The sequence below is a fragment of the Stenomitos rutilans genome, from assembly GCF_059505485.1.
In genome coordinates this window covers 50,206-154,470 of record NZ_JCACKR010000116.1, presented here as the reverse complement: position 1 = coordinate 154,470, position 104,265 = coordinate 50,206, and the positions used below count along the sequence as shown (strand labels likewise).

Here is a 104,265-nt window from a genome sequence, read left to right as displayed (position 1 = left end):
GAGTGGTTTTGCTTCAGAATCTTTAGAAGTAGTGGCAGGCAATGCAGTAATCGCCTGCGAGGATCTAACACGATTCTGTACATCCAAAGCTTGTAACGGTGTCGCCAATAGTCGCTCTTTACGCTTCAATTCTGCCAACGGCACATCGGCATACTTCATCCACGCGCCGGGGTTTGCCTTGATGTCTCGCTCCTTGCGTACCGATGCTTTGGTGTGGTTCCAGGCATCATAAGCAGCTACAGCTATACCTAATGGAGCCAGCCACCACAGCCCAGAAACAAACGCTAAACCAAAACTGCCAGCGGTCAGACCGTAAAAGCTCCAGGGGTTAATACAATCAGCAGCAACCTGGTTGAGAGTGGCACGTTCACACAAGTCGGCTACGGTTGGTTGTCGTTCCTGCATGATCTACCTCAATTGTTTACGGGTTCAGGATGTTTGCCATTTGATTCAGCTTTAGGCGCTTGTGGTTGGGCGTAGGGCACTACCACGAACCCAGGTTGAGACTGTGGTGCTTGCCGCCGCACAGTTCTCGCTTGCAATTGCGCTTCTCTCTTTTCGCCCTGCACTGGCTTCATCTTGGCTTTGAGTGCGGCAAAAGCCCCGGATAGATTAGGCAACCCCGTTTCATTCGACTCACTGATCAACATCTTGGTAAGCGCTGGCAGTAGCCAAACCGTACCCAAGGTCTTGAACACATTCGGCCACACAATGAGGCTCATGTTCATTGTGAGTAGCACTGTCATCAGACTGACACCAGGCTTGATGATGGGCGTAAACAGAAGAAAGACGCACAAAGCTAGATCAATAAACGTAAACAAGTAGGCCATCCACACGGCGCGCCGAATGCGCTTGGTACGTATCGCTGCTTCCTCTTTCAGTTGCACGATTAACGGCTTGGCATCACAGCCCTGCTTCTCAGCAAACGCAATCATCTCACTACAACGATTGTGTTTGTGCTTCAGCAGGATGGGTCGGATCTCCATTGCTTGCACCAAGCAAAAAACAGCCATACCAACCCATACCGCAAACCCGCCTAAGCCCAGACCCAGAAAGACGCGCTGGTACTCCACCACATTGAAATAGGCGATAAACCAGATCAACAACAGAGCAGCAGCGACGATCGCCCACTGCAACCCTTTCAAACAACCATCCAGTATTCTCATAGCGAACCTCGTGAAATTTTGGCAGCCGGGACAGCTTTGAAATAGGTCTCAAACGTTTCCTTGGGCAAGACGCGCTTGGGTGAATCGGTCAAACGGGCAAACTGAATCACCACACCGTTGAGCATGATGCCCGTGTTGCCTGACGAATCGCAAACGGGCGTATTGTCTGGGATGAAGAACCCGGTCAATGGATCGTTAAGGGACATCCCAGGCGCGATCGCAATACCCTGACCATCAGCAGCACGCGGCGATCGGCAGTTGGACAGATAACGCCCAGTCGCAATCTTGTTGCCCTCCTGTGCGTTTGCTGCCTCCAACGGCTGAGCCGTTTGCTTGTCCGTCAGCGCCTGCTCCAAGCTCATGCGTCGGAGGTCAGCAGCAGCAGCAGCAATTTCTGCTTGCTGACCCTGCTGTCGTAGTTGACTGGAGGCTTTGGCTTGTTTGGTCAAGTTGTCTTTCTGAGTGACGATGACTAGGGCGACGATCGTGCCAAAAACTAAAAGTGCGGGAAGTGAATCTTTCATGGCTGAGTGAGAGAGTGAGTGAAACTTCTGTCGGTCTACCAAAAATGAAAAGCATTGGCGACGGTGCTAGGGAAGCTGTGCAGGCGGGTAGGCAGACGGGTAGGCCAACTGGTCGATTCTTGTAGATTCAACCTTGCTATCGTCTGCATCGCCGTCTCCAAGCGGGTTGCAGATGGGTAAATAAACTCTTAGATTTAACGCTGGACTCCAGGCAACGTAATAGACGTCTAGTTGATCTGCATGGGTGTGCAGGTAGATGCGTAGGCTAAGCGGAAGCAAAATAAGAGGAATAGCTTCAAAACAACAAGTGGTGACAGGTGGTGACTCGTGGCTACCTGTGGATACAAACAACCATCAGTTACAACCCTGGAATAGAATCAATCGACGACTCATGTGAGACAGACTCAAACTCTGGAGGCAGAAGCTTGGGCGATCGCGGTTGAAACTGATTGCTGTCTGCTGCCCAACGGCTTTCCCAATCCGCGCCGTAGAGATGCATCATTTGGCAAAACAAGCGGTGTACGTCATCGTCTAACCCCGCAACCTTGGCTAGGTGCCGAGCGTACTCAGCTTTATCCCCTGAGAACTGAACACGCAACGGCAAAGTCATAACAGAGGCATCGAACGAATAGAAATCACTTGAGGCATATCAGACACAAAAAACCGACCCTTGGTAAGCTCTTCCAACGGTTTTGCCAAAGGTGCCGAGCCACCAATGATCATGACTTCTCCAATCTGACCAGACTGATTAAGCGCTTTCCATTTGCTACCGATCTTTTGCCGGATGTTGGTCAACCATTCTGCGTGGGCAAAATCAAAAGCAGGCTTAAAGCTCTGCCCACCTTCCCCGATCGCGTAATCGCCGCGCTCAATGCCATCCATGATTGCCCACGCTGGCACTGTGTGCCCCAGCATGTGAGTGATGCGTGCCGAAATCGCCTCAGCCAAGGCATCAGTGCCTTGCAGGATGACATCCATATCGCGCTTGATTGAGCCATCGGTCTTGTAGAGACGGGCGATCGCGGTTCCACCACCCAGATCTAAGACACCGTTCAACTTGCTCTCTGACCGAAACAAGCGGTCTCTCGCTGCCGCCGCATAAGCAGCTTTTGTCTCATCAACTGGCACGACCTGAACCACCGTCGCGACAATAGACTGTCCGTTGCGGCTAAACTCATGCGTCCCTTCGATCGACTTCAAGATCTCTAAATCTTCAGCGACACGAGAACTGGGCAGCGCCAACAATAACCGCTCGATGCGGACAGCAGTCTCGCCTCGATTTGGCTCTAAGGCTGCCAGTACAAGCTTCGGGGCAAGACTGATCTTGCCCGCCTCAAAAATGGGCTTACCGTTCTCTTCTTTAGCAGCTTGCCCCAGCACAAAAGTTTGCCCTTCGTGCTCAATCACCACGCTATTCAGCGATGGCTCGATTTCTTGCCAAGTTGGGTCGATGAACTTGATAAACGAAGGGATAGTATGCACCATCCCCAGAGCATCAATCCACTGAATCGTGCGATTACCGCCGTCAAAGACAACGGTTTCTCGTGTCAAATTTTCAGTTCTCGGCTTGCTTGCCGTAGTAGCTCCCATAGCCCTCCAAAACATGTAGTTGTAGCTCGTGGTGTCAGGTGGTGACTCGTGGCTACCTGTGGATACAAGTAGAACTGTAGCACATGGTTTCCATTTAGTAACCAAATTGGTAACCAATTAGCAACCAGAACTAAGATGTGAGTGAAAGCCTTTAAGATGTTGCTAGGTAGTCACCAATGGTTGAGTCTGTGAGTCCAAAGTCGATAGACCCGCGCGATCGCCCGATCCCAATGCGCCTCCCGATCGAGGTTGAGATTTTTTACGCGGCTCAAGGCGTGTTCGTGCGTGACACCTCAAAGACTCGCACGATGGAGCAATTTTTGATGGATTGGGCAACGGTGCCTGAGAATATTCAGGCGATCGCTACAGCGGTCAAGGTCAGAGCCAAGCTGCTTGGAATCACGCCTAAAGAAGTGGTGACACAATTTCTGGAAGAGCAGAAGTACGGCGAGTATCTGAATCTGGATGATGCTTCCGAGGCGTTCTGCCTTGCATGGGGGCTTGACTCATATGAAAAACGCAAGAGCAGCTAGTTTATAAGCATGCTGAGAAGAGCAACAAAGTCTTAGTGAATCGCAAGCTTAGGCGACAAACCGCAGAGCCTGACGAATCTAGATAGTCAAACTAAAACCCCTGCCAGTGAAGACAGGAGTTTTTGTCTGCGGTAACAGGCAAAGCGATCGCCGTAAAATCATTCATGCGCTAACATGGCAAAAATTTGAGGCCTACCCGATGCAACAAATGCAATGGCGATCGCCAACTCCAGACCAACCCAAGCTTTTGTACCTCAACATTGGTGACGGCTGGAAGCCGTACACGCAGTTTCCCCAGTACCAGGTACCCGATTACCGCATTCCTGGTGCGTCCAAAGGCTTTGCGACGATGCAGGCCCTACTTAAGCGAGGCTTTGCACTCCTGCCATCGGGCGAGGTGATGCCAAAGAGTGAGGAAGAACAACGGTGGGAGCAACGGCGATCGGCGTAATGTTTGAGATTGCGAAGCTCTGCCATGCAAACCCGTCATAAGGTGGCTTTACCGTGACGGGTTTGTGGAGTACCTTGGGTATACCGATACCCTTTTGCGTAGACCCCTCTGCAAGCTTCAACGCTATGAGCAACCAAGCAGATTTAGTGACCAGAGATGAATTTGAAACGGTCAAGCAGTTGCTTGGTAGTGCGGCACGGTACGCTGAGTCTGCCAACCGAGGGCTCGATCTCGCGATCAAGAATATTTTATGAGCGATCGCTTTCTGTTAGTTTCTTGCGGAAAAAGCCAACATCACCAGGCAATTGCCCTCTGCCTACAGACTCATGAAGTTTTTTAAGGCGTTCAAACACCCATTCGTAAGAAGTGTTGACGGTGACATACTCAGTTGCTGTAACATCACCGTCAACCAAACTTGCCCCAGGTTCTAACTCTTCGGCAACTTCATTGCCAACCGAGACACCCGTTGTAATGGCAAGATCCCAACCCTCCTGATCAAGTTTTTCTTCCAAGAGTCGTTTTGCTTGCCAAATGGCTTTCGATATGCCGCCACTGGTGAACGGAGGCTCGACCACAACTAAGGTTTTGCAGCGATTACCGTTGCGATATAGCAAGCATTGAACCTTGTGTTTCATAAAAAGTACCTAATAGGAACTGTAGCGGGATATGCCCTATAAACCTGAAACCAAACTCCCTTCACCCCTCGATCGCACGATCGAAGGGTTTTTATGGGCGATCGCCAACCCAAACCTTCTTTGCCTCGTCAAACCAACCAGGAGCAGAAGCTTGAATCATGGCAGCACCAATAAGCAAATCGCCGCTCAAGTTGAGCAAAAGATCTTTAGCCCATTCCAATGCTTCCTGTTCAGTTTGCGGCAACTTGGTTTTACCTTTAGCAAACCACTGGTAGATAGTCTCAGCCCCAGCTTTGACCACTTGGGTATTTGAGTAAGCAAGCTGTGTCTGAGCCAATTTGAGAGCGATGGACTGGTGACGATCGAACGTTTCAAACGAACATCCAACAGTCAAACATTTGTGCTTCCAAAAATCGTTGTACTTTAAATCTTCAATACTCATTCGTCCTTATCTCCATACTTCCACACCAGCCACGCGCATACTGCTACAAAAAACACGGCAAAGACGACTAAGCCCCAATCGGGCGAGAGGCGATCGGCAATGTCAAGGGCGCTAGTGACATTCGATAAGTTTGATCAGGTAGCTTAAACCCACCGGCAATAAAAGAGCCAATCAGCACATCAGCACGAGTCGCTTTGGTTGAGTCAATCATGGCTTAACACTCCCGTAAACACCTGCTCCAAAATCGACTGTGGGTAGATGTTGACTTTGCCAAACCGAGGATCATAGATTTGCTCGATCTCAAGCTGTTGCTGGCGACACAGAGCAGTCGCTCGTTTACCTTGTACTGCTGCCCCATTGCGGGATAGTTCCAGCTTGTTGAGACTGGCATACGCCAGCACCGTGTACTTGTGACCACAAGGAGCTTGGTAGCGATCCTGCTCAGCTTCGATCGCGCTCAGGCGCTGGTCAGCCTGCTCTTTTGCGGCTTCTAATTGCCTCACACGACGCTCTTGCTCCACCAGCTTGCCAACAGCAATTTGCAACGCTTCCAGTTCAGAGAGAGGTTGCGTTGGTGCCAACGTTCTGCTCTTCAAGTCACGTTCGCAATTAAGAAAATACTGCCGGACTTCTTTGCCTCGATCTGTGCCTGCCATCATTGCCAGTGATTTGAAGCAGTCAACGGTTAAGTAAATCTGCTCAGAATGCGTAGAACCTCCACCAGGAGCCGACTCAATTAGCATCTAGCACCCCTCAATGAAACTAATCAGTTCTGAGGTAGCTCTAAACCACTCGCCCCTAATATGTAAATGAGCGAACTTTTTATGTAATTGATGCTCTTTTTCTCGACCTCCTTTTATTGTTTTCAAACATTGAAGGTTTGCTGAAGTGCCCATTTGCAGGTCTTTAATCCTTTGCTTTACACAAAGAGAAGTGCCTATTTTTATAGACTGACGAAGGTCGTCAAATAAAAAGTAAACCGCTCTTGCGCCACCTGTCCCAGGAGTAGTCTTTGATTCTTTGTGTCTCACTTCAGATAATGCTTGGTGCCAAAACAAAAGATAATTTTTAGCAAATTCATTAAACAGCGTCACTCGTTTCCCTGTCACAAGAATTGCGTCCATGCAATCAATTCCATAACTGGCAGGAGATAAAAACAGAACCATCTTTAAATCTATTTCCGACTCGAAATCTAGCTCTTTCCATTGTGTTGAGTTGTACGGGTATCTCGCTAAAGCTTCTGAAATGTTCATAGCTGTTCTTCGCAATCGCTTTAATTTTTGTGGCTAACGGTAGATCTTTTTGCGATGCCCCACTTCAGTCACCGTGTTGGTGACGCAGTAGATACCGCAGGTCATGGCTGATCCTCTTCAAGTTGAAGCAATTCAGACAGAGGGCAGATCCCAAACCTATCTTTACTCAGCTCGGTAATTGCTACGCGAATCTCTTCAATCGCAGCGTTGCCGATCTCTGGCAGAGTATCTTGAGCCTTCAGCCGAGCGATCGTGGTGGGATGTTTTCCCAGACGCTCAGCTAAGGCTTTGTTAGTGATTTTTCGGTGCGCCATCACTTGACGCAGTAACCAAGACACTCTACTCACTTCGGGTTGCATTAACACTGCATCCATAAGTATCTCCTGTTAGTGGGTAGTTGCTACTAATATAGCGTTGAAAGCAATACATAACGCATTAAACGCTATCAGAACATCTTATTCTTAGCCACCTGCGCTGTAAGCGATAAGTATATCTTTGATAGTGACATGTGTGGCGTTGAACGCTATATTAGATTCATGGGTGAGGGACGGGGAACAGAGAACTTCACTGACACTACGCCCCCGACACGCCGCCTGAGAACACTCGCTAACCAGGCACTCACGGCTCGGCACCTCACCCACACTCAAGACAACTCAATCACACGGTCACGCCAAGCGCCCGCCGTCACCAAAGGGGCACCACGACGTCGGGTTCGTCACAGGGTTGCTGGGTAGCCGAATGGAAATCGGATAACAGAAACGGCTTAACCGTCCTCAGTCCTGAAATTACGCTAACGCGCCAACGCTGCATTCCAAGTTGCAGGAGAGAAAGACGGAGGAGCGTACACCACACGCGGAACCAATGGCGCAAGATTACCGCATTGAAATCTACGACAACGGCAAATACGAACAGATTTTCGATTCTCGCTACGATCGCCACCCCAAGCGCTTTGAATCTCAGCTAGAGGCTGATGCTTTTGCTGCGGCGATCGCCGCCCTTTACAAAAACGGCACTTTTCTTGCGATCGCTGTCTGACAACTAGGGCGATCGGTTCAGCGGGTTCGATTCCCGCGCGCCCTTTTGACCACTTATTGCATACCATTCATCCACCGCACGGAGACCCGCCATGCAAGCCACACTCAATCACTACAACGTCCGCCATCAGCTCATCGTCACCCTCGCTTCCGGCTACGTCGCCCTCAAATTGGTCTACGCGAGCGTCAAGCCCTACGCCGTCCGTTTCTGGCAGTTGGTTTCCAGCGAAGAGGCCCAACGCTGCTACGAATTCCTCATCCTCTCAGTCATCGCCCTAGCCTGGATGAGCGCCTTCGCTGCCGTCTGGTTAGGCAACCGTACCCGCGAACAGTTTGATCAGTGCATTGACTGGCGCGATCGTTTCATCGCCTCCCATCTAGAGCATCCCTCCGAATTTCTGGTTGGTAACGAAATCGCTGAAGAGGGATGCGCACTGCTTGTCGAACTCTTCGCTCAGGCTGATGCCATCATGGCTAAGCCAATCTACGCCGATGCACCCGTCAAGCGTCGCCATCGCAAGGCTAAAGGGTTTCAGCCCGTCAGCGTGCACTAACGAGAGTTGCGTTCCGATTCACCCGGCCCAAGAGGTTCAAAAATGGCTTTGTTTACGGCTGAATGCTGCGGCTATCAAACCGCACTTGATCTCATCGAGCTTCTTACCCAAGTTGGTATTGAAGCAAATATCACTGCTGGCGGTGTGGCTGTTCACGCTGCGCCAGATCAAGTACAGCAGGCAAAAACTATCTGCCAAACACTGAAGTGTAGTTTTGACCCCGGTTACTCTAGCCATCAAGAGCGAATTTTGCTTAGGACTACTGACGGGTGGCGAAAGGTCGGGCAAGTGACGGGCAATGCAATCTCAGTCATTCAGGAATGGGAAAACCCGCAAAGCTAGACCGTCTCAGTCATTTTGCTGCTGCCTGCGAACAGCGTGAGCGATCGCGCTTCAAGCACTATTCACTACGAGGAGAAAACAATGTTAGGCCTTTTTATTGCGGCATCAAAGTTGGAAGAAGGCGAGAACACAGACTACGAAAGCCCTCAAGGGGGTCGCTACACAATTGCCAAGCACGATAAAACCCTGTGGGTGGAAACCAGAAATGAGGAAGCGAAAAAGGAGGTAGAAGAAGCGACTAAAGATTAACGCCCAAAGCAAAAGAGCGCCCCGACTGCAATCGGAAGCGCTCTCAACAAAGCCCATCCAACTATTACAGAAGGCAGACAACCTCGTCGATAAGTATAAAGGAGACAACAAAGTATGACAACGGATTATGTTGTGAGCCTTTCAAATAGGGCAAATCAAGCTCAATCTAAAGCGAGGGAAGCAACTTGCTTTGAAGAGTTGATGACCCGGATTGCTCAGGCTTATAGATTTGAGATTGCTTCATCAAGGGTTGTTTACAGTGACGAGCCAGAGAAGTTAAAAGATGAACTTGATTTTTGGCAGGGCTTAATTGATGTCACCAACAAGGCGATTGCGGCAAATAAACAGGCTTTTGCAACGGCTCAAGTGTGCCCTGATTACGAAACTGGCAACTCCGTAATGAAATCTGAGCTAGAAGCCTTTATTGAGGTCAATAATCCAGGGTTTGAAATGTATATGCAAGATGGCGATTGGTGGGCTGATGTCGAATACTAAATTTGGATGCCAACCAGTTCTGTTGCATCCAGACGCAGGTACTCAGGCAATTCTTGAGTATCTTTGCTCTGAATCCAACAAGGTCTACAACTGCTCTCTCTACTACGCTCGTCAGATCTACTTCAAAACAAAGAAGTACGTGGGGCGAGCGGCAATTTGTGAGGAGATGGCACGATCTAAGAACCGCCATTTCACAGCGATGTACGTTTCATCGGCACAGCAGACCTGCAACTCTGTGGCTGAAGCTTTCCGGTCGTTCCGTGAACTGCTGAAGTTATGGAGACGGGGTGAACTGGCTGAAAAGCCATCACTGCCTAACTATCGCAAGGCTGGACTCTTCACGGTCAGCTATCCTAAGCGATGGCTCAAACTGTTTGAGGAAGGCATTAGAATCCCGCTTGGTGCTCAGGTTAAGGCGTGGTTTGGTATTGAGGAAATCTTTCTCCCAATGCCGTCCAACCTGGATTGGCAGCAGATCAAAGAGGTTCGCATTCTACCTAGAAATGGGGCTTTCTACGCTGAGTTTGTCTATCCAGTGCAGAAAGTCGTCACTCAGCTAGACCCTGCTAAAGTGCTTGGCATTGACCACGGCATTAACAACTGGCTGACTTGTGTAAGCAATGTTGGCACAAGTTTTATTGTGGATGGCAAGCACCTGAAAGCCTTAAACCAGTGGTACAACAAGCGGATTGCCACGCTCAAAAAGAATCAGCCTCAAGGTTTCTGGTCTAAGCAGCTTGCGAACATCACTGAAAAGCGCAATCGACAGATGCGGGATGCTGTGAACAAAGCAGCAAGGCTAGTGATTGATCACTGCCTGAAGCATGGTATCGGTCGGATTGTGTTCGGTTGGAACCAGGGACAAAAGCAGAATGCCAACATGGGACGCAAGACAAATCAAAAGTTTGTCCAAATCCCCACAGCACGGCTTAAGACTCGGGTTGCTCAACTGTGCGAACAGTACGGCATGGAGTTGATTGAGCATGAGGAAGCCAACACCTCAGCCGCTAGTTTCCTGGATGGCGATAGCCTACCTGCTCACGGTGAAAAACCCGAAGGGTGGCAGTCGTCAGGGAAACGAGTCAAGCGGGGTTTGTTCAGAACCGCAATGAACTGGTATCTCAACGCTGATTGCAATGGGGCGGCTAATTGTATCGCTAAAGTAGCGGCAACATTGGGGCTTGACCTTAGTGGAGTCAGTAGGGGCGCATTGACTTCGCCTTTAAGAATCCGTTTCTGGAACTCTTAAAAATCCCCGTCGCTTAAGCGCGGGGAGTGTCAAAGAGTGCTCCAACATCACTCGAACTTGACAGGCAGCCGCCCGCAATTCAACCTGGCATCGTTTATTTGACCGATCGTGCTGTTACTGCTCAAACACCGAGCTTTCGCTTTGTAGGCCGCATCATGTCGCCCAGTGGCGTGAGACATCCGCTGGATATGGTCTGTTCCTTGACCAGCCTTACCTGCCGTCAACGGGTAATCCGCGAAGAGTTGGGCGACGGTTGGCAAGTGCTAGAAGTGCAACTGACCCGCGACAAGTTCTAATTCTTTTCCCTGTTGATGCTCGTCAAAGGCGATCGCGCTTAAATTACAGCGGTAGTTGAAGCAAAGCCCACCTCATTTATGGGTGGGATGTAGCGTTAGCGCTTTTAAGCGCCGTCACCCTTTCCCTTGAGCTTCAATGTATTTCTGAATGGTACTGCTAGAGACGTTGCCAGCCGTAGAGACGAAATAAGCTCTCGTCCACATACTCGGCAATTTCATCAACTCAGGGAACGCTTGCCTAAGATAACGCGCCGTCCGTCCTTTAATGCGGTGCATCAAATCAGATGGCGCGAAAGTTGGCGGGCAATTTAGAAAAAGATGAACGTGTTCAGGTTCCACCGCAAGGCTCAAAACCTCGCAGTCTAATTCCCTGCAAGCGTCATGGATCAATATCTCTAACCGTTGCTTGATACTGCCCGTCAGAACTCTTCTGCGTCTACGGACAATCCAAACAAAGTGATAGTTGACCAGCGAAACCGATGTGATCTTATGTCTATAGTTGCTACTCATAGACACATTGTAGTACAATTGTTTGCATGAAGACTCTGAAGTTCAAGCTGTACAACCACAAGCGGAATCGGTATCTCAAGCGCGTCATCAACGTCGCTGGGATCATCTACAACCGCTGCATCGCGATTCATAAGCGGTACTACCGGATGTATGGCAAGCACTTGAACTGTGCGAGGCTTCAGGCTCATATTGCCAAGAAACGCAAGCGAATTGCCTTCTGGCAGCAGGTCGGTTCCCAAGCGGTGCAAGACATCTGCCAGCGGATCGAGAAAGCCTATCAACTGTTTTTCAAGCACCACACCAAAGGAGTCAGACCGCCCAACTTCAAGAAAGTCAGAAAGTATAAATCGTTCACCCTCAAGCAAGCTGGCTATAAGTTTCTGGGTGGCAATCGCATCCAGATCGGCAAGCGGGTGTATCAGTACTGGAACTCCAGACCCATCGAAGGCACCGTCAAAACCGTCACCATCAAACGCACTCCGTTGGGGGAGTTGTTTATGGCTGTGGTCGTTGACACTGAACCTGTCCCACAAGTTAAGGTCGAGTCGAGTCGTGTCGCTGGCTTTGATTTTGGGTTGAAGCGGTTTTTAACGTGTTCTGAGGGTTTCAGCCTTGACGCACCAGAGTTCTTCAAGCAATCTTTGAATGCCGTGAAGAAGGCTAACCGTGAGCTTTCCCGTAAGGTGAAAGGTTCGCACAACCGCGAACAAGCACGGCTTAACCTGGCACGAAAGCATGAGGACATTGCTAACAGACGGTCTGATTGGTTCTGGAAGTTGGCTCATCGACTGACAGACCAGTTTGATGTCTTGTGCTTTGAAACGTTGAACCTGAAAGGGATGCAACGTCTGTGGGGGCGCAAGATTAGTGATTTGGCGCTGGGAGAGTTTTTGCAAATTCTAGAGTGGGTTGCCAAAAAGAAAGGCAAGCAGGTTATCTATGTAGACCGCTGGTATCCATCCTCTAAGACCTGCTCTCATTGCGGTCATGTGCTGAAGTCTCTAGACCTTTCTACCCGTTGGTGGCGTTGTCCTGAGTGCCATGCGGGACATGCCCGGGACGAAAATGCTTCAGTAAATATCAAAAAGGTTGGGAGTTCAACCATAGGCTTAGGCGATGTCAGACCGGCTTTGCCTGCTATCGCTGTCTGAAGCCTGAATCCCACTCTCTTTAGAAGTGGGAGTGGCTCAATTAGAAAAAGGAAGAACAATCATGGGCTACAGAGTTAAGTACGAAGGTCAAACCGTCACTGATGGCATGTCATTCAAAGGCGCAACACGTCTTGCTACCGAGATGAACGGCGAAGCTGGGAGCCAAGGTCAGCAGCCAAAGTACGAAGTCTCGCTCAACAGTGAGGACGGACGAGAAGAAAGAGACGAGGACGGTGGCGTTGATGTGCGGGGACATGCACGCCGTCGCTGGTTCTAGCTCCCTTCCCTGTTGATAATCGGTTTTGGCGATCGCTCCTCCTGCAAGACTTGCGATCGCCTGAATCACCCACTACTAATAGGAGACTCGCTTTGATCGTATCAACTTTGTTTACGCTCTCGTTGTCTGTTGTTTTGAACGTCAAACCCTGCACGATCGCGGGGTGCGGTGGCTGCTACCGTAACGGTCGTATTGGCCGCGTTGTTAGCAGTGGGGATTACCAGGATTGCATCCCCTGCCACAATCCTTCTGAGCAAGAAATTGCAGCCGTTGATGTGCCGCCAGAAAAAGGAGGACACCGCAAGCTGATGGCGGACTTCGATCCGGGTCGCGTTGGTGGGCCCGGTCGATCGAGTGGCTCTGGTACGCGCAACGCTTAAACTCGGTTCGTCGTGTGTTCTTTCTGTTGAACGATAGCCTTGGAGCAAAATTATGGGTTGGAGTATCGGTTACGATTCAACTTTTACGCGGTTCATTGGCTATGCCGTGCCCGCAGTTTGTGATCATCCGGGATGTGAAGAAGAAATCGATCGCGGCATCAGTTACGTCTGTGGCGGGGAACCATACGGCGGCAATAAAGGATGCGGTTTACATTTCTGCATGAAACATGGTGGTGGATGGCTTTGCGAACGCTGCGAAGAGAACCAAAACAAAGAGTTTTATGAGCTGAAGCCATCCTTCGAGCCAAAGCCAGATACAGAAGAATGGGTTAAATGGATCGCCACTGACGACTCATGGAAGCAATGGAGAGAGGAAAACGAAGTCAAAACAATTGCTGAAATCAGAGAACTTGAACGGCGACAAAAAGTAGAGCATGGTTTTTGGCTCAAACTACCGTAAGAGAAACGGCATCGATCTAGGGCGTGTTAAGGCCAATGAAGCAGCAGAAGCTGCCAAACCAATGCCGTCACGCTGTCGGTTTTCCTGTGTTCCTTCGTCACCTAGAGATCATGAATTATTCAGAACCGGACGCTCTGACCCAGTTAGAGCAAAAACTGGACAACTTTCACCACACCAGCCGATCGCAGTATGCCAATTACCTGGCGTTGCTCAACTCAGCCGAGAACTACACCCGCAAAGGGCAACCTGTACCCGATCGCATCAGAGTAGCGATCGCCGCTCGTTTGGCTTACCTGAAACGGTTGCAAGATGTGAGCGATCGGTTGCTGGCACAGAGCCTGATTTTGGCAGAAGAACTAACTACAACAGCGAAGGAGGTTTGAGGATCAATGCATGGATCGAGACGAGGTGCAGGCGTGTGGTGAGCAAATGCGAGACTATCACAAAATCATCGACTATTGGATGGAGGTACAGATCGATACCATCCCCTCTACCGCAGCAGTGAAAGGGACGCTTACCAATGTTGCAGCTCAACTCAAAACCTGCACTTCTTGCAGTGGCAGCGCGATCAAGGCTTGCGATCAGGTTAAAGCCGATATCCAGGAGGCTGAGAAAGCATTGCAACCCTAATCAAGCTGCTGCTGCCTCTAGCAAACGCCGATCAAGCTGCTGCTGCCTCTAGCAAACGCTAAAAGCTGACGAATCGTTTCAAAATCGTCGGGTGTTTGGTTGGTCATAGTCGTCGGTAAACCTCGCGGCGATGTCCCACTCTAACGACAGAAATAACGAGCCTGTCATCATAAATTTCATAGACTAGGCGATAGTCTCGCACACGCAGACGATACGCGTTGTCCTCACCCTCTAATTTGATCACCCCAGGAGGTCGCGGGTTTTCAGCTAGTGCGTCGATTTTAGGCTTGAGCTGCAACTGGATGTCTAAGGGCAACGCTTTAAGCTCTTTTGCTGCCCTTTTGATGAACTCAATGCGGTAAACCACTACAAGCCGATCTCCGTTTTAAGTTCTTCCCAAGACACGGTGCCTTCAGTCTCCCTTTCTTGTCGGGCAGCACGAATAGCCTCTAAGTCTTCGCGTAGTTCGATCGCGTCAAGGTGTCGATCGGTTAAATACTGCACATAGTGTAGCGCCTCTTCGAGCACCGAATCCGGCGCTCGATCGAGCGCTTGCAAAAGCTGCTCTTTAACAGTGGTCATGGTCGGGTGTCTTGGTTGGGTGTCGTAACCGTGCGAGCGGCTGCATGAAAATACAATTCAGTGCTCACTGCCATCTTATAACCGTTATAAGATGGCAGTCAGTTGTGAACATACTCCCATCGCCGCTCTTTGTTTTTTGAAATGAGACTACCATCGATAGCAAAGCAATTCTAAGATAGCGAAGGCAACTGTCAGGAAAGCTAGGACGTGACACATACAATCAAACCGCCGTGTGATGAAGGAGTTATTCGTTCAAAAAAACCTTCTACCCCTTGTCGGCAAAATGCTAGAGCATGGGTGCTGGCGGCTACAATTCTTGGCTCTAGCATGGCTTTCATTGACAGTACGGTGGTGAATGTGGCTCTACCCGTATTGCAAACAGGCTTAAAGGCAACGGTTGCAGATGTGCAATGGGTGGTAGAAGCGTATGCTCTATTCGTAGCGGCGCTGATCCTGGTCGGTGGTTCGTTGGGTGACCATTTTGGACGACGACGAATTTTTATCTTAGGCGTGGCACTTTTTGCGATCGCCTCTGCTTGGTGTGGCTTAGCTCCCACGATCCAGCAACTGATCATTGCTCGTGGCATTCAGGGCATCGGTGGAGCGTTGCTGATCCCTGGCAGTCTAGCAATTATTGGTGCTTCCTTTACCGATGCACAACGCGGAGCCGCCATCGGGCTATGGTCGGGGTTCACAGCCATGACTTCAGCCGCTGGCCCCATACTTGGTGGGTGGTTAATTGAAGCTTTATCGTGGCGTTGGATCTTTCTGATTAATCTGCCGCTAGCAGCCATTGTCATTCTAATTAGCCTTTGGCGTGTTCCCGAAAGCCGTGATGCTGAAGCCTTGCAGTTGGACTGGCTGGGAGCACTATTAGCGATCATAGGGTTGAGTGGCATGATTTATGGCTTGCTAGAGTCTGCCAGTATGGGGTTTAATCTCTTTGTTATAAGCGCGCTCACGGTAGGGGTAGTAATTTCAGGTCTCTTTTTTTGGGTAGAAGCTCGCCTCGCTTCGCCCATGCTGCCGTTAGCCCTGTTTCGTTCTCGTACCTTTAGTGGTGCCAATCTGCTCACCTTTTTGCTGTACTCTGCCTTAGGCGGTGCATTGTTCTTTCTTCCCTTCAATCTCATTCAAGTGCAGGGCTACTCAACCACAGGTGCTGGAGCCGCTCTCGTGCCCTTTCCGATCATTATGTTTCTCCTCTCACGGTGGTCAGGAGGACTGGTTGATCGCTACGGTGCCCGACAACCGTTGATTATTGGTACAGCGATTGCAGCAGTTGGTCTCGGCTTCATGACACGCCCTGGTATTGGTGGTAGCTATTGGACTACCTTCTTTCCCGCCGTCGTCATTTTGGGTTTGGGCATGGCAATCTGTGTGGCTCCTCTAACGACTGCGGTGATGAACGCTGTCGATGGGCGTTATGTGGGAGTCGCCTCAGGGGTTAATAACGCTGTTTCTCGGATTGCTAGCCTGATGGCAATCGCTGTCTTTGGTCTGGTGATGCTAAATCGGTTCAACCACAGCCTGAACCAACGTCTTGTACCACTACAACTACCTTCAGAGGCACAGCAGTTTTTAGACACCCAACGTATCAACTTGGCGGCAGCAAGCATCCCTCCCGGCTTGCGGGCTGAAGTGGCAGCCGCCTTGAAAGCGGCGATCGCCGCAGCGTTTTTAGATGGCTTTCGTTGGGTGATGTGGCTGTCGGCGGGCTTGGCGATCGCAAGTGCAGTCACCGCAGCGTTGATGATTGAGCAGCGTGAGAAAATAAGCTCATGAGTTGACATACTCCCAACGCTGTCTTACAGATGGCACTGGGAATAGATAATGTTGCAACTATGCCGTACCCTGTGTAAAGTTACGGCTACAGAAGGAGATAGAAGTGAAAACCAATTCGTTGAGAATCAATCAGATCTCTGAGTCAGCTTACGAACGTTATCTTCAGTATTTACAGGCACTCGATAGCTTGGATATAGAAGCTTACGCTAACTTTCTAGCAGATGATTGTGAAGTCCAATCTAACAATAGTCCTCCGATGAAGGGCAAGGAAGCGATTACGCAAGGACTTGGCGCTTATTGGCGAAGCTTCAAGGCGTTAGAACACGAACTTCTAAACATCTACGGAACCGACCAAAACTACGTTTTAGAAGCCATCAATCATTACACTCGTTTAGATGAAAAGAAAGTTTCTATCCGGGCAGTCGCTTTCACGGATCTCAATGAAGCTGGTTTAGTAAAATCAGTGCGTTTCTATACAGATACAACGCCTGTTTTTGCGTAGTCGCTGCATGATTAAGTCACGATGACATATTGTCAGCACCGCTCTGTTGGTGTGACTTCCTTAGCTCGGAATGCTGACCGCTCCTGCAAACACCTGCTCCAGGATTGATCGCGGGTAGATGTTGACCTTACCGAAGCGAGGATCGGTAATCTGCTCAGTGACAACTCCCGCCGCTAACCGCAGAGCGGTGTAACGAGGGCTTCCAATCTCACAATTGAAAAATGCTGCTTCACAGGCAGGGCAACCCCTAAGCCTCCACAGCCAGCAAACGCTAGTCCAAGCGTCCGTTGTACTCGATTCAAGATGTTAATGCCGCTATTCCAATCTCGGTCAATCACCAGCCCACAGCAACAGCTATGCACTCGATCTTTCAGCATTTTTTCAACCCGTTCACCGCAACTCGAACATTCAATACTGGTGCCCCTAGCGTCGCCTTCTATTGCCCACTTGCCGCGTTTGACCGCTACTGCTTGCAGGATGTTCAGGAATGCGCCCCAGGCGGCATCCAGTATCGATTTTGCCAGTCGGGTTCTGGCAAGTCCTTTGATGTTCAAGTGCTCAAACGCTATCAAGTCATACAAATCACAAAGCCAGTGTGCAACCTGGTAGTGAAAGTCTTTGCGTTGACGGGCAATGTGCAGATGCAGCTTTGCCACTCGATTTGCTTGTTTCTGGTAGTTGTTAGACCCCTTTTGCTTGCGGGAAAGTTGGCGCTGTTGACGGGCTAATTGCTTTTGCGCTTTCCGGTAAAACTGCGGAATCTGTACTGCTTGACCATCTGAGGTTGCCAAAAACTTTTCTAACCCAACATCAATGCCAACTACTGATTTGATTGCATCGACAGGTAACGGTTCTGGAACCGTCCCGTCCTCCAAACTGAGGCTGACATACCAGCCATCCGCTTTATGCAAGATAGTAGCTTGCTTGAGGTTAAAACCGTTCGGGATTGAGCGGTGCAAAACCACTGCCATCTCACCGATTCTGGAAAGCTTCAAAGTATTTCCGGTTAGTGTTGCTCCCGCTTTAGGGCAGTTCACACGCGGAAAGGTAAACGAGCAAATATCACCTCGTTTCTTGAAGCGCGGCATGCCGCCACGTTTTCCGTTTTTGTCGGGAAGCAGCCAGCGCTTCCAGGCTTTGTCCAGTCTCATTAAATTCTGCTGCTGGCAATCGGAATAGATGTCTTTGTATTCCGGGAACAGTTCTTTAGTCGTGCGTAAATCCGATGCTTGAGTATAGTAATCAACCTTTTCAGAAACCTCACCAATCGGCTCAGAGACAAGACTGCATCGGTCAATCTGGCAACGGGTACGTCGCAGCCAGTCAAGCCTTTGACCGAGCGCATAGTTCCAATGCCGCCGCAGTAACTCGCCCCAGAGCGCCATAATTGCCGCCTGTCCCGGAGTGGGGTTGAGTTTGTACTGGTATGTGAGTAGCATTGTACTAGTCTAACATTAGTGCAATGAAGTACAACAAAGGCTATCGCTGTGTTTACAAGCTCAACATACATTTAGTGCTTGTAACCAAGTACCGAAAAAAGGTCATCAGTCAAGCCATCCTAAATCGACTGGGAGAGATCCTCAAGGCAACCTGTCAAAAGTGGCGTAGCAAAGTAATTGAGTTCAACGGTGAAGCTGACCATGTTCACCTGTTGATTGATTATCCACCTGATGTTGAAGTGAGCAAGTTGGTCAACAACCTAAAAACTGTGTCCAGTCGTTTAATTCGTAAAGAGTTTGCAGAAGAACTTGATCAGGTCTACCGCAAGCCTGTGTTCTGGACTGGAGCTTATTTCGTAGCATCAGCCGGAGGTGTAACCCTTGAACAACTTAAAGCGTATGTGGAGCATCAACTTTCGCCCGCCGACTAGCTTGGCACTTTCGGGGGTATCGAACCCCGAAAGTGCCGCTCCTATCCCCCATCACCGCCAAGCTTCGCTGTGGCGGGAGTACCTCGGAGGCTTTGATGGCTTCGTCCTTACCAAACATTAATAAACCCGCAATCGTTAGCCCTTCATCTTGAGTTTGACGATCCTTACGCCATCCTCCAAGTTTTGTAAGCAACCCTTTCAAGTCCTCTGCCAACCAAGGATGTGCCGGAGATCTCGCAGAAAATCGCTGCCGATATTGCTGCAAACTAAGCGGATCTAAATCGTCAAAGTTGAAATTCTCAATAATAAGACTGTCTGCGGGTTCTTCTGCCTGATCAGCCAGCATTCTTCCGACTTCATCAGGAGAGCAGCGGTAATCTCCTTCATAATTTCGACGATACGTGCCAAATAGTGGGTTTTGTCCGGTATAAATAGGACGCTGCCTTCGAGTAGCTCTAGGAACTCTAATCACTAAGACATTTCTCTCTTCAGCACCCAATAAAGTTACGTCTTCATCGTGCAATAAGTTATAACTGACTTTCCCTCTGTTATTGATAGTGTCCCAAAAGGCTTTTTTGATTTTAGACGGATTCTCCAAGCCCTCAATAGAGAACTCTTCTCCTTCTTGCTTGACACCCAAAACAATGACACCACCACCAGTGTTAGCCATAGCGCTGTAAGTGTCCCACAAAGCTCCTGGCAAACCTCCTTTAGCAGACTTAAACTCCCAGTCTTTCTCCTCACCAAGGCTTAGAGCTAGTAGGAGCGCTTGCACATTCATATCTGTCTACCCTTTCTCAAAAACTGCTTTGAGCGCCGTAAGCGTGCGGCTAGCGATATGTCAACGAGCGTTTAAGACGTTCGTTGGTTAGTCTTTTTTCTTGCCCTGTGGTCGATCGCCTTCGCCCTCAAGTTCGCCGCTCTTCTCAGCCTGCTTCGCAATTTCTTCCATGCAAGTTTCGATTAGATTGCTTAGCGAACGCTTACGCGCTTTGGCTAAACGCTCAAGCTTTTCCTTCAGATCCTCCTCCAAGCAGAGTGACACCCTCCGAATCTCTCCTACAACCGCCGAACCATTCAGCGGTGGATTAAACCAAGCAATGAGAGCATCTTCAATCTCTCGTAACAGCGCTGGCTTGTCAACGGACAAGTAAGCTACGGATATGCTACCGAGGTTCTTCAGTTGTTTGTACCGATGATGCTGTAGCCATCGCTTCTGTAGATTACCAGTGCCGCCTATGCACTGAACAACACCTCGGCTATCGATCGCGAAGTAGATGCAAGGGGATGTGGGTAGTTGCGATCGCTGTTCAAGCGGTAAAGATGGCAAGGACAGAGGATCAAGAGTGGATGGGTTAAGCATTACTCTCCTCCTCACCCGCGTCTCGTATTTTCGGTTCCGAAAACTCGGAACGCGGCTTACTAAAATTTCCGGGATTGCCGTGTCCGACATCAGTAACCACGATATCGGTGTCAGCGTCTTCTAAGCTCTTCACATGAGTGGATTGAGCAAACGATCCGGGCACAGGCGCATCTGTATCATCAACCACCTCCTCCATTAGCAAAGCTATTTGAGATGAAACAGAGCGGCGCTGTTTATCGCAATACTTTCTAAATCGCTCTAGCAGACTTTCTGGAACTGTTATAGAAGTTCTAGCCATCTTCTCTTTACCTTCCGGCATACAACAACCCCAAGCGACAACATCAGTATCGCTTGATTAATACTATCGTAGCACAAGTATTACTCAATATGTTGACAAGCATACTCAGTATTACTAAGATAGTGACATAGAGAAACCGCTGCTCTCTCCGACCAAGAAGTTCACAGCGGCTCTCTAAATCCCCTTCTACAAAAGGATCTGCACTCATTATGACTCAAGCCGTTCTCAACGCTGACCCATTCCTCCTCACCAGCAACGAGTTAGCCACCCGTTTCGATGTCACCCTGCCGCGTCAGTACATCCATCGGGTGACGTTGATTAACCACAAGCTCGATCGCTCCATGAAGCTAGATGTGGTGACGCTCTCAGAGGGCTTTTGCGACGTACTACGTGAAGTCGCTTATCTGCGTAACCTCTACAAGCTGACAGGCTACACGCTCGATCCTGAGTCTGAAATCGAGCAGCTTACTACCCCGTTCTAATCCTTCTACCTGCTGCAACTGGGGAGCCTTCTCCCCTTCTTTTCCCACTGCACATTTAGAGGACTAGAACGATGGCTAACACCTACCATTTTCCGCAGCCGCATTATGAAACAGGGCAACACGTCCAGTCAGCAGCGGGTGAGTGTGGCGTGATCACGGCTTTTACTTACACGACTGATGCCGATGGTTGTCGCTTTGACCCTGGCTTTAACTACCACATCGATTTCTATCAACCTGTCCAGCTTAGCGATGTGTTGCACGAAAGCAAGGTTTTCCCGCTAGACGAAAGAGGCGCAATAGAGCGCCTGATTATAGCCATCCCCGCCGCCGTACCAGCCCCTAAGTTCAAGCTCTTTGAGTCGGTCTACTACGGCAAACATAAGGGCACGATCGTGGGTATGGCATACGAGAACCCCTACGAGTCGTTACGGCATAACTCACGACCTGGATGGCGTTATGACTTGAGTTATTCGCTCGGCAAAACACCGCTAGAGGCAGTTTATGTGGACGAGGACGACACGCTCATTTACGAAGACTCGCTGAACCGCTGCCGCTGCGAGGCGAAAAAATGATACAGAAGCGATCGAAGCATCCGCTCTACGACACATGGTCTGGAATGATTCAGCGCTGCACTAATCCTGCTCACCCAAGCTACAAGCACTACGGCGGCAGGGGCATTAAAGTTTGCCCTCAATGGCGCAAAAGTTTTGCGGTTTTTCTGCAAGACATGGGTGGCAAGCCATCGCCACAGCACACGCTTGAGCGCAAGAATAACGATGGCAACTATGAGCCAGGTAACGTTATTTGGGGAACATGGGCAGAGCAAGCAAGAAACAGGCGAAACAACAGACTCTTAACATTGCGCGGCGAAAGCAAGACAATTGCTGAATGGGTCGAGCTTCGCGGCATTCCTAGAGATGTTATTAAAACACGCCTGAAGGCTGGCTGGGCTGAAGAAAAAGTTCTGACAGTGCCAGTGTGTGTGCAAGTACGCAAAAGCCGTCCACCCAGCCTCGTTAAACACCCGTTTGGGCTAGTTTTTTGACTGTTCAATCGAAGCTGCAACAGACATCGCCAATTTTTGAGCGGCTTTATAGTCGTACAGATGTACCACTCAAAACCTTTGTTGATGTATAATTTTTGACTCAGGTGAAGAGTTAATGGCGGTGCATCAAGCCCTTAAACCCTTCTAGTCAAAGCATAAACATGTCTCAGATACAACCGAACATGCAAATGCCCCGGTGCACAGTAACATTATCAGGCACGATCACCCAACAATGGGAACCAGATGAGGCAGTACCACTCTGTCTGCACAAACCGATCACCAACTGGATACCACTAGAGCAATGGTTGAAGATCGTCGCTGCTGCCAAAACGCAGGGCACCGTCAAGCTGCGGTACGTGGCTAAGCCGATCGGACGTGACCAAGTGTTAACTATCAATGCCCGGTGGCAATTTCAAGATGATTGTTTGCACGGAACGCTGCTAGTTGCTGACCCTGTGACCGCAATCACGGCGATTGCTGACAATAGAACTGATAGCTGCTCAAAGTTAGGGCAAAATGACAATATCAATCTAAGTGTTCCTGACCTAATGACCCCTGAATTATTGCGCCTAGCCGCTCAGAACGCTTTCAAGCGCTTACCGCTATTGACGCATAAGGAAATCCTGGAGCGCAGTGTCCTGGAGCCGTCCGATAAAATTCGGATTTATTGTACGTCCAAAGAAGACGCAATCGCACTACATGAAGGTCGTTGGGATATAGCAGAATGCGCTTTTTTGCTGTATCCACAGACTAACTTTGAGTTTTATTATCAGGTTAAGGATCAAGTCCCTTGCCTGTACAAAGCGTTCTCTGCAAAAGAAGCATTACTGGCAGGGCGACTACAGCGCAGGGAAGTGCAGAACATGATTGAACAAGTAAATGGAAACGGTCATAAGAAAGAGTTGTTATTACCAGGTGATCTAACTTTCACCGAAATATACAACAGCATCTTACACTCGCCGGATGTAATGACATTGGTGACAGAGGCAGAAAGTAAACCGATTATTGTTTCGCGCCAATATGCCAAGTTGACCGAAAAAACAATCAGTTACTGGGTTGGAGCAGGCTCAATCAATAAGGCAGGTTGGGCACCAGGTGAGCTTGAAAAAATGCAGACCTATCTTGAGCGAGATGGTTTTTTACAGAACTACGAATACAAAGCTTACTTACATGATTACGATGAAGTAACGAATTGGTACACATCATTCCAGCGTATTTTCTGCGACGGTGAATGGATGCGAATTGCCAAAGTCCTGGACATTGCTAAAGCCAACATGACAGTTGTCTAATCTGATTAACTTTGACTTGCTTTACGCCGCTTCTGCTGAGGCGGCGTTTTCACGTTTTTAACAATCTGTGGCTCTACTTGCTCTAAGATTTCGAGCAGATCTTCTCCTTCGTAAACCCGCCCTTGAAAATCTTTTAGCAAGCCTTGAAGCGCGATCGCTACTCGGTGGCTTGGCACCTTCTGACCTGCTGCCACTGCTCTAAGACAAGGTAATTCAATCTCGCATTTGACCGATATCTCTTCAAGGGTCATCTTTTGCTCGACTAGCACCGTGCAGAGCGAACGACTAAATTCTGCCGCCACCTTGTTAATAGGAGTAATGTGCTGCAAGTTATCCCTAGCGATGAGAGCCAAACGATCAGTAATTGCTTGAAGGTATTTAGAAAGGCTTTCCACTGGCGCTGCTGCGATGCACAGCAACGCCTTAGACTCCCCCAAGCTTCTATCCTCTAAATTGTCTGAAACCTCTTTGCCGTAGAAATAAGCTTTTGTTTCTTCTAAGGTCATACCGTCCAGGCGGCCAAGCGCCTCAATCATGAGGAAATCTCTCGTGGCATTAGTTCCCCGCAACCAATTCCTAAAACCAGATTCTGAAAGGTTGAAGTGCTCACGTGCAAACGCTTCAATGTCTTCACTGTTCTTCCTTGCGTCCCAGATACGAAGCACAAGCTTCCTAAACCGATCGTTAAAAACAGCATCATCTAACATTTTCGGACTCAAAGACTAACTTCACTCTAATTGTAGGTCAGATCACTGAACTGAGCTTAGTCGATTTGTTTGCCAATCTTAAATAGATCAGTGATCTAATTGACAAGATCACTGATCTAAAACTATGCTGAGGCTAATCAAAGCAATCCCTGCTTGAACCGCGTTACTCCTTAATAAATCCAACCCGCCATCTGAGCGGGTTCTTTAAGTTCTTGAGTGTTGAGGACACAACAATTTATGGCAGCTGAAACAACGAAATACCGCAAACAAGCTCTTGCTCTTTACGGGGAGGGGCTGAGTTACAGGCAGGTGGAAGACGCTTTGAAGCGCGAATACGGGCGACTGGTCGTTGACTACACAACTGTCTGGCGCTGGGTCAAAGCCTCGAAAACAAAAACTAAGGAGGTGGTCGCGTGACAAACGCAGAACACCTGATCGCGCCTACTACCGAAGCCGATCGCATCCTCGCACAACTCCGCACCTGGAGCCAGCACGACCCTGAGTTTTGCCGCCTCGAGCGCACCAATTTTAGTGGTGGGCATGACATTGACGTGCGGGTAGGTGATACCTGGTTCACCATTTGGGCCACGACCCTTGGTGCCATCTCCAGCAGTGGGTTAGCGATGCTGCTGTCAGCATTGATGAGTGCGATCGCGGTCAAAGGATTGCGGCTGGCACTCGACTACTATCCAGACGATAAGTCGTATACGGCTGTTTTGTTCCTAGCAGCCGACGACATTCGCACCCTTGATCGGGGATGGGATGGGGATCGAACTGAAGCGGCGATCGTACTCCTCACTGCGTACCTAGCTGCCATTGAGACAGAGACGACAACGGTAGCAGGAGGTGTGCAGTGAACGCAGCCTTTGAGGTTTTAACCTCGTCTAAATCAAACGAGTGGTATACACCACCTGAAATCATTGCACTTGCCCGTACTGTGATGGGCAGCATCGAGCTAGACCCGGCCTCTAACATTGTTGCTCAAGAATGGATTCAGGCCGATCGGTATTTCACTGAACAGACAAACGGTTTAGCGCAATCCTGGACGGCAAAAACAATCTGGCTCAATCCGCCATATGGCAATATTGGTAGTCGGTTCTGCACCAAATTGTTAGCCGATTGGAAACGAGGCGATTTTGAACAGGCGATCGCGCTTGTGCGTGGTGACAGTGCAGCAATGGAAGCACTGTTTGATCATGCCTACCACTGCCGTAGCAAACGCATTCGGTTTGTACCATCAGCTGCATTACTAGCCCAGAAGCAGAGTGAGGCTAAAGCTAAAGGCACGACTTGGAACAACTCACCTGTTCCAGGATCAACAATTTTCTATTTAGGTTCAAATTATCAACGCTTTGCCGAAGTCTTTGCTCAGCAGGGAAAGATTTTTGCGCCTGCGTTACTGCTTTAACAGCAAAAAGCGATCGCTGCCCCCGCAAACGATCGCTCCAGCGTTCCCCTACCAGAGAGAACTTATGACTAGAACCACTGTACCACGCAAATCTCGGCGCAAATGTCGGGAACCAGTTTTAGACCGTCCGTTTGAGGCCATCAAAGCCCAAGTCGCCGCTATTGTCGCACAACGCCCTGGTATTGATGTCATGCGATTGGCTGTGGCTTGTCGGCTACCGATCGTGGGTCGCCGTCGCCTGGGTGTGCACACCCTCAAAGCGTTTGAGCAGTTAAAGGTAGAGGGTGTGATCAACCTGGTAGAGCCATGCGTGCTTTACCCACAGATGCGGGTGTTTCCGGCTGGTTATCAGCCCAAACCACGGCCTGTCGATCGGGTCTATGCGCCTTACCGATCGTGGGTTGACCCCAGTTTTAAGGGTGCTCCACGGTCTGACCGCCTACCGAACGGTCGCGAACGTGTGAGTAGACGCGCTCATTGGGATGAAGTAAACCGTCAACGTTTTGGAGAAGCGGGGCATGGATGAAAGTACTGGTTGGAGAACAGCGGCGCGATCGACACAGCAACTCAGCACACAACAGCAGGAATGGAAGCGTCTAGCGAAGGAATGCCGTCGCCATGTGCCCAGTAGTCGCAGTGAGGACGAGCTGTGGTACTGGTTTAAGCGGGCCGAAGCGTATGAAGCAAAGTTGGTTGAGGAGGAAGCAGCGTGACTAAGTTCTCTGGCGCTGAATGGCTTACCTATTACCGTGACGATTTAAGCGAGTTTGGCAAGCTCGTTGCAGACATTTTAGGGCAGGCGTTTCGAGGTCTTTACCATCAGCAAAGTGCCGTTGCCAACAAAAAAGTTGATTGGAGTAGCGATCGCTGGATTGAAATTGTCTTCTATGGCACCCTATCCACCTATGACGACGATGGTCTCACTTTGCTTGTACTGCTCTGCCATCGCTATGGTGTGCGACTTGAAATCAGTGGTGCAAGTAGTCGTTATCTGCGCCTGTGTTTCAGCCCTCGGAAAGTTGGGGATACAGGGCCTTTTTATGCAAGACACCTCACGATCGAGCAGCAAATCGAAAGACTAGAGCCAATTGTTGGATCTCTAGCAAAGGCGGAGGCAGCAGCATGACAACTACTCAAGCACTCATCAAACTGACCAAGCTCAACGTCTGCATCGGTCTTAAAGTCCGCACCATACCTCGCGCTTGCAGCCCAAGGCAGAGGCAGCGAGAAGGGGTAATCAGGTCGCTGCCCTACCTGAAGCCTGCTGATGTCCTCAAGCTAGGCGGCAAAGCGCAGTACTACATCGACATCGAGTTTGGCGCACGACTGGAGACGGTGCATTTTCAATACTTGGAGATTGTAGGCGAGGAGGTAGAAGCGTGACTTTTGAAGAGGCTATCAATCTTTTAGCGCTGGAATCACCCTTTACCTTGATTCAGCTTAAGGATGCTTACAGGCGAATGATCCGGCAGTGGCACCCAGACTTAAACCCTCAACGCTTACAAAAAGCAACCGAGGTCGCGCAAGATCTTAATGCCGCTTACGACTTGCTAGAAGCCGTTGCCAGCGTAGAGGCGGACAACGGGCAAAAGTGGAGTGATTACCTTGCTCAGAAACTACCAAGGTGGGAGCGCGAATTTAAACAAGGGTGGCAAGGTGCATACCATCGCACCTGCTTGAGTGACGCTTTCCCTGGGTTGCATTTGCACACGTTTATCCACACTTTCAGGCGATCACGGATCGAACCGCGTCCTGAATGGTTTCGAGGGGTGTTGTTTGCCGATCGAGGCAACGATCGCACGCACTACCGCGAACACCTGCTCAAGATTGCACCTAACCGCACCATGCGCGAAGAGTGGGCACGAAAGTATTTCACGCTGGAGTTTGGCGAATCAAGTTGGGTCTTTTACTTGCCCAGCAGCCGTTTTGAGCTAACGGCAGGAGTAACGCGATGACAGTCTCCCTACTGATTGAAGTGCCAGAGCATCTTCACGACTCGCTGAGGGCGTTTCTGGCGTTACGACCTGGCTACGACACCGATCGGGTCTTTGCCGCTGCCTTGGCATTGTTTCTGTTGCAGAACCGCACTGGCGATGTGGGGGAGTCGAGGGCGGCAGCGCGGGTGTATTTAGATGCGTTGTTTAAGCGATCGGCGGGAGGGGAGGCATGACCCACACTCCTCTCTCTTCCGTTCCCGCTCTAGTCTGGCATTACTGTCAGCAACACAACTACAGCGAACCTTTCTTCAATCACCTTTCACGTGAATGGTATGCCTTCTCAGGTAAGGATGTGCTGCCGATCGCGCTACCATTGCCCACTGCCAAAGCAAAGGGCGTGCAAACAGCGCTGCGCGGTTGTTGGCTCAAAATCACGTTGCAGCACGGCGGTGTACTGACCTATCGCTTGGAAGAAGCCTACATCGTCAGCGCTGTCTGGGAGCCGTGCCCGCTTTTCTGCCAACAGAATCCAGGTGTTGTGCTGCAAATCGGCACTGACCTGCTGGAGCTGGGTGATGGCGTTGAGCCTGGCTCTGTCTGGTTTCGCTTTCACGCCAACCACGCTTTTATGATCCCGCCACACTGGCATGTTTTTCAGGACAACGAACCTGGGTCGATCGTGAAAGCGGTGGTGGTGGCGGTTGAGTATCAGGAGGTAGAGGCATGAAACTCACCTACTACCCCACCTACCCCCCGTTCCATCTCAAGCTGCTGCGACTGGCAGTGCTCTGGCAAAGAGAGCAAGCGGCTCAATCTCCCGTTCAGCGGAGGCAATGATGAGCTTGGCCCTGTTAACAGCAATTTCTCTGAGCTTCACTGTCAAGTCAATGTTTGACCTCGTTGCTGCTACCAAAAGCGCGATCACTACTTACAAGAAATGCCGCCAACTTGAACGCGAACTAGACCTGGAAACGCAGAAAGAAACCCTTGAAACGCTCTATCGCAAGTCCTGATGATGCCTAAACGTTACTCAAAACCCATGCTCAAGCTCTTGCACAGATTAGCTGACTTCTTGGCAAGGCACGATCGCCTGCGTGTCATCCTCGACGACCAAAGCGGGTCGGTCTACCTGGAACGCTACTTCTTGCTGTTTCAGGGTCGTAAAGATGGGCAAAACAGCAGCAACATTCAAGAACCACCTTTTAATCTACTGCTGCATCACATCTGTCGATCAGACCACGATCGCGCCCTCCATGACCATCCCTGGCACTGGGCCTCGCTGCTTCTGACGGGTGGCTATTGGGAGTACACACCTGAAGGTAAATTTTGGCGTGGTGCTGGTTCGTTCCGAATGCGATCAGCTGAAGCGTTGCATCGGTTGGAGCTAGACCCAGAGAGAGCGGGTGGTGAAACCTGGACCCTGTTTTTCACGGGCAAGCGGCGACGTGATTGGGGTTTTGTGCAGAACGGGGTTTGGACGCAGTGGCAGGAGTATCTCGATCGAGCTTCTAGGTCCAGCCCTTAAAAAGAATCCTCCCATCTGGTGACACAGAGGGAGGACTAGGCGATCGCTGGGTCACAAACAGGCTAGTCCAGCGTTTCAACATCAGGATTGACCGCCAAAAACGCCAGCCATAAGCCTCGAAAGCCCAGACGATCAATGCCCAGCAAGTCCATGCCGCATCCCTCAGTGATCCGTCCGTGAGCATAGGCAAACAAAACGCACTCGCGCAATGCATCCGCTTTAATCCCCTGCTTCTGTTCTTCAGTGAGTCTAAACATGTTTATATTCTCTCCCTATTCAAATTGCGATCGCACTCTTGAAACGACGGGCGATCGCACACTCTCTGAAACGTCTGTGCGTCGCCTTCCTAATCAAGCCGCTGATTTATCTGAACTTGAGAAAGCTTCCGCAAGATCTTCCAACGAACAATTAAGTAACTGGCAAAGCTTAAGCATTTGCGGAGGATTCAACTTGGGTTTAGAAACCCCTGTCTCCCAGTTGCTCACTGTCTGGTCACTCACACCGATCTCGGCACCAAATTCGCGCTGGTTTTTACCAGTTCTTTCCCGAAACACCTTCACAAATTCACCCCCTGAAAGCTTCATTACATCCCTATTCTACAACAGATTTCCCAGTTTTCTTGTAATTCCCCAGTTTTCTTGTAATAATAGAGGAGGGCAAGCGAAAGCAAGCCTATTGACAAGAGCCAGCGCTGACAGTTTCCGAGGCTTCCAGCGCTGGTCTTCTACCACAAGCCGTTACAAGCAACTTACGGATATTACAAATGATAACAGCAGCAACGACGACTCAAGAGCCGATCGCGCCATCCCCACAAACCGAGGCACTCCAATCTTTAGCCGTAGCCCAACGTGCGGACGAGGCGCTACGAGTTTACCGACAGGTGGCAGCGCAGCAAGTGATCGAGACGCAGCGCGTACCAGAGAAGACAACCCCGCAGACGTTTTACATCACAGCGATTCATCTCGATCGACCTGTCGATCAAATCGAGCGCTTAATGATCCTCATGGAAAACGAATGGGAAGACGAGGATGCTCTTGTGAATCTCGTCACCAATGCACCAGGTTTTTTGGAAGTGATGCAGGCTGTACGTCAGCATCCAGAGTTCCAGAGCAAGCGCTGGTGCTTTCGGGAAAGTTGGGGGGAAGACGAGTCCCCGTTTTAGTTAATCAAGTTTTGCAGTGTTCGTTTTGCGACGAATGGGCGACTTAGCCATCGCCCTTTTCTCTTCTCATCCAGGTTGAAGCGGCTGAAACCTTAAACCTGCCGTACAACGACATCGCCTACGGGCAACGTTCTACTCACAACACTCACAACAGGAACCTCATATGGGCTTTTTACCCGCTGTTGAATCTCGCCCCGTCCGCACCTCTGGTGGTGGCAACTACTTCCGTCCTCAGGACGGCAAGAACAAAGTACGCATTCTTTCGGATGCCACAGTTGGCTATGTGTACTGGAATAACCAGAACAAACCCGTCCGCTCCATGGAGCATCCTGGCAACCCAACCGATATTCGCCTGAGCGACAAGACTGGCAAGCCAGAGAGCATCAAATACTTCTGGGCGATGGTCGTCTGGGACTATGCCAAAGAGCAACTTGCGATCTGGGAGATTACACAAGTCTCTGTCCAGGATCAGCTAGAAGCTTTTTACGACAATGACGAGTGGGGGCATCCCAACGGTTACGACATCACAATTAGCCGTTCTGGTAATGGTATGGACACAAAGTACACCGTACAGCCATCACCCGCTAAACCTGCTGCCAAAGACACCATCACAGCTTACAAGGAAGCTGCTATCAACCTTGAGGCTCTACTGACTGGCGACAACCCGTTTGATGATGGTACCCCTGCACCTGCGTCAGCACCAGGCCATCCGGACTGGGACACCTTCCAAACCATGTTGAACAAGGCTGCTCACGTAGACGAGTTTGATGAGGCACGAGAGTGGATTCTGAAGCCGCGCCGTCTGGAGAAGATTGCCACACTTTTTGGCTCTGTAGAAGCTGCAAAAGAGCAGGTAGAAAAGATTACAGAAGCAGCAAAAGATGCCATACCTTTCTGAATCACTTCCCTAGACCCTCTTAATTCTATTTAACGGAGCGGTCGAGAGTCTCACCTCTCGATCCGCTCCTAACCATTCCCCACGCATAGATACCTGAAAATGGCTAACCAAAGCGTCGCAACAAACTGTCCCATTGACAAGGGGCAAGCAATCGCCCATCTGAGATCACTGGGGTACCAAGACGGAGATTTTGTGTTTCTGCGCTTGTTTTCTAAGAACAAACTGGAGAAAGGGATTAACCGTAGTGAAATCATGCCTGACTTGGATTGGTCTGCCTTAGAGGCTTACCAGGCTGAAGGTAAGAGTATCTATTTTGTGGTGAATGGCGGCGGTCATAAAGACGACGAGATTAAGAGTGGTCGTGCTGTCTTCTACGAACACGATGATCTGGAGCGGGAGGCTAGTAAGGTACTGTGGCAATCTTTACAGTTACCTGAGCCAACCATCCAAGTTGATACTAGCAATCGGTCAGTTTACTCTTTCTGGCTATTGGAAGAACCCTGTTACCCAGAGGCCTGGAAGGTTTTACAAACAGACCTATTGGAGTATGCGAACGCCGATCGCAAACTTAAGAACCCCAGTCGGGTGATGCGTCTAGCTGGCTGCTGGCACCCAGAAGCAGGACAAGTGCAGATTGTCAGTCAGAGCAACAGTGATTACAGCTATGACATGCTCAGGCAAGCTGTACCACAGATACAGCTTGACAGCACGGATACGCAAATTTCAATGCGCTGGCACACGTTTGAAGAACGTTGTACAGTACCGCTGGCTGAGAGCATACCGTTAGAGTTGTGCCTTAGTCATGAGAACCGCAGCCTGATTGCGCGGGGTGTAGGTGAGGGTGTACGGAATGACCGAGGGTTTGCGTTAGCAGCAAACCTCATTGGTACCGCCAATTATCTGCAAGCACTTGGACAACGGTTTGACGACGACCCTCGGTCAATGTTTGAGGCATACTGCGATTGCTGTCATCCAACGATTGAGGCAGCAGAAAGAGAAACAATCTGGCGTTCCGCGAGTCAAAAAAGTCGCTCCACCTCTCTCCCTCCCGACGCGATCGAGGGTTGCATCAAAGGGTATGCTTGGCGACTCTATAAAGAGGCTGTCACTCGTAGTCAGCAACGGTCTGTCCTGGAATTGCCGGATGACGATGCTGCTGAATCACTGAACAACCAAAAAGAGTTGTTACAGGAACTGGCTTATTACTCAAAGGATCGGCTGGATCTTCACAAGGTCTACCCAAATTACCTGGCTGATGCTCTCACACAACAGGCTTTAGCCTTACCCATTGCCCCCGAATGTTTGCACCAAGTGTTTATGGCGGTGTGTGCTGGCATTGTCGGTACCCGTGCTGATATTCGAGTGCATCAAGGGTGGACAGAACCTTGCGTTTTGTGGACAGGCTTTGTGGGTGAACCAGGGTTTAAGAAATCGCCTGCCATGAAGGTGATTCGTAAACCCTTGGTGAAGTTGCAGGTGCAAGCCCGTGAAGAGTTTGAAGCTCGTAAAGAAGAGTATGAGATCAACAAACGGCAGTGGGACGGTAAGAAGAGGGAGGAACGCGCAGAAGCTGACGCTTCTGAGGTACCCAAACAACCGAATCAGCGGCACTACTACCTGGAAGACACTACTCTTGATGCTGCTATTGCTTTGCACGCTCAAGAGGAATCAGCCACTGGGTTTAGCTTGCTCTACGACGAGTTAGCAGAATTGTTTGATGGACTAGACCAGTACAAGTCTGGTGGCAAAGGCAATGACCGTAAAAAGTTGTTGCGCTTGTGGAATGGCGGCGACCTGAAGACAGACCGCAAGACTGAGAATGCCAGTGTCTTTGTACCCAAGTCGGCAGTCTCTTTGTCTGGAGCCATCCAAACCTCTGTCCTGGAACAACAGATGGGTAACAAAGAAGATAGTGATGGCATGTGGGGTCGTATCCTTTGGAGCAATCCACCCTACATCAGGGCTGACCATCGCAGCACTCCTACAGACATCAGTGCACTACTAGAGGACGTTTACACAAAGCTTGACCACTTAGCGTCAGACCGCATGTTTCGACTTTCTCCAGAAGCGCAAAAACTCTTTTACAAGTTTGAGTCCTGGGTGGAAGACCAACGGGAGTACTGTTCCGCCGCTTTTAAGAATGCCCTTGCCAAGATGATTGGTTACTCCGCCCGCATTGCACTACTGCTGCATTGCCTCGATATTGCCCTGGGTGAATGCCCAGATGATGACCGGGTGCCCGCTAAAACCATGCAACGGAGTCTCTACCTCTGTCAGTACTACATCCAACAGGTCAAATTACTACACGCCAAGACAATTCAGACTGACCTCCCTCCCGAATTACTCAAGATTGTGGAACTCAGCCAGCGCATTGGCGAAGTCAGCGATCGGGAGATTCTTCGCAAACGCTATGCCGAATCGGCTGAGGATGCAAGAGACAAAATTAGGCAACTTATTGAACTTGGCTTAGGCGAACTGTCACACGGTGACAAAAAGTCATTGCGCTGGAAGTTTGTCACAGAAAAGGTAGATTTGTCACATTTGTCACAGGTTTTTGACGAATTTGTCACACCTTACAACACAACAGGGGAAGGCAATACAGACGAAAAAACCCTGTTTGTCACAAAAAATCAAAATTTTTCAAAACCTCCAGATACCGTTACAGAAGTTAACAAAGTGGAAGAGGTTTTAGAAAATAAAAAAATCTCTGAAAGTGTGACAGAACTACCTCAAGAGTATACCGGGCAAGCGTTAGAGGGTGTGACAAATGTTGTGACAGACGTGACAAACGCAGCACAACCAAAGCCACCCCCCCTTGTGCCAGTTCCTACCTTGAAGAAGGGTGATTTGGTTGCTTGGTTAACCCCGCCGGTGCATTTCAGGCGCGTCAATAACGAGGGGGTGCGGATCAAGGGTGTGATGGACGGAGAGGCGGAACTAGATATGTTTCCGCGACGGGTGCCATTGAGTGAATTGATGTTGTTTTCCGACTACTTGCAACAACAAGGAGAGACACCATGAGTTATCAAACAGCTCTCTTGCTTGAACCTGAAATTGCTTTAGATCCTTGTATTGTCACACCCTCAGATGTGCGCTGGGCGGACGCATTAACCGAGTGGCAACAGTCAAAAATGTTTGGGTTTGACATTGAGACCTTTGCTAGCAATGGTTCAGCCCTTGACCCTTGGCGAGGCGACATCAGACTCATTTCCATTGGGTTGACCAACGGCTTAAGTCTGTTGGTGGACTTGGGAGGGTTTATGGATGATTGCAACCTTTGCCGCCAGCGTCTGGATGCTACAGGGTTCTTACCTTTACTCGGTCAGATGTTGCGAGACCCAGATGTGCGTGTGGTGGGGCAGAACTTAAAGTTTGATCAATTGTGGGTCAAAGTTAAGTTTGGCTTTGATACGCGTTGTGTCCGCGATGTGATGTTGTTCAGTCAGTTGTATTGGGCAGGAGTACCCTACCGTCACAATCTCAAAGCAATCTGTGCACGGCTGGGTATTGAGGTGGACAAGGCTGAGCAAAAATCTGACTTTGGTGGAGCGCTTACAAACGCGCAACGTAATTATTCAGCAAAAGATTCTCTAGTCGTTCTCGATGTCTTCAGGCAACTGGGGAAGATGCTAGACAATGTCAACCTGAGTGGCCCTGCTCTAGCAGAAAGTGGTGCGAACCCTGCCTTTGTGCAAATGGAATATTACGGTTTTCCCGTTTGTATCGAAACTCTCAGAGATGTTTTACAGCAATATGAAGCTGCTTGTGGTGCTTTACTGCAGCCATTCAATGAAACATTTCCAGGTGTTAATCCTGACAGCCCGAAGCAAGTTAAACAAGCCATTCAAAAGACGTTGGGTATCACAGTTGAGAGCACAGACCAGGGGGGTCTTTCTCCCTATTGGGACAAACCCGCTCTGAAGTCTTTGAGCCTGTGGCGCACGATGACTACCTACATTGATTACATCAAGGGTTGTCAACGCGCTTATTCTGATGGCTCTGTACGCGGTAGTTTTCGGCAGTTAGGCCCAACGGGCTTTGGGCGTTCAACTTGCGGTGACAAAGCTAAAGATCAATTTCCTAATGTCAATTTGCAAAACCCTCCTAATCCCATCTCCATGCCAGATGAGATCAAGGCACTTAACTTACCTGAGGTACGTTCGTTCTTTAAAGTGCCTGAAGGTAAGGCACTCATTATTTCTGACTTGTCTGCTGCCCATGCTCGGATTGCTGCGGAGGCAAGTGGTGATAAGACATTGGTGGAAATTTACAACAGTGGTGATGATCCTGACTTTCACTCAGTCACAGCTAGTAAGCTTGCAAAGCTACAAGGGCTAGATTGGTCAGCAGAGTATATCAAGCAGACTCGTAAGGATAAGACATCCCCCGATCGCCAACGGGCAGACCAGTTAAGACAGGTAGCAAAACCTGTGTTCTACGGACGGTTGAATGGTGCAGGGCCATCAACATTACAGCGTACAGCTAAGACAGATGCTGGCATTGACCTTTCTGAAGATGTTGCCAAGTTAGCAGTGAAAGCTTGGGATACTGCCTACGCAGGACTGCGCCGTTATCAACTAGACATTGTTGACCAGGCTAATAAAGTATGTGTCACTTTGCCAGGATTAAAAGACACATACAGTCTTGTCTATGGCTGGTCAGGGCGACGCATTCACATGCGGAAATTTAAATCTGATTTTCAACCATCTGCACCACCTTCTGTCAAATTGTCCGATGCCTGTTCTTTTGTCTGGACAAGCACTGAAGCGGATGTGATCAAACTGGCTATGAAAGGCATTCTTGACGGGTTTGATGCTCATCCAGAGTGGGGTGCGTACCTGTGCAATTGCGCTCACGACGAACTCGATGCTGTCTGTGACGAAGCTTATGCTCTCGCGGTCTCTCGCCTGATCTTGGTGGAGATGCAGGCAGCAATGAAAGTTTTTATCACTTCTATTCCAGTGGATGACCTTGGTAGCACACCGGAAAAGCAAGTTTGTAAAGCATGGTCAGACAAATAGGGGGCATATGCAGCAAAAACAAGAGCCGGATCGCTATACCGAGTTGGTGCATCTATTCAAGCGCTTACGTCCAGCATTGAGCAACATCTACCGCGACAATCTCAAAAATATTGTGGTACAGGAGTTAACCAAAGTTGTGGAAACAGCGGAAGCGTTTGCCAAACAAAACACCAGTAAACGAGCCGCAAGGGCGAGACGTTGACTACCTCGAAGGCAAAGCCGACAGACCCCATCCCCGTTAACGCACAGACGCGCTACTCGTCATCCTCCGTTACTTCCAACCCCTGATTCAAAAACTATGAGCACGATCGACCTTTCATCCCGCGCCTTCCGCTGCCATACCGCTCAGCAATTGGTAAGCTCTCCCAGTCTCCGCAGCAGCATCTTGGAGCACCTCTTTTGCCAACTTTCCCACCGCACCATGATTGCCTTGGGCAGTGCTAACCTTCGCTTTGCCTACGTCCCTGGCGTGCAACCGTTCCTGATTGTGCAGTACGAGCCAGGTCCCGCTACTATCTGCCAGCCTGCCTACTGGCAAGAGCTAGAGGAGTTGTGCTGGCAGGTTGTGTTCACGACAGGCATCACCAGCTTGCAGTTTGTGGGTAGCGATACCACCTGCCGCCGCTGGCTGGATGCTACTGGTCGCTGGGTGAGGGAGTCGTTGTGACCCAGCTTGCTATTCCCGACCCACCAAAGTCACGTCGCCAGAAAACCGCTCCCGACATTAAACCACCGCCCGCTCAATGCCCCGCTTGCAAAAGCCTCGATCGCTACCCCTCCGTCACCCAGATCGGCATCGAAGACTGGCGCTGCCAACAATGTCACCGCTTCCTCGCCTGGATTAAACACCCCATTTTTAACCGTTAAAAGCCATGAGCACCGCAACGCTAGAACCAACGATCTCAGCAAGAGAACGACCGATTTTATTTTCTGGGGCAATGGTAAAAGCCATTCTGGAAGGGCGGAAAACGATGACTAGACGGGCAGCCAAGCTACCATCCTGGGCGATTCAGAACTGGAAAGATGTTGAGCTTGAGGATGGCGAGTTAATTGCGATCGCGGCTAACACAGGTTGTTTTAGTGCGATGCAATGCCCATACGGTAAGGTTGGCGATCGCCTTTGGGTGAGAGAGACTTGGCGACCAGCCAAGTCTGAAACGCATGAATGCTTTGCTTATCGAGCCGATCGACAGTATCGCTGCAACAAGCCAATGCCAGAACCCGATGGCAGCACAGCGGGCTGGAAGCCGTCGATCCATATGCCTCGTAAAGCCTCGCGACTCTTATTGGAAATTACAAACGTGCGAGTGCAACGGCTCCAAGACATCAGCGAAGAGGATGCGATCGCGGAAGGTTTAGCAGCACTCTCCAAGGACGGTGGGCAAACCGTGAAGTACGGCATCCCTGATCGTGACGGATTACCAGGGGGTGACAATATCGGCTGGGACTGGTCGCGCTGGTGTCTTAGCTCACGCCTTGCATATGAAGACTTGTGGAATTCCATTAATGCCGATAAATATCCCTGGGCTAGCAATCCTTACGTGTGGGTTGTCAGTTTTCAGCAAGTGAAACCGACTGCCGCAATTGAACTCTCCCCCCATAGCAACGGGTCACGGTAAAGACCCGACCCGCATTCAGTTACCCTTCACACCGGAAATTGAGCCATGACCACAGCCACTAAACAGCTACTGCAAAAGGGCGATCGCATCACAGGTACTTCCGCCAAAGGAAATGTTTACACGGGTACCTTTGAGGGTTTCACCACCGATGATTGGATCAAATGCAGCACGGGTGAAAAGACGATCGCCCTTAACCCTGCCACCGTCGAACGAGACGCCCCAGAGCTAGAATCAGAACCCATTATCGACACACCGGAAGCACCCGCGATCGACGATAGCCAAGTAGAAGACGCGCTGACAATCGCAGAGTCTGACAACCTTGTCGATCGCCTTGCCACTGAAATCGAGGCGATTTGGGCCGAGGCAGAAGAAGCCGAAAGCACCATGCGGCAGGCTGGCACAGCAGCACTCCAGCGATCGCTAACTTTAGGCGAAAAACTTCTAGAGGCCAAAGCTTTACCCGAAATTGGTGGCTACGGTCGGTGGCTACCCTGGTTGAGCGATCGGGGCATCACTGAACGACAGGCGCAACGTGCGATCCGGTTATGGCATCATCGACAGCAACTTGAAGCACAAGCCGACAGCATGACGGAATTGACGCTGACTGAGGCTTTGGCAGCGATTAGCAAGAAGGCGCTTATGCCTGCTGAACATCCAAATGAGTCTCGAAACGTACAAGACTCATCAGTGAGTATTCAAAACTCATCACTACTCTCACCGGAAGCGATCGAGACTCAATTTGCCGCGATCGGCGATCACGCGACTCCCACGCTAGAACAACTCATGACCCTCTACTCCCAGATTGGTACCGTCCGTCGCTGGAAGAAAGGGTGTGCCGTCGAGCGTGACGATATGGGTGCTCCTTTCCCCCTTGCTTTTCGCGATCGCGCCTCAGCCTGGAAGCGATGGCAGGAGGAATGGAAAGGATTTGCGGTAAAACATTCGTTCGTTACCACAGAAGCATCTGATCAGGTAGAGCATGATCCCACCACAGCCCAACGCCTTGCTATTCTTCTTGCCAGTCTTCTGGCGGTTCAGGCAATCGATTGACAAGCTCTCTAACCACTTCAGACATGTCCTTATCCTGTTCTCTTGCAGCCCACTTCAATCGCCGCTTTTGTCTACCTGACAGCCTAACCCGGAGCATAAATTCTTTGACCATGTTGCTACAACGTTGCTACAATAAAGGTATGTGTAGCAATATCGTAGCAACAATGAGCGGTTTTATAGAAGTCAGCGCGCTTGTATCGGAATGTTCTTACTGCGGACATACCGCAAATTGTTTTGATCATGTCATTCCGTTTGCTTACGCTTCTGGTCAAAAACGACACGCTAAAGCATGGAGATCAGAAAAAACGGTTATCCCTTGCTGTAGCGAGTGTAACAGCCTCTTAAGTTCTTATTCGTTTTATTCCATAGCCGAAAGAGCCGATTTTTTGGCTACGAGACTTGCTGTCCGCTATAGACGACTTCTTAACTCGCCGCATTGGTCTGAAGAAGACTACGAGGATCTTAGAGGCAGGTTGAAGCAGGCGATCAAAGCAAAACAAGCCGAAAAACAGGTTGTTTTAGAGCGCATCCGCCATTGCTTGTTTGTTGCACGCCTAGAAGATTTGACCATTGCCGATGTTTGGATTGCCTACAGAAAAGGAGTGACTTTGGCTGAATATGTTTCCGGCAAAAAAGCTAAGCAGGAAAGTCTATGAACACATTGCAACCACATAAACAGCCTTGTCATCACAAAACCTCTTCAGATGTTTCTGAGGGCACTAGGGAGCCATCTGAGGAAGTTATCAGAGCAAGGCTGCATCAGTTAGCGATCGCGCTTGCATTTGTATCTTTCAGCGAGTCGAGCGATCTTCTTAGCATCATCCCCACCAAAACAGAGGGCTTAGAGGACGAAAATCAGGGGAGCAACCCTTACGAGTATCAGCCCATTGATCCGACTTCTGTCTGGTTCAATCCAGGCGGTGGGGTGGTGGAAGGACAGGCGATCGCTGCCAATGGCAAGGGCATGATGCGGATTACTTGGGGTGAGGAGCGGGCGTCGGATGTACCGCGCGATCGGGTTTACATGTCCGACCCAACCACTACCGCCGTGTCGCTTGAGGTTGAAGCGAAGTTGGCATCAATGGGCCTTGAGGTGTGTGCGCCTTCCATTACGCCAGAAGAATCCAAGCGGGAAATGTGTGGCGAGGCAAACCCAACTCTCCGACCCGTGCAAGCAAATGGCTTAGTCGAAGAACGCCCCGTTTGCAGCCGTTGGGAGCCAGAAGAGGTTGATCAGGTGGCACGGATTCAGTTGCAAGGTTTGCTCAAGCATTTAGAACCTGCTGAGTTGGTGAAAGCAGCGATCGTGCATTCGGGTGTGTCGTTAGTTGATGCCGTGCGGGTGGCGGTTGAAATGTCAAATTTCAATGAAGGTGAGCAAATGCTTGAGCTAATCAAAAACTATCAGTTTGATAATTTTCCATTCTGAGGATCTGAAGTGCAAGCTAACCGAAAAACTGACCAAAGATTATTATTCAAGCAGTTTTGGAGCAAGATCACTATGACTTTTCACGGCTGGATCGGTTACTTAAAATGCTTCTTTCTCGGTCACAAATTACGCTCATACAAAAGGCGTTATGGAGGCTCAGTTCTGCACTGCGATCGATGTCCACATCCCCACGCTGACACTCTGCATTCATGGTTAGTGCGTCGTCGTTTTTATTTGCAGCATTGGTGGCAGAACCGCCACAACAAACATGATGATTTACTGTTTTAAGGAGTGCGGCAAATGACACCAGAGCAATTAATTCAAAAATGCGAACACGCTATTAATCATGGAATTCTAGGTGGAGCAGATGCAAAAAATCAGCCTTGTTCTCAAAGGCTCATTTACGAATTCCGGCAGGAAAAAACTTTGGAACGGCAAAGGCGCTCCAGTCGGGCAATGCCTTGCTGATATTGGTGATGACGGTGTTCTAGTGCTTTTCAAAGCTCAAGAAGTGATTGATGCCATGAGAAAACAGGAGTGCGATCGCACATGATGCATCAAGATGGCTTAACAAAAATGATGGAAGAGTGTGGCGAACTCATTCAAATTGCTGCTAAAAAATCGGCTTACTACAACACAGATCAACATCCTGATGGTAAAGGATCGCTCTTGCAACGCCTTCAAGATGAAGCAGCTGATGTGATGGCTGCCATTCTCTTTGTCGTTGAGACGCACGACCTTGACGAAAAAGCTATATGGCTGCGGGTTGACGGGAAATTGAATCAATACCATGAGTGGCAGCATGAGCGCCCAGTCGCTGAGCCTGAGAAACCTTACTGCCACTTTACAGGAGCAATTGAAGCGCTGAAAGAAGAGGACGATCGCACATGACACCTTGCCTGATCATTGCTCTCTGCTTCGTTCTTTCAACCCTCGCAGTGCTAGCGATCTCCGCTTGCCAGTTACGCTTTCCGCGCCAGCCTGACGAGCTGGAAGTATTAGAGCAGAGCCAGTACGTTGACGAAGCAAAAGTGATAGAAGACTGGGAAAATGTTTTTCCACCGCACCCGCCTGATGAAATTAAGGAGAGCGATCTTTAGTGGATTTTTCTAAAGAAGCATTGGAACTAGACGCTGCTGCTTGTACTTTGCATAACCTTGGTGCGTCGCTTAAAGGCAATCAACAAGCCTCTGATATTGAGTGGCTTGCAAGAGTTCTATTCGAGAATAGTCGTCTAGGCTCAGGTTGTATCAGCACAGTACCTTGGCTAGTCGATTCCGAGCAATGGGATTATCTTGAACTTGAACCGCAGACGTTACTAGGTGAAGGGTTCTACCATTGGCAGGCGTTAACGGAGACGCAGCAAGAAGCGTGGCGCAAACTTGCACGGATTTGTCTATACGTTTTGCCTAGTTTTGCATCACGTGTTGGTTCACGGTATATGCAGCTTTCCAATGCGTTAAGAGCCACTTGGAAAGCAAACCGACTGCAATGACAGTTAGTAATTTATCGCCATCAGGTAGCGATGCCGCTCTTAATCAGGTTTACCAATTGATGAAATTGAGGAAAGCGAATGAACCGAGATAACGAAAAGATTCTGAGCCTAATTTGTGAAGTAGAAAGCTTTATCCAATCGCGCCTAGCGCCCCTTGTTGAAGCCAACGCTAGCGCAAGCACAATCTCTTCTTTTGTCCAGTGCCTGCAAGATTTAGAACGAGCTACAAACAATCTTGGGGAAGTTGTGTTCGGCGAGATAGAAGACACTGATTGTGATGATGACTCTGATGTTTTTGAGGTCGATCATTCTGACGTCATCGAAACCATTGTCAAAGAAACAATGGTCCCTGTCGAAAACAGACTGATTGCTTTGATTGAACGGCTTGAAGGCATGGAGGGCGATCGCAATGATTAAAAACATCAAGCTCCAAGTATGGGAAGCAAATGGCAGGGTCATTCTCCGCGTTGAAAACGATGTTCCAAATGGTAGTTCTATTAGCGCTGACGGTCAGTCGTTAGTTAAAGCCCTGCTGAATTTGGCCGAAGTCATCACCTGCGTCCGCCTTGATGATGATCCTGTTTGGGACGAGCCAATAATCTCAGGCGGTGACGACAATGACACCAATGAGCTTGGAGCGTTCATTTATGGAACCAATCGCACATGACATTAAAAGAGTTCACCACCATTGTACGGCTTTTGGCTAACAGTTATTATGTGCGCTACTGGCAGCATTACAACTATCCAGCACTACCACCGTTAATGGCAATCTCTATTCTTGGCCTACAGCAAAGAACAAGCCTCGATCTCTTAAACAAAGAGTTTGATGAAAAGGGTTTTAAGCCAGTAGAAGGTAGCCTCATTTGGACAATTGAACGCACAGATTTGGATTGGCTAGGTTTTGAATTTAAGGAAGACGATCGCACCAATGACTAAGAAACGCATCCATTACATCGGGATTCCCTGCAAAGCTGACCTTCGTGCAGGTGGACGCTGGCACAGCAGCACTATAAGCAGCAATAGCAATCCGCAAACAGTGACATGCAAAGGGTGTTTGAAAGTGATGGCAAAGCCAATTAATTGTAAGGACGGAAAATAATGACCTGGCAATTGTTAAACGAAAACATTCAAGCTTTTACCGAGCGTCAAGAAGCTTTAGAAAAAATAGCTAAGATTGTTGCTGGTCATCCTGACTGGCACAAAGCTGAGCCGCAGTTAAAAGCCTATTTGGAAACAGCCTTGCGAAAAGCCGCTTAATCTAGACCCAAAGCTCAACAGTTTCGATGCTGTTCCTTCGGCAAACCACTCGCTTCACAAGTAGTCGGTAAATTGAATGCTTGTCTTCTGGTTTTAGCTCAATCCAGAAAGTTGGATTAGAACATGCTTTTAATGCTTTCTCTCTATCCGGCTGTAGCGTAATTTCTTGTTTAGACGCAGCAACTTCGATTTCAGCTATATCGGATTGAATACCTGCGATCGCGGCCTCGATATGAAAGTTTGTAGGCAGCTTTACTAAAGCAATCAATTGTTTTCTAAGCTCCAAAAGCCCAGGGTTTTCAGCTACTTTTTGTTCTGCTTGAATGGCTCGTGCAGCAATGGTTTCAGATCTGTCTACTAAAGCGATAATGATTGCTTTTTGAATGTTGTCAGTATTCATGTACTTATTGTTAGGGCACGATCGCCGCACTCCTTTATAGCAACGGTAATAAACTATGGGGTTAACCCGATCGTGCTTATAGGAGACAGACATACTGCTGCCACACTCAGCACAATAGATTAAGCCAGTTAAGGGAAACCGCACTGGATCAGACTTGAAACCATGATGTTTTTGCCGAAAGCTTAAAGACTCTTCAACTTCTAAACGCTCTTGCTGAGTGAAAAGGGCAGGATGGTTGTTGTAGTAAATTTTTGTTTTGCCCCGTCGATTGTGACGGTCGTACCAAAGGTTGCCGTAGATAGTCTCGCATTGCAGCCAGGTCTTGATGCCGCCAGGCGATCGTGGGATCTTAGTCAAATCTTTGTGATTGAGGTTTATGGCTTGAGTCGTTTTGATCAGGCCAACATCAATGACTGATTGCCGTATCCACCGTGCAATGGTTTCCACGTCTACATCGATTTCTAACCGCTTGTCAATGATTCTGTAGCCAAAGGGGGCGTGAATCGGCATTCTATTTGCTCGGATGCCGTCGTAGCCCGCGTTGATCCTTTCTTGGATTAACTCGCGCTCTAGCTGTGCAAAAACAGCTTGCATCTGTACGTTTGCCCTGCCTGATGCTGTGTCAATGTCAATTTTGCCGTCAAGTGAAGTAAATTTAACTTTCTTCTCAGCAAAGAGATCGATCGCATCTACCATTTGACGAGTTGATCGCCCTAGCCTGGTAACCGAGCAAACGACCACCTCTGTAACGTTGTCTGAATCGATTAGTGCTAGTAGTTCTTTGTAGCCAGGTCGCTTTTTGCTGGCTCCACTCATACGATCGGTAAGGATGCGATCGCAGCCATACCGCTGTAGCCGCTGTATTTGCCAAGCTAGAGCTTGATCTTGCTCCGCTTTAAGCGTCGATTCGCGAGCGTATCCCAATATCATGCTGGTAATAATATGTCTATAATCGAAATATTATCACTTCATGATAGTATAATTGAAGGCTAGACTTTGCCCTACGATTGGCGGGCCCACGGAGTTAATTTGTCAATGACAAACCAAGACGATCGAGACAGAGCCGATAGAGCGATTGCGCTTATGCGGGAAGCTGGCCTAGATCCTGCGCTAGGTGTAAGTGTGTCGATCGTTGTTCAGACATTACGGTACTGGGCGGAAGGTCAGCTTAACGATGTGGAATTTATGAGAGCGATGCGGAATTTAGCGATTATTAACCCAGCGCTTGCCCTCAGCTAAACTCGATCGCTGGAAACCCGCAATTTTGTAGCGTCGTGAGGAACCGATCGCGCTGTTTCTGGGTGTACTGAGACTGAATTGCCTGAACTGCAAACGTGAAATCGGCAAAGCGGTTTTCATCCGTCTGAGCGGTGTTTGCAAACGAGTGCGTAATCAGCGTGAGGGCGGCGTTGTTAGCAAAAGCGACTCCGAACAAATCCGTACCTCTGAGCGCATTCTCCAAATCAACCCAACGATAGTCGAGCACTGTTTCAGACGTGGGTGCAATAAACGCACCGTCTGTATGTGTCCAACCAATTTCGCAAGGCTGATCAAGCAAGATCGGCACAGCTTTGCCTGGATACGCTTGTTCCAGAAAAGTAGCATCAGCCACAATCTTGTTCACTACCAAGCCAGTGTCGTCTAAAATTGCCCAATCAGATGCCATAATCACCCCCAGTCAGAAGAAAACTATACGGGCAAAACCTGCGCCACCAGCACCACCTCCACCAGAGGCATTGCCGTTGAGCGAAGCGCCGCCACCGCCGCCGCCACCGCCACGTGCACCAGACCCCCCGGCACCTCCTGTCCCTGACGAACCGCCGCCGCCCCCCGCGCCTCCTCCTCCTCCCCACGTATTGTTAATCACGCTGCCAGCACCACCATTACCCCCGGAGGTGCCACTGGTGCCAGCCGTGCCGCCTGTTGTAGTACCATGTGCCGCCCGCGACCCAACCGTCCCGGCTCCGCCTGCTTGAGCAACATTACTGGCGTTGACACCGCCGCCGCCGCCGCCGCTACCAGGTGCATAGGCGTGTGAAGACCCATTTTGCCCTGCCGATGTCGCATTACCTGTGCCGCCTCCACCACCAATCCATTGAGCCGAGGTTGAGTTTAAGGCTGCTCCCGGTGTACCTGTGCTGGTGGTGCCGCCTGTGCCTCCGTTGCCCCCAGGCGCTTGCCCGATCGTAGTGCCACTAATACTGAGGCTAGTCGTGCCGCCTGTGCCTCCGTTACCTCCGTTAGCGGTATCAGAAGCAGCCGCGTTACCAGCCGTACCAGCAGCCCCGATCGTCACTGTCATAGTAAGACCTAGCGCTAGTAGGTCTACGGCATTAACGATCGTGTCTATGACGCTGCCTGCCGCCCCCCCGCCGCCTCCTGCCTTTGCCGTACTGGTGGCGTCACGTCTACCACCACCACCACCACCACCACCGCCTGTGAGTAGTTCTCTTATTAGTTTGAAGTTGTTATTCGGGAAATTGAAAGACCCCGAACTAGTAAATTCAAAAATGCAAGGAGAGCTTTTAACGACCGTCCAATTCGATGTTCCGTCGCTTTCCAAAATAACTGAACTGCTAGCGTTGTTGATTAAAGCTGGCAGCGAAGTGAGTTCATTAATTGTGTCGCTACCAGCCGCACTGATTGACAGACTGTTTGTGGTGGTGACGCTACCCGCTTCGTCAATCACCAATAACTGAAAACCTGCAATAACAGCATTGGCAGCAGGCAAGGTGACTGTCCGTGCAGCGCTCATTGTGCCCGTCTGAGCCGCGATCGTCGTACCAGCAGTAACTGTGTAGTTCGCGTCAGAAAAAGTTGATCGCACCGTACCCGCATTCAAGACAACCGTCTGCGCTGCTGTGGGATTGCCTCCACGCGGGTGAATGTACCCAAAGGTCGTGATGATTGTATTGCTGGCAGTAGCGCTAGCCCGTCCACGAATTTGGGCCGAAGTGTTGCAGTAGATGTACTCGATCGGGGCAGCCGTAGTATACAAGTAAGCCCCAACCATAAAAGCCCCAGTGTTGCCGGATTGCGTGCTGGAATCAGGTGCAATATCCACGCAGTCGGGATCAGAGAAATAGTAGAAAGTGTAGCCAGACGATGCTTGCGTGCCTAGATGCGCTTTGCAGAGTGGCCTGACTTTGATACCAGTGACTACCGACAGCGTATAGAGAGAGGCTGTCGTACCAATAACGGCTGTAATATCTGTGACTGGCGTGAGGTATTGCACTAAGCCGCCGTTCTGTTTGATTGGGCGAATACTGCTGCTCTGTGTCGTGATCGACATGTGCAGCCGCAGATCCCAAACGTTGCTAGAACCGTCTGTAAACGTCGATTGGGTTGCAGACGTATGAAACCCGTGATCAACTGTCCCGTCACTACGCCGCCGCATAATATAGCAATGCAGCGTTGTGGATGCTGGGAACGATGAACCTGTCAGCAAGCCGCCTGCGTTAGTGCCGATCGCCCAGGCTGCGTTGAGGCGCTTGGTAAACGCGGCTGGTGTGACCACGTAGCGCACACCTTGCACGTCAACAATCGCCTTGCCGCTGGTAAGGTCGAGATACTGTGTGTTGCTGCCGTTGACCGAGCATTCACAGCCCTCGACCAACAGGAATTGAGCATCTGTTGTCAGTACGCTCTTACCTCCTGGCCCCCCGATCTTAAGATCGGCTTCGGTTGTGCTTGCTAAGTCAATGTGTCGAGCCAAAGTCGCGGCCTCTAGCTAGGAATAGCGTAATCAACCTCAATGCGTGCCGCTCCAGCAGAAGCACTGTTTGCCGCATAGGTGGCAATCAAGTTCTCAGAAGAACCATTGGCTGTGCGTCCGGGGTAAACTTCAAAAATTGTCTGAGCTGTTGCGGTCAAATCAACTTGAGTGCTGCTCATATATTTTGAGGTCGTACCCGTAATGCCAACTGACAAGGATGGCGTACCGCCAGTGAAAGGAGTGTCAATAATCACCCGCACAGCTTCAACCACCGCGTTGGCAGGCAGTGTAAACAGTGTCAAGGGCGAAGTTGTACCGAAGGCGAGAGAGGTCGTGTCTGTAGTTAGCTGATTGCTTGCGCCACTGGTTGATGCAAGCTCTAGCTCTAGCACCCCTGCTGCGGTGCCTGCTTTTTGTCGTAAGAAAAAGCCGTCTGTCCCTTTAGCGGGTGGAGCGTAGAGAGTCACAGCAGCCGTTGCCGCTGGATTACGCCCGATCGTCAAAGCCCAGTCCGTCCCTGTGCTAGCAGCATCAGAGTTGATAACGATCGCATCGCCTGAATTATTCAACTGAGAGGCCGTGACCGCAGCGTCAGCCGAATCAGCAGGGTTGCGAACAAGCAAATTACCGGATGAGTTTTTGAGCGTCACTCCTCCGATCGCAATTTGAAATTTTGACAGACTAGTAGCAATAACATCAAGGACTTTAGACATTTAGACCTCTAGAAGAACATAGCCAGCGCCTTGAGTTGCCCCTGCGCCAGGAGTGATTGTGAACAAAAGCTGCGTAGCACTGGTATACCCGTAACCTGGATTCGTTTCGTACTCAGCCGCAAACGCTGGGTTGTTTTGAGCGGCATTCATGAGACGATCTGATTGAACAGCGTCACCTAATCGCAAAGCAGCACCAATACCGTTAAATGGAGTTGTAATCACGATCGCTGCTGTGAATACAAAACCTGTGATCGAAGTGACGACGATCGGTGAAGCATCTCCGTAAGCAAACGGCATTTTTAACAGTCCACTACTACCCGGATCGCCTTTTGGCCCCTGAATGCCGATCGGGTCAATTTCTAAAACCAGGACTCCATCAATCGTTACCTCCAGTTGCGGGCTATCGACTTCCACGTCTAAGATCGTCAAAACTACCTCCCAATCACTTGCATGAGAGACGGGGCAATGATCTCGATCGCATCCACCGCATCATTAGGCGGCATTGCCAGAATGCTGTACGTCCAGAAATGTTTGCCAAGCTTGTAAAGGCCTTTTGCTACCTGATTGTCGATCGTAGTGCTATCGAGCGGTACAGGCAGTTTGTGGCTATTGGGTGGGACAGGTAGGTAGCGATCGTCTCCTGTTGCTGTTGGCTTCACCACTGCTGGCAATCTGACGGTGAAGTAGCTACCCATCACAGGAGAGCCATTAGCCACAACAGGCACTCCGTCTTTTACCTTTTGTTGATAGAACGGTGCTGAGCATGTGAAAGTGGCTAGAACGATGCCATTCACATCTGCTTTAATCGGGCCAATGACGGTGTAACCTGTCAGATCGCCGCTGCCTGCTACCGCTGGGTTCTCTGGGTAGAAGAAACGCATGCCGTCGCTCAGTGGCATTAAGCCGAAATTGGCTCCTTGCTTTAGGGCGAGGCAGCCAAGCTCAGAATTAATCAGGTGTAGCGTTTGGCAAGACACAAACTTTAGGCCTCAAACGACAAAGCCAACAGTAGGAAGCGATCGACGTAACCTCAAAAACTCCTGACCGTAGATGGTCAACATCAGCAGTTCATCACCTGTGCTGCCAATGCCCGTAACAGGGCTAAAACTGGCAGAATTGGAACCTTGAGACGTGCTAAGTGAAGTCATCTGACCAGAAGCAAAACCAGGCAGAACGGCATCTTCACCCGCTTGGCTAGCTAGAGTCAGCCGATGTGCGACCAGCAATTTAACCGCTCTGATTCTAGTAGTGGGATTGCGCCACACAGAAGGGGCGCAGTCAGCGATCGCGTCGTACAGGTAAACCTGAACCAAACCCTCGTCAAGCGTTCCAAAGGATTCATACCGAGGGTCGTTGCTAAAGTCATCGTAGGTGACAATCAAGGTTGCGTCTGTCCTTTTGCCCGATTGGTTGGTTTGGGTGGTTCGGTTGGCTGTAGTCGTTCAATTTGTGCCGCGATCGCAGTTTGCACACCCTGACGTAAATCAGTGTCACGCCAGCGCTCCAAATCGTAAAGGCTAGAAGTTGCTTGCACTTGCTTGACCGCCGGAATTAATTGACTAGGCAGATCAGGCTCGATCGTGCCAGTTGTCAAATTCAGCACTTTGACAATATTGCTGTCTTGAAGTTCTTGCCAAGTTTGAGCAAAGAACGGGTTTTCTAACATCGAAGCGATCGCTTCTTCACTGATCAGATTATGACCAGGATCAACATCCATGCCGGGTTGCAAACCAACTGGGCCTAATGTTAGAGGCGATACCCATCCCCATTTAGGATGGCGCGCATAGAATTCAACTGCTGGCATAGGTTTTGTCGCTATTGAAGAATGGTGAGCAAACAGGAGGCAGGGTAAGGTAAGCGCACCCCAGCAAAACGTTCATGGCACTTCACCGAGAAAGTGGCACCATCGGAAAATACGGGCAGTTGTTCAAAGTCGCTAGGCACTAACAAGTTGCAGTGCATGTCATCACGCACGTAAGAAAACATAATGTCTTGCCCGTTAGGGCCAGCCCCAGAGCATTCGTTACACCAGTCAAAAACAACACCTGGAAAGACTTTTTCCAGATACTCCATTAACGTCCTGTCGTTGTAACTACCAAGTCGCGTGACTGACAGAAACGTCCAGACTTTTAATGGAACAAGAATCATGTTGACCCTTTCCACACCACGCGACGTGACTAGGACACCATTGATGGCAGTATTAAAAACACTGACCACTTGATCAACCGTGACAGCAAGCGTTCCACCTAGTGCTAGCGGATAGGCAGCGTAAGTGATTGGTACTGATGGATTGTTGAAAGCGCCATAAACATTTGCATTGGCATCGCCAAAATAAGCCAGCGAGTTTTCAAGCTCAGTGATTGCCATTTGAGCCGCGTTCGCTTCTAGCTGTTCAAGCGGTGTATTGGCTTGTGCGGCGGAACGAATCTCCTGAAAGTCGTAACCGTAGGAGTCACCTAAAGAGACTACTTTGTTAGAGACTTCTCTTGCCAGCACGTTTACACGCGGAAAGTCGGTACTCCAGTTGGTGACAATTTTGGCTTTGCCACGCCGATCTATAGCGCGGTAGGTAATGGTTTTGATGCCGTTTCCACCCTCAAACGAAACCGGAAAATGTACCCGTGCGCGTTGTTCGGCGTATTTCACCTGATACAGTTGGGGGACGATATACTCCAACTGACGGGCAAAGAACAAACCTTCGCCAGCGTCTAAGTGAGAAACACTTGCAGCCGCGATAGCGGTGCGTTGAATATTTTCTTTAGTGTCCAGTCGCAGCCCAAAACTAGCAACTGGCGGTCTATCAAGAATCGCTGCGGTCATTAAGGTTAACCTCCTAAATTAAAGTTGGACGAGGGCGGTTAACCCTGCGACTGCTTGATCACTGATGTAAGTGGCACCTGTTAGCGCGGTGCCGCTCCCGGTGGTTGTTAACTGCCCGGTGGAGTTAGAAACACCCGGCACCGTACCGGATGTGACTGCTGCTAAAACAGGCACCCAGATGCGAATGCCAGATCCCACAGGTGCATAAGGCACAGCTTCGTTTGGTAGCCAACCACCTTGAGCGGTATTGCTATAGGGATAAACAAATTCAGCCGCTTTTGCCTCGATCGCAATCCCTACAATCGTCAAATTGGAGGCTGTAGTGATGGGGGAGCAAGTGCCACCGGTTAACTGTGACTGGTTGACTTGTGCCTGCCCGTATTGCCCCAAAGCATAGCCGTAGTAAATGATGCCGTTGGCCGCATAGTTTGTTACAGCGGGAGAGGCTGTAATGGAGTTACCACTGCCTGAAGCTGTGCCCGCGATCGACGTAACCGGGTTGCTGTTGCTGGGAATGACAGTGGTGGTGATCACTCCGCCCGTTTGCGTCAGCGACAGAAAATCATTCAGCACATCGTCGTTGTTGACCAGACTCACTAAGTTATTGGCAACAATATTGAGGTCGTCGCCAGCCAGTGCGTTGTAAGTTTTGATGATATTCACCGCATTACCATTAGGTGCCGTACCGATCACTTGATAGGTATAAGCGCCAGCATTGGCACCTTTCACGACTGTCATCGTGCCAACGGTTTGTTTGGCAGCAACAGGAGCATTAATGAGCGTAAAACGGTTGCCTTTTTCAACTGCCCAAGAATCGTACAAACTACCTGGATAGCCTGCTTGTGGCAGTTGCGTATAGATAGACTGAACCATTAGTTATGCGCTCCTTGGGTAGTAATTTTTTCACGACCAACGCGATAGCTACGCACTTGGCCTTGAGTGCGGAAATCAAGCGCTGCTAGTCGAGGATCAGCGCTGTCCAGCCGTGCCAGTTCAGGAATACTGAGCGGTGTTGCATCTATCCTTGCTGCTGGTGTAGGCAAGGTTTGATACAAAAGGCCATTTAATTGGCTGCTACTGTCCTGGCGCTTAGGTGAAAACCGTTTCATGGCAGCATAGGCACCCGCGATCGCCTCTGCTGAGTCCAACTTGAACTCGGTGTCAAGGGTGCTAAGTGCAGCGCTCTGAATGGTCGCAGGAGTGCTCGTGGCATCTAATTTGAAGCCAGCAGGTAAGTATGGCTCAGCATCAGCATATGCCTCAAACATGCTGTCAAGACGAGCCTGCACTTCAGCCTCGATCGCCTCAGCGTCGGCGTGTTCAGTAGCCTCTTCAGCATCAGTGCGCCCAACGATCGCTTGCAAGACTGCGATTTCGCCATCTTTGGTTTCTATTTCAGCGGCGAGTGAGTCGAGACGATCGGCTAACTCTGCTATTGCAGAGTCCTTTTTTGCCATTTTCTTTTTTAGCCAGAGCGGCATTTTCTTGCCACTGGGCATATCATCATCGTCATCATTCATATCTTCGTCTTCGTCTTCGTCTTCGTCATACTCGTCATCGCTGTCATAGTATTGGCTTGACATAGTGCTATCCTCGTCATTGTTATCATCTAAAAAATTTTTAGAAGCTTCATTGCTTTGTTTTACTTGCAGTGAATATTCAATTGCGTCAGCCAATTCAGGCATTACGTCATAGGTTTTGATGCTGCCTGGAAGTGTAATGGTTGTCATGCTGGCATCCTGTAAGTTGAAGCTCGTTTACCTTTTCCAGACGCTGCTTTTGCTCTAAAAGCGCCGCCTTCATTTGGTAAACCTTGTGATTGAAGTCTTCTTTTTTCGGCTATACGCTTTTTCTGAGCTAGCTTTTTGCGTGATTTGTCAGAAGCCAAACTTTGTTCCATGCCTTCGTTTTTGAAATGCGATCTTATTTGCTCTCTGCTCTTCGCCTCTTCGGCAATTTCGCCCGTTGTATTTTGTGATTTGCCTCGCCGCATTCGCCTTGCCAGAGTCTTTGCTGCGAGATGATCAGCTTCTTCTTTTCTTAAACCTTCTGTATAGGGCGAAGAAACGCGAGAGTAGGCACTAGAAAGAACGTTTTCAGAAACCCTAGCAGCAAGGCTACCTTTTGCTGCCATCATGCTTTTATCAATTGCTTTGCCTGCTACTTTTTCGTAGTCTGGGTCAAAAGTTGATTTTTTCTGAGCTAATTTATTTAACTTTTGCCCTTCCCGTTTCGCATGAGTTTTGGGGTTGCAGTTTCGATTTTGTGGAATGTAATATCCGCCTGGACATTGCTTTCCTTTGCCTGTCGCCTTATCAAAGCGCCACAGTGTATCGTCACTATCAACGCGATATTCAGCATCGTCAGCATCAAAGACTAATTCCATTTCTGCTGCGTCAACATGGCAGCCACAATCATCTAAACCGAGTCGCTTAATTTCCATGTACAGTTCACGAGGCACCATAAACGGCGCTTTACCGTCGGGTGTTGCCAGTTCGATCTGGAACATTTGAGGCATGGGCGCATCCTTGCGAGTAGCTGTTAAAGGTTGTTCTGGTTCCACGCTGTCTACTTGCCACGCAATATCAGTCGTGTCAGCGGAGTCAAATTTGAAAGCTTTAATCTTTGCGCCAATCGCTCTGTTATTCACGCAGACTGCCATGTGGTCTTTGTCAATCGGCTCGTCTTGCATAGCATCAAAATGCTGTCCATGCCATTCGCCAGCATCATGTTTTACGGCTGTTTCGTAACCGACACTCACGCCGTCTTTACGCCCAAGGCGAATATCGTCTTGTGTCTCTGGATCGAAAACGTCAAAAGTAACTTGGACACGTCCGTCGTCAAAGACATGCACCTTGTTCTGAGTTCTACCTACTTGATACTTTTTCAATAGGTCAGCATCATTTCGCAGCAAGCAAGGTGGATGTTCATTTGTTACGGGTAAGTTTGCTAGTTGAGCAACTAAAGGTACACCATTGCTATCTGTTCGTCGCAGAAACTCACGCGATACCAACTCACGACGAGTAGATCCATCGGCATTACGATAGGTCAATATCCCCGGCGTGCGCGCGATCGCCGTGACCGTCATCACCCCGTCTTTCGAGTCGAAGTGATCGATTGTCGCTAATTGGTTGAACCGAATGGCGGTAGCCGAAGGCATAATAAGGGCATTAGGTCAATATCTTGTTTTACCCTTGCTAAGATTGAGCGACGCGGAAGTGTCCGAAAATACTACACCTGTTACGCCTCAGCAGCTTTTTGCTAGTAAATTTAGGCAGCAAGTTGAGCGATCGCCTTACAACATTAGTCAGCTTGCTGACATGATTGGGCTACCGCGATCGTCCGTTTACGCAATCATGAATGCGGGGCGCAAAGTCGATCCGCCAGAGTTGAGAGAGTGGTTAAAGGTGTTTGGTTGTGACTTTAAGGATTTAGTTGGCTAATGGCTGAAAGTAAATACACGCCAGAAGTTGAAGCAATTTTATTGGACACTATTAGACGAACTGGTAGTCTTAAGACCGCCTGGAAAGCTGCCAAGATTACAAAGTCAACTTATTATTTTTGGCTGCATACCGTTACCCCCCTAGTCCAGAAAGTACAGTTAGCATTGAACGATTATCGTTGCCATGTTGATCCTGAAATCATTGAACAGGCACTCAAGCAGCGAGATAGCTACCTTTATGGCAGAGCCAAACAGACCAACATCTACGAAATTGAAAAAACTGAGGCACTTACAGATAAGGATGGCGTAGAAACAGGCGATGCCAAAGTGACGATCGAGAAAAAAAAGGTCGTTAGCTCAGTGCCTACACCGCAATGGGTGATTGAAAGTGTCATTGGCAAACGACTACCTCTGTCAGACGCGTTGGCAACATTTGCAGCTTATGGGTACAAAGTGAAACCACTGCCCAACGGATTTTTGATTACTGACAGTTATGAAGGTGACGGTGATGAGCCTAGCGCTACTACCGAAGCATAGCGATCGCAGGCTTAAGTCAACCACGCAAAAGCTGATTGATGATAGCGTTACAGCATCGACGAAAGAATCGACTGTTGCAAGGCATTTAAGGGAAACGGCACAAAAGCTGATTGCGGTAGGGGCGTTCGTGTCTCTGTGGGCAATCTTTGCGCCCATGACCCAGATTCAGACCTCTGGTACGGTCAAACCGTTTGCACCATACGACTACCAGATTGACCTGATCCAATCAATCGAGCAAAGTCAGAACACAGTCATTTGCAAGTCACGGCAGATGGGTGTTTCAGAAACCATCTGCTGCTATTTGTTGATGCGAGCGCTCACAGAACCAGGGTTTAGTGCCGTAGTGTTCAGCAAGACTCAAGGTGATTCGTCTGAATTGGGCAGACGGATTCGAGACATGGCAATCTCTCTTGGTTCGCTTTGCCCAGTACTAACTAGCGAAAGTGCAACCAAACTTGCCTTTAAGGGTCTGGGACGCATTCATTTCCTACCTGTTACCGCCCGCGCTGCTCGTGGTATCCCATCTGTTTCGGTCATTCTCTTTGACGAAGCTGCGTTTATCGACGGTATTGACGGGGTATACCAGGCAGCCATGCCGACACTATCAATGTTGGGCGATCGCGGCAAGGTGATTTTTAACAGTACGCCGAACGGACGTACAGGGCTATTCTACCGTTTGATTATGGCTGGTGTCGGCGAAGCCAAACGCGTCAATGAAACCTTGACAGCTATTCGTCAGCCTGCCAACAACATTGTGCCGTTTCAGCGGGGGCAAAATCCTAATACCCGCTCGTGGGAGCACAAGAAATGGGCCAAAGTTTTCTTGCATTGGCGATCGCATCCGCTGTATGGTGCTGATCCTGAGTGGGCAGAAAAAACGCGCCTTGAACGCCAGTTAACTACACAAGCTTGGGATCAAGAATACGAGCTTCAGTTCAGCGAAGGGCAGAAGAATGTTTTCAACCTTGAGTTGATTGAGAAAGCTACGATTGGGCGCTTGCAAGCACCGCAGAAAGGACGACGTTATCTGGCAGGGATTGATCCCAACTTTGGCGGTGCCGACTTTTTCCGTTGTCAAGTATGGGATGTGACACGCACGCCATACTCATTGGCAGCAGAATATGGTGCCAGTCGCAAGACTAAAGATTACAGTATTTCTCAATCGCTTTTGCTGCTAGAACAATATAAACCGGGCGTGGTCAGTGTTGAAACCAACTCAGGCGGTACACTCATCCTAGAAGATCTGAGTCAGCTCAAAGCGGCCTGGAACTGGCAAGGTGTCTGCACCACTAATACATCCAAGTTGATCAACACCGATCGCCTCATTTTGCTTTTAGAGCGCGAACAGTTACAGTTCCCGGCAGACAGCGCGATTGCTCAAGAGATGCCGCATTTTATTGAAACTATCAAAGGGGCTTCGCGGTTGCGTCAAGCTGAATCAGGGATGCATGATGATGCGGTAATGGCGGCGGCGATCGCCTTTGCTAGTCTTGATCAAATGCCATCTAACGTTAATTGGATGAAGTCGCTCGTCTAGACTTGCAGGTTGCACCGTTTTGTGCCTTGCAAGGCATGATGTAAGCAGCGGCACTCCAGCAAAGCGCAATGTCTTCTGAAACTCCAACGTTCGATATCCGTTTAGATTCCCTGTTGCAAGTCTTCAGCGGTTTGCAGAATCCCTACACAGGCATGGGGAACCCGTATGTCGATCCAACGCAGCATACCTACATTCAACCTGGTCTGAGTCGTCTTTCAAGGCAAGAGCAATCAGCGCTAGTCCGTCAGTCAGGGCTGCTCAAAAAGCTGACTACAAACTTGCCCAAAGCTGCCACTTGGCGGTGGGGTAGACCGACACTGGCAAACGGTGACGCTAAGCTGCTCCAGTCGATCGCCGATGCTGTCAACAATATTCCAGTTGTCACACCCTTGCAACGGCTTGGCAGAACCAAAAAGGGGTATCAGATCGCGGGTGAGCTTGCTCTACAAACTGGCAATAGTGGTTTAGTGCTCGATGTTGATGATGGCCGCAAACTGGATGAGCCGCTAGATCGCGAACACATCAAGCGCATCAATAAAATGGCGCTGCTCTCACGTCATGCGCTTAGACCAGACATTTCCACACTGAGTAGTGGGTTGCCGGAGCACTACATTGTGTTGAATACTTACAACATGAAAGGTTATGCCAACGGGCAACGCATTCACAGGAGTCGTGTGCATTGGTTTCGGGGTGTGCCGATTCTTGACGACTACGACCTCATTGCCAATAATGGCTGCGATGATTCGATTCTTGAATTGGTGCGTGATGCGTGGTTCATGTATCAACCTGCTGTACAAGCGGCGGGGCGTATGCTCACCGATTTTGATGTGCCTGTCCGTAAGGTGAAAGACCTGGCGCAGAACTTAGCAGATCGCGGTGACGAGTACAAAGCCGAACTGCTGACTCGCTTGCAGGTTGATCAGATCAGTCGTAGCAATTACCGGACTCAGGTGATTGATATGGATAACGAGGCGTTGGACAACTGGACGCGGCAAGTGACAGGTATGAGTGACTTGCATGATCGCGTCAAGGAAAATCTTTTGGCGAGCATTGACCTGCCACCCGCGATCGCCTTTGGGGAGTTTGCCAGTGGCTTAAACTCGACCGGGCAATCGACCACTGAGAACCAACTGTGGAACGAGACAACAACGCAGTTCCAGGTTGATAAATATGACGACAGCATTCAAGACTTGCAGCAGTTAGTCTGCCTTTGCAAGTCAGGACCCACAAATGGAGACTTGCCTGATGGTTTGGGGTGGGAATGGTTACCTCCTTATCCACCGTCGCCAGCGGAACAGGCTGACTTAGAACTAAAGCGGGCACAGTTGATTCAGGATTTAAATGGTGTTGACCCACGCTTTGGCAAGGTGGCGATCGCGGCTACCTATGGACAGAAAGAGTACAGCAGTGCCATCACCCTGCCCAAGCCATACGCTGAGGCATTGCAACGTGACATCAAGGAAGAAGCCAAACCACAACCAACTGAGCCAGACGTAAGTGCTTTACAAGGTGGCGATCAGCCTGCGGACGGAGCGACTGCGGATGAAGATCAGGCACTGGGGCAAGATGAACAGGCGCAGCAAGACCAGTCGATCGCGGACGATATTTTGAGCGATCGCGCTCTTCTCGACTCTGCTGACTCATTTCATTTGGATGATGCCACTCCTGTCAAACGCATTATCGATTGGCAGGGCTTGAAACTAGGGCTGCAATATCAGCCCTTCGATATCCGGCATGGGAAGGTGTTGCCTGTGGCATACGGGCATATTCAAAAGACTCGCGGTGCGGATGGCATGGCGTGTGATTGCTATGTCGGCACCGACCTGGAAAGCAATCGGGTCTTTGAAGTCACTCAACTCATTGATGGGCAATTTGATGAGCACAAATACATGCTGGGCTTTGACAGCCTGGATACTGCTCGCGAGACGTTCCTCAAGGTGATGCCTGCCGATATGTTCGGTGGCATTAAGGCGATAAGTTTAGCTGACTTAGAGCGGTACAGGCTTGATGCTGTTGACTCACCAATCGACACCGCCTATGCCAAATACCACGGCGCTGTGAACATGAGTGCCAGTGAGTTTCTGGCATGGTCTAAAACACGTTGGAGCAAACTGGCAAGTGTCGATCGCGCACCTATCCAACGCAACCTGAGACTGTTGCAGAAGCCTAAAGCACAGTGGACGCAGGCAGATGCCACACAAGCGCTCAGAACGGTGTCGTTTATTGCTCGCATGCGTGGTGCAGGTAAGGGTGAGCCTGTTAGTGCCGACGCGCCCGTGTGGATGACTAAACGCCTAATTAGCCTCAGAAATTGGGCTTACGACCCCCGCAAATTTGCTAAACAAGATTCTGATGTGCGTCTGGATGCCACTCGTCAGGAGCTTTTAGCCAAAGCCAAAGCCAAGAATGAAGGGCTGGAGAAAGGCAAGAAGTTTAACACCTTTGGCAAGTCTAATGTTGCGATCGCAGAGTTCGTTGGTGAAGGCGCTGCCACTCCTGCTACCCCAAAGACTGCTACTAAAGCTAAGGGTGGGACTAAAGGCGGCAAATATCAGACCAGCAAGACATCCTCTGCTATTGCTACCGCGATCGCCAAAAAGACCGGGGCTGACCCTGAGTCTATTGAGAAAGACCTGCGCGGCAAGATTCAGAAGGCGATCGACAAGACGCGCCGTGAAGCCAAAAAAGCAGGCAAGGAACCGACTGCCAAAGAGCTACGAGCAGCAGCACGGGCTGTGGTGAAGGTGGAGGCGAGGAGCGCGATCGCTGCTGCTAGAGGTGAGGATAAGCCCGCTGTAACTTCAGCCAAGGCTGAGAAAGCATCTGCCAAGGCTAAGACCGAAAAAGCTGAGAAGAAGACGCGATCTGTTAAGCCTAAAACACCCGCGACTGTGGCTGAAAAACCAACGGCAGAGAAGAAACCGAAGCGGCAGGCAAAAGCAAAAACGAAAGCAAAAGCCACAGAAGAACCAAAAAACAGAACTGCTGACTTAGCTCTAACTAAAAAAGATTTGGTTAATTTTGAAGAGCTTAAACAATTAGGCACAATCGGCGAAAATAAACACAGTATTTTTGAGGACGATCGAGGTCAGAAGTATGTTGCAAAAGTTGCCAGCGCTATGACTGGTTATATTCCTTATGACAACACATCAGAGATGATTGCACAAAAGGTAATGCAAGCAGCCGGAATTAATACAGCAAAGATCAAAATAGAAGATCCAGAAATAGCAGACAAGGACGATCGCTACCCTAGAATATTGAGCCAATTTGTGTCGGGAGTGTCGCTGGGGGAGGTTCAGAAATTTACACAACCCGATAGTCTTATGCTTTCTAGCAAGGATGCGCTTAAAAATGCTATCAGCCATCCAGATTTAGCCAGGATACACGCTTTTGATGTTTTTTCGTTTAATGGCGATCGTCATGATGGAAATATTTTTTACGATCAGAAAACAGATTCCTATCACGCTATTGATAATGAAGGTGCTTTCTACAAGTCTCCTTACTCGCCCTATCGAGATTACGAACGTGAGGCTATTGAAAAAAGTTTTGATTCTGTTTTGTCAAACAAAAAGTTGACACATAGTGAGAAAGAAAATTTACACCTTTTTGTAGAAACACTGCGCGGGCTTGCTGATATGAATAAAGCCGAATTTGCCAAGAGTGCTATAGCATCACAAGACAAACTTATACCTTCTTCGGATGAAAAACAGAGACAAGAGTTTACTCCAGAAAGGCAGAATTCTATTAGAGACAGCTTCGGGTACGCTAAAGAATTGCTAGAAAAGCTAGTAAAGGCAGGCTTTTAATGACTAAATTTATTTACTTGCTTGACGACAAAAAAATTGGCAGTATTGAAGTTGTTAAGAATACAATCATAAACAAGACAGGCAATATTCGACACCCACAACCAAAGCTATCAAATTCAGACTGTTATGAAGAATTTTTGAAAAGGGTTGTTAACAGTACAGGTAATATTCAGTCTTTGTTTCAATCCAAAACGGGACTTGTAGAGAAAAAATCTAATCTATAGAAAACGAAACCCCTGCTATTCGGCAGGGGTTTCGCCTTTCAGAAAGCAATACAACTATTGAGCGGGCGTAGCAGGTACAACTGGTGGCGCTACGGGGTCAGGCTCGACCACAGGTGCTACAGGTGCGGGCGTAGCAGTTGCAGGAGCATCACCACCAATCTGCTGACTCAATTGAGCGATTTCAGCCGTCAACTGAGCATCTTCTTGGGCTTTGGCATCAGCCGCCGCTTGCAACTCAGCCGCCTTAGCATTGGCAGCATCGATCGCCTCTTCATCAGCCTTATCATCTGCCAGTGCTTCAGCCAACTGCTTCTGCACGTCAGCTAGTTGCTGTGATTGGTCAGTAGACTGGTTGAGCTTGTCGATTAGCTCTAGCACTTTGGGCTTGAATGCCTCGAAATCAGAGAGAGTGGACATAATTCTATCTTCCATTTTTGAGAGAGCAGTGACGATTAATGGCAGCAAACGCACCTTGGACAAGATTTCTGCCAGGTCTTCAGGGATTTGCGCGATCGTCTTTAAGAGAGTATCGAGGTTCATCAGTCTGTCCAGGATGGACAGTTCCATTTTGCCCTAGAACAAGCGATCGCGTTGATCTTTTTACCGCTTTGTGCATCTTGCTTGGTGTTGAGTGGCGAAATGCTAGAATAAGTAAAAGCCCCGCGCTCTTTCTGGGGAGTCAGAGCCGGGGGATGACAACCTAGTTGGAGGCTGCAATGCCAAGTATACATGATTTGCGTCCTGGTCAAAAATATGGACGATTAAAGGCTGTAAGGCTTGTTGAGAAGTGCAAACATCCTGTAAGCGGATGGATTTACAAGCATTTATGGCTGTTCAAATGCGATTGCGGCAAAGAAAAGATTACTAACGCGCAGATAGTAATCACTGGCAAGGGCATATCTTGCGGATGTTACAAATCAGAGCTTTGTCGGACAATTAATAAGCCTCCTGTAACAAGGCATAACTTAAGTCATGGCGCAACAGTTGGCGGAAAAACTCCAGAATATAGAATATGGGGTCAGATGATCCGTCGATGCGATAGCCCTAAAGACACAAGGTTTGAGGACTACGGCGGTAGAGGAATAAAAGTTTGCGATCGCTGGCGTAAGTTTGAGAACTTCATTGCTGACATGGGTTTAAAACCATCTTCAGAGCATTCTATCGATCGTAGAGATAATGATGGCGACTACTGCCCTGAGAATTGCTACTGGGCAACAAAAAAGCAGCAAGCCAGAAATACTAGAAGAAATCGGTTTATAGAATTTAACGGCGAACGACTGACTTTGGCAGAGTGGGCCGAAAGACTGGGTATAGCAGGTTCTGTAATTGCTAACCGCATTGACAAATTTGGATGGACTGTAGAGAAAGCGCTGACAACCCGTAACGGAGCAAAGCGGATACTTTCTTATAACGGAAAAATGCTCTCAATTGCTGCTTGGGCAAGAGATACAGGGCTAACAAGTGGCACCATTGGGGCGAGATTAAAAATGGGGTGGAGTATAGAAGCTACGCTAACAAGACCATGCCGTTTTGCCGAGAAAACAGAATCTTTACTTTGAGACACGGTTATGATATGGGCAGTTATCGGTTTAAGCTATGTCTACAACCTTTGCCCGTGTCAATAGCCTCGTCGAAGCCAGGCTGGATGATGACTGCGGTAAGGGATGGGAAGGGCTAAAGGGGCATTGCGTTCGGTCTAAAGTCGCTCATGCAGCAGAACACGTCTCGGAATCAGCATTATCCTGGGGCGTTGGCAAGACAGTAGGAGGCGCGATCGCGCAAGTGGCAGCTTCGCACGGTTTCCCCCCTGGCGCGGCTCATCTGATTAGTGAAACCGCAGTTCAAGCGATCGCTGCTACTCTCATCCATGCCCGCAAGCCAGAGAATCGTAACCCTACAGAACTTGCTGCCAAATTTATTACTGAAGCGGCAGCAGGGGCGATCGGCAAAAGTTCGCATTCAGGGGCGCATTCGGCGTTGGAACATATAGAAGGATCAGCACATGCCAAAGCCCTTGGAGCCATCATTGCCGGAAAAGCAGGCGGCATCAGTACAGCCGTTGCAGTCTCAGACCTTGCCCACAGATACGCCGAACGACTCACCAAACAAGGCAAAGCCCTTCATGCACTGGTTACTGCTAGGGTGCCTGTCAGCCGCGCTGATGCTGATGCTGGAACTACTGACCGACTAACTCAGCAGGAACGATCGACGCTCTTTGACCTAACGATGGCAGGCTGGGCGATCGCGCGTCACCTCAAAACTCAACCCAAACAAGATGCTCAGATGCCAACTATTGAAGCCCACCAAAAAGCGATCGCTAAGTATGCTGACCTTGACTATGACATGAGTGGGGCAATCGAGCGGTTACGGGAGGACGCTGAAAAGTGCGGACGGGGTTGGGAGGGTAATAGACCTGGGTGCGTGAGAGCAAAGAAAGGAGGTGCTAAAACCGCGTCTTCCTCAACCAGTCAGCCAGTGAATCAAGCTACGCCAAAAGCGAAAGTTGAAGCCGCAATCGAGCAAAAGCGGACAGAGTTAAAAAAACAGGGCAAGAAGGCAACTGTAGAGGAACTAAAAAAAGCTGGAGAATCGGCACTGAAACCTGAAGTAAAAAAGAAACAAAGCAAAGCAACGGCAACAAAACCAACTGAGCAAAATCCGCAACAAACAAACGACTTAGCGATTTTAAGAAAGAACTACAAAGAAGAAGATGCCCGTACTTTAGGCAATATTGGCAAAGGGTTTAGCGATGTTGGTAACCTCATCAGTCTTTACGCAGACGAAGTAAAGACCAAAGGTAAAAACGATCCTGTTATCACAGCAGCATTTGATAGAGGTGAACGTAATTTTAACCCTGCTTTGGTCATCGAAACTGGGAAAGATCAGTACCAAGCGATCGGTGGCATCAGCGAAAAAATTACCGCTTCTGCTAATGCTTCCAAAGGAGGCAGAGCTTACAGCGTGATTGTATCGAATAACCCTGAGCAGATTGCACTTGCCAAAATGATGCAAGTGCCTGACAAGGTGGATGCTGCCCATGTTAAGCCAATGCAAAACCAGCTATCTAGAAAAGAGGGTGGGTCTGGCTTTAGCGACAATGGCAACTATCAGCACCTCTATACCGATGAAATTGCTACGGATCCTACTGCCAACAAAAAGCATAAAGGCACTCAAGGGCAGGTGGATGCTGCCGCCAGGAAGTTACTGGAAACAAACGGGCGGAACTGGGTACCGATTCTTGTGCATGAAAACGCAGATGGTTCTTACAAGGTTGTTGGAAATCACTTTGCTCATGAAGTAGTCAGACGGGCTGGCATTGATCGCGCTTGGGCTGTACAGGTAAGCAGCGACAAGGATGAACGCGCTGATGCACTTGATCAATTGCATGCAGATGCTAAATGGGAACCCTGCGGCAAAGGCTATGCTCCTCCTGGAAGTTGCAAGGCAGGCAGACCCACTGGCGCTGTTTCCAGTCGTCATATTCTTGAGCCGCACGCAGACCCTTTCTCTACATCGGGGCAAAAAGAGCAACAGGGCAGAACAAGCCGTATTGATCAATTAGTGAGCAAATTAGAGTCAGGGCGTTTCAAGCCTCAAGCCAATGATCCGAATGGACACGGCAAGCAAGGAACCTTGACAGCGCTAAAAGATGCCAAGAACCCACGCATCGGTTTGTTTACCAGCCATAACAAAGACGGGTACATTACAGGGGCGATGTCTTACAAAGAAGGTAAGTCACTGATCTCAGTGCAGAATTTTGGGGCTGATGGCTCAACTAAAGGATCTGGCAGCGAGATGTTTAATCAACTATTACACCATGCTGCAAAGCTTGGTAAGGGTATTGAAGCGTCATCAGTTGATAGTGCTAAAGGCTTCTATGCCAAAATGGGCATGACTGACCAAGGTTATGGTCAATTCTCGATGTCTAAACAGGAAGTGGCAACAGCGATTGCTAAATTAAGCAGAAAAGACGCTTTAGACGATCGCCTTACTTTGGCTCAACTCATTGGTGAAGAACTGCAAGCACCAGGGCTGTACGGGGCACCCATCCGCATTCGCAAGTTTAATGTCCAGGGCAAGACGGTGACGGGTGAATTTGTCGGCACCCAAGATGGCAGGTCTTACGCGTTTACTTATGCCAACGGAAATGTCACTTATCAGCCTGCTGTAGCTAAGCTCGACAGTGAGAGTGCGAATCAGTTTACTGTGCGGTGGGATAGCCACACAGAGGCGCTAGAGGCTAAGGTGTCAAACCCGGTACGCCTGGACGCTACTGGCAAGCGTTTGAAATGTGGTAGTGCCACCTACCAATGCGGGGGCATTTGTCAGGGTGTGCATCGAAATTGCCACAAAAATGAGAAGGCAGCAGTTGATCACGGTAGGATCAACAAAATCAACGCATTGATTGAGCATCTAAGCCAAGGGGGCGAGCACCCCTCGAAAGGATTGGATAAGCCTGATGCTGCTAAGTTGCAGGGTGTGGCAGCGCAGATTCAGCAGACGCGAGACTTGAAAGCGGCGAATACGATCGCAAAACGGACGGGCGATCGAATGGTGAAGAACACGCCAACAGAGGTTGCTCCTAAGAAGCCAGCCAGCATGACTGTAGGCGCGATCGTGCCTGGTACTACCAAAGCGCCAATCGTCATTCCACAAGCAGAAGCAGCACGTTTAGCGGTGATGGGGCATATGAAGATACCTGTGCCGACAAAAGCAATTATGCCTGAAGTTTTGCCACCTGAAACCTCACAATCAGGACGCGGTAAACGTCTTGCTGGTCTAGTGAATCAGTTGCAGCAAAACCATGAGGCTGACATCAAAAATGCGGCTCAAATTCATGCTGTAGCACACGCTGCACTGCACCAACTTGACCCTACGCATACAGTGCAATTGTCTGAGCCAGCAGCCAGTACTTTCCAGAGACCAACGGGTACACCCAGACAACGAATTGAGAAATTATTGAACAACCTGCAAGAGAACGAGACCGCCAGTAACCGCAATGCGGCAATGACTTATGCGGTGGCGCAAACAACAGTGAACCAACTAGCGGCTAGAGGAAAGCAGGGGCAGCCATCGAAAGAGATTGAGGGGAGGGAGAGACAGGCGATCGGGTTGCCGTCAACGGTGCCTAAAGAATTTACTGAGACAGCAGAACAACTGAAACGACAGGCAAGCAAATCATACTATGGCTCTGTAAGAAATGTGAATGGTGAACATAGAGATCCTTACGGTGTGCCGTTGTTTGTGCCAGCCAGTTCAAGCGGTACAGTTGGCGGATTTGCTCCAAACGGACACACACCTACATTTCTTTCTGAAGTGACAAAAGAGGCTGCTGCCGACTATCGACGCAAAAAGCAAAAAGGGCTTAACCAAGAAGCTTTGAGAGATCTTTCTTGGAAGGTGCAAAAAATGGAAAATGCTGATTGGCAAAACGCTAAGCAGCATGGAGTGCATACGGTACTTCTCGATCCCGACAAGAATCCATCGATAGCCAAAAAAAGGACTGCAAAAGGCATTCATTCCGCACCCCTTGCACCTAAAGCCCGATCGCGCACTGCTGCTGACTTTGGTGACAAGGGCAAGTACAAACATGTGAGCCTGGACTCGCTGTCACACGAGGTTGTACAAGCAGCCCGATCTCGTCTCGTAGCGCAATACCCCTATCTAGCCACAAAAATGGATAGCGACTGTGGCTGCCAGGAGTGTAGTGCCAAGAAGAGGCGCAAGAAGAAAGAGTTGCCAGACGCGCCTGATCAATTGAAAGTGGCGTTAAAAGTATGAACATCAACCTGTTCAAAGCTTCAGCCGATCGCCTTTTCACCAATCTCGGACTCAACAACACCCAGATTCGGTTTGGCGATAGCAAGATACTCACCCCTAATCCATTGGTTACGCCGATGGGTATCCAACCAGATGCCCCCGTTAGCAGTGAACTGACCATTCAGGGGCAGGGCTACGAAACTTATCAAGTCAGTATTCCTGACGACACGCTAATCGCTGTTTTTGGCAATATGACTAACGCGATCGCGGCAATGGCATCTAACAACATTTGGTATGTCGATCGGGGTGACACAATGGGTTGGCGACGGTGCCGCACCTGGGGGACACCTGCGTTTAATACGATCGGGAAATACCAGGTGACGTTGAAAGAAATGGGAGCCAATGATTATGGTGTTTGACATCACCACTGAAGTCATAGGTCTAGAGCAGACGCTAAGCGCGATCGCACTCCTCGTATCCCCAGAGTGGCTGACCAACACGTTAAAGGCGAACAAGCAGGTATTCAGCGACCTTGAACGTCAGCATTACAATAAGGTCAGCGCCACCACCCGTTACGCCAATCCTAAACGTGCAGGCGAAGGTAATTGGGGCATTGATACAGAGGCGCTGTTCAGAGAGTTAACTGAGAATATCATTGTTGAGGATGCTTCATTGAGTATCGGGTCTGATCTGCCCTATGCCGCGATCGTGGATGAGCTATTGGGACACAAACAGGCGATCGGGCAAGCTCAAGAATCCAGCTTGCTGCCATCTGATGATGAGTTTTACGCTTTGTTGGAGCCGTTACTGCTAGGCGAAGCTGAAGCAATTTGGAGTGGGAAATGATTAAAGAAATCAAAAGACCAATCGATGCAAAATACGGGCAATCCTGTCTTGTAGACTTAATTAAACATCAGAACTATTTAACGTATTGCTACGCCTCAAAAACGATTCAAGACTATTGGTGTAGATCAGAATATGTTGTCTATCCAATCAATAAGGCAATGCAGCAGCCTGTGCCGATCGTCACCAGCAACATTAACCCAGGTGACTTTTTTAATTTAGGCAAAACGCCAACCCCTCAAATTGGAATTGTCTACCGTAAATTAACCATTATTCAGTCTGGGCTGAATCAAGAGCAATGGAAGCCGTCACCAAATAAACCAGGGGGAGACTACTTAAAATATGAAATCGGTGGCGACATTGGCGGTTTTTTCTATACTCAGCCGCACAATGAGTTAGCTTCTGGTTTTTTCGTTTGGCTACCTTTGCCCTGTCAATTGATCGCAGCAGACTTGTTAGATGAAGCGCAGGCATTACAGACTATATTACTAGAGATCGCTCACGAGCAATGATCATACCCATCACTGCCCACACTAGCCCTTTTACACCAGCACTCACCAGCGTCAGCCCTGAAGGATTGCTAACTTACCTTGATGCGCGGATTGGGCTAACCTTTGAGGGACTTGAGGTGAAAAACTACGGCTTCACTGGGAAGGCATTAGACCTGAACCGTTTGGCGGCGGGGCACCGTATCACCAGCCGCAAGTCGTCAGGCTATGCACCAAGAGTAGAAACAGCCACGATCGATGTCGGTCGTATTTTCCCTTGCCAGCCGCCGCAGCAAGGCATCGCCGATACCACCGCTGATGATTTTTATGACCTGCTCAAGGGCGCGATCGTCGAGTGGGTGAATTGCAAGGGCGGCCCATTCGGCATTGCTAATCAGTTAGATTTTGAAGTCAACGGGGTACAAGGTATCGGAGCAGTGCCAAATTTGGCGGCAGGGGACATGCGATCGCGCTGGCATATCGTAATGCTGACGTTTGAGCTTAGTTTGTACGCGCGTTGATGGGCGGTATTATCCTCGTGTTCCAGCGATCGGAATTCTGAGAATTGTTAATTCAGCGGGCAAGCGCCTGATGCTCAAAACATGCGAAAAATATTCTATAGATGGTGAGTAAGCAGGGTTTGACGTAACTTCGTAATGCCCGTCAAATATAGACAGGTCTAAGAAAGTGTAATGCCCGTCAAATGTAGACAAGCCTAAGAAAGGGTCACTGAATTCAATATTTGCAGAAATAAACGTTTTTGTGGCAATAGCCGCAGGTACATACCTGCTCATATCCATCGTCTCTACAAATTCTCGTTCTACTTCATAATGAGTAACTTTGTGGCACGACCAAGCGCTATCCGTAATGCCAAAAGTTTGATAACGACAACGTCTGTAATTGGAGTCAAAAGTAATACCAATCGTGAACGGCAATAACCTATTCGGTTTATCAAAATAAACACGTTCATAGCGATGAATGTCGAGCCATCCATCCTCAGGCTGTGTGCACACCCATCGATCGCGTGATGATACCGCTAAAAGCTTTGATTCATCTTTTTTATAATCACGGCAACTTTCCGCATGCTCAATTGAAGCAAGTGAATGAAACGCATTGCAGACGGAACCTGATCGATCATTGTAGTAGTAAACGCATGAATTACAAGTTCTCATTTTCTTTTATCTGTGTTGCTGTCCTGCTTATTTGCCGTACTACCCATCCTAGAAATGCAACGATCAGAATGCAGCCTGCAAATGACTCGAAATCACGATGCGCGATCGACCTGATGCCGTAACAGGCAAATAGTAACTCCGCTAATACTAACGGCATTTGAAGCAGAGACGATGCCGTTTCTGTACTGTCACTCATCCCTTTACCCTCACTTCACCGCCTAGCTTTTCCAAGAACAATAAAAACCGATCGGCGCTCATCTTGCGTTTGCCGTTCACGTAAAGGCTGATGTGATGCTGTTTCACCCCAAGAAAGACCGCTGCCTGCCCTTGGGTCATTTGGTGTGCGCGAATGAGCCGATCGAGTATTTCAGACGAACTTGTCATACCGTAAGCGGTATATATCATCATCATTGTACTCTGTCAAGGGCTTAATGGAGGCGTAGCGCTACAACTACTTTTCACCCTATGGCTGATTTTACACAAACGATGGGTGCGCGTCCTTCTGTCACGCAGATAGTGAGTGCCAGTGATGCCATCACTACTAACTTTGCGATCGACGCCCCGAATAAGCAATGGATTCTCTCGCAAACAGTCAACAATGGCACCGTTGAAAAGCTCACTCGACGCTTACTGATCAAAGAAGGCTTTAACGGCAGTTTGAAGACAACTACGATTACAGAGTATCTGTTTGCCGGTGGTGCCACTTATGTAAGCAGTGCCAGCCCTGCCAATAGTACCGCTATTAACGCTACCAGCCCAAATATTTATACGCTCAGTCCGTTCAACTATGATGCCGTACTGACAGCAGCGGGCGTTGCCTCAACTTAACTTTGGTACAAAAAGAAACCGCCCAACAGACACGCCGGAACGGTTTCTTTTTGGGGTTCCAAACCCTCTGTTTTAGTTTACTCGAAAGCACACAGAGGTATACCTGTCAATGGCTAAGGAAATTTTTCAGGCATTTAAGGGTGTTGTTGATTGTGTTGTAGCTGATGCAACGACAGGTGAGTTGTTGGTCATCCCGCCACCGTCCACCGCTGCTTATGATACAGGCATCGAGCTTGCCAACATTGAGACAGTGGATTGCGCGGGCACTCGTAACGTGGCTTTGCGTTATCCCACCAAAGAAGAGCCAAAACTAAACCTCAACTTTGGTTCTAAAACGATGGATATTTTGGGTATGAAGTTTGCCCGTAAGTTTGAGCTTGGCAGCCGCTCGACCTTTGTAGCAAAATCTGCTTACCTTGTTCCACCCAACGGGTTAGTCGCAGCCTCTACCAGTGGTACGTTTGGCACGGGTGTCTTAGCAAATGCGATTACTGAGGCATCGTGGTTTGACCCCACCGTTGATAAATCGTTGTTCAACCTGGTGCAAGACACTGATTACAACGCCTTCGATCCGTCTGGCGCGGGGAATGAGCTTAAGTTTGCGATCGGTCAGAATAACGCTCAGAAGTGGGGCAGTGGACTATGGGGCAAGTACGTCTCCTATAAGGTGCCGATTGCGCTCAGCAATATCTATGTGAAGTCATCCACACCATTCATTTCGCTGTCAGTGCTGCTCAACATCATTTTGACCAATGGCAAGCTGACGCAATGGATTTTTGATGCTTCACCCGATTCAACTGGTTCTATCCCCATTACTGAGCCAGGTCAAGAGTTAGCCTTCTTCCTTTCGTCTGCTCCTGATGTGTTGTTTCTGAACCAACTCAACCCCTGCTGATGCCGTTTGGTCAACCCTGTGTGCTGCGCTATCAAACAGGCGCAATTGCGGTTATTTACCCGGTACCGCGATCGCGCCTTACTTTGATGCAATTGCTCCTCAATGAATTGGTGCAAGCGTGGGTGGAGTTAGGGCAGATGACTGAGTTGCTCGCAGAAGACCCAAAGGGGTGGGGCTTGGTAGAGGCGATCGCAGCCATCATTCCCGCTGAAAACGCTTTGCCATTACAAGTGGAAGCGTTGAAAACCGACATCAACCTGCTTGAACGCTTGTTTTTTGGGCAAGTGGTTGCAGAGGTGCTAGAGCCTTCGTTGTTAGTTGCGTTGCACACCTTCACACCACAACCCAAGGCAGAACGGGTCAAAAGCCCAGACGACCCGATCACAGTTGATGATCTGCCGTTTCCATCGTCAGGCGACTACGACTATGACACGATTGCCAACTTAGCCAATGGGTTCGGGTGGGAGATGGGTTTATGGCTGTATGAACACTTCCCGATCGAAGGGCTTGACAAGTTCCTTTACACTCATAGCGAACTTCAGAAAGACCCTGAACAACGGGTAATGGAAAGCCTAAAACGCAGTTATGACGGTTGGAAGCAAGAGAACGCTGAAGAGTACGAACGCCGTACCTATCAGGTGAAGTGGTGGGACAAAACCGAACGTCAAAAGTTAATCCAACAACATGCAATCGCACAGGAGTTAGAACCAGATGCCGTCGATTGAACTGAAGTTGCGCGATCGCACCTACACCATCAACACGCCCGTTAACCTCTCTGAGATCAAGATGGTGCCTTTAGCAACGGTGTTAGGTACGGACAAACATGGTAGACCAATTCAACCGGGTACACCCTTAGGCAATGACTACGCCGAACTGGTCTTACAGCGTCTTAGCGACCCGTCTAACCACTATCGTCTTGCCTACAGCCTTAAAGCGTTGATACCAGAACTCGACCCACTGCTGTGCGACTATCGGTTGATCCTCTTGCCCAATGGATCGAAGCAGGAGGACGTGACGTTCAACTTGACCGTTGAGGAAATCTTGCAGGTTTTTAGCCAGTTGCAGCAAGTGACGACCACACCCAAGGCTGGCAAACCCAAACCTGTGCAAAGCGGACAGCGACGGTAGTTCTTTAGGCGATTGACTAGCTTAAGTTATTGTTTTCAATTTCTCTAATTAATAATTCGCCAGGCTGGCAATCTAAAGCCGCACAGACTTTCTCCCATACGTCACCGCCAGGTACATACAACGGGTCGTCTACCAGACGATACGCTGTAACACGCGCTAATCCGGTTTTTTGCCAAAACCTATAACGCGTCATTTCTCTTTCCTGAAGAGCCTTTGCAACAAGATTTTTCACGACCATCTCAAAATAGTACCACTATCATGCTACAGCACTAAATTAAACACGTCTACGATACTGCTATGGCATAATAATGCTATACTGTTAATAGTTAATTGCGAGGTTTTCAATGGTCAAAAACGGTATTGTTGCGACAGCGGTTGGCCCTGAAGTTACGAATGGGGCGCTTGAAGTATTGGAGCTTTGTCAGCCATATATTGCTACTGTCAAGCTTGAAGGCGTGGCTGATATTCTATTTCATCGCTGGAATTGTGAAGAGGTAGAGGCAAAAGCGAATGCAGCGAAAGGGTCTAAAACCAAAAAATCAGACAATATCGAAAGTTATGTTTATCGAGATGATGAAGGTATATTGTGCATCCCTGGCGAATATTTCAGGATGGCTGTAATTAATGCCGCTAAATTCAGGCAAGACCCACGATCTCCGCGAAAATCGGCTATGGATTTATACAAGGCTGGGATTGTTGCGTTGACTCCACTTGCGCCTTTGGGTGTAAGTGCATGGGACTACGAACACAAGTGCCGTGTAACTGTGCAAAGGGCTGGTATAACAAGAACAAGACCAGCGCTTAAAGCCGGCTGGAAGTGCGAGATTAGTTTTTTGGTAAATGTCCCTGAGTACATTCGACCTGTAGACTTCATGGATGTTCTGACAATGGCTGGGAAGCTTATTGGCGTTGCTGATTTTCGCCCTACTTACGGTCGGTTTGTTGTAACCAGTTTTCAAGTTGGATTAGACTGATAACTTGAGGTTTGGCAAGGTTCGGTACGGTTTGCCAGGGTCAAATCCGGTTTGACGAGATCTGGTTGGGTCGGGTTTGCTGAGTTAAGACTTGGCATGATAACTAATTCTCCATAACTTTGACTTTCTTTGCTATACTTTGAGGTATGGAGCAAAGGTACAAGCTTACTAAAGCGGCAAAGATGCTAGGCGTAAACCCATGGACACTCAGACGGTGGGTGTATGCAGGGAAAGCGCCTAGCCTTAAATCTGAATCAGGGCATGTTTTTATTCCTGGATATTGGCTGGCAGAGCAGCTAGGTGAAGCCCCTGCCAGTAGCGGGGTTAAATGCGCCCTATATGCCAGAGAGTCGTCATCTGAAAATAAAGCGGCAATGGACTCGCAGGTAGACGGCTTAACCCGGTACGCCATCGCCAAGGGATACCAAATCATTTCGACAACGAAAGAGTTTGCCTCTGGGATGAATGACGATCGCAAAAAGCTCCACAAACTATTGAAAGACCAAAACTTTGACGTACTCCTGATTGAAAATAAAGACCGCTTAACCCGCTTTGGATTCCGTTGGTTTGAGTCTCTTTGCCCATTCAAAATCGAAGTGGTGAACCTTTCAGATAATTGCACCCATGATTTGATGGAAGATTTGGTAGCTGTGATTACGAGCTTTGCAGCAAGGTTGTATGGGCAACGCAGAGGACGTAAAAAGACTGAGGCTGCAATCAAAGCGATTGAGGAGACGGAGTGATGGCAGCGCGGCGTGACAAAGGAATGATGTCTCGGTCGTATCGGGTTTATCTGAATGACCTGAATCAAGGAAAGCAAGAGGTTTTGAAAGCCTTCCTGCATCGCTGCCATGACATCATGCAGTACTTCGTTGACCTGTATTGGCGGCGGCAAGACTTTCGCGGCAAGCTGGCTGATTTGTCTACCGCTCACCGTGCTGTGAAGCGGTTCGGGGCGACGACTCGATTGAGTCAGGCTTTGGCAAAACAGGGCGGTGAAGTCGTTGCCAGTCAGCGTAAGAGGATTAAGAAGCGTAAGCCCAATTTGCAGCGCCAAGTCGTGACATTGTTCTATCACTTCGTTAGCGTTGAGCCATTTCGAGGGAATGGCTTTAATTGGGCAGTTCGCTTCACTGGCTCTGGCGCTCCCAAAGGGTTGACCGTTCCGATTCCATCGACTAAGCCGCTGAATGAGAAGCTGGCGGATGGTTGGAACTTGCGGCAAACAATTCGACTGGGGATGAGGAAAGGCAGACTTTTTATCGACCTTCTGCTGGAGAAAAAACGACCTACACCCAAGACTGAAGGACGGGTAGTGGGGATGGACTCTAACTATAAAAATGGATTGGTATTCTCGGATGGGCAGAACGTAGGCACCGAGTTGTACCATCTGATTCAAGGCTTTGCAAAGCGCCAAAAACACACCAGAGCAGAGATTAAATCCTGGCTGGGTCAGGCGATTAAGCAAATAGATTTCTCTCAGATCAAAGTGCTTGTCATTGAAGATTTGAAGAAAGTTAAATCTGGCAAACGAGGGACGTTCTCTCGCAGGTTTAACAGGCGGTTGTCTCATTGGCTGTATGCCTATGCTGCAAGTTTGTTGCAGCGCCATTGTGAAGTTAAGGGGATTGAGGTTCAACGCAAAGACCCCTGGAAGACTTCGCAGCGCTGCTACGCTTGTGGCAAGTGGGACAGGCGAAACCGTAGAGGCGATAGATTCTTGTGCGTGAATTGCAATCATGCTGACCATGCTGATTTTAATGCTTCCAAGAATCTTGAATATCTAGGGTTGGCGGGAATCTATGGTTTCCGTTTACTTCCAAGTTCAAGATGCCAAAGTTTTGAATAACCATGGACTATAAAAAGCCATACTGATATTTGTGGCATGGCGATATCAGGTAGGACGAGGTTTGTTGGGTTTGGTATGACCTGGCAAGTTGTGGTGCGTAGTGGTCAGGCGGGGTGCGCTGAGGTGCGGTTTATTATGGCAGTAAAAGTTATGCCCTCTAGAGCAATCTAGAGGGCATAATTGAGAAGATTCTAATTTCCCTCGTCTATTGTAGTCTTGACAGGGAATTCGAGCTTGGCAAGCTCAAGAACTTTAGATCTTATTTTGCAAATATCGACTCAAGGAATTGAATCCTTGAGTCAAATTCAAACGCAGATTAACGCGATCGCCACTACCCCGTTCACGTTTGGCGGCGCGATCGACTCCATTCGCCAGCTTGCTCAAGAGTTTCAGAAACTGAACCAGACGACAGAACAGAATCGAGCAGCGAAGGAAGGGGCGAAAGTTGCGGCTGAGACTGCCAAGGCTGCGCAGCAATTAGCTAAAGCCACTGCCGAACAAGAGAAAACTAGTCAACAGGCAGCAAGAACCGAAACTGAACGACTGAAAACACAGAAAGAAGCGATCCAGGTTGACCAGCAAGCGGTGAAGCTGGAAACGGAAAAGGCAAGGGCGATCCAGGCAACAGCCAATGCAGCAGCAGCGCAGTCACGAGCGCAAGCAGCAGCGTTAAGAACACAGTCACTTGAAGAAAAGACAAAACCTGTGGAGGGGTTGTTCAGTAGTCTTGGCGATCTGGCTAATTTAGCTAAAACACCGATCGCAGGGGTGGCTTTTGCTTTTAACGAGGCCACCAATGCCGCCCAACGACTAGCACAAACTGGCGGACAAGCGTTTAACTTGCTAATTGGTCAAAACGTCAGACTCAGAGAGCAGACATTGGGTTTGTCAGCTCTGCTAGCGAACGTACAGCAAGTGTCGATCGGTGGCGAGAATGTCACCGATCCGGTGAAAGCAATCCAAACCGTCCTACCAGAAGTACAACGCCAAATTGATCAAATCCGCCTTGATTCACTACAGCTTAGCGGCATCACGTCTTCCGAACTGGTGGAGTCGTTTAAGCTAGTTGCGCAGCAGGCAAACGCCTTGGGTATCAACCTGGAGCAAGCCGAAAAAGTCACCATCAAACTCAATGCCTCTGCTACCACGCTAGGTTTACCACTGGGGCAGGCACAGACATACATCGCGCAGATTGCGAACCTACAAATCGATCCGACCTTTAACACACTGGCGAAAACGCTGGAATTGAATAACGAAAAGGCGCGATCGCTCATTGCTCAAGGCAGGTTGTACGAGTACATTGACCAACGCACAAAGGCGCTAGTAGCAGGGCAGGAATTAGCGGCTAGAGGCTTCGCCGGACTAACTTCAAACGTGCAAGAGGTCTTTGAGGTCGTCACGCAGAAAGCGGGGGCACCGATCCTAGATGCTATCCTTGAACCACTGAATCGAATTCTCATCAGCCTCCAGAAAGCTCAGCCAGAACTTGAAAAGCTGCTGACCAGTGTCGCTGATTTCGCAGTTGGCATCTCTGAAAAAGTGCAAACCGCAGGCAGTATCCTGGTTAAAGCTTTACAACCACTAGGAGAAGCACTGGGCAGTGTTTTGAAGGCTGGCGGCGAATCGCTAGGCGGTATCCTCAATAGCCTCGCTGATGCTTTTGTTGCCACAGCTACCGCGATCGCGCCTTTGCTGTCGATCGTGGGCGAACTCGCCAAAGTCTTTGCCAGTTTTGCTAGTACGGATATTGGGCGATTATTACTACAAATCGGGCTGTTAGCCGCGATCGTTGCGCCTTTGGTACCAACAATTTTAGCGGTCGTTGCGGTTGTGAGTAGCGCTGTCGGCGCGATTACAGCCGTTTCTACAGCGCTACCACTCCTGATCGGGCTATTGACACCCACAGCCGCAGGTCTAGGGGCCGTGGCGCTCAGTGCAGCTTTAGCAGCAGCACCTTTGGTCGCCCTAGCCGCTGCGTTAGCGTTGATTGTGACAGGGTTTGAAGCAGTCAAGTTGGCAGCGGTGAATGACGCGATCGAAACACTGAGCGAATCTACCAATAGGCTAGCTGATGAATCACTGAACTACGCTCAGCGCCTGAAGTCACTCAATGACATTGAGAAGAATGGCGGCAAGCTTACCGAAGAACAAATTGCACTAAAAAAACAATTATTAAGCTTGACCGCTGGTACTAAACAGTCGATCGAACAACAAATTGCTGATTTGAAAGCGCTGCAACCAGCAAACCAGGAACAAGCAAATGCCCTCAAAGTACAAATTGCCTTACTAGAGCAACGCGCTAAACTGCTCAGCGGTCAGGCTAATGTTGGACTGGGTAATCGTGCGCTACAGGATTTAGGTAAAACCAAAGATCTGATCGACCAAAGTTTGAAGGGTGCCCAGACTGATCTTTTGAATCCTGCGAAAGCTGAAGATGCGGCAAAACGGGTACAAGAATTTACACAAACAGCGTTAGACGCAGGCCGAATTACCAGAAGTGAAGCCGCCAAAAATCTGGAAGCGTTGCAAAACAACCAGGGACTAGAACTGAAGACTAGGTTGTCGGCACAGAAAGCGTTGACAGACCTTTTGCAGAAAGGCGCTGACGAAGAAGTAGCCACACTTAAAACTAAAGAGAAGACGATTGAGTCCGACCTTAAAGCGGGGCGCTTGAGCCAAATCGAAGGCGAACGCCAACTAACTGTCGCTAAAGCTGAGGAGCTTGATAAACAACTGGCCTTGAATGCTGAAGGTATTAAGCGTGAACTTGAGCTAACTGGCGGACGCAGTTCACCACGTTTGGTAGCACTGCGACGCGAAGAAGCTGAATTACAAGGGCAGAGAAGCGCGATCTCTGAGGATGGTAACCGCAAACGCGCCCAGGCCGAACAGACCGCTGCTGATAATGAACTCAAAATTTTAGAAGGTAAGCGCGTCAGCGGCAAGCTGAGTGAGGAAGCATTTGCCAATGAATCACTGGCAATCACCAAACGCCGTCTTGCGTTGGAGCAGCAAGAACTTGAACGACAACGCGGTCTGCTTAAGCCAGGTGATAAAGCGGGACAGCAAGCGATCGACGCGCAAGAGGCGGCACTTAATAGCAAGCGTGAAGCAGCGGAAGAGCAGTTTCAGTCCCGAAAGCTAGCGATCGTCGAACGCGCCCAGAAAAAAGCTGAAGATGCTGCCAAACTGTCTGAAATCAGTCGCAATACTGAGATTGATCAGCTTATTGCTGCTCGTCAAATTCGTGAGTCAGAAGCAGGGTTATTGCGGGTACAAACCAGTCGGCAGACGATCGCCAAAGAGCTGGAACTGGAGAAAGAAAAGACAGCAGCTTTGGAGAAGCTCCCCAAAGTTTCTGACCCGGTTAAAGAAGAAGAGAGGCAGCAGAAGATCAGGGCAAGCCGGATTAGAACGGCTGAATTGGCTGATAGCTTAGTCAAAAATGAAATTGAACAGCAGGAAGCCCTTTTCAGAGTCGTTAGTGAAAGGCTCGATCGACAAGCACAAGCTGCTAAGAATGCAGCAGAAGGGCAGGTACAACCACTTCAAGCACAGCTACAGCTACAGGATGCGCTCAGTAAGTCGTTAGAGAATCAGAACAAGCTACTAGAGGCTCGTAAGGGATTACAAAATGCGCTGACTGGGTTCGCTGAAAGCTCCTTAGCGCTGCTACAAAAGTCAGGTGCTAGTGAGAAAGATCAACAAACAGCCACTCTCTTAATTGCTGCTCAGAAATTCGCGGCACTGCAACGCCAGCAACAGCTAGAGCAACAAACGTTAAACATTCAGCTAAGGCAAAATGCCGCTGCGTTGGAACGCGAAAAAATTCAGAACAGAATTAGTCAGATTCAAAACCAGGCTGATCAAGCACAGGCTGCTGCTGACCTTGCTAAAGCGAAAGCTGATCCTAATGCTAGGCTCAATCCTGAAGCGATTCGAGCCGCTGAATTAAACCTGCAGGCCAAGCAAGCCGCTGGACTAGGGCTGCAATTACAAGGTGCTGAACTAAACGATCGCGGACGCGTGGAAGCTCAAACCGCTGCCGCCCAACAGCAGGCTCTACAGATCACCCAACGCACTCAAACCCAGCAAGCACGCTCGGCATTAATTGAGGCACTACCTGATGACGGGGCCAAGCAGGAAGCTCGGTTTCGTTTACAGCAAGAAGTCTTAAGTGGCTCAGGGTTTGGCGTGACATCGCTGGGAGATATTAACACCGATCGTATCCGCCAAGCTGCCATCACAGGGCAAGGCAATTTAGGTTTACCGGGTATTCTCAACCCACTAGCCGCGCCATCAGCTTTTGTATCGTCGCCACAGGTGCTGGCGTTGCAACAGCAGTTGTCAGGGTTGATCAAAGGGCAGACCGCGATCGCGCCCATCACTAGCAACAACAACAGCCCACAGTTACAGTCAACCTTGGATAAGTTGAATGCAACGATCGAGGCTGGGCAAGCACGCCCGATTCAAGCAACGGTCAATAACACGATCGCGGGGCCTGATGCTTCTCAAGTGGTTGACCTTGCTACTAAACGCATGACTGACAATCTGATCGGCGTACTAGGGAGAGTTAATTAATGGTGCAAATTAACCAAATTGTCATTCCTTGTCCGCCCTCAATCGTCACTGCTTACGGCTCCTTCGGCTCACTCCCCGGTGCCTGCGACCTGTTTGACAGTGTTAACAATTGGTTGCAGTTATCCGTGCAGCCAAACTCTTACAAAAAGTTGAGCGAGGGTAAAATCGAGGTAAAAGATGGTTTTACCTCGCCCTTTGCCCTCTCACCAACGCGACGGATAGGCTTTGAAGTGACGATCGCGGATGGTCGCGTTGAAATTGAGGACATTCTCAATACGCTGATGAACACAGCGATCGCTGACCCGACAACAATCCAAGCAATTACCGTATTAGATTACGTGCGACCGGAGACGAGCGATCGGTATGCAACGGGGTACACAGTCAGACAAGGCATCTTTACTGAGATTGCAGTTGAGGCAGGGACGCTGATGTTTGCCAATAGTGGTTTCACTGGGCGGCGATTGAGTACGGGCGGGTTGCGGGTCACATTCCAGGAGTTTACGCGACGGATCCAGTACTGATGGTGCAGACGATCGCCGCTTCCTCTCTACCCTCCACACCCTACCCCGATCGCGGTGGGGCTTCTTTGGGGCGCATCAATACAGGCACAGCGTTCAGTGGTGCGAAGTTAGCGACGATCGATTACACCGCTGGTAATGCCATTCTTGCTACCTCTGGAAGTTTGCCTGTGACGCCCACCGCTGGAGTGGTGACGGTGACACTACCAGCGGGCACGACACCCACTACGATCGTTGCTCCTGGTGCAGCACCTTACACCCCTGCTGTCGATGCGACCAACCCACAGTCAGGCGAGTATGTGCAAGCGGGGAATAGCGTCACCATTACGCTTAGGAGCGGCGAGAACCCGGGACATATCACCTACTTTGGGTTGGCAGGTAGTTATCCTCTCACACGCATCCCTACGGCTTATGTACCCCCGCCTTACCCTGATCTGTATGGGCAACTAAATGCGATCGGTGAAGCGGTTGTCACTTACAAGCGCAGTTTTGAAGGACATCCATCAGCTACAATCGCCTACTATGCGCTGATCCGCGACAAAGAAGCAATTATCAACACCTTCAGGAATCGCACACCCGCGCTGTTCTACCAAATGGGGTTAGAGGTCAATGCCCCTAAATTCAAAGAGTTAAGCCTGAGCCTGTACCCGGAAGGGCGGATGGTTGTAACCATTCCGTTTACAGGCAAATACCAGTATTTGATGGCGCAGCCGATCAAGCAGCGACCTCCCAATGTGACAAGTAGGCTGGCTCAATATGTACCGCTCACTGATATTGTCAGTCGTGCTGGGCTAACACTGACCGGAACAAGTGCCCAATTTTTCATCCCTGCCAATGCACCGCATAACGCTACAACAACGCTGGCAGGAGCCTTGCAGGAGTACATCAGAATCGATAATGGCTTTCAATTCCTCAGCAGCCCCAACACAGTTGAGGTGCGTACCTTTGGGCAGACGACGCAACATTACCTGAGCGAAGCCGATATTTTGAATGAACCAGAAACATCGCTGCCAGGAAAAGAACTCATCTACCAGGGACGGCAACTGGTCAAGGTTTACAAGAATACCGTACTGAACTTTGACTTTAGCCAGATTCAGCAAGGGCAGGGCAGACACACTTACTACGATCCGGTGCAAAACCCCAGCATCCCGCCACCGGAAATCAAAGAATTACGCGAGAGTGGCTTAGCGTTTGACAACGGTGGCATCACGAAAGAGCAATCATTTATCACCGCTATCAGTAATACGGAGCTTGCCCGCACCAAAGTGAAATGGGGTTTTGCCTTTGCGTTGAGCGATGTGTACGCGATCGCTAGTGTATCTGGTCAGGGCACACAAGCAATTTATAACAGCGCCATTAACCCCGCTGCTTTCTGGATACCGATCGAGTCCACGACGACGACCTTTACCTACAACCAATACGGGTATCTGACAGGTATTACCGAAACAGGCACGCGCACCTGTCGCTTAAAGCAGGAGCAGAACGGAGAGACGCTTGAACTGGCTAAGTCTCGGCTTACGGCCTCTGGTGCCGTCGCCGATGCGCTGACGGCTCAGATTGCGGCTTACAAATTTAATATCATCGCTCCTACGGAGAAGAACACCACCTATGAGTTGGCCCGCATGGACACCCTTTTTTCGGACACCCCGATCGATGTCGAAGTCCCCAGCTACTTTTGCTTGACTGAAACAACGACAGAGCGCAGTGAAACCACAGCACCCGATCCAGCTTCGACAACCTCTAAGCCATTGCCGCCTATTACCACTGGTAAAATTTTCTTTCAGCAGAAGACGGTCAATATCACCAGTACAATCCAGGGTAAAGAAGCCTTTGATTTGACCACCACAACGCAAAACAGTGAGGGTACTGGTTATAAGCAGGGGGCGAAGCAATCCATCACTGAGAAAAAGCTGGGCAAGCCTTCACCACATACCTGGGCGGACACGGCAACTGAATTATTCACCTTTAACCTTGGCAACACGAGTGATACTTTAGCCAGTCAAAAGATCAAGTACCTGCTCAACGTTCAAGGTTCAGATTATGGCGACTTGGGCGATACCTTCTCGCAGTATGGCAGCTACGCTAACCTAAAACCACAGCAGGGCAGTGAATCGTACCCTACGCCTGTGTTGCAAAGAGGTGTGAGGGCAGCAGAATGTGATCTGGCGATCGTCAACTCTCAGGGGAGTGAAGTGGTGAATCTAACCGTGCGCCGCAACCTTGCCTACCAGGAAGGCGATATGCTGTGGCGTAAAGGGCAGTTGTTTGTGATCTTTGACATCAGTTGGAGCGAAAAGCTTAGTCCTGGGCGCGTGGATTGTGAGGGGATGCAACTCACTCTGGGTCGCTATCTACGGATACCTGTTTCCGTACTAAAAGTACCGTTGCAGGTTTAGGTAACATCAAAAAAGGCGAAAACGTTATCGTCTAAACCGTTCTTCACAAGTATTTCGGAAGCGGTCAAACCGACGAATTTGCAGTTACCACTACCAAGAAAAGAAAGACTTGGCAATCTACCCACCGTCCTAAAGTCTGAATCCTCGATCGGTGGTACTTCGATTGTGACCTCATCTCTTATACCCATGCCGCGTAGGATGCGATTGTTGTAAGCAAGCCAAGAAAAGCGCTCACCAGAAACTAATAATCCATTTGTTTGAGCGATCTGACGCAAGGAATTAAAGTCATCACTGCTGAAGATGGTAAACGTAGCCATTAAGTCGAGAAGGAACAGACCTTTACCGACCGCTTCTGCAATGCTTGCTACTGTTTTTATTTGAATATTTTTAGCCGCAAGGGCGCTGGACACAGCAGGCACACCCAAAAGGTTTTGTACTCGATTAAAACCAGTAGCACTGGCACTTAAACCGTAAATTGTGTTTGTGTTAAACAGCCTGATGATCTCGTACAAAACATCTGTACTTAGCTGCGGATCTAGCCATTGAGTGTCTGTCCAGAAAACAAAGCCAGGGTTCTTTACGGGTGCCCCGATCGGTCGATACCGACTGTACTCTAACGTGCGTGAAAGTAATGTCCTGGGCACTGACGCACAAAAAACCCTGTCTCCAATCACGGTCACGCGCTCAGAGTTGACTACGGTGGCACAGGTCAGTCGTTGCGAAATCGGCGATCCTTCCACTTCAACCCAAACTTGCTCACCAGGCATCCCGCCGCGCGCTGTGAGCAACCTTCCCTGCTTGATCGGCGAGAGCGGAGTCAGGGCTTTGGGGAGGTCGTCTTCTAGTGGCATGGTTCCTTTATGGCATATCGCCGCTCAAACACCAGCGAGAAAAGGTAACAGCAAGCGAGGACAGGGATGGTTTCAAAAGCGATCGCTTGCCAACCTCTTACCTCCACCAGTGACAACAGAAAGTTAACTTGTTTCAACAAAGGATAGTGAATGAGATAGAGGCTGTAGCTCCATGCCGCTAACCATTTAAATAATTTAAAATCAAGCCATCTATTTGAATTTTTAGAAATCAGCCATCCCATCAATGCCCCAACGCTTAATCCGAATGCAAGATCAATGGGCAGAAGGTGTGGTTTGAATAGTTCTAAAGCCCCGGTTTGGGTGTAGGGGAAGCAGTAGAGCAGTGACGCTAGACAGGTAAAACCAAGCAGTGAAACAAGATGCCAGCACTTGCTATTAGACTGAGAAATTGCGATGCCAACAGCAAAAATTATCACGTACCAAGGGCAAGCATAATCAAGCGGTATCTGTAAAAGGTTTTGAGAGATCGCGGCAACACTGGCACAAAAAGTGGAGCATACTAAAAGTCCCAATATGTTCCACCGCCGCCACGCAGCTACCAGCAGTGGAAAGAACATGTATATTTTAAATTCAACACAGACACTCCAGAAAGTAATGCTGAACTGCTTTGCCAAGTTGGGGTAGACATCCCCAAGCAGTAACAGATTGGCTAACATACCATTTATTGTAATCGGTATAAAAAAGCCCAGCAGTGAGGCTTTGGTTGCAGTGATTAGACCAATCACCGCGATCGCCCCATAGTAAGGCGGCATGATGCGCTGACAGCGATGTTTGAACCATTGCCGATAAAAAATCGGTTTGTTCTGTCTCAGCGGTAGCCCCAAGCAAAGCCCGCTTAGCACAATAAACGTGGTAACACCCAGATGTCCGTAGAGCAACGCATCAGTCAGTTGACCCGTCGCACCTTCACCAAACTGCAAAATGTAGGCATGATGGGCAAGAATATAAAGTGCTGACAAAGCTCGAACTGCGTCCAGGAAAGAATACCGCAAATCAAATGCCCCAATATGCGCGTAGTGCTGTTGTGTTATTACTCACAACAGTTGAGGTATGCTCCGCACGATCAATCACTAACTCTGCGATCGCGCCTGCTAACCCTTCGTCATCACTATTGTTTAGTCCGATACGAGCACCCGTTGTTGATGTGGCTCCATAGTCCAGCCCATAAGAGTCGGAAACTGTAGATTTCAGGCTTCCATTGACATAGAAATCCACCTGTCCAGCGCTTTGTCTCACAACAACACAGTAAACATAGAAAGTATTGTCAGCACCTTGATAATGAGTCGACTCAACTACGTCTCTGAAGTTTGAATCAACATAGGTAAACTTCAATGCGTTGCTGAGTGCGCTGTTGCCTTTACCAAAGACGTAGTTCGCCCCTACACCATGCGGCCCTTTCTCAATGATGGTGTTGTGCTGACTGTCTGCAAAATTGTCATAGCGTGCAACCCCGTAATAGGTCATGCCCGCACTAATTTGCATTGAGCTTGAGTTGGCAATGTCTAGATAAGTGGAGCGATCAAACACGATCGCGGGTTTGCTGTCCGCCACAGCCGTAGCGTTCCATACAGGACGAACACCACTACTACTTTGTGTTGCGGTATTGCTATTGCCTGAAATGTCCAGAATTTGAGTTACTACACCACTCGCTAAAGTGACGTAATCAGTTTTGGCAACAAGACGCAGAGCAAGGTTTGTTGTTGCTAGAGCAGCAATCATGCCTGTAACTGCGCTTTCTACAGCGATCGGCGATCGCATCCTGTTGGGCACGCCGTCCATTGGCAAGCGATAAAACGGCATCAGGTTTCCACCTGGTAACAAATTGTAAGCTCAGCACTGGAGGCAGTTGTGTAACCGCCTCTCAATTCGTCGTTCGACTCAAGAAACAGGTCGAATATTTCCAGATTTGCATTAGCGTTAATGGCCTTGGCGTTCCAGAGACGTGCCAGTACGCTACCAGAGTTGTCGTTGAGTGAAAGCGTAAGCGAACCCGCAGTTGTACCGCAACTCGCAATAATATGAGTCACCCGGATTGTTTCAGCACTTCCAGCCGTCAAGAGAGCGGTCGTGAGGGTTGTTGTAAGTACAACTGTCTTGACTTTATTGGTGACTGGCATAGCTTATCCGTAAAAAAGATTCCACTTGTATAAATCTGCTTTTGTCAGCGTAAATGTCAGTGCAGGCGTAGTTGTCGGAGTCGCTTCTGTGGTTGTAAAAAAGGGATAGAGATCACCTGCGCTAAAATTCGTGACAGTCCCAGCCCCCGTGCCATCTTGCCCTTTAACGCCCCCCGGTGAGATCGCAGAGCCAGAGGCGATCGTGCTACTGGTTGAAGCATTGCCTGTGTAGCCAAGATTGGTCAGCACAACATGGGTCGCGTCTGTGATAGACGCGACAGAGTAATAGCCCCCCGTGGCAACGACCAGAACCTCTCCATTTACCATCCAGGCAGTTGAGCCAACCGCCACTGGAACAGTACTGCCGCTTGCAGGCTGAGTGAAACTGGCAGTAGTAGCGGTATAGGCATTCACCCCATTGGTACCGTTTGTCCCATTTGTTCCATTAGCGCCATTCGTACCTGCTGCACCCGTTGCCCCTGCCAGCACCAGTCCCACCGTCACATTAGACGCATTCACCAGCGACCCGTTACCAAACAAGTAAGTAACGGTCAGAGATCTGTCTGTGCCGTTGTCCACTTGGCTAACATACGTGTACCAGTGGTAAACACTCTTATCGGCATCACTAGCAAGTTGCAACAAGCTGTTAGCAGTGAGAGCATTGAGAAAATTGACAGTACTCGCTGCGAGACGATCGCTCTCTGACACTCTGATCGTTGTGGCACTACCAGGTGTTGCGTTGTTGAGCAATAACCCACCACTGGCAGGGGCACCCGTTATCGCATTGCTGAAGCTGTAACCAATCCCATTAATTGACCCCGTTGCACCCGTCAACCCTGGCTGACCACCGGGCACAACTAACCCACCGCTGGCTACTGTGCCGCCCGTCGCTGCATAGGCACTGCCATTGTCGATCGCTCTGAGCAATGTGAGCGCGCTTGCAGTCTTGCTTTGCAGCGTGTAACCACCCCCACCCGCGACAAAGACAGGTTGCCCCACACCAAAGAAATCCGTCACGCCAGGATAAGCAATAACCGTGCCACCGACTGCTGGTTGCACAAAACTTGCCGCGAGCGTGGTGTAACCTTTTGCCCCACCGATCGCCGTTGCTAAATCAGTCAGAATCTCAGGGACACAGCCATCACTGACTTTGTGGCTAAGCGCTGTCGCCTGCATATTCCCGGTAGGGAAGTGTGGCACTACCGCATATTGATAGCTGCCCGCTGCCAGACTGCCGCCCGTCCCGGCACTGCCCGATGCTGAAGGTGCGTTGAACAAGCAGAAAGCAGGATCAGCGTTTGTTGGCAGAGTGCCTACTGTAGAGCCAGAGTTAGCGCTAACAACAATGTTCTGCGTACCGCCGCCCGGTGTTACTGTGATCAACACTGATTGCTCAGTGATCACCCCGCCCACCTTCAGGTAGACCTTGAGCCGGGGCACATTGTAAGGGGCTGTGGTGCCTGCGATCTCATCCGGGTAATTTGCCCGAATGCTTGTCGGATATGTCAACGCAATATTAAGCGTGCCGGACGTACCGACACTGATTGCGCTGCTGAACGCTGCCCCCGTCGCCGTAGCGTCTGCTGTTCCTGGGGAGGTGCTGACTTTGGTTCGTAGCGCTTCAGTGGGTAGTAGCGTGTCTGACGGTTGACGAACAATAATTTGACCGTTGCTGGTACCCGCGATCGCTACCTTTTGCCCTGCGGTGTCTGCCACAGAAAGTGAAGCCGATCGTGTCCCTGCCCGTCTGGCAATATACCCCTGGAAAACGCCCAGACCAGGTTGAGAGACGATCGAGTTGGCCGCAGGTAGCACCCGCAGGTAACCATCATTCGGCAAGTCAGAGTATCGCAGAACGGTATCCCCGATCGCTTCTGCTAGGGCTGAATACTCACCCACGTCACCCACAGCATCCAGATAAAGCGTGATATCTTCACCATTGATAAACTGGCTAACTTTGTTTGCTTGAGCATTGAAGCGCACCGTGAACAGCGCAAAATAGCCGCGCGGCACTGCTTGCGGAAAGGTCAGGTTAGTTGAGGCATAGCTACTCAGTGTTGAGTTGCCCTGGGCGTTCTGCTGAGCATTGGCAGCGCCCGCAAAGAGCGTTACGGTTTTGTTGACTCCCACATTTGGATCGGAAGTGTCCAGCGTCCCGGTGGACTTACGCGCCAAACCCAGATAAGTGACATCGATCGCGCCACTAAATGCTGCTGATAAATTGACCCCGTTAGCAAGCACGATCATGCCAATTGGCGAAAGCGCCTCAACACTGTTTCCACCATCCTCAGTCAGCCCGTTTTCAATGGCTATTCTCAGTGGTGTGCTGGCACCTGCTACTGGGTTGTAAGCAGGTAACAACAGAGCATCGCTGCCTACCGCCTGCAAAGGATAGTCGCATCCTCCAGGGTTGTCCGTGCTGATACCAATGTATGTCGTAAAACCGTTGGGCGCATCGATCCAGGGGTAAGAGCTAACCCAGTACCCGTTAGGAGAAGCCGCGATCGCGCCACTCGTCGCATTTGGCTCGTATTTGTAATAGCCTGCTGCTACTCCCCCGGTCGGTGCCGTAATTTGTCGCACCATTCCCTGAAGCAAATCACTACCCGTTGGCAGAGAAGCTTGAGTGGCGATCGCTTGAGCCAGGGCAATCTGAGCAGGGGTGGACAAGTAGAACGTCTGTGGCAGCGTCACTTGTGTTATCTGATCAGACTGAAGCAAACTGAATGACCCCAACTTGACCATTTGGGTGACATCATTCGTTGTCGCTGCACTAATCACAACGGCATGGGCTGACCCCGCTTCGACTGCTGAAATAGCAGAAGACGCGATCGTCACGGCAATGCGTTGCCCTGCGGTATAGCTGACACTAACGGGTGTAGTAGGTAAGTTTAAGCCAGCGCGCGATCGCAGTTGGGCACAGAAATACAAAGTGCCGCTACCAGTGAGGGAACCACCGGAAACGGCACTGAAGGTGATGTTAGAGGCTTGCGATCGAAGGGTGGCGTAAACAGCAGTCATAGAAGCGTTGACAAACTACTCTCATTATGCCTTGGCTAACCGATTGTGCCTGAACTTCTACTCACCGATGAGTCCAACACAGGCACCGTGAACTGTTGCCGTCCCTGCAAAGACGCGGCAAGAAATGTCCCGTTTTGTCGCGCATCGGAGGCAATTGTCTCTACCTGTACAGTGACGCGATCGCGGTAGTCTTGCAGCGCCTTCAGTAATGCGTCATCTGCTGTATTAGCCATTACTAAACGCCTCTTTGCTAAAATCGATTTCCATATACAAATATTGACCTATATAACTCAGCGATGCCGCCAGCGCGTCCGCATCGCTCAGCGAAAAGATCGCACTAGGCTCTGGGTCGTCAGCCAGCGGGTCATCAAAAAGTATTGGTCATGGTGCAAAAAGGTTAAAGCGGCTCACTGCTCAGGGGAGCATCAATGAGCGCTGATTCGTACTGGGTAATGGTCGCTGCGTCCGCGCCTTCGTAACAGGCTTTATGTGCCCGGTAGAAATAGGAGCGAGAATCACCATCCCGCATGAGGCTGATGGTCTTGACCGGGCGCGCTAGCGGATTACCACAAAGCAGACACTTCCCGCCCGCCATGCCCGGATCATAAGTCGGAGCGTCCTGGTTGGGGCGGTCAAAGTAGCCAAAATAGAGCGAAGCCGCGTCAACAAGCATGGCGATCAATTGGTGCTTACAGCCCGATTGTGTCTTCGTGGCTCAAAATTGTCAAGCTTGCAGCCATACCTGGCGGACGGCGCTCCGCAGTTGTGCTGCCAGTGCCGGGGCTAGACCGTAGCTCCCCATGCCGCTGCCGATGCGGGCGCGAGGGTCAGCAGAGCGGTTGGCGACCAGGGCTTGCGCTTCCGTTAGCTCACCCAGCGACACGGCATACCAGCTAACGGATCGCTCAGCGCTAAATTAATCAGCACAGGTGGTGGTATTGCCAGCGGCGGCGTGGTGCCCAGCGTGACCGTCAGCAAAGGTGGCAATTACGGCGATGCGAAACCAAGTTGAGCAACTATATTGAGCTAATACAGAAGTTCTATATTGAGTTCTATTGTCTGGGACGATCGAAGTCACTCTTTCCCCTCGTGTAAATGCCGCGACGGGTTTTTCATGGCTTAATAGAGTCGTCCTGTACTAATGGAATCAGTACAATGCTTGCAAGACTTAAAGAATTGATTGATGGGATCGTGAGTCGCTTGAAAGCCGCGATCGCATCCCTAGCAGAGTACCAGGAGGAAAACGTAGCGCTGAAGGCAGAGAACGCTGATCTCAAACAAAAGCCAGCCGATACAGCAGCGCTACCTGCTGAGACTGAAGAACGCATTCAAGCCCTGTTGCAAGAGGCGGCAACAGCCAAGGCAGAAGCCGAGACCGCCAAGGCTGATTTAGCAGTGGTGAAGCAGCAAGATGTGGAAGAGGAGGGGCAAATTCAGGAGTTGATCACCTACCTGGAAGCAGCGACTCCGTCCGCATGACGTATTTTGGAAACAGATTGAAGCATGAATGATGCTGGGGAGATCGGGTACTCGATCGCCCCCTTTTGTTGACAGTAGGGCAAAATATGGGTGTACTACTCCCTTCTTGAAAGTCATGCGTCAACCGACTCTCGATGTGATTACAACTATTTCTGGCGTGGGTGCTTCCGTTTCTGGTACGCTAGCCGGCTTTGGTGTAGCGCCACACATGACGATCCCGATCGCGGGTGTTTTGGGCAGCGTCTTTTCCTGGTTTACTCAGAAGCCTCCAACGGCTCCAACTTACCGACCACCTCAAGGTAATTACGCGCCTTACGAGCCGCCACAGGGAGGGCAATAGCATGCCTTTGAACGAACCGAATGCGGCTTTAGCGCACGATCGCCTTACCCTTCTAGAACAGCAACTAGCAGCACTGGCAGGGATGCACGACCACTTAGAAGGGCGAGTAGAAGCACTTGAGACGGTTGTGGCTCACCTTCAGGCGTATCTGCCCCAAGCTGAACAACTCAGGCTGTCTGCTGAAGCCGTGGATCAAGCTGACATCAGTGACGCAGATGCGATCGCGGCCATGATGGGTGCTGCCACAATTGCCGCTCAGGGTGACAAGGCTTTGCCTGACAACATGATCAGTAAGGATGTTTAATTGGAGGAACAACATTGGTAGCCATTGTTGACAAATATTTCGTCTATGACCACCTGCCACAGCACTTGCAAGATGTAAGCAGACCGATCGCTGATTTAGCCAGATTAATGGATACAACATTGCCTGATGGCGCTGAAAAATCAGCAGGGATGCGGAAGTTGCTTGAAGCAAAAGATTGTTTTATCCAGGCAAAACTCGATTGAGTAAATTACCGCTATGAGATGAGCCGCCGTTTGTTTTAATTTACAGGAGTTTAACAATGCAAGCTATTAATGAGCAGCAGTCTCAAGAAATTTGTAAGCATGTTTTTTGTTACAACCCATACCAGTATTGGCGTAAGCCTCTTCTGCGTTTGACGTATCCTATATGGAAACCGCTCTTTAACCACATCTTGTGGGAGCTTTATCATCGTGAAGTCATAGATAGTTCTCGACTGCACATCGCAACATCGCTAACTGACAGAACCCAAAAACACAAGATGTGGTGAGATATGAGTTGGACTGTTGCGATCGCCTTTGCCGTTGCTGCCATTGCCATCCCGGTGATGATCCACCAGTCGGAGTTGAAAATGGTTCTATTTAAGCGATTCATCATTCACTCTAAATGGTCTGACGACGGGCTATGGTTTGTCTATTGCAAAGATGGGTCAAAGCAGCACCAAATATTTAATGTAGCCATTGTAGATCGCGATTTTGAAGAAGGCACTTACTACGGTTTTCAGATTATCGTCTGGAGATGGGCACTAACTGTTGGCGATCTTCAAACCTTTGAAGCCCAAGGAAGTGAACAGCTATGACTGAACACCTGAAGCCCGATCTCGCCACTTCTCAAATGAGGAGCCAGAGCAATCAAGAAGAGACGATCGCCGACTTGCAGAACCGAGTACAAGGGCTAGAACAACAGCTAGACATCCGCCTGAAATTGCTAAGCGCTTCGCTGGCTTTAGGTGGAGCACTGGCGATCGGGGCGTTGGCTGGGTTCACTTGGGAATACAAAAGCGACAACAGTTCGCTCAAGTTCGGGTTAAGCCCTGACACGATCGGGCAATTGCTGTCGATCGTCGTGCCTGCTGTGGGTACTGGAGGGGCGATCGCGGTAACGGTGCAGAAGAAGGCAAAGCCGTAACAAAATGAAAAAAATAATGACTGAAGCAGAGCCTTGGATTGAGCTGAAGTACGATCGCAATCCATTAACTAACGGTATGTATCTTTCAAGATGCGAATGGCATGGTGATCCACGAGGAGTAGTAAGGCTTGATCACAGAGAATGGGACTGCGTTCAGCATCTTAACCCTTGGCGCTTAGAAGTTGTTAGCCGTGATTGGTTTGATAATACTGTCACTGTTTGTCGCACAGATTTGCCTTTGCCAAGTTATGTCTATCGACGTTTTGAAGCAGACGTTAGAAGTATTTTCAAGACGTTAAGGTATCAATTTGGAGCAAGGCTGGTTTTAACTGCTCAAGTTTGGGGTTTAGCATATGTCCCAATGGGTGCAATACCTTCAACGTGTCATTTATTCAAGAGGCGAAAATGACAAAAAGATCGCCCGGTGTTTACCTCCGAGCTTGGCTCACTTTCCCTTTAGCACTTGTAATTGGTCAAACATGGAAGTTTTGGAAGTGGTGGCATTACCGTGTCTCTCAGAAAATTTTAGATGGACTGGGGCAAGCACTTGATCAAATTATTGCCTTCGTTTTCCAAGATGAGAATGTAGACGCTGAAGAGGACGATAGCGAAGCCTGGTTTATTGCCATTGCAATAGCCACACACAAGTTAAAACTACCATCTATTCATCCAGACGTGGTTGCTGAAACAAAGAGACTGATGGCTGAATATCAGCAAGGAATGACTGTACAGAAGACCAGTCGAACAGATAAAACAGTAGCCAATGATCGACCTTGAGCCACTGACACCACGAGAGCATGAGGTATGGTCTTTGCTCAGCCTGGGACTGAGTAATCCTGAGATTGCGATCCGGCTTGGACTGGCAGTACGCACGATCGACTCATATGCCCACACTATCTACGACAAACTGGACGTGCGAAACAGGACAGAAGCTGCTTTGCTTTGGGTGCGAACACAAGAAACAGTGGGGTAGGAAGGATGGGCGATCGATGTGGTTCAGATTCAAAAAACAGCAACCGAAGCCACCTTCAATCCCAAAGTTTGATGCGATCGCGCATCCTGCACTACCAGTGGTTTACGAGGCGTATGGCAGCATTGAAGCTCTCACTCCTCAATTGGTGCATCGGCTTACCATTGGCAGGCTTTCAAGCGCGACTGGCTACACGCGATCGCTATCGCCTGGGAAGCTACTATCACAAAAGATTTTGTCAACAGATGGGACTAGAGAAGAGGACAAAGTGATTTGGCGATCGCTCCTCCAAGGATATCCCACTCACTATTTAAGGTTTTCCTATCAACTTGTCAGTACGCCAACAGCACCCGCTAAAGAGCTCTTGCATGTGTGGCTTAATCTCAATATCAGAGGGTTTGATAAAGATTCAGTAGCACGGTCGGTGGGCGAATTTCTAACGTTTGTAGTGCTTGATCAAAAACTGCCAGGGTTGCTGGTCAGCACCAAGATTTACACAGCCGAAAGTTGGTTAGTGTTTGCGTTCAGCCGCGTCCGTAGTTTCTACGTTGAGGCTGGCATAGTGCAGGAGCGTGCGCCGCTTGATAGTGTGCGCGGGTATGGCTTGCGAGGCGGCAAAAATGGCTAAGTCTCTACAGCGCGTGACGTACAAATTCAATCCGATCTACGGGCAGTGGCGATCGACCTCCAAGCTTACGCCGCTCACTATGGGTATCCACCGGATGCACAGCCGGGTGTGGAACCTGCACCTGAAATCAGTTTTCCTGTAGAGCCTGGTCGCGAGATTGACTACGATCGCGCTTCCGCCTTAGACCCCATTCCCTGCTATAACGGCCAACGCTGGGTGAAAATTGTGAGCTATCCCACAACCGGGCGGACAGATGATTATCGCAGGCCGGGAGCATTAGGTGAGTGGGTGCATACTGGCAAAGATTGGGCGCTTACTTTGTGGATTGGGAAGTGTTGAGCTACTCAGCCACACATACCCGATCGCGCCCCGCCGCTTTTCCTTCAAGCAATGCTTCTGATGCGGATTGGTGCAACGCCTCAAAAGTATTGCAAGTATTTGAGTAGAGGGCAATGCCAACACTAACTGTCACCCGAATCTCACCTTTTGGGCTAGGGATGCAGAGCTTGGCAATTGCATCCTTCAACCGTTCTGCCACTTTAGTAGCAGCAGACGCATCAATCTCTCTTAACAAGACAGCCAGTTCGTCACCACCAAGACGAGCAACATGAGCCTCACCGCGAACATTTTCTTGTAGCGATCGTGCTACTGCCTGCAAAGCCAAATCGCCGCCACTATGCGTATAAGTGGTATTAATTGCTTTGAAGTAATCAAGGTCAAACAAACACAACGCAAACGATTGCGTTGATTGTCGAGGACGCGATCGCAAAGCAATTTCACTCTGCACCAATTTGACGAAGGTGTTGTGGTTGTAGAGGTTGGTCAAGCCGTCCTGAGTTGCCAATCTGATTAACTGCCGAGTCATCCTGTGTTCTTGTGTAGCATCGGCAGCCATAATCAACACTCGATCGCCCGGTAGTGGATTGATGGATGTGTCAAACCAAACTAAGCGTCCGCTCGACAGTCTGAACTCGTACCCTGCTTCTACCGTCTGTTGGGTATCTAGCGCTCGCTCAATCCCATTCATCAACTGTGTCGCCACCTTGATTGGTGCCACATCAAACGGTGTTGTACCCACCATGCGCTGCGGATCAAACAGCAGACTGTTACCCTCACTCAGGATCTCCAAGCAAACACCAGCCCGATTGCGGATCAGCACAGCAGCAGGTATGCGACTAAGCACTGTTTCTAGTTGGGTAGTGCGGTCTGCCAAGGTTCGCAAGGCTTTCGTCTTGAGACTGGATATGCGCCATGATTGAGCAGTGGCAACAAAAATGCCCAAGGAACATAGCAATGTCATGCCAGACAGAAAACGAGACTGCACCTCTGCCGCTTCCTGTCGTTGCCCTAGCAAGGCAGTTTCCTCATCTGAGATTGCTAGCAGTGACCGTCGCTCTGAATCTGTGAACAAGAGTTGCTTGGGCGATCGCGGGTCAAACCTCATCATCTCTGCTAAGCTGTTCAACCGTTTTTGCTGTGTGGCATTATCAGCAGTAATCTGTTTAAGTTCCTTAATCTCAGCTCCTACCGCTTCTAGACTGTGACGGTAAGCAGGCAGCAAAGATGAGTTTAGTAAATAATCATCGTAGTCTTTTCTGGCTCTGACAACTGTGCTACGAAGCTGCTGCATAGCTTCTATGACAGCGATCGAATGTTGCACGGACGATCGCGCCCGTTCCTGCTGATAAAAGCTGGTGCCTAAGAGTGCGAAAGCAAGGATGTTAGCACCGAAGCTAGCAATCAGACTTAGTTTAGGCACGGTTCTGGTCTCCCATACAGCCACCCTTGGAAATAAAGTTTCAAGCCAGGGAAGTCTTCAGCTAGCTCTAGCGCTCTCGACTCAATTAGTCCTGACTCTATACACTCCAAAATTAGCTTAAGCCCCCGGTGATGGGCACCAGCCATAATGCCGTATACAATGCACTCACGCCAGTGGTCGGTAGCGAGCAAACGCACAATTGACCCATCGGCTTTAATGAAGTCGGGCGCAACAGCCAAGATAGCCGGAATTGCTGCATACCCAGAGCCAATATCGTCCAGGCCGACAGCTAAACGCAACTCGCGCAGAGCAGCAATAACTTGTACAGAAAGTGGTAGCAACGCCGTTTGCTCAGTAATCTCGACATCCAATTTTCGTGGATCGACACCGCTCTTCTGTAATTGCTCTGATAGGAAGACAGGGAACTGTAAATCGTTGAGCGTGTGCCCTGATAAATTAATGGCGTGAGGGGTATCGGTCTGCTGTAGGTGCTTCAAAGTGCCAATGACCGCAAGGCGATCGATAGCCTTTAACTGCTCTGCTGAGGCTTCATTAATAAACTGACAGGCCGGAATAACCTCTTTGTCTGCCCCGCGAAGGCGAACAAGCACCTCATACAGAGATGGGGTTGTATGACCGCATTTGTAAATCGGTTGGCAGTAAAAAACTAAGGCACTAGACGCGATCGCAGTCTCAATGCGTTCATTCCAGGTGAGAGGATGGGACACGGTGACAAACATTCAGGGTGCTTCTATTTTGCCCTGCCAACCCTAAAACATAGCGATAATGGTGGTATAGGGATTAGCCTTACGGCAATTAAGGTTAACCATGTTGGGCAGTGCCCAAAACATCAACAATTCAATGCACAATTCATGCCGTCTAAACCCGATAGAGTCTGGCCGTTGCCGCCTGTTCAGCAGTCAGCCCCAACGCTTGGAGAATGAACTCTCCCACATGAGCCGGAAAGCTGCTAAGCGTGCGACCCACAGCAGTATCGCCATACCCCGCACAGAGAAACCGGGCGATGCCATAGCGGGACAATGCTGCCTCTGTCAGTGCCTCGACATCCAGCACTTGCATTAACGCCTGTTCTTCAGCGATGGTGTAGCAACCCCCTTGCAGATGGCGCATGAGTGCCAGCGCTTGTGGTGGCAGACAGGAATAGGCTAAGAGCATTTCTGCGTCAATCAGACCAGAGGAGATGGCGCACTCCCTGATGCAGGCTGCTGCCGCTGTAGTGGCTTGTGCCAGGGTGCCAACAATGTATTCTTCACCGTCAAGCTTGAAGGAGGGTAAGCCGTAGTAGGTGCCCTCGGTTTGGGTAACTGGACTTAGTGTGGTCGTGTTCATGACTGCTCCTCCTCCAGTGCTGTGAGGTTGTTCTCGTAGCAGATATCCACCTGACCGTCTTCGTGCTCGACATAGTAGTACCAGCCGATGAAATCATCCTCTTCCGTAAACCGAGCTTTGAGGGACTGATAGCGCAGTCCCGTCACCATCGCGGTGTGTTTGCCGTGCTTGACCTTCTGCCACAACTGGAACTGGGGTTCAGGGCGCTGGAGGATGTGACCGAGAATCTCAAGCTCAAAGGTGCTTAAGCGTTGATAAATGTCAGCGGGAAGGAGGGACGCAACTGCGTCAGTACCGTGCTTAACCATGATGTTGCTCAGAATGAAGGGCATGAGAATGGGCACCCCTTGAAGTGGAGGAGTGCCCAGAGAGATTGATTAGAACGGATCGCCGCTGATAAGTTCGATGTCAGCCTCTAAACAGAGGGTGTAGCCGCCAAGCTTATAGAGGTCGCGGAGGTAAGAAATCTCCCGGCAGATGTCAGTGAATGACTCGGATAGCGTAATCACATCGAGCTTCATGGAGCGATCGATCTTGTGGTTCACCAGTGTCACGCGGTGGATGAATTGACGCGGTGGGGTGACATCAAAACGGGTGGCTAACTCGTTGCTGGTGAGCAAGAAGGGGTCAGCGTTGAGAACGGCTTGAGTCATAATTGAGGGGTTCCAGTGATGGGACTTTGTGGGAGGGGCGCTTTCTTCTTCGCGGGATAGAGCGCCTTTCCTTATCTCTATGATGCGTTAACTTGTTCACACTGTCAACTAGTTCACATGAAGAAACTCGTGCTAACATAATGCTATGAACTAACGCATGGGAGAAATACACGTGTCCAGAATTGCCAAGCTCAGAGAAGAGAAGGGCTTGACTCAACGCCAAATTGCAGAAACGTTGGGGATTGACGTTTCAACAGTTCGGAATTGGGAGAAAAGTCGAGATGGCGTAAAAATGTTTGTTCGAGTCGATGGGCTTTGTAAGCTTTTCGGCTGCCAACCTTCAGACCTTTATGAATCTATAGAGGTTGAGAAAGATGCTGAACCTTGAGACGATCGACTTCTCTGCTTTGCCATCTTTACCGCTTGAACAGCGATCGCAACTACCCACCACGCCATGCATTTACTTTGCGATCGACGCGCAAGGAGTGGTTCAGTACATAGGCAAAGCAAAGAATGCTAGGCAGCGGTGGATAGGGTCTAGTCATCATTGCTATAAAAACCTGCTGACAATGGGCGGAGTGAGGCTTGCCCATCTAGTTGTTGACGATGCCATTTTCTTGTCTGAGATTGAAAGCGCTTTGATTGCTTGGTTCAACCCTGTACTGAACAGAACTGTTACCAGCGCTCGTCCTAAGCGAGTTGGAGCAGTGAAGATTAGGCGTTTTACCGACTACGACATTCCCAACCTTGAGATTCAGATTAAGAAAGCTCGTCTAGATTCCCCAAAATCTGTAACCGAGCTTGCGGCTGAGGCTGGAATGAGTGTCGCTAACTGGTATCGAATTGAAGGTGGGAAAGTCGATGTCCTCCCTGAGACGACACTCAGCGCAATTGAGTCTGCATTAGGAGTAATTTTTTTAACCGATCCTGTTAATAGCGCTATTACCACCGATCGACCAAAGGGGAGTGATACCGATCGCGTTCAAGCGTCACTGCTGCAAGCAGACGAGGAGGATGCGTGATGACTAGCCTTTCTCGTGCGTCTTCTAATCTCTTTGACTCAATCTGCCGGACTGACGAAGCGGGTAACGAGTACTGGACAGGGCGTGAGTTAATGCCTTTGCTTGGCTATTCCGAGTGGAAGCACTTTAGTCCTGTCATCAGTCGAGCCAAACTAGCTTGTGAAAACACTGGGAACTTAGTCGTAGAGCACTTTAGCCGCGCTACCGGAAAAAACCCTTCTGGTGGTAGACCGATGGAAGATTGGAAAATTTCGCGACTGGGTGCCTACTTGGTGGCAATGAATGGTGATCCTCGCAAACCGGAGATCTCTGCTGCACAGTCTTACTTCGCAGTGAAAACACGCGAAGCTGAAGTGGTCATCCCTGCTCAAGCAGCAGAATTAGAGCGGTTACGGCTGCAAAACGAGAACCTGCGGTTACTGGCAGACCTGGAAAAGGTGAAGCGCGATCGTGAAACCGCCTTCTTTGCCGTAACAGCCACGATGGGCGAAGAGGCTGGTCGGCGCATCATGGCTGAGGCGCGAGGCGAAGCACCGATCCAGCTAGCTCCAGCTAAAACCGAATTTGTCTTCATTGAACAGGGCACCGATCAAGTCGTTGGTAAGTCAGCTAACGGTCGCACAATGACAGCGCTTCTGAAGGATGCCGGACTAAACCCCAGTTCAAAGAAGGATGTGAGCAAGGCTAAAGAGCGGTTGAAGGCGATCGGGATTGATTACGACACAGGTGACGGCTTAGAGGAAGCTGCCTACTTGCGACAGCACTACGTCATCTCAGAAACCAAATACGAAGAAGCGCGGCGTATCCTGACGCAGGACAACGCAGCAGCAAACCTCTTTGTCTGGGGGATGCAGCAGAAGGCGCTGAGTGGGAGGGCTGCGCCTGGTCAGTTAGAGGAGTCCGATTGTGGATGAAGGTGTTTGCTAGGGAAGGTAGTCATGATTCAGAGTTTTGAGTGCGAAAAACTGACCGTGTTGAATTTTGAGTATGCTGTGACGCTTGCGGCTCCTATTGTTGCCCTTTTTCACTTGACTGATAGCGGCTGGGAGTATGTCACGACGGCAAGACGATGGTCAGTAAGATGAGCTGTGTTAAACAAGACGCGACAAAAGAATCTAATGAAAGATATCATTAATGCACTTAAAGATACGCCAATTCCTACCTTGCTTGTTTTAGCAGGTTTGTTCTTTCTCATTTTAAGCTTTGTAAGTAAGCTTGGAGGAGTGATTGAAGTACAACCAAATCAAAAGCGATTAACTATTCCACTTGGACTAATACTTCTAATTCTTGGTTTAGTGCTCAATTCTACTCCTACTCGAAGTCCAAGTGGAATACCAGTTACTCAACTACCTCAGTCGTCTTCATCCTTGCCTCCCAATGCAGTAGTCTCACCTTCTTCGTCTACTTCAACACCAAATCCTTCTTCTAGTCCTACAATCTCCCCTTCTATATCACCTAGACTTAACCCACCTCCTACTAATTCTCCATTAGTTACTCAGTCAAATGAGGATGTCCTTTTTCACCTGCAAGAATGTAGGAGTGACAATGAAGCTTTGAAGTGCGAATTCCTGGTAACTGACCAAACACAAAATAGGGATCTCTGTATCTACGGTAAATATACTAATAGCAGTGCAATAACTAACCAAGGAAAGCAGTATGTTGCCAAAAGTGTTACTTTTGGCAACAAAAAAAACAAGGCTTATGTATGCCAAAAACTTGCTCGAGGTATTGGCTTAACTGCACTCATTACTTTTGAGGATGTGCCAACTCAAATAAATCATCTTGATTTGGTTGAGGTCGCGGCTAGTTTGCAAGACCAAGGAAGCTTTACGATTCATTTTCGTGATATCCCAGCATCAAATTGAAGAAGCGTAATAGTGTTCTAATCAAGTCGATAAAGGATTTTAATCTCCCCTCCCACAGCACCTCTAAGCGTATCCGCAATCAATGGTTCGTAATCACGCGCAAACAACTCAAGCACACCTCTGAACCAGCCGCATGAGAATCGCTTACCAATACCGCTTACGCCTAACCGCTCAACAGCAAGCCACGATTGACAACTGGCTGGAACTGCTGCGACGGCAATACAACTATCGCTTGGCAGAGCGTTTCAATTGGTGGGAGCAAAACCGCTGTGACATTGACCGTTGCTCGATTGAAGTCTGTCATCTGCCAGAACTCAAAGATCAACCCGATTTCTACTCTCAGAAGCGCGACCTGGTGAACAGTAAAGCTTTGTTCCCCGACTATGCAGACATCCATTCACAAGTGCTACAGAACTGCGTCGAGCGGGTCAAGAAGACCTTTGAGCGGTGGTTGAAGGGCAATAGCAGTGGGAAACGCTCAGGCAAGCCACGCTTTAAGGGTAAAGGCAGATATCGCAGCTTCACCTTTCCTCAGATCAAGCAAGACTGCGTTGATGGCAAATTCATCACTCTGCCTAAAATCGGTAAGGTCAAGCTGATTCTGCATCGTCCCCTACCCGATGGGTTCAAGCTTAAGACTGCTACGATTACCCATAAAGCCGATGGTTGGTATGTGAGCCTCAGCCTTGAAGATTTATCAGTGCCAGAACTGACTGCCGATGCGCCCAATTGGGAGAATACCGTTGGGATTGATATGGGGTTGAAGTCTTTTCTGGTCACGAGTGACGGGGAACCAGTAGGCATCCCCCAACATTACCGCAAAGCAGAGAAGCGACTGAAGCGGTTACAGCGTCAACTGTCCAGGAAAAAGAAAGGCTCAAATCGCCGCAGAAAAGCAGTAAAACGAGTTGCCAAAGCTCATTTGAAAGTGGCTAATCAGCGCAGAGATTTTCACCACAAGACGGTTAACAAGCTTCTCTTGCAATACCAATACATTGCCCATGAAGACTTAAATATCAAAGGACTGGCAAGGACAAGATTTGCCAAATCGATCAATGATGCTGGCTGGAGTCAATTCTTGAAGATTGCCGCTTACAAGGCTGAAAGAGCCGGGGGCGGGACATTACCAAAGAATCCAGCCAGGTCAACGATTGACTGTTCAGACTGCGGTGCAGCAGTGCCTAAGACACTGGCTGATAGGGTGCATAGCTGCTCATGTGGGGCAGTCTATGACCGTGACCACAATGCAGCCAGGAATATGAAGATAAGGGCGGTGGGTCATCCCGTTCTTAATCGCTCTGGAAATGTCCTGGCAATAGCTGGGAGTCACAGAGAAGCCCACGCCGTCTCGTAGAGCGGCGATGGGAGTACGTCACGCGAGTTGCAAGGCGAGACAGGCAAAGCTAAGCGGCAATTGGAAGGAGCGATCGCGCTGCTGACCAGGATCAGGGCTGCGATCGAGGAGACGTTGCATCCGAGAGTGTAAACCTGTTCTTTTAGACCCACAAGACAAGGATAAAAATCAAGACACCAAGTCCCCCACCGAAAATGTGGTTGCTGGACAGGGCTGCGCCCAACGCCACAAAGATAGCAGCGACAAGCAACATCTTCAGGAAGTAGGGCAAACGCCCCCAATTGTGGGCAAGACGCTGGGGCAGGTTGGGATAGTGCTTCTGCTGGTGAGGACGCTTCCAGCCTGAAAGCAACCCATGAATCAGCCAGTCGTGCGCGGCAGGCGATAGAACCAGAACATCCCACCAATAGGTCTCGTGTCCCAAGTTGCGGTAATCGAGATGGTGCATGGCGTAATGATGCTTGCGCCCTACTTTAACCCAAGGGAAAAGCGAACATCTATAACCAGCTTCCTTAAGCCAGTCTGGATGTCTTTCACGCCATTCGTCAGAGGTGATGTAACTGCGGTAGTCGGTCATGGCTGGATTCCAGGTGAAGGGTAAAGCTGATCGCGCATTTCTTGGCGGGTAGGTTGATGTGTAAAAGGGAAGCGCCAGATATTACCGTCATCTCTCACCTTGTAGCCTAGCCAAAAGACAACGATCGACCAGATCACTAGAAAAATTGCCATCCAAAAACCTGTCACAATGCTGCCATTGTCTCTAGGGTCAGCCATTGCCATTTCTCCTGTATGGTCTGGGTGGTGGCAACGGATCGCAGTTCTCTGCCTCAGGCTCAACATCGATCGTCTGACCAGGGTGCATCAGGTTGTTGCGCGTCAGCCAGCCTTTCAGGTGCCCAACCTTGCGCTCGTTAATCAGCCCCCGCCGATGCAAGAGGGTGCCGATGCGTTCCAGGACATCGCTATAGGTTTCGCATTCAGGCAAAATCTCAGCGTATTTAGCCACCATCACTTCATTGTCGTCACGCGCACCGACCGCATCTTGGATTTTTGTTCGCACCGATTGAGCAGCAGCAACAAATCTAGAGCCGATCGACGCTTGCAGTTCTCCCTGTGGATAGGCAACACAGCTCAGTTCTGGTTGTTGGAAATCGTCGAAATGCACTCTGAACGAAGTACCGCCCGGAATGCGTAGCACACCCAAACCAGACGAACAGAGCAACCCTGTATCAGGATGGTGATTGGGTGGCATTAGCTCTAATTCAATCAGCCCAGAATCTCGTAAGTTGGCACCACGTTTCAACCCTAGAAAATCAAGGGCGCGATCGTGTGAAATAAAAACAGGGCACATTGCCACTTTGCGAGATTCTGAAAGACAGGCTAAAGAAAACGAGCCGAGCAAATCCTTATCAAGATTGTGTGCCCACCCTGACATCTCTTCGCAGACGGGAGACATGACACGACTAGTTGCCACCAGATGCTCTAGAAATTTTTGCTCCGTTAAACCTGAATCTGCAAATTCTTTATAGCGATTGTCAAGATCACCAAGATACTGAGCAAGGAATTCGTTAATGCGATCATAGTTACGCCCTTGTCCAATCACTTGAGAATCACCCCATTCCACTGGTGAACCATGTGGATTAATAATCGGGGTCTCTTGGTGATGCTCCCGCTTCATCTGCACAATGGCACGAGCGATCGTTGATTTACCACTACCTTGTGGCCCCCAAATTAACAGAGGGCGGTAACGAAACAATTCAAAATACTGGCTGAGTGGTTTTGCTTCAGAATCTTTAGAAGTAGTGGCAGGCAATGCAGTAATCGCCTGCGAGGATCTAACACGATTCTGTACATCCAAAGCTTGTAACGGTGTCGCCAATAGTCGCTCTTTACGCTTCAATTCTGCCAACGGCACATCGGCATACTTCATCCACGCGCCGGGGTTTGCCTTGATGTCTCGCTCCTTGCGTACCGATGCTTTGGTGTGGTTCCAGGCATCATAAGCAGCTACAGCTATACCTAATGGAGCCAGCCACCACAGCCCAGAAACAAACGCTAAACCAAAACTGCCAGCGGTCAGACCGTAAAAGCTCCAGGGGTTAATACAATCAGCAGCAACCTGGTTGAGAGTGGCACGTTCACACAAGTCGGCTACGGTTGGTTGTCGTTCCTGCATGATCTACCTCAATTGTTTACGGGTTCAGGATGTTTGCCATTTGATTCAGCTTTAGGCGCTTGTGGTTGGGCGTAGGGCACTACCACGAACCCAGGTTGAGACTGTGGTGCTTGCCGCCGCACAGTTCTCGCTTGCAATTGCGCTTCTCTCTTTTCGCCCTGCACTGGCTTCATCTTGGCTTTGAGTGCGGCAAAAGCCCCGGATAGATTAGGCAACCCCGTTTCATTCGACTCACTGATCAACATCTTGGTAAGCGCTGGCAGTAGCCAAACCGTACCCAAGGTCTTGAACACATTCGGCCACACAATGAGGCTCATGTTCATTGTGAGTAGCACTGTCATCAGACTGACACCAGGCTTGATGATGGGCGTAAACAGAAGAAAGACGCACAAAGCTAGATCAATAAACGTAAACAAGTAGGCCATCCACACGGCGCGCCGAATGCGCTTGGTACGTATCGCTGCTTCCTCTTTCAGTTGCACGATTAACGGCTTGGCATCACAGCCCTGCTTCTCAGCAAACGCAATCATCTCACTACAACGATTGTGTTTGTGCTTCAGCAGGATGGGTCGGATCTCCATTGCTTGCACCAAGCAAAAAACAGCCATACCAACCCATACCGCAAACCCGCCTAAGCCCAGACCCAGAAAGACGCGCTGGTACTCCACCACATTGAAATAGGCGATAAACCAGATCAACAACAGAGCAGCAGCGACGATCGCCCACTGCAACCCTTTCAAACAACCATCCAGTATTCTCATAGCGAACCTCGTGAAATTTTGGCAGCCGGGACAGCTTTGAAATAGGTCTCAAACGTTTCCTTGGGCAAGACGCGCTTGGGTGAATCGGTCAAACGGGCAAACTGAATCACCACACCGTTGAGCATGATGCCCGTGTTGCCTGACGAATCGCAAACGGGCGTATTGTCTGGGATGAAGAACCCGGTCAATGGATCGTTAAGGGACATCCCAGGCGCGATCGCAATACCCTGACCATCAGCAGCACGCGGCGATCGGCAGTTGGACAGATAACGCCCAGTCGCAATCTTGTTGCCCTCCTGTGCGTTTGCTGCCTCCAACGGCTGAGCCGTTTGCTTGTCCGTCAGCGCCTGCTCCAAGCTCATGCGTCGGAGGTCAGCAGCAGCAGCAGCAATTTCTGCTTGCTGACCCTGCTGTCGTAGTTGACTGGAGGCTTTGGCTTGTTTGGTCAAGTTGTCTTTCTGAGTGACGATGACTAGGGCGACGATCGTGCCAAAAACTAAAAGTGCGGGAAGTGAATCTTTCATGGCTGAGTGAGAGAGTGAGTGAAACTTCTGTCGGTCTACCAAAAATGAAAAGCATTGGCGACGGTGCTAGGGAAGCTGTGCAGGCGGGTAGGCAGACGGGTAGGCCAACTGGTCGATTCTTGTAGATTCAACCTTGCTATCGTCTGCATCGCCGTCTCCAAGCGGGTTGCAGATGGGTAAATAAACTCTTAGATTTAACGCTGGACTCCAGGCAACGTAATAGACGTCTAGTTGATCTGCATGGGTGTGCAGGTAGATGCGTAGGCTAAGCGGAAGCAAAATAAGAGGAATAGCTTCAAAACAACAAGTGGTGACAGGTGGTGACTCGTGGCTACCTGTGGATACAAACAACCATCAGTTACAACCCTGGAATA

Annotated in this window: 149 protein-coding genes (2 of these 149 cut by a window edge); 92 read left to right on the top strand and 57 right to left on the bottom strand. The window is 49.5% G+C overall.

Features of this window, described 5'->3' with window-relative positions; genetic code table 11:
* The 5 genes from AC5JLP_RS24435 to AC5JLP_RS24415 all read right to left on the bottom strand — a co-directional run.
* Window positions 1–405: the 5' end (the start) of a hypothetical protein gene (locus AC5JLP_RS24435; RefSeq protein WP_496070434.1), read on the bottom strand. Its footprint begins 1,005 nt before the window's first position; the window shows 405 of its 1,410 coding nt (coding positions 1–405); the start codon lies at window positions 403–405; its stop codon lies beyond the left edge, outside the window.
* Between the two features lie 8 nt (window positions 406–413).
* On the bottom strand, window positions 414–1,166 hold the full coding sequence (locus AC5JLP_RS24430) for a hypothetical protein (protein ID WP_496070433.1): 753 nt from the start codon (window positions 1,164–1,166) through the stop codon (window positions 414–416).
* Window positions 1,163–1,690 carry a hypothetical protein gene (locus AC5JLP_RS24425; protein ID WP_496070432.1) on the bottom strand — a complete coding sequence of 176 codons (528 nt, stop codon included), beginning with the start codon at window positions 1,688–1,690 and terminating at the stop codon, window positions 1,163–1,165. The genes AC5JLP_RS24430 and AC5JLP_RS24425 overlap by 4 nt, the downstream gene beginning before the upstream one ends.
* Window positions 1,691–2,048: 358 nt before the next feature.
* Window positions 2,049–2,300 carry a hypothetical protein gene (locus AC5JLP_RS24420; protein ID WP_496070431.1) on the bottom strand — a complete coding sequence of 84 codons (252 nt, stop codon included), beginning with the start codon at window positions 2,298–2,300 and terminating at the stop codon, window positions 2,049–2,051.
* Window positions 2,297–3,280 carry a hypothetical protein gene (locus tag AC5JLP_RS24415; protein WP_496070430.1) on the bottom strand — a complete coding sequence of 328 codons (984 nt, stop codon included), beginning with the start codon at window positions 3,278–3,280 and terminating at the stop codon, window positions 2,297–2,299. The genes AC5JLP_RS24420 and AC5JLP_RS24415 overlap by 4 nt, the downstream gene beginning before the upstream one ends.
* Window positions 3,281–3,456: 176 nt before the next feature.
* On the opposite strand from AC5JLP_RS24415, the gene AC5JLP_RS24410 reads away from it, so the two are divergent.
* From AC5JLP_RS24410 to AC5JLP_RS24400, 3 genes are all read left to right on the top strand, one after another.
* Window positions 3,457–3,813 (top strand): hypothetical protein, encoded by a 357-nt coding sequence (locus AC5JLP_RS24410; RefSeq protein WP_496070429.1) that lies wholly within the window; start codon window positions 3,457–3,459, stop codon window positions 3,811–3,813.
* A 199-nt stretch (window positions 3,814–4,012) separates the two neighbouring features.
* Complete coding sequence (locus AC5JLP_RS24405) at window positions 4,013–4,264, top strand: hypothetical protein (RefSeq protein ID WP_496070428.1); 252 nt, start codon at window positions 4,013–4,015, stop codon at window positions 4,262–4,264.
* Window positions 4,265–4,389: 125 nt separating this feature from the next.
* On the top strand, window positions 4,390–4,518 hold the full coding sequence (locus AC5JLP_RS24400; protein ID WP_496070427.1) for a hypothetical protein: 129 nt from the start codon (window positions 4,390–4,392) through the stop codon (window positions 4,516–4,518).
* Here the strand turns inward: AC5JLP_RS24400 and AC5JLP_RS24395 are convergent.
* The 6 genes from AC5JLP_RS24395 to AC5JLP_RS24370 all read right to left on the bottom strand — a co-directional run bounded on the left by AC5JLP_RS24395 (window position 4,513) and on the right by AC5JLP_RS24370 (window position 6,968).
* Window positions 4,513–4,899, bottom strand: coding sequence for a hypothetical protein (locus AC5JLP_RS24395; protein ID WP_496070426.1), 387 nt, complete (start codon window positions 4,897–4,899; stop codon window positions 4,513–4,515). The genes AC5JLP_RS24400 and AC5JLP_RS24395 overlap by 6 nt on opposite strands.
* A 91-nt stretch (window positions 4,900–4,990) precedes the next feature.
* Window positions 4,991–5,341, bottom strand: a complete 351-nt coding sequence (locus AC5JLP_RS24390; protein WP_496070425.1) for a hypothetical protein — start codon at window positions 5,339–5,341, stop codon at window positions 4,991–4,993.
* A gap of 67 nt (window positions 5,342–5,408) precedes the next feature.
* The gene (locus AC5JLP_RS24385) at window positions 5,409–5,552 is read right to left on the bottom strand and encodes a hypothetical protein (RefSeq protein WP_496070424.1); all 144 of its coding nucleotides are present in this window, start codon (window positions 5,550–5,552) and stop codon (window positions 5,409–5,411) included.
* The gene (locus tag AC5JLP_RS24380) at window positions 5,545–6,084 is read right to left on the bottom strand and encodes a hypothetical protein (protein WP_496070423.1); all 540 of its coding nucleotides are present in this window, start codon (window positions 6,082–6,084) and stop codon (window positions 5,545–5,547) included. The genes AC5JLP_RS24385 and AC5JLP_RS24380 overlap by 8 nt, the downstream gene beginning before the upstream one ends.
* Window positions 6,085–6,594 (bottom strand): GIY-YIG nuclease family protein, encoded by a 510-nt coding sequence (locus AC5JLP_RS24375; protein ID WP_496070422.1) that lies wholly within the window; start codon window positions 6,592–6,594, stop codon window positions 6,085–6,087.
* 101 nt (window positions 6,595–6,695) lie between these two features.
* Entirely contained in the window at window positions 6,696–6,968 is a 273-nt protein-coding gene (locus tag AC5JLP_RS24370; protein ID WP_496070421.1) for a helix-turn-helix domain-containing protein, read from the bottom strand.
* A gap of 487 nt (window positions 6,969–7,455) precedes the next feature.
* On the opposite strand from AC5JLP_RS24370, the gene AC5JLP_RS24365 reads away from it, so the two are divergent.
* The 7 genes from AC5JLP_RS24365 to AC5JLP_RS24335 all read left to right on the top strand — a co-directional run bounded on the left by AC5JLP_RS24365 (window position 7,456) and on the right by AC5JLP_RS24335 (window position 10,813).
* Window positions 7,456–7,629 (top strand): hypothetical protein, encoded by a 174-nt coding sequence (locus AC5JLP_RS24365; RefSeq protein WP_496070420.1) that lies wholly within the window; start codon window positions 7,456–7,458, stop codon window positions 7,627–7,629.
* Between the two features lie 91 nt (window positions 7,630–7,720).
* Window positions 7,721–8,182, top strand: coding sequence for a hypothetical protein (locus tag AC5JLP_RS24360; RefSeq protein ID WP_496070419.1), 462 nt, complete (start codon window positions 7,721–7,723; stop codon window positions 8,180–8,182).
* 42 nt (window positions 8,183–8,224) lie between these two features.
* Entirely contained in the window at window positions 8,225–8,524 is a 300-nt protein-coding gene (locus AC5JLP_RS24355) for a hypothetical protein (protein ID WP_496070418.1), read from the top strand.
* 81 nt (window positions 8,525–8,605) lie between these two features.
* A complete protein-coding gene (locus tag AC5JLP_RS24350; RefSeq protein ID WP_496070417.1) occupies window positions 8,606–8,773 on the top strand; it encodes a hypothetical protein in 168 nt (55 codons plus the stop codon).
* Window positions 8,774–8,887: 114 nt separating this feature from the next.
* Window positions 8,888–9,268: a hypothetical protein gene (locus AC5JLP_RS24345; protein WP_496070416.1), complete on the top strand. Its 381-nt coding sequence runs from the start codon at window positions 8,888–8,890 to the stop codon at window positions 9,266–9,268.
* The gene (locus tag AC5JLP_RS24340) at window positions 9,255–10,517 is read left to right on the top strand and encodes an RNA-guided endonuclease InsQ/TnpB family protein (protein ID WP_496070415.1); all 1,263 of its coding nucleotides are present in this window, start codon (window positions 9,255–9,257) and stop codon (window positions 10,515–10,517) included. The genes AC5JLP_RS24345 and AC5JLP_RS24340 overlap by 14 nt, the downstream gene beginning before the upstream one ends.
* A 26-nt stretch (window positions 10,518–10,543) precedes the next feature.
* Window positions 10,544–10,813 carry a hypothetical protein gene (locus tag AC5JLP_RS24335; RefSeq protein WP_496070414.1) on the top strand — a complete coding sequence of 90 codons (270 nt, stop codon included), beginning with the start codon at window positions 10,544–10,546 and terminating at the stop codon, window positions 10,811–10,813.
* Between the two features lie 114 nt (window positions 10,814–10,927).
* Here the strand turns inward: AC5JLP_RS24335 and tnpA (AC5JLP_RS24330) are convergent, their stop codons facing one another.
* Entirely contained in the window at window positions 10,928–11,323 is a 396-nt protein-coding gene (gene tnpA / locus AC5JLP_RS24330) for an IS200/IS605 family transposase (protein ID WP_496070413.1), read from the bottom strand.
* 26 nt (window positions 11,324–11,349) lie between these two features.
* Between tnpA (AC5JLP_RS24330) and AC5JLP_RS24325 the strand changes: the two genes are divergently transcribed.
* From AC5JLP_RS24325 to AC5JLP_RS24300, 6 genes are all read left to right on the top strand, one after another.
* A complete protein-coding gene (locus tag AC5JLP_RS24325) occupies window positions 11,350–12,474 on the top strand; it encodes an RNA-guided endonuclease InsQ/TnpB family protein (RefSeq protein WP_496070412.1) in 1,125 nt (374 codons plus the stop codon).
* Between the two features lie 61 nt (window positions 12,475–12,535).
* Window positions 12,536–12,751, top strand: a complete 216-nt coding sequence (locus AC5JLP_RS24320; protein WP_496070411.1) for a hypothetical protein — start codon at window positions 12,536–12,538, stop codon at window positions 12,749–12,751.
* Between the two features lie 92 nt (window positions 12,752–12,843).
* Entirely contained in the window at window positions 12,844–13,131 is a 288-nt protein-coding gene (locus AC5JLP_RS24315) for a hypothetical protein (protein ID WP_496070410.1), read from the top strand.
* A 52-nt stretch (window positions 13,132–13,183) separates the two neighbouring features.
* A complete protein-coding gene (locus AC5JLP_RS24310; RefSeq protein WP_496070409.1) occupies window positions 13,184–13,591 on the top strand; it encodes a hypothetical protein in 408 nt (135 codons plus the stop codon).
* A gap of 110 nt (window positions 13,592–13,701) precedes the next feature.
* Window positions 13,702–13,974: a hypothetical protein gene (locus tag AC5JLP_RS24305; RefSeq protein ID WP_496070408.1), complete on the top strand. Its 273-nt coding sequence runs from the start codon at window positions 13,702–13,704 to the stop codon at window positions 13,972–13,974.
* A gap of 10 nt (window positions 13,975–13,984) precedes the next feature.
* On the top strand, window positions 13,985–14,221 hold the full coding sequence (locus AC5JLP_RS24300) for a hypothetical protein (RefSeq protein WP_496070407.1): 237 nt from the start codon (window positions 13,985–13,987) through the stop codon (window positions 14,219–14,221).
* Between the two features lie 103 nt (window positions 14,222–14,324).
* On the opposite strand, the gene AC5JLP_RS24295 is transcribed toward AC5JLP_RS24300, so the two are convergent.
* A complete protein-coding gene (locus tag AC5JLP_RS24295; RefSeq protein ID WP_496070406.1) occupies window positions 14,325–14,588 on the bottom strand; it encodes a type II toxin-antitoxin system RelE family toxin in 264 nt (87 codons plus the stop codon).
* On the bottom strand, window positions 14,588–14,803 hold the full coding sequence (locus AC5JLP_RS24290; RefSeq protein WP_496070405.1) for a DUF2281 domain-containing protein: 216 nt from the start codon (window positions 14,801–14,803) through the stop codon (window positions 14,588–14,590). The genes AC5JLP_RS24295 and AC5JLP_RS24290 overlap by 1 nt, the downstream gene beginning before the upstream one ends.
* A 207-nt stretch (window positions 14,804–15,010) precedes the next feature.
* On the opposite strand from AC5JLP_RS24290, the gene AC5JLP_RS24285 reads away from it, so the two are divergent.
* Both AC5JLP_RS24285 and AC5JLP_RS24280 read left to right on the top strand, forming a co-directional pair.
* Entirely contained in the window at window positions 15,011–16,588 is a 1,578-nt protein-coding gene (locus AC5JLP_RS24285; RefSeq protein WP_496070404.1) for an MFS transporter, read from the top strand.
* 103 nt (window positions 16,589–16,691) lie between these two features.
* On the top strand, window positions 16,692–17,090 hold the full coding sequence (locus AC5JLP_RS24280; RefSeq protein ID WP_496070403.1) for a nuclear transport factor 2 family protein: 399 nt from the start codon (window positions 16,692–16,694) through the stop codon (window positions 17,088–17,090).
* A gap of 173 nt (window positions 17,091–17,263) precedes the next feature.
* Here AC5JLP_RS24280 and AC5JLP_RS24275 read toward each other — a convergent pair whose 3' ends face one another.
* Window positions 17,264–18,529 (bottom strand): RNA-guided endonuclease InsQ/TnpB family protein, encoded by a 1,266-nt coding sequence (locus tag AC5JLP_RS24275; RefSeq protein WP_496070402.1) that lies wholly within the window; start codon window positions 18,527–18,529, stop codon window positions 17,264–17,266.
* Window positions 18,530–18,552: 23 nt separating this feature from the next.
* On the opposite strand from AC5JLP_RS24275, the gene tnpA (AC5JLP_RS24270) reads away from it, so the two are divergent.
* Window positions 18,553–18,960 (top strand): IS200/IS605 family transposase, encoded by a 408-nt coding sequence (gene tnpA, locus AC5JLP_RS24270; protein ID WP_496070401.1) that lies wholly within the window; start codon window positions 18,553–18,555, stop codon window positions 18,958–18,960.
* Here tnpA (AC5JLP_RS24270) and AC5JLP_RS24265 read toward each other — a convergent pair.
* The 3 genes from AC5JLP_RS24265 to AC5JLP_RS24255 all read right to left on the bottom strand — a co-directional run bounded on the left by AC5JLP_RS24265 (window position 18,920) and on the right by AC5JLP_RS24255 (window position 20,642).
* Window positions 18,920–19,741, bottom strand: a complete 822-nt coding sequence (locus AC5JLP_RS24265) for an AlbA family DNA-binding domain-containing protein (RefSeq protein WP_496070400.1) — start codon at window positions 19,739–19,741, stop codon at window positions 18,920–18,922. The two genes, tnpA (AC5JLP_RS24270) and AC5JLP_RS24265, sit on opposite strands and share 41 nt — an antisense overlap.
* 87 nt (window positions 19,742–19,828) lie before the next feature.
* Complete coding sequence (locus AC5JLP_RS24260; RefSeq protein ID WP_496070399.1) at window positions 19,829–20,323, bottom strand: ribbon-helix-helix domain-containing protein; 495 nt, start codon at window positions 20,321–20,323, stop codon at window positions 19,829–19,831.
* On the bottom strand, window positions 20,316–20,642 hold the full coding sequence (locus AC5JLP_RS24255; protein WP_496070398.1) for a ribbon-helix-helix domain-containing protein: 327 nt from the start codon (window positions 20,640–20,642) through the stop codon (window positions 20,316–20,318). Before AC5JLP_RS24255 ends, AC5JLP_RS24260 begins: the two co-directional genes overlap by 8 nt.
* Window positions 20,643–20,830: 188 nt before the next feature.
* Here AC5JLP_RS24255 and AC5JLP_RS24250 point away from each other — a divergent pair, with 188 nt between their 5' ends.
* The 4 genes from AC5JLP_RS24250 (at window position 20,831) to AC5JLP_RS24235 (ending at window position 23,437) form a co-directional block, all read left to right on the top strand.
* Window positions 20,831–21,103 (top strand): hypothetical protein, encoded by a 273-nt coding sequence (locus AC5JLP_RS24250; protein WP_496070397.1) that lies wholly within the window; start codon window positions 20,831–20,833, stop codon window positions 21,101–21,103.
* 71 nt (window positions 21,104–21,174) lie between these two features.
* The gene (locus tag AC5JLP_RS24245) at window positions 21,175–21,675 is read left to right on the top strand and encodes a hypothetical protein (RefSeq protein ID WP_496070396.1); all 501 of its coding nucleotides are present in this window, start codon (window positions 21,175–21,177) and stop codon (window positions 21,673–21,675) included.
* The gene (locus tag AC5JLP_RS24240; protein ID WP_496070395.1) at window positions 21,672–22,148 is read left to right on the top strand and encodes a hypothetical protein; all 477 of its coding nucleotides are present in this window, start codon (window positions 21,672–21,674) and stop codon (window positions 22,146–22,148) included. Before AC5JLP_RS24245 ends, AC5JLP_RS24240 begins: the two co-directional genes overlap by 4 nt.
* 188 nt (window positions 22,149–22,336) lie before the next feature.
* Window positions 22,337–23,437 (top strand): hypothetical protein, encoded by a 1,101-nt coding sequence (locus AC5JLP_RS24235; protein WP_496070394.1) that lies wholly within the window; start codon window positions 22,337–22,339, stop codon window positions 23,435–23,437.
* Between the two features lie 5 nt (window positions 23,438–23,442).
* Here the strand turns inward: AC5JLP_RS24235 and AC5JLP_RS24230 are convergent, their stop codons facing one another.
* Entirely contained in the window at window positions 23,443–23,973 is a 531-nt protein-coding gene (locus tag AC5JLP_RS24230; protein ID WP_496070393.1) for a hypothetical protein, read from the bottom strand.
* A 408-nt stretch (window positions 23,974–24,381) separates the two neighbouring features.
* On the opposite strand from AC5JLP_RS24230, the gene AC5JLP_RS24225 reads away from it, so the two are divergent.
* The 12 genes from AC5JLP_RS24225 (at window position 24,382) to AC5JLP_RS24170 (ending at window position 29,014) form a co-directional block, all read left to right on the top strand.
* On the top strand, window positions 24,382–24,561 hold the full coding sequence (locus AC5JLP_RS24225; RefSeq protein WP_496070392.1) for a hypothetical protein: 180 nt from the start codon (window positions 24,382–24,384) through the stop codon (window positions 24,559–24,561).
* Entirely contained in the window at window positions 24,558–25,001 is a 444-nt protein-coding gene (locus AC5JLP_RS24220) for a hypothetical protein (RefSeq protein WP_496070391.1), read from the top strand. The genes AC5JLP_RS24225 and AC5JLP_RS24220 overlap by 4 nt, the downstream gene beginning before the upstream one ends.
* Window positions 24,998–25,552: a DNA N-6-adenine-methyltransferase gene (locus AC5JLP_RS24215; protein WP_496070390.1), complete on the top strand. Its 555-nt coding sequence runs from the start codon at window positions 24,998–25,000 to the stop codon at window positions 25,550–25,552. The genes AC5JLP_RS24220 and AC5JLP_RS24215 overlap by 4 nt, the downstream gene beginning before the upstream one ends.
* A 64-nt stretch (window positions 25,553–25,616) precedes the next feature.
* The gene (locus tag AC5JLP_RS24210) at window positions 25,617–26,078 is read left to right on the top strand and encodes a hypothetical protein (RefSeq protein ID WP_496070389.1); all 462 of its coding nucleotides are present in this window, start codon (window positions 25,617–25,619) and stop codon (window positions 26,076–26,078) included.
* Entirely contained in the window at window positions 26,071–26,265 is a 195-nt protein-coding gene (locus AC5JLP_RS24205; protein WP_496070388.1) for a hypothetical protein, read from the top strand. Before AC5JLP_RS24210 ends, AC5JLP_RS24205 begins: the two co-directional genes overlap by 8 nt.
* The gene (locus AC5JLP_RS24200; protein ID WP_496070387.1) at window positions 26,262–26,678 is read left to right on the top strand and encodes a hypothetical protein; all 417 of its coding nucleotides are present in this window, start codon (window positions 26,262–26,264) and stop codon (window positions 26,676–26,678) included. The genes AC5JLP_RS24205 and AC5JLP_RS24200 overlap by 4 nt, the downstream gene beginning before the upstream one ends.
* Complete coding sequence (locus AC5JLP_RS24195; protein ID WP_496070386.1) at window positions 26,675–26,935, top strand: hypothetical protein; 261 nt, start codon at window positions 26,675–26,677, stop codon at window positions 26,933–26,935. Before AC5JLP_RS24200 ends, AC5JLP_RS24195 begins: the two co-directional genes overlap by 4 nt.
* Window positions 26,932–27,507, top strand: coding sequence for a J domain-containing protein (locus AC5JLP_RS24190; protein WP_496070385.1), 576 nt, complete (start codon window positions 26,932–26,934; stop codon window positions 27,505–27,507). Before AC5JLP_RS24195 ends, AC5JLP_RS24190 begins: the two co-directional genes overlap by 4 nt.
* A complete protein-coding gene (locus AC5JLP_RS24185; protein ID WP_496070384.1) occupies window positions 27,504–27,722 on the top strand; it encodes a DUF2811 domain-containing protein in 219 nt (72 codons plus the stop codon). Before AC5JLP_RS24190 ends, AC5JLP_RS24185 begins: the two co-directional genes overlap by 4 nt.
* The gene (locus AC5JLP_RS24180) at window positions 27,719–28,216 is read left to right on the top strand and encodes a hypothetical protein (RefSeq protein WP_496070383.1); all 498 of its coding nucleotides are present in this window, start codon (window positions 27,719–27,721) and stop codon (window positions 28,214–28,216) included. The genes AC5JLP_RS24185 and AC5JLP_RS24180 overlap by 4 nt, the downstream gene beginning before the upstream one ends.
* Window positions 28,217–28,376: 160 nt before the next feature.
* On the top strand, window positions 28,377–28,502 hold the full coding sequence (locus tag AC5JLP_RS24175) for a hypothetical protein (RefSeq protein WP_496070382.1): 126 nt from the start codon (window positions 28,377–28,379) through the stop codon (window positions 28,500–28,502).
* Between the two features lie 26 nt (window positions 28,503–28,528).
* A complete protein-coding gene (locus AC5JLP_RS24170) occupies window positions 28,529–29,014 on the top strand; it encodes a hypothetical protein (RefSeq protein WP_496070381.1) in 486 nt (161 codons plus the stop codon).
* A 62-nt stretch (window positions 29,015–29,076) separates the two neighbouring features.
* On the opposite strand, the gene AC5JLP_RS24165 is transcribed toward AC5JLP_RS24170, so the two are convergent.
* Together AC5JLP_RS24165 and AC5JLP_RS24160 are read right to left on the bottom strand one after the other, a co-directional pair.
* On the bottom strand, window positions 29,077–29,271 hold the full coding sequence (locus tag AC5JLP_RS24165; protein ID WP_496070380.1) for a hypothetical protein: 195 nt from the start codon (window positions 29,269–29,271) through the stop codon (window positions 29,077–29,079).
* Between the two features lie 93 nt (window positions 29,272–29,364).
* Window positions 29,365–29,598 carry a helix-turn-helix transcriptional regulator gene (locus AC5JLP_RS24160; RefSeq protein WP_496070379.1) on the bottom strand — a complete coding sequence of 78 codons (234 nt, stop codon included), beginning with the start codon at window positions 29,596–29,598 and terminating at the stop codon, window positions 29,365–29,367.
* Between the two features lie 179 nt (window positions 29,599–29,777).
* Between AC5JLP_RS24160 and AC5JLP_RS24155 the strand changes: the two genes are divergently transcribed.
* The 19 genes from AC5JLP_RS24155 (at window position 29,778) to AC5JLP_RS24065 (ending at window position 42,945) form a co-directional block, all read left to right on the top strand.
* Entirely contained in the window at window positions 29,778–30,176 is a 399-nt protein-coding gene (locus AC5JLP_RS24155; protein WP_496070378.1) for a PH domain-containing protein, read from the top strand.
* Between the two features lie 163 nt (window positions 30,177–30,339).
* Entirely contained in the window at window positions 30,340–31,074 is a 735-nt protein-coding gene (locus tag AC5JLP_RS24150; protein WP_496070377.1) for a hypothetical protein, read from the top strand.
* A 99-nt stretch (window positions 31,075–31,173) separates the two neighbouring features.
* Window positions 31,174–34,095, top strand: a complete 2,922-nt coding sequence (locus AC5JLP_RS24145; RefSeq protein ID WP_496070376.1) for a DUF3987 domain-containing protein — start codon at window positions 31,174–31,176, stop codon at window positions 34,093–34,095.
* Window positions 34,092–36,095 carry a DNA polymerase gene (locus AC5JLP_RS24140; RefSeq protein ID WP_496070375.1) on the top strand — a complete coding sequence of 668 codons (2,004 nt, stop codon included), beginning with the start codon at window positions 34,092–34,094 and terminating at the stop codon, window positions 36,093–36,095. Before AC5JLP_RS24145 ends, AC5JLP_RS24140 begins: the two co-directional genes overlap by 4 nt.
* Window positions 36,096–36,102: 7 nt before the next feature.
* Complete coding sequence (locus tag AC5JLP_RS24135) at window positions 36,103–36,297, top strand: hypothetical protein (RefSeq protein WP_496070374.1); 195 nt, start codon at window positions 36,103–36,105, stop codon at window positions 36,295–36,297.
* Between the two features lie 96 nt (window positions 36,298–36,393).
* Window positions 36,394–36,762, top strand: coding sequence for a hypothetical protein (locus AC5JLP_RS24130; RefSeq protein ID WP_496070373.1), 369 nt, complete (start codon window positions 36,394–36,396; stop codon window positions 36,760–36,762).
* Entirely contained in the window at window positions 36,759–36,962 is a 204-nt protein-coding gene (locus AC5JLP_RS24125; RefSeq protein ID WP_496070372.1) for a hypothetical protein, read from the top strand. The genes AC5JLP_RS24130 and AC5JLP_RS24125 overlap by 4 nt, the downstream gene beginning before the upstream one ends.
* Before the next feature lie 5 nt (window positions 36,963–36,967).
* Entirely contained in the window at window positions 36,968–37,714 is a 747-nt protein-coding gene (locus tag AC5JLP_RS24120; protein ID WP_496070371.1) for a hypothetical protein, read from the top strand.
* 45 nt (window positions 37,715–37,759) lie between these two features.
* Window positions 37,760–38,764 (top strand): hypothetical protein, encoded by a 1,005-nt coding sequence (locus AC5JLP_RS24115; protein WP_496070370.1) that lies wholly within the window; start codon window positions 37,760–37,762, stop codon window positions 38,762–38,764.
* Window positions 38,765–38,874: 110 nt separating this feature from the next.
* A complete protein-coding gene (locus AC5JLP_RS24110) occupies window positions 38,875–39,420 on the top strand; it encodes a hypothetical protein (protein ID WP_496070369.1) in 546 nt (181 codons plus the stop codon).
* The gene (locus AC5JLP_RS24105; RefSeq protein ID WP_496070368.1) at window positions 39,417–40,193 is read left to right on the top strand and encodes a hypothetical protein; all 777 of its coding nucleotides are present in this window, start codon (window positions 39,417–39,419) and stop codon (window positions 40,191–40,193) included. Before AC5JLP_RS24110 ends, AC5JLP_RS24105 begins: the two co-directional genes overlap by 4 nt.
* A gap of 367 nt (window positions 40,194–40,560) precedes the next feature.
* Entirely contained in the window at window positions 40,561–40,746 is a 186-nt protein-coding gene (locus AC5JLP_RS24100) for a hypothetical protein (RefSeq protein WP_496070367.1), read from the top strand.
* Complete coding sequence (locus AC5JLP_RS24095; RefSeq protein WP_496070366.1) at window positions 40,743–41,084, top strand: nucleoside triphosphate pyrophosphohydrolase family protein; 342 nt, start codon at window positions 40,743–40,745, stop codon at window positions 41,082–41,084. Before AC5JLP_RS24100 ends, AC5JLP_RS24095 begins: the two co-directional genes overlap by 4 nt.
* Window positions 41,081–41,293, top strand: a complete 213-nt coding sequence (locus AC5JLP_RS24090; protein WP_496070365.1) for a hypothetical protein — start codon at window positions 41,081–41,083, stop codon at window positions 41,291–41,293. Before AC5JLP_RS24095 ends, AC5JLP_RS24090 begins: the two co-directional genes overlap by 4 nt.
* Window positions 41,293–41,688 carry a hypothetical protein gene (locus tag AC5JLP_RS24085; RefSeq protein WP_496070364.1) on the top strand — a complete coding sequence of 132 codons (396 nt, stop codon included), beginning with the start codon at window positions 41,293–41,295 and terminating at the stop codon, window positions 41,686–41,688. The genes AC5JLP_RS24090 and AC5JLP_RS24085 overlap by 1 nt, the downstream gene beginning before the upstream one ends.
* A 78-nt stretch (window positions 41,689–41,766) precedes the next feature.
* Window positions 41,767–42,105, top strand: a complete 339-nt coding sequence (locus AC5JLP_RS24080; RefSeq protein ID WP_496070363.1) for a hypothetical protein — start codon at window positions 41,767–41,769, stop codon at window positions 42,103–42,105.
* Window positions 42,098–42,355 carry a hypothetical protein gene (locus AC5JLP_RS24075; RefSeq protein WP_496070362.1) on the top strand — a complete coding sequence of 86 codons (258 nt, stop codon included), beginning with the start codon at window positions 42,098–42,100 and terminating at the stop codon, window positions 42,353–42,355. The genes AC5JLP_RS24080 and AC5JLP_RS24075 overlap by 8 nt, the downstream gene beginning before the upstream one ends.
* Window positions 42,352–42,624 carry a hypothetical protein gene (locus AC5JLP_RS24070; RefSeq protein WP_496070361.1) on the top strand — a complete coding sequence of 91 codons (273 nt, stop codon included), beginning with the start codon at window positions 42,352–42,354 and terminating at the stop codon, window positions 42,622–42,624. Before AC5JLP_RS24075 ends, AC5JLP_RS24070 begins: the two co-directional genes overlap by 4 nt.
* Window positions 42,625–42,786: 162 nt before the next feature.
* Window positions 42,787–42,945, top strand: coding sequence for a hypothetical protein (locus tag AC5JLP_RS24065; RefSeq protein WP_496070360.1), 159 nt, complete (start codon window positions 42,787–42,789; stop codon window positions 42,943–42,945).
* A 1-nt stretch (window position 42,946) separates the two neighbouring features.
* On the opposite strand, the gene AC5JLP_RS24060 is transcribed toward AC5JLP_RS24065, so the two are convergent.
* Window positions 42,947–44,275 (bottom strand): recombinase family protein, encoded by a 1,329-nt coding sequence (locus tag AC5JLP_RS24060; RefSeq protein ID WP_496070359.1) that lies wholly within the window; start codon window positions 44,273–44,275, stop codon window positions 42,947–42,949.
* Window positions 44,276–44,380: 105 nt separating this feature from the next.
* Here AC5JLP_RS24060 and AC5JLP_RS24055 point away from each other — a divergent pair, with 105 nt between their 5' ends.
* On the top strand, window positions 44,381–44,584 hold the full coding sequence (locus AC5JLP_RS24055) for a hypothetical protein (protein ID WP_496070503.1): 204 nt from the start codon (window positions 44,381–44,383) through the stop codon (window positions 44,582–44,584).
* Here AC5JLP_RS24055 and AC5JLP_RS24050 read toward each other — a convergent pair.
* The 11 genes from AC5JLP_RS24050 to AC5JLP_RS24000 are packed head-to-tail and all read right to left on the bottom strand — an operon-like array spanning window position 44,577 to window position 53,753.
* Window positions 44,577–45,011 (bottom strand): hypothetical protein, encoded by a 435-nt coding sequence (locus tag AC5JLP_RS24050; RefSeq protein WP_496070502.1) that lies wholly within the window; start codon window positions 45,009–45,011, stop codon window positions 44,577–44,579. The genes AC5JLP_RS24055 and AC5JLP_RS24050 overlap by 8 nt on opposite strands.
* 12 nt (window positions 45,012–45,023) lie before the next feature.
* A complete protein-coding gene (locus tag AC5JLP_RS24045; RefSeq protein ID WP_496070501.1) occupies window positions 45,024–47,060 on the bottom strand; it encodes a hypothetical protein in 2,037 nt (678 codons plus the stop codon).
* 11 nt (window positions 47,061–47,071) lie between these two features.
* Complete coding sequence (locus tag AC5JLP_RS24040; RefSeq protein WP_496070500.1) at window positions 47,072–47,773, bottom strand: hypothetical protein; 702 nt, start codon at window positions 47,771–47,773, stop codon at window positions 47,072–47,074.
* Window positions 47,774–48,202 carry a hypothetical protein gene (locus AC5JLP_RS24035; RefSeq protein WP_496070499.1) on the bottom strand — a complete coding sequence of 143 codons (429 nt, stop codon included), beginning with the start codon at window positions 48,200–48,202 and terminating at the stop codon, window positions 47,774–47,776.
* 2 nt (window positions 48,203–48,204) lie between these two features.
* Window positions 48,205–48,750: a hypothetical protein gene (locus AC5JLP_RS24030; protein WP_496070498.1), complete on the bottom strand. Its 546-nt coding sequence runs from the start codon at window positions 48,748–48,750 to the stop codon at window positions 48,205–48,207.
* Between the two features lie 12 nt (window positions 48,751–48,762).
* Window positions 48,763–49,155: a DUF4054 domain-containing protein gene (locus AC5JLP_RS24025; RefSeq protein ID WP_496070497.1), complete on the bottom strand. Its 393-nt coding sequence runs from the start codon at window positions 49,153–49,155 to the stop codon at window positions 48,763–48,765.
* Window positions 49,152–49,577: an Asp23/Gls24 family envelope stress response protein gene (locus AC5JLP_RS24020; RefSeq protein WP_496070496.1), complete on the bottom strand. Its 426-nt coding sequence runs from the start codon at window positions 49,575–49,577 to the stop codon at window positions 49,152–49,154. Before AC5JLP_RS24020 ends, AC5JLP_RS24025 begins: the two co-directional genes overlap by 4 nt.
* An 11-nt stretch (window positions 49,578–49,588) precedes the next feature.
* Complete coding sequence (locus AC5JLP_RS24015; protein ID WP_496070495.1) at window positions 49,589–50,593, bottom strand: major capsid family protein; 1,005 nt, start codon at window positions 50,591–50,593, stop codon at window positions 49,589–49,591.
* A gap of 18 nt (window positions 50,594–50,611) precedes the next feature.
* Window positions 50,612–51,466 carry a hypothetical protein gene (locus tag AC5JLP_RS24010; RefSeq protein ID WP_496070494.1) on the bottom strand — a complete coding sequence of 285 codons (855 nt, stop codon included), beginning with the start codon at window positions 51,464–51,466 and terminating at the stop codon, window positions 50,612–50,614.
* On the bottom strand, window positions 51,466–52,323 hold the full coding sequence (locus AC5JLP_RS24005) for a hypothetical protein (RefSeq protein WP_496070493.1): 858 nt from the start codon (window positions 52,321–52,323) through the stop codon (window positions 51,466–51,468). Before AC5JLP_RS24005 ends, AC5JLP_RS24010 begins: the two co-directional genes overlap by 1 nt.
* Window positions 52,320–53,753 carry a DUF2213 domain-containing protein gene (locus AC5JLP_RS24000; RefSeq protein WP_496070492.1) on the bottom strand — a complete coding sequence of 478 codons (1,434 nt, stop codon included), beginning with the start codon at window positions 53,751–53,753 and terminating at the stop codon, window positions 52,320–52,322. The genes AC5JLP_RS24005 and AC5JLP_RS24000 overlap by 4 nt, the downstream gene beginning before the upstream one ends.
* A 58-nt stretch (window positions 53,754–53,811) precedes the next feature.
* Between AC5JLP_RS24000 and AC5JLP_RS23995 the strand changes: the two genes are divergently transcribed.
* The 4 genes from AC5JLP_RS23995 (at window position 53,812) to AC5JLP_RS23980 (ending at window position 59,915) form a co-directional block, all read left to right on the top strand.
* Window positions 53,812–54,036, top strand: a complete 225-nt coding sequence (locus AC5JLP_RS23995) for a helix-turn-helix domain-containing protein (protein ID WP_496070491.1) — start codon at window positions 53,812–53,814, stop codon at window positions 54,034–54,036.
* Window positions 54,036–54,572: a hypothetical protein gene (locus AC5JLP_RS23990; RefSeq protein WP_496070490.1), complete on the top strand. Its 537-nt coding sequence runs from the start codon at window positions 54,036–54,038 to the stop codon at window positions 54,570–54,572. Before AC5JLP_RS23995 ends, AC5JLP_RS23990 begins: the two co-directional genes overlap by 1 nt.
* Window positions 54,544–56,109 carry a terminase large subunit domain-containing protein gene (locus tag AC5JLP_RS23985; RefSeq protein ID WP_496070489.1) on the top strand — a complete coding sequence of 522 codons (1,566 nt, stop codon included), beginning with the start codon at window positions 54,544–54,546 and terminating at the stop codon, window positions 56,107–56,109. The genes AC5JLP_RS23990 and AC5JLP_RS23985 overlap by 29 nt, the downstream gene beginning before the upstream one ends.
* A 68-nt stretch (window positions 56,110–56,177) precedes the next feature.
* Window positions 56,178–59,915 carry an anti-CBASS protein Acb1 family protein gene (locus tag AC5JLP_RS23980; RefSeq protein ID WP_496070488.1) on the top strand — a complete coding sequence of 1,246 codons (3,738 nt, stop codon included), beginning with the start codon at window positions 56,178–56,180 and terminating at the stop codon, window positions 59,913–59,915.
* 278 nt (window positions 59,916–60,193) lie between these two features.
* Here the strand turns inward: AC5JLP_RS23980 and AC5JLP_RS23975 are convergent, their stop codons facing one another.
* The gene (locus tag AC5JLP_RS23975; protein WP_496070487.1) at window positions 60,194–60,679 is read right to left on the bottom strand and encodes a hypothetical protein; all 486 of its coding nucleotides are present in this window, start codon (window positions 60,677–60,679) and stop codon (window positions 60,194–60,196) included.
* Between the two features lie 176 nt (window positions 60,680–60,855).
* On the opposite strand from AC5JLP_RS23975, the gene AC5JLP_RS23970 reads away from it, so the two are divergent.
* From AC5JLP_RS23970 to AC5JLP_RS23945, 6 genes are read left to right on the top strand one after another with little or no spacing between them, the layout of a single operon-like run.
* Window positions 60,856–61,698, top strand: coding sequence for a hypothetical protein (locus AC5JLP_RS23970; RefSeq protein ID WP_496070486.1), 843 nt, complete (start codon window positions 60,856–60,858; stop codon window positions 61,696–61,698).
* Window positions 61,699–61,735: 37 nt separating this feature from the next.
* Window positions 61,736–65,920, top strand: coding sequence for a hypothetical protein (locus AC5JLP_RS23965; protein WP_496070485.1), 4,185 nt, complete (start codon window positions 61,736–61,738; stop codon window positions 65,918–65,920).
* Window positions 65,917–66,318 carry a hypothetical protein gene (locus tag AC5JLP_RS23960; protein WP_496070484.1) on the top strand — a complete coding sequence of 134 codons (402 nt, stop codon included), beginning with the start codon at window positions 65,917–65,919 and terminating at the stop codon, window positions 66,316–66,318. The genes AC5JLP_RS23965 and AC5JLP_RS23960 overlap by 4 nt, the downstream gene beginning before the upstream one ends.
* Window positions 66,308–66,745 carry a hypothetical protein gene (locus tag AC5JLP_RS23955; protein WP_496070483.1) on the top strand — a complete coding sequence of 146 codons (438 nt, stop codon included), beginning with the start codon at window positions 66,308–66,310 and terminating at the stop codon, window positions 66,743–66,745. Before AC5JLP_RS23960 ends, AC5JLP_RS23955 begins: the two co-directional genes overlap by 11 nt.
* Complete coding sequence (locus AC5JLP_RS23950) at window positions 66,742–67,254, top strand: hypothetical protein (RefSeq protein ID WP_496070482.1); 513 nt, start codon at window positions 66,742–66,744, stop codon at window positions 67,252–67,254. The genes AC5JLP_RS23955 and AC5JLP_RS23950 overlap by 4 nt, the downstream gene beginning before the upstream one ends.
* Complete coding sequence (locus AC5JLP_RS23945; RefSeq protein WP_496070481.1) at window positions 67,251–67,751, top strand: hypothetical protein; 501 nt, start codon at window positions 67,251–67,253, stop codon at window positions 67,749–67,751. The genes AC5JLP_RS23950 and AC5JLP_RS23945 overlap by 4 nt, the downstream gene beginning before the upstream one ends.
* 9 nt (window positions 67,752–67,760) lie before the next feature.
* On the opposite strand, the gene AC5JLP_RS23940 is transcribed toward AC5JLP_RS23945, so the two are convergent.
* Window positions 67,761–68,402 (bottom strand): hypothetical protein, encoded by a 642-nt coding sequence (locus AC5JLP_RS23940; RefSeq protein WP_496070480.1) that lies wholly within the window; start codon window positions 68,400–68,402, stop codon window positions 67,761–67,763.
* Between the two features lie 192 nt (window positions 68,403–68,594).
* A complete protein-coding gene (locus AC5JLP_RS23935; protein ID WP_496070479.1) occupies window positions 68,595–68,786 on the bottom strand; it encodes a hypothetical protein in 192 nt (63 codons plus the stop codon).
* Window positions 68,787–68,867: 81 nt separating this feature from the next.
* Between AC5JLP_RS23935 and AC5JLP_RS23930 the strand changes: the two genes are divergently transcribed.
* The 4 genes from AC5JLP_RS23930 to AC5JLP_RS23915 all read left to right on the top strand — a co-directional run bounded on the left by AC5JLP_RS23930 (window position 68,868) and on the right by AC5JLP_RS23915 (window position 71,253).
* Complete coding sequence (locus AC5JLP_RS23930) at window positions 68,868–69,230, top strand: hypothetical protein (RefSeq protein ID WP_496070478.1); 363 nt, start codon at window positions 68,868–68,870, stop codon at window positions 69,228–69,230.
* A gap of 109 nt (window positions 69,231–69,339) precedes the next feature.
* Window positions 69,340–70,125: a hypothetical protein gene (locus tag AC5JLP_RS23925; protein ID WP_496070477.1), complete on the top strand. Its 786-nt coding sequence runs from the start codon at window positions 69,340–69,342 to the stop codon at window positions 70,123–70,125.
* Window positions 70,125–70,850: a hypothetical protein gene (locus AC5JLP_RS23920; RefSeq protein WP_496070476.1), complete on the top strand. Its 726-nt coding sequence runs from the start codon at window positions 70,125–70,127 to the stop codon at window positions 70,848–70,850. Before AC5JLP_RS23925 ends, AC5JLP_RS23920 begins: the two co-directional genes overlap by 1 nt.
* The gene (locus AC5JLP_RS23915; protein ID WP_496070475.1) at window positions 70,837–71,253 is read left to right on the top strand and encodes a hypothetical protein; all 417 of its coding nucleotides are present in this window, start codon (window positions 70,837–70,839) and stop codon (window positions 71,251–71,253) included. Before AC5JLP_RS23920 ends, AC5JLP_RS23915 begins: the two co-directional genes overlap by 14 nt.
* Window positions 71,254–71,269: 16 nt before the next feature.
* Here the strand turns inward: AC5JLP_RS23915 and AC5JLP_RS23910 are convergent, their stop codons facing one another.
* Window positions 71,270–71,491 (bottom strand): helix-turn-helix domain-containing protein, encoded by a 222-nt coding sequence (locus tag AC5JLP_RS23910; protein WP_496070474.1) that lies wholly within the window; start codon window positions 71,489–71,491, stop codon window positions 71,270–71,272.
* 106 nt (window positions 71,492–71,597) lie between these two features.
* Between AC5JLP_RS23910 and AC5JLP_RS23905 the strand changes: the two genes are divergently transcribed.
* The 6 genes from AC5JLP_RS23905 to AC5JLP_RS23880 all read left to right on the top strand — a co-directional run bounded on the left by AC5JLP_RS23905 (window position 71,598) and on the right by AC5JLP_RS23880 (window position 81,571).
* Window positions 71,598–72,227 (top strand): hypothetical protein, encoded by a 630-nt coding sequence (locus tag AC5JLP_RS23905; RefSeq protein WP_496070473.1) that lies wholly within the window; start codon window positions 71,598–71,600, stop codon window positions 72,225–72,227.
* 146 nt (window positions 72,228–72,373) lie between these two features.
* A complete protein-coding gene (locus tag AC5JLP_RS23900) occupies window positions 72,374–72,970 on the top strand; it encodes an IS607 family transposase (protein WP_496070472.1) in 597 nt (198 codons plus the stop codon).
* Window positions 72,970–74,076 carry a zinc ribbon domain-containing protein gene (locus AC5JLP_RS23895; protein WP_496070471.1) on the top strand — a complete coding sequence of 369 codons (1,107 nt, stop codon included), beginning with the start codon at window positions 72,970–72,972 and terminating at the stop codon, window positions 74,074–74,076. Before AC5JLP_RS23900 ends, AC5JLP_RS23895 begins: the two co-directional genes overlap by 1 nt.
* 294 nt (window positions 74,077–74,370) lie before the next feature.
* The gene (locus AC5JLP_RS23890) at window positions 74,371–78,657 is read left to right on the top strand and encodes a hypothetical protein (RefSeq protein WP_496070470.1); all 4,287 of its coding nucleotides are present in this window, start codon (window positions 74,371–74,373) and stop codon (window positions 78,655–78,657) included.
* On the top strand, window positions 78,657–79,178 hold the full coding sequence (locus AC5JLP_RS23885; RefSeq protein ID WP_496070469.1) for a hypothetical protein: 522 nt from the start codon (window positions 78,657–78,659) through the stop codon (window positions 79,176–79,178). The genes AC5JLP_RS23890 and AC5JLP_RS23885 overlap by 1 nt, the downstream gene beginning before the upstream one ends.
* Window positions 79,178–81,571 (top strand): hypothetical protein, encoded by a 2,394-nt coding sequence (locus tag AC5JLP_RS23880; RefSeq protein ID WP_496070468.1) that lies wholly within the window; start codon window positions 79,178–79,180, stop codon window positions 81,569–81,571. The genes AC5JLP_RS23885 and AC5JLP_RS23880 overlap by 1 nt, the downstream gene beginning before the upstream one ends.
* Here the strand turns inward: AC5JLP_RS23880 and AC5JLP_RS23875 are convergent.
* From AC5JLP_RS23875 to AC5JLP_RS23835, 9 genes are all read right to left on the bottom strand, one after another.
* Window positions 81,568–82,422, bottom strand: coding sequence for a hypothetical protein (locus AC5JLP_RS23875; protein WP_496070467.1), 855 nt, complete (start codon window positions 82,420–82,422; stop codon window positions 81,568–81,570). The two genes, AC5JLP_RS23880 and AC5JLP_RS23875, sit on opposite strands and share 4 nt — an antisense overlap.
* Complete coding sequence (locus AC5JLP_RS23870; protein ID WP_496070466.1) at window positions 82,413–83,435, bottom strand: acyltransferase family protein; 1,023 nt, start codon at window positions 83,433–83,435, stop codon at window positions 82,413–82,415. Before AC5JLP_RS23870 ends, AC5JLP_RS23875 begins: the two co-directional genes overlap by 10 nt.
* A 1-nt stretch (window position 83,436) precedes the next feature.
* On the bottom strand, window positions 83,437–84,243 hold the full coding sequence (locus tag AC5JLP_RS23865) for a LamG-like jellyroll fold domain-containing protein (RefSeq protein WP_496070465.1): 807 nt from the start codon (window positions 84,241–84,243) through the stop codon (window positions 83,437–83,439).
* The gene (locus tag AC5JLP_RS23860; protein ID WP_496070464.1) at window positions 84,243–84,560 is read right to left on the bottom strand and encodes a hypothetical protein; all 318 of its coding nucleotides are present in this window, start codon (window positions 84,558–84,560) and stop codon (window positions 84,243–84,245) included. The genes AC5JLP_RS23865 and AC5JLP_RS23860 overlap by 1 nt, the downstream gene beginning before the upstream one ends.
* 3 nt (window positions 84,561–84,563) lie before the next feature.
* Window positions 84,564–87,581, bottom strand: coding sequence for a hypothetical protein (locus AC5JLP_RS23855; RefSeq protein WP_496070463.1), 3,018 nt, complete (start codon window positions 87,579–87,581; stop codon window positions 84,564–84,566).
* A 35-nt stretch (window positions 87,582–87,616) separates the two neighbouring features.
* Window positions 87,617–87,814: a hypothetical protein gene (locus AC5JLP_RS23850; protein WP_496070462.1), complete on the bottom strand. Its 198-nt coding sequence runs from the start codon at window positions 87,812–87,814 to the stop codon at window positions 87,617–87,619.
* Window positions 87,815–87,978: 164 nt separating this feature from the next.
* Window positions 87,979–88,254, bottom strand: coding sequence for a hypothetical protein (locus AC5JLP_RS23845; RefSeq protein ID WP_496070461.1), 276 nt, complete (start codon window positions 88,252–88,254; stop codon window positions 87,979–87,981).
* 51 nt (window positions 88,255–88,305) lie between these two features.
* Window positions 88,306–88,464: a hypothetical protein gene (locus AC5JLP_RS23840; protein ID WP_496070460.1), complete on the bottom strand. Its 159-nt coding sequence runs from the start codon at window positions 88,462–88,464 to the stop codon at window positions 88,306–88,308.
* Window positions 88,446–88,568: a hypothetical protein gene (locus tag AC5JLP_RS23835; protein WP_496070459.1), complete on the bottom strand. Its 123-nt coding sequence runs from the start codon at window positions 88,566–88,568 to the stop codon at window positions 88,446–88,448. The genes AC5JLP_RS23840 and AC5JLP_RS23835 overlap by 19 nt, the downstream gene beginning before the upstream one ends.
* Before the next feature lie 168 nt (window positions 88,569–88,736).
* Here AC5JLP_RS23835 and AC5JLP_RS23830 point away from each other — a divergent pair, with 168 nt between their 5' ends.
* The 11 genes from AC5JLP_RS23830 to AC5JLP_RS23780 all read left to right on the top strand — a co-directional run bounded on the left by AC5JLP_RS23830 (window position 88,737) and on the right by AC5JLP_RS23780 (window position 92,766).
* Entirely contained in the window at window positions 88,737–89,060 is a 324-nt protein-coding gene (locus AC5JLP_RS23830) for a hypothetical protein (RefSeq protein ID WP_496070458.1), read from the top strand.
* Window positions 89,061–89,175: 115 nt separating this feature from the next.
* Window positions 89,176–89,400: a hypothetical protein gene (locus tag AC5JLP_RS23825; protein ID WP_496070457.1), complete on the top strand. Its 225-nt coding sequence runs from the start codon at window positions 89,176–89,178 to the stop codon at window positions 89,398–89,400.
* 1 nt (window position 89,401) lies between these two features.
* Window positions 89,402–89,704, top strand: coding sequence for a hypothetical protein (locus tag AC5JLP_RS23820; RefSeq protein ID WP_496070456.1), 303 nt, complete (start codon window positions 89,402–89,404; stop codon window positions 89,702–89,704).
* A gap of 14 nt (window positions 89,705–89,718) precedes the next feature.
* Window positions 89,719–89,907, top strand: coding sequence for a hypothetical protein (locus tag AC5JLP_RS23815; protein WP_496070455.1), 189 nt, complete (start codon window positions 89,719–89,721; stop codon window positions 89,905–89,907).
* Window positions 89,908–90,194: 287 nt separating this feature from the next.
* The gene (locus AC5JLP_RS23810; RefSeq protein WP_496070454.1) at window positions 90,195–90,500 is read left to right on the top strand and encodes a hypothetical protein; all 306 of its coding nucleotides are present in this window, start codon (window positions 90,195–90,197) and stop codon (window positions 90,498–90,500) included.
* Window positions 90,497–90,829, top strand: a complete 333-nt coding sequence (locus AC5JLP_RS23805) for a hypothetical protein (RefSeq protein WP_496070453.1) — start codon at window positions 90,497–90,499, stop codon at window positions 90,827–90,829. Before AC5JLP_RS23810 ends, AC5JLP_RS23805 begins: the two co-directional genes overlap by 4 nt.
* A gap of 16 nt (window positions 90,830–90,845) precedes the next feature.
* Window positions 90,846–91,238, top strand: a complete 393-nt coding sequence (locus AC5JLP_RS23800) for a hypothetical protein (protein WP_496070452.1) — start codon at window positions 90,846–90,848, stop codon at window positions 91,236–91,238.
* Entirely contained in the window at window positions 91,235–91,606 is a 372-nt protein-coding gene (locus tag AC5JLP_RS23795; protein ID WP_496070451.1) for a hypothetical protein, read from the top strand. The genes AC5JLP_RS23800 and AC5JLP_RS23795 overlap by 4 nt, the downstream gene beginning before the upstream one ends.
* The gene (locus tag AC5JLP_RS23790) at window positions 91,593–91,802 is read left to right on the top strand and encodes a helix-turn-helix domain-containing protein (protein ID WP_496070450.1); all 210 of its coding nucleotides are present in this window, start codon (window positions 91,593–91,595) and stop codon (window positions 91,800–91,802) included. Before AC5JLP_RS23795 ends, AC5JLP_RS23790 begins: the two co-directional genes overlap by 14 nt.
* 16 nt (window positions 91,803–91,818) lie before the next feature.
* On the top strand, window positions 91,819–92,427 hold the full coding sequence (locus AC5JLP_RS23785; protein WP_496070449.1) for a hypothetical protein: 609 nt from the start codon (window positions 91,819–91,821) through the stop codon (window positions 92,425–92,427).
* 45 nt (window positions 92,428–92,472) lie between these two features.
* Window positions 92,473–92,766, top strand: coding sequence for a hypothetical protein (locus AC5JLP_RS23780; protein ID WP_496070448.1), 294 nt, complete (start codon window positions 92,473–92,475; stop codon window positions 92,764–92,766).
* Window position 92,767: 1 nt separating this feature from the next.
* Here the strand turns inward: AC5JLP_RS23780 and AC5JLP_RS23775 are convergent, their stop codons facing one another.
* From AC5JLP_RS23775 to AC5JLP_RS23755, 5 genes are all read right to left on the bottom strand, one after another.
* The gene (locus AC5JLP_RS23775) at window positions 92,768–94,186 is read right to left on the bottom strand and encodes a diguanylate cyclase (protein WP_496070447.1); all 1,419 of its coding nucleotides are present in this window, start codon (window positions 94,184–94,186) and stop codon (window positions 92,768–92,770) included.
* A complete protein-coding gene (locus AC5JLP_RS23770) occupies window positions 94,174–94,926 on the bottom strand; it encodes an EAL domain-containing protein (protein WP_496070446.1) in 753 nt (250 codons plus the stop codon). The genes AC5JLP_RS23775 and AC5JLP_RS23770 overlap by 13 nt, the downstream gene beginning before the upstream one ends.
* A 139-nt stretch (window positions 94,927–95,065) precedes the next feature.
* Window positions 95,066–95,536: a hypothetical protein gene (locus AC5JLP_RS23765; RefSeq protein ID WP_496070445.1), complete on the bottom strand. Its 471-nt coding sequence runs from the start codon at window positions 95,534–95,536 to the stop codon at window positions 95,066–95,068.
* Window positions 95,533–95,844, bottom strand: coding sequence for a hypothetical protein (locus AC5JLP_RS23760; protein ID WP_496070444.1), 312 nt, complete (start codon window positions 95,842–95,844; stop codon window positions 95,533–95,535). The genes AC5JLP_RS23765 and AC5JLP_RS23760 overlap by 4 nt, the downstream gene beginning before the upstream one ends.
* Window positions 95,845–95,913: 69 nt before the next feature.
* On the bottom strand, window positions 95,914–96,189 hold the full coding sequence (locus AC5JLP_RS23755) for a hypothetical protein (protein ID WP_496070443.1): 276 nt from the start codon (window positions 96,187–96,189) through the stop codon (window positions 95,914–95,916).
* 157 nt (window positions 96,190–96,346) lie between these two features.
* On the opposite strand from AC5JLP_RS23755, the gene AC5JLP_RS23750 reads away from it, so the two are divergent.
* The 6 genes from AC5JLP_RS23750 to AC5JLP_RS23725 all read left to right on the top strand — a co-directional run bounded on the left by AC5JLP_RS23750 (window position 96,347) and on the right by AC5JLP_RS23725 (window position 100,430).
* A complete protein-coding gene (locus AC5JLP_RS23750) occupies window positions 96,347–96,577 on the top strand; it encodes a helix-turn-helix domain-containing protein (RefSeq protein ID WP_496070442.1) in 231 nt (76 codons plus the stop codon).
* Entirely contained in the window at window positions 96,564–97,211 is a 648-nt protein-coding gene (locus tag AC5JLP_RS23745; RefSeq protein WP_496070441.1) for a hypothetical protein, read from the top strand. The genes AC5JLP_RS23750 and AC5JLP_RS23745 overlap by 14 nt, the downstream gene beginning before the upstream one ends.
* Window positions 97,211–98,125 carry a BRO family protein gene (locus AC5JLP_RS23740; RefSeq protein ID WP_496070440.1) on the top strand — a complete coding sequence of 305 codons (915 nt, stop codon included), beginning with the start codon at window positions 97,211–97,213 and terminating at the stop codon, window positions 98,123–98,125. The genes AC5JLP_RS23745 and AC5JLP_RS23740 overlap by 1 nt, the downstream gene beginning before the upstream one ends.
* 24 nt (window positions 98,126–98,149) lie before the next feature.
* Window positions 98,150–98,296: a hypothetical protein gene (locus AC5JLP_RS23735; RefSeq protein ID WP_496070439.1), complete on the top strand. Its 147-nt coding sequence runs from the start codon at window positions 98,150–98,152 to the stop codon at window positions 98,294–98,296.
* 33 nt (window positions 98,297–98,329) lie between these two features.
* Complete coding sequence (locus AC5JLP_RS23730; protein ID WP_496070438.1) at window positions 98,330–99,076, top strand: hypothetical protein; 747 nt, start codon at window positions 98,330–98,332, stop codon at window positions 99,074–99,076.
* 133 nt (window positions 99,077–99,209) lie between these two features.
* Window positions 99,210–100,430 carry an RNA-guided endonuclease InsQ/TnpB family protein gene (locus tag AC5JLP_RS23725; RefSeq protein ID WP_496070437.1) on the top strand — a complete coding sequence of 407 codons (1,221 nt, stop codon included), beginning with the start codon at window positions 99,210–99,212 and terminating at the stop codon, window positions 100,428–100,430.
* Window positions 100,431–100,572: 142 nt separating this feature from the next.
* Here the strand turns inward: AC5JLP_RS23725 and AC5JLP_RS23720 are convergent, their stop codons facing one another.
* From AC5JLP_RS23720 to AC5JLP_RS23695, 6 genes are all read right to left on the bottom strand, one after another.
* Window positions 100,573–101,007 (bottom strand): hypothetical protein, encoded by a 435-nt coding sequence (locus tag AC5JLP_RS23720; protein ID WP_496070436.1) that lies wholly within the window; start codon window positions 101,005–101,007, stop codon window positions 100,573–100,575.
* Window positions 101,004–101,204, bottom strand: a complete 201-nt coding sequence (locus tag AC5JLP_RS23715) for a hypothetical protein (RefSeq protein ID WP_496070435.1) — start codon at window positions 101,202–101,204, stop codon at window positions 101,004–101,006. Before AC5JLP_RS23715 ends, AC5JLP_RS23720 begins: the two co-directional genes overlap by 4 nt.
* On the bottom strand, window positions 101,197–102,606 hold the full coding sequence (locus AC5JLP_RS23710) for a hypothetical protein (protein ID WP_496070434.1): 1,410 nt from the start codon (window positions 102,604–102,606) through the stop codon (window positions 101,197–101,199). Before AC5JLP_RS23710 ends, AC5JLP_RS23715 begins: the two co-directional genes overlap by 8 nt.
* Window positions 102,607–102,614: 8 nt before the next feature.
* Window positions 102,615–103,367, bottom strand: coding sequence for a hypothetical protein (locus tag AC5JLP_RS23705; RefSeq protein WP_496070433.1), 753 nt, complete (start codon window positions 103,365–103,367; stop codon window positions 102,615–102,617).
* Entirely contained in the window at window positions 103,364–103,891 is a 528-nt protein-coding gene (locus tag AC5JLP_RS23700) for a hypothetical protein (RefSeq protein WP_496070432.1), read from the bottom strand. Before AC5JLP_RS23700 ends, AC5JLP_RS23705 begins: the two co-directional genes overlap by 4 nt.
* Before the next feature lie 358 nt (window positions 103,892–104,249).
* Window positions 104,250–104,265 carry the final stretch of a hypothetical protein gene (locus tag AC5JLP_RS23695; protein ID WP_496070431.1) on the bottom strand. 236 nt of this gene lie beyond the right edge of the window, so 16 of the gene's 252 nt are visible here — the last part of the coding sequence; its start codon lies off the right edge, out of view; the stop codon is at window positions 104,250–104,252.

Coding starts and splice junctions, on each gene's coding strand:
- AC5JLP_RS23985 (WP_496070489.1), top strand. CDS start 54,544: ATGAGCCTAGCGCTACTACCGAAGCATAGCGATCGCAGGCTTAAGTCA.
- AC5JLP_RS23895 (WP_496070471.1), top strand. CDS start 72,970: ATGGCAGCGCGGCGTGACAAAGGAATGATGTCTCGGTCGTATCGGGTT.
- AC5JLP_RS23880 (WP_496070468.1), top strand. CDS start 79,178: ATGGTGCAGACGATCGCCGCTTCCTCTCTACCCTCCACACCCTACCCC.
- AC5JLP_RS24075 (WP_496070362.1), top strand. CDS start 42,098: ATGATTAAAAACATCAAGCTCCAAGTATGGGAAGCAAATGGCAGGGTC.
- AC5JLP_RS23900 (WP_496070472.1), top strand. CDS start 72,374: ATGGAGCAAAGGTACAAGCTTACTAAAGCGGCAAAGATGCTAGGCGTA.
- AC5JLP_RS23770 (WP_496070446.1), bottom strand. CDS start 94,926: ATGTTTGTCACCGTGTCCCATCCTCTCACCTGGAATGAACGCATTGAG.
- AC5JLP_RS24100 (WP_496070367.1), top strand. CDS start 40,561: ATGCAAAAAATCAGCCTTGTTCTCAAAGGCTCATTTACGAATTCCGGC.
- AC5JLP_RS23800 (WP_496070452.1), top strand. CDS start 90,846: ATGACTGAAGCAGAGCCTTGGATTGAGCTGAAGTACGATCGCAATCCA.
- AC5JLP_RS24230 (WP_496070393.1), bottom strand. CDS start 23,973: ATGATTGAGGCGCTTGGCCGCCTGGACGGTATGACCTTAGAAGAAACA.
- AC5JLP_RS23930 (WP_496070478.1), top strand. CDS start 68,868: ATGGCTGATTTTACACAAACGATGGGTGCGCGTCCTTCTGTCACGCAG.
- AC5JLP_RS24305 (WP_496070408.1), top strand. CDS start 13,702: ATGAATTATTCAGAACCGGACGCTCTGACCCAGTTAGAGCAAAAACTG.
- AC5JLP_RS23875 (WP_496070467.1), bottom strand. CDS start 82,422: ATGCCACTAGAAGACGACCTCCCCAAAGCCCTGACTCCGCTCTCGCCG.
- AC5JLP_RS24210 (WP_496070389.1), top strand. CDS start 25,617: ATGACTAGAACCACTGTACCACGCAAATCTCGGCGCAAATGTCGGGAA.
- AC5JLP_RS24405 (WP_496070428.1), top strand. CDS start 4,013: ATGCAACAAATGCAATGGCGATCGCCAACTCCAGACCAACCCAAGCTT.
- AC5JLP_RS24425 (WP_496070432.1), bottom strand. CDS start 1,690: ATGAAAGATTCACTTCCCGCACTTTTAGTTTTTGGCACGATCGTCGCC.
- AC5JLP_RS24385 (WP_496070424.1), bottom strand. CDS start 5,552: ATGATTGACTCAACCAAAGCGACTCGTGCTGATGTGCTGATTGGCTCT.
- AC5JLP_RS24170 (WP_496070381.1), top strand. CDS start 28,529: ATGCTCAAGCTCTTGCACAGATTAGCTGACTTCTTGGCAAGGCACGAT.
- AC5JLP_RS23960 (WP_496070484.1), top strand. CDS start 65,917: ATGAACATCAACCTGTTCAAAGCTTCAGCCGATCGCCTTTTCACCAAT.
- AC5JLP_RS23830 (WP_496070458.1), top strand. CDS start 88,737: ATGCTTGCAAGACTTAAAGAATTGATTGATGGGATCGTGAGTCGCTTG.
- AC5JLP_RS24040 (WP_496070500.1), bottom strand. CDS start 47,773: ATGTCTAAAGTCCTTGATGTTATTGCTACTAGTCTGTCAAAATTTCAA.
- AC5JLP_RS23750 (WP_496070442.1), top strand. CDS start 96,347: ATGGGAGAAATACACGTGTCCAGAATTGCCAAGCTCAGAGAAGAGAAG.
- AC5JLP_RS24420 (WP_496070431.1), bottom strand. CDS start 2,300: ATGACTTTGCCGTTGCGTGTTCAGTTCTCAGGGGATAAAGCTGAGTAC.
- AC5JLP_RS24345 (WP_496070416.1), top strand. CDS start 8,888: ATGACAACGGATTATGTTGTGAGCCTTTCAAATAGGGCAAATCAAGCT.
- AC5JLP_RS23820 (WP_496070456.1), top strand. CDS start 89,402: ATGCCTTTGAACGAACCGAATGCGGCTTTAGCGCACGATCGCCTTACC.
- AC5JLP_RS24080 (WP_496070363.1), top strand. CDS start 41,767: ATGAACCGAGATAACGAAAAGATTCTGAGCCTAATTTGTGAAGTAGAA.
- AC5JLP_RS23785 (WP_496070449.1), top strand. CDS start 91,819: ATGTGGTTCAGATTCAAAAAACAGCAACCGAAGCCACCTTCAATCCCA.
- AC5JLP_RS24360 (WP_496070419.1), top strand. CDS start 7,721: ATGCAAGCCACACTCAATCACTACAACGTCCGCCATCAGCTCATCGTC.
- AC5JLP_RS23965 (WP_496070485.1), top strand. CDS start 61,736: ATGTCTACAACCTTTGCCCGTGTCAATAGCCTCGTCGAAGCCAGGCTG.
- tnpA (WP_496070401.1), top strand. CDS start 18,553: ATGAAGTACAACAAAGGCTATCGCTGTGTTTACAAGCTCAACATACAT.
- AC5JLP_RS24275 (WP_496070402.1), bottom strand. CDS start 18,529: ATGCTACTCACATACCAGTACAAACTCAACCCCACTCCGGGACAGGCG.
- AC5JLP_RS24240 (WP_496070395.1), top strand. CDS start 21,672: ATGATACAGAAGCGATCGAAGCATCCGCTCTACGACACATGGTCTGGA.
- AC5JLP_RS24010 (WP_496070494.1), bottom strand. CDS start 51,466: ATGGTTCAGTCTATCTATACGCAACTGCCACAAGCAGGCTATCCAGGT.
- AC5JLP_RS23790 (WP_496070450.1), top strand. CDS start 91,593: ATGATCGACCTTGAGCCACTGACACCACGAGAGCATGAGGTATGGTCT.
- AC5JLP_RS24195 (WP_496070386.1), top strand. CDS start 26,675: ATGACAACTACTCAAGCACTCATCAAACTGACCAAGCTCAACGTCTGC.
- AC5JLP_RS24000 (WP_496070492.1), bottom strand. CDS start 53,753: ATGCCTTCGGCTACCGCCATTCGGTTCAACCAATTAGCGACAATCGAT.
- AC5JLP_RS24140 (WP_496070375.1), top strand. CDS start 34,092: ATGAGTTATCAAACAGCTCTCTTGCTTGAACCTGAAATTGCTTTAGAT.
- AC5JLP_RS23765 (WP_496070445.1), bottom strand. CDS start 95,536: ATGAACACGACCACACTAAGTCCAGTTACCCAAACCGAGGGCACCTAC.
- AC5JLP_RS23715 (WP_496070435.1), bottom strand. CDS start 101,204: ATGGCTGACCCTAGAGACAATGGCAGCATTGTGACAGGTTTTTGGATG.
- AC5JLP_RS23980 (WP_496070488.1), top strand. CDS start 56,178: ATGTCTTCTGAAACTCCAACGTTCGATATCCGTTTAGATTCCCTGTTG.
- AC5JLP_RS23945 (WP_496070481.1), top strand. CDS start 67,251: ATGATCATACCCATCACTGCCCACACTAGCCCTTTTACACCAGCACTC.
- AC5JLP_RS23850 (WP_496070462.1), bottom strand. CDS start 87,814: ATGGCTAATACAGCAGATGACGCATTACTGAAGGCGCTGCAAGACTAC.
- AC5JLP_RS23760 (WP_496070444.1), bottom strand. CDS start 95,844: ATGGTTAAGCACGGTACTGACGCAGTTGCGTCCCTCCTTCCCGCTGAC.
- AC5JLP_RS24175 (WP_496070382.1), top strand. CDS start 28,377: ATGTTTGACCTCGTTGCTGCTACCAAAAGCGCGATCACTACTTACAAG.
- AC5JLP_RS23710 (WP_496070434.1), bottom strand. CDS start 102,606: ATGCAGGAACGACAACCAACCGTAGCCGACTTGTGTGAACGTGCCACT.
- AC5JLP_RS24250 (WP_496070397.1), top strand. CDS start 20,831: ATGACTCAAGCCGTTCTCAACGCTGACCCATTCCTCCTCACCAGCAAC.
- AC5JLP_RS24310 (WP_496070409.1), top strand. CDS start 13,184: ATGGGTTGGAGTATCGGTTACGATTCAACTTTTACGCGGTTCATTGGC.
- AC5JLP_RS24110 (WP_496070369.1), top strand. CDS start 38,875: ATGTTGCTACAACGTTGCTACAATAAAGGTATGTGTAGCAATATCGTA.
- AC5JLP_RS23705 (WP_496070433.1), bottom strand. CDS start 103,367: ATGAGAATACTGGATGGTTGTTTGAAAGGGTTGCAGTGGGCGATCGTC.
- AC5JLP_RS24020 (WP_496070496.1), bottom strand. CDS start 49,577: ATGCCAGCAGTTGAATTCTATGCGCGCCATCCTAAATGGGGATGGGTA.
- AC5JLP_RS24165 (WP_496070380.1), bottom strand. CDS start 29,271: ATGTTTAGACTCACTGAAGAACAGAAGCAGGGGATTAAAGCGGATGCA.
- AC5JLP_RS23990 (WP_496070490.1), top strand. CDS start 54,036: ATGGCTGAAAGTAAATACACGCCAGAAGTTGAAGCAATTTTATTGGAC.
- AC5JLP_RS24380 (WP_496070423.1), bottom strand. CDS start 6,084: ATGCTAATTGAGTCGGCTCCTGGTGGAGGTTCTACGCATTCTGAGCAG.
- AC5JLP_RS23810 (WP_496070454.1), top strand. CDS start 90,195: ATGAGTTGGACTGTTGCGATCGCCTTTGCCGTTGCTGCCATTGCCATC.
- AC5JLP_RS23950 (WP_496070482.1), top strand. CDS start 66,742: ATGATTAAAGAAATCAAAAGACCAATCGATGCAAAATACGGGCAATCC.
- AC5JLP_RS24340 (WP_496070415.1), top strand. CDS start 9,255: ATGTCGAATACTAAATTTGGATGCCAACCAGTTCTGTTGCATCCAGAC.
- tnpA (WP_496070413.1), bottom strand. CDS start 11,323: ATGAGTAGCAACTATAGACATAAGATCACATCGGTTTCGCTGGTCAAC.
- AC5JLP_RS24410 (WP_496070429.1), top strand. CDS start 3,457: ATGGTTGAGTCTGTGAGTCCAAAGTCGATAGACCCGCGCGATCGCCCG.
- AC5JLP_RS23975 (WP_496070487.1), bottom strand. CDS start 60,679: ATGAACCTCGATACTCTCTTAAAGACGATCGCGCAAATCCCTGAAGAC.
- AC5JLP_RS23860 (WP_496070464.1), bottom strand. CDS start 84,560: ATGCCAGTCACCAATAAAGTCAAGACAGTTGTACTTACAACAACCCTC.
- AC5JLP_RS23955 (WP_496070483.1), top strand. CDS start 66,308: ATGGTGTTTGACATCACCACTGAAGTCATAGGTCTAGAGCAGACGCTA.
- AC5JLP_RS24180 (WP_496070383.1), top strand. CDS start 27,719: ATGACCCACACTCCTCTCTCTTCCGTTCCCGCTCTAGTCTGGCATTAC.
- AC5JLP_RS23925 (WP_496070477.1), top strand. CDS start 69,340: ATGGCTAAGGAAATTTTTCAGGCATTTAAGGGTGTTGTTGATTGTGTT.
- AC5JLP_RS24300 (WP_496070407.1), top strand. CDS start 13,985: ATGGATCGAGACGAGGTGCAGGCGTGTGGTGAGCAAATGCGAGACTAT.
- AC5JLP_RS23805 (WP_496070453.1), top strand. CDS start 90,497: ATGACTGAACACCTGAAGCCCGATCTCGCCACTTCTCAAATGAGGAGC.
- AC5JLP_RS23905 (WP_496070473.1), top strand. CDS start 71,598: ATGGTCAAAAACGGTATTGTTGCGACAGCGGTTGGCCCTGAAGTTACG.
- AC5JLP_RS24095 (WP_496070366.1), top strand. CDS start 40,743: ATGATGCATCAAGATGGCTTAACAAAAATGATGGAAGAGTGTGGCGAA.
- AC5JLP_RS24135 (WP_496070374.1), top strand. CDS start 36,103: ATGCAGCAAAAACAAGAGCCGGATCGCTATACCGAGTTGGTGCATCTA.
- AC5JLP_RS23910 (WP_496070474.1), bottom strand. CDS start 71,491: ATGGTCGTGAAAAATCTTGTTGCAAAGGCTCTTCAGGAAAGAGAAATG.
- AC5JLP_RS23735 (WP_496070439.1), top strand. CDS start 98,150: ATGATTCAGAGTTTTGAGTGCGAAAAACTGACCGTGTTGAATTTTGAG.
- AC5JLP_RS23795 (WP_496070451.1), top strand. CDS start 91,235: ATGACAAAAAGATCGCCCGGTGTTTACCTCCGAGCTTGGCTCACTTTC.
- AC5JLP_RS24355 (WP_496070418.1), top strand. CDS start 8,225: ATGGCTTTGTTTACGGCTGAATGCTGCGGCTATCAAACCGCACTTGAT.
- AC5JLP_RS24055 (WP_496070503.1), top strand. CDS start 44,381: ATGACAAACCAAGACGATCGAGACAGAGCCGATAGAGCGATTGCGCTT.
- AC5JLP_RS23970 (WP_496070486.1), top strand. CDS start 60,856: ATGCCAAGTATACATGATTTGCGTCCTGGTCAAAAATATGGACGATTA.
- AC5JLP_RS23825 (WP_496070457.1), top strand. CDS start 89,176: ATGCGTCAACCGACTCTCGATGTGATTACAACTATTTCTGGCGTGGGT.
- AC5JLP_RS23730 (WP_496070438.1), top strand. CDS start 98,330: ATGAAAGATATCATTAATGCACTTAAAGATACGCCAATTCCTACCTTG.
- AC5JLP_RS23920 (WP_496070476.1), top strand. CDS start 70,125: ATGCCGTTTGGTCAACCCTGTGTGCTGCGCTATCAAACAGGCGCAATT.
- AC5JLP_RS24155 (WP_496070378.1), top strand. CDS start 29,778: ATGATAACAGCAGCAACGACGACTCAAGAGCCGATCGCGCCATCCCCA.
- AC5JLP_RS24415 (WP_496070430.1), bottom strand. CDS start 3,280: ATGGGAGCTACTACGGCAAGCAAGCCGAGAACTGAAAATTTGACACGA.
- AC5JLP_RS24260 (WP_496070399.1), bottom strand. CDS start 20,323: ATGCTTAACCCATCCACTCTTGATCCTCTGTCCTTGCCATCTTTACCG.
- AC5JLP_RS24120 (WP_496070371.1), top strand. CDS start 36,968: ATGAGCACCGCAACGCTAGAACCAACGATCTCAGCAAGAGAACGACCG.
- AC5JLP_RS24350 (WP_496070417.1), top strand. CDS start 8,606: ATGTTAGGCCTTTTTATTGCGGCATCAAAGTTGGAAGAAGGCGAGAAC.
- AC5JLP_RS24115 (WP_496070370.1), top strand. CDS start 37,760: ATGACCACAGCCACTAAACAGCTACTGCAAAAGGGCGATCGCATCACA.
- AC5JLP_RS23845 (WP_496070461.1), bottom strand. CDS start 88,254: ATGCTTGTTGACGCGGCTTCGCTCTATTTTGGCTACTTTGACCGCCCC.
- AC5JLP_RS24390 (WP_496070425.1), bottom strand. CDS start 5,341: ATGAGTATTGAAGATTTAAAGTACAACGATTTTTGGAAGCACAAATGT.
- AC5JLP_RS24320 (WP_496070411.1), top strand. CDS start 12,536: ATGGGCTACAGAGTTAAGTACGAAGGTCAAACCGTCACTGATGGCATG.
- AC5JLP_RS23745 (WP_496070441.1), top strand. CDS start 96,564: ATGCTGAACCTTGAGACGATCGACTTCTCTGCTTTGCCATCTTTACCG.
- AC5JLP_RS24065 (WP_496070360.1), top strand. CDS start 42,787: ATGACCTGGCAATTGTTAAACGAAAACATTCAAGCTTTTACCGAGCGT.
- AC5JLP_RS23740 (WP_496070440.1), top strand. CDS start 97,211: ATGACTAGCCTTTCTCGTGCGTCTTCTAATCTCTTTGACTCAATCTGC.
- AC5JLP_RS24290 (WP_496070405.1), bottom strand. CDS start 14,803: ATGACCACTGTTAAAGAGCAGCTTTTGCAAGCGCTCGATCGAGCGCCG.
- AC5JLP_RS24145 (WP_496070376.1), top strand. CDS start 31,174: ATGGCTAACCAAAGCGTCGCAACAAACTGTCCCATTGACAAGGGGCAA.
- AC5JLP_RS24005 (WP_496070493.1), bottom strand. CDS start 52,323: ATGACAACCATTACACTTCCAGGCAGCATCAAAACCTATGACGTAATG.
- AC5JLP_RS24395 (WP_496070426.1), bottom strand. CDS start 4,899: ATGAAACACAAGGTTCAATGCTTGCTATATCGCAACGGTAATCGCTGC.
- AC5JLP_RS23940 (WP_496070480.1), bottom strand. CDS start 68,402: ATGAGAACTTGTAATTCATGCGTTTACTACTACAATGATCGATCAGGT.
- AC5JLP_RS23720 (WP_496070436.1), bottom strand. CDS start 101,007: ATGACCGACTACCGCAGTTACATCACCTCTGACGAATGGCGTGAAAGA.
- AC5JLP_RS24375 (WP_496070422.1), bottom strand. CDS start 6,594: ATGAACATTTCAGAAGCTTTAGCGAGATACCCGTACAACTCAACACAA.
- AC5JLP_RS24070 (WP_496070361.1), top strand. CDS start 42,352: ATGACATTAAAAGAGTTCACCACCATTGTACGGCTTTTGGCTAACAGT.
- AC5JLP_RS24265 (WP_496070400.1), bottom strand. CDS start 19,741: ATGAATGTGCAAGCGCTCCTACTAGCTCTAAGCCTTGGTGAGGAGAAA.
- AC5JLP_RS23755 (WP_496070443.1), bottom strand. CDS start 96,189: ATGACTCAAGCCGTTCTCAACGCTGACCCCTTCTTGCTCACCAGCAAC.
- AC5JLP_RS23865 (WP_496070465.1), bottom strand. CDS start 84,243: ATGCCGTTTTATCGCTTGCCAATGGACGGCGTGCCCAACAGGATGCGA.
- AC5JLP_RS24370 (WP_496070421.1), bottom strand. CDS start 6,968: ATGGATGCAGTGTTAATGCAACCCGAAGTGAGTAGAGTGTCTTGGTTA.
- AC5JLP_RS24255 (WP_496070398.1), bottom strand. CDS start 20,642: ATGCCGGAAGGTAAAGAGAAGATGGCTAGAACTTCTATAACAGTTCCA.
- AC5JLP_RS23855 (WP_496070463.1), bottom strand. CDS start 87,581: ATGACTGCTGTTTACGCCACCCTTCGATCGCAAGCCTCTAACATCACC.
- AC5JLP_RS23725 (WP_496070437.1), top strand. CDS start 99,210: ATGAGAATCGCTTACCAATACCGCTTACGCCTAACCGCTCAACAGCAA.
- AC5JLP_RS24225 (WP_496070392.1), top strand. CDS start 24,382: ATGGCAGCTGAAACAACGAAATACCGCAAACAAGCTCTTGCTCTTTAC.
- AC5JLP_RS24130 (WP_496070373.1), top strand. CDS start 36,394: ATGAGCACGATCGACCTTTCATCCCGCGCCTTCCGCTGCCATACCGCT.
- AC5JLP_RS23915 (WP_496070475.1), top strand. CDS start 70,837: ATGCCGTCGATTGAACTGAAGTTGCGCGATCGCACCTACACCATCAAC.
- AC5JLP_RS23885 (WP_496070469.1), top strand. CDS start 78,657: ATGGTGCAAATTAACCAAATTGTCATTCCTTGTCCGCCCTCAATCGTC.
- AC5JLP_RS24325 (WP_496070412.1), top strand. CDS start 11,350: ATGAAGACTCTGAAGTTCAAGCTGTACAACCACAAGCGGAATCGGTAT.
- AC5JLP_RS24015 (WP_496070495.1), bottom strand. CDS start 50,593: ATGACCGCAGCGATTCTTGATAGACCGCCAGTTGCTAGTTTTGGGCTG.
- AC5JLP_RS24090 (WP_496070365.1), top strand. CDS start 41,081: ATGACACCTTGCCTGATCATTGCTCTCTGCTTCGTTCTTTCAACCCTC.
- AC5JLP_RS24400 (WP_496070427.1), top strand. CDS start 4,390: ATGAGCAACCAAGCAGATTTAGTGACCAGAGATGAATTTGAAACGGTC.
- AC5JLP_RS24105 (WP_496070368.1), top strand. CDS start 39,417: ATGAACACATTGCAACCACATAAACAGCCTTGTCATCACAAAACCTCT.
- AC5JLP_RS24160 (WP_496070379.1), bottom strand. CDS start 29,598: ATGAAGCTTTCAGGGGGTGAATTTGTGAAGGTGTTTCGGGAAAGAACT.
- AC5JLP_RS24185 (WP_496070384.1), top strand. CDS start 27,504: ATGACAGTCTCCCTACTGATTGAAGTGCCAGAGCATCTTCACGACTCG.
- AC5JLP_RS24060 (WP_496070359.1), bottom strand. CDS start 44,275: ATGATATTGGGATACGCTCGCGAATCGACGCTTAAAGCGGAGCAAGAT.
- AC5JLP_RS24245 (WP_496070396.1), top strand. CDS start 21,175: ATGGCTAACACCTACCATTTTCCGCAGCCGCATTATGAAACAGGGCAA.
- AC5JLP_RS24150 (WP_496070377.1), top strand. CDS start 30,340: ATGGGCTTTTTACCCGCTGTTGAATCTCGCCCCGTCCGCACCTCTGGT.
- AC5JLP_RS23935 (WP_496070479.1), bottom strand. CDS start 68,786: ATGACAAGTTCGTCTGAAATACTCGATCGGCTCATTCGCGCACACCAA.
- AC5JLP_RS24050 (WP_496070502.1), bottom strand. CDS start 45,011: ATGGCATCTGATTGGGCAATTTTAGACGACACTGGCTTGGTAGTGAAC.
- AC5JLP_RS24430 (WP_496070433.1), bottom strand. CDS start 1,166: ATGAGAATACTGGATGGTTGTTTGAAAGGGTTGCAGTGGGCGATCGTC.
- AC5JLP_RS24365 (WP_496070420.1), top strand. CDS start 7,456: ATGGCGCAAGATTACCGCATTGAAATCTACGACAACGGCAAATACGAA.
- AC5JLP_RS24205 (WP_496070388.1), top strand. CDS start 26,071: ATGGATGAAAGTACTGGTTGGAGAACAGCGGCGCGATCGACACAGCAA.
- AC5JLP_RS24235 (WP_496070394.1), top strand. CDS start 22,337: ATGCCCCGGTGCACAGTAACATTATCAGGCACGATCACCCAACAATGG.
- AC5JLP_RS23700 (WP_496070432.1), bottom strand. CDS start 103,891: ATGAAAGATTCACTTCCCGCACTTTTAGTTTTTGGCACGATCGTCGCC.